Here is a 114,574-nt window from a genome sequence, read left to right as displayed (position 1 = left end):
CGGTGGCGCCTTCGGTGTGTGTTTTATTTCCCTGGCGCTGATGTTGCTGCCCAAGCTGGGCGCGTCGGGGTTTATTGCCTTGGCCATGGCCGGGCAGATCCTTGCGTCGCTGCTGCTCGACCACTTTGGGCTGTTCGGTTTAGTCGAGCGTCAACTGACAACGCCCCGGGTGCTTGGGGCGTTGTTGTTAATTGGTGGTGTGGTTTTGATCCAGTTCAGCGCCACACCGGCCCGTGCGTTGGCAACCGCAGGGTGATCAGCCCTTGTCCAACGTGCGCAGTTTTTGCGGCAGGCCCCATAGCAGCAAAGCCGCCGCCAACAACGCACAGACGCCGATCACATACAGCGCCGGGGTGGTGCTGCCGGTAAGGTCCTTGATCCGCCCGACCATCACCGGGCTAACGATGCCACCGAACTGGCCGAGGGTGTTGATCACCGCAATCCCGCCCGCCGCGCCTGCACCGGCGCCGGCCAACAGCTTCGGTGGCAGGGTCCAGAAGGTCGGGATCGACGCGATGATGCCCGCGCCCAACATGCCCAGGGCAATGATCAGGAAGGTGGTGTGGTCGGCAAAAATCCCGGCGCTGAAGAAGCCCACCGCCCCCAGCACCACCAGGCCGCAGACAAACTTGCGACGCTCGCCGGTAGCGTCCGACAGACGCCCGATCACCACCATGCTGATCGCGCCGCACACATAGGGGATCGCCGTGAGCAGGCCGATCATCACCGGGCTTTGGGTGCCGGCGCTGCGGATCAATTGCGGCGCCCAGAAGTTGAGGCCATAGGACGCCACCTGGATCAGGAAGTAGATAAACCCGAGCATCAAAAAGCCAGGAATGCGGATCGCCGACAACAGCGAACCACCGTGCTGGTTCGGCTCATGCTTGGCGATGCGGCTGGACAACAAGGCCTTTTCCGCCGACGTCAGCCAATACGCGTCTTCAATGCGGTCCTTGAGCAAGGTCAGCACCAGGAAACCCAGGCCGATACACGGCAAGCCGCCCAGCAGGAACAGCCAGTGCCAGCCGCGCATCTGCAGCACGCCGTCGAGGTGTTCCAGCACCAGGCCGGAGAACGGCGCACCGACCAAACCGGCGAAGGCCGACGCCAAGAACAGCATCGACGTGATGCGCCCACGGAAGTGTTGCGGGAACCACAAGGTCAGGTAATACAGCACGCCCGGCGCAAAACCCGCCTCCATCGCACCGATGATGAAACGCAGGCCATAAAACTGCCATTCGGCGGTAACAAACACCATGGCCGCCGTGGCCAGGCCCCACGACATCATGATCCGCGCGATCCAACGGCGGGCACCGACCTTGTACAACATCATGTTGCTCGGCACTTCGAAGATCACATAGCCCACCACAAACAACCCGGCGCCCAGGCCGTAGGCGGTATCGCTCAGGCTCAGGTCGGCTTGCAGCTGGAACTTGGCAAAGCTGATGTTGATGCGGTCAAAAAACGCAAACAGGTAGCACACCATAATCAGCGGCATCAGGCGCCAGGCGACCTTGCTGACCAGGGCTTTTTCGGCATCGATCTCAGCGGCCGGGCGCGCGCCGGCCTCTAACGTATTAGTGCTCATGGTTTCTCTCCAGCGGGCTGCTCACAGGCGCCCGATTGTTTTTGTTGTCTGGTGCGGCGTTACAGGGTGGCGATGTAAGCCGGTGGCGGATGCAAATCGCAGTTGCGCCCGGCCTTGGCCACTTGGCCGGGCAGCTCATGCCCGAGCAAATCGGGCAAGCGCCGGGACATTTTCAGCAGGTGCGGCAGGTCGATACCGGTGTGAATCCCCACCTCTTCACACAAGTTGACCAAGTCTTCCGTACAGATATTGCCCGACGCCCCCGGCGCAAACGGGCAGCCGCCCAAGCCGCCGAGTGCCGCGTCAAAGCGACGGGCACCGGCCTCATAGGCGGCCAGCACATTGCACAAACCCAAGCCGCGGGTGTTGTGGAAATGCAGGGTCAGATCGCCAGCAGGCACGCGCTGCAGCACGCGCTTGACCAGACGTTCCACCTGACGCGGGTTGGCCATGCCGGTGGTGTCGGCGAGGCTGATGCCCGGGATGCCCAACTCTAGATACGCATCGACAATTTGCAGCACACGGTCTTCATCGATCTTGCCTTCAAACGGGCAGCCGAAGGTGGTGGCGATGCTGGCATTGAGGCGCACTGGATGCTCGCTGGCAAAGCTCACGATGTCACTGAAGGCCGCCAACGACGCTTCGCAGCGCATGCGCATATTCGCCAGGTTATGGGTCTGGCTGGCCGACATCACCAGGTTCAGCTCATCGGCCCGAGACTCGATGGCACGCTGGGCGCCCTTGAGGTTGGGGATCAGCGCCACATAGATCACCCCGGGTTTGCGCTGGATGCCCTGGAACACCTGCTCGCCGTCACGCAAGGCGGGGATGGCTTTGGGCGACACAAATGAACCAGCCTCGATGCGCGAAAAACCCGCCAGGCACAGCTGGTCAATCAGCGCGATCTTGTCGGCCGTCTCGACCCAGGTCGGTTCGATTTGCAGGCCATCGCGCGGGGACACTTCCTGCACGATCAGCGGGTCTGAATAGTCAGTGATCATTGCACCACTCCCGAGGTTTTCAGGCGTTGGATAGCGGCATGCGTCAGGCCGAGGCTGCCAAGGATGTCATCGGTGTGCTGGCCCAGCGTAGGACCTTGCCAGTTCACACCGCCGGGGGTTTCCGAGAGTTTGGGCACGATGCCGGGCATCTTCACCGACACGCCGCCGGGCAGCTCAGCGTTCAGTAGCATGTCACGCGCCTGGTAGTGCGGGTCGCTGACGATATCGGCCACAGAGTAGATGCGCCCGGCTGGCACTTCGGCCGCTTCGAGGGCGCTGAGCACCTGGTCGATGGGCAGGCTGCTGGTCCAGTGGTTGATCGCCGCATCCAGCAAACCACTCTTCGCTGCGCGGCCATCGTTGTGGGCAAACTCGGCGGCTTCGGCCAGGTCGGCGCGGCCGATGGTGGTCATCAGGCGCTTGTAGATCGGGTCGCTGTTGCCGGCAATTACCACGTAGGCGCCATCGGCGGTCAGGTAGGTGTTCGAGGGCGCAATACCCGGCAAGGCGCCGCCGCTGCGTTCACGCACATGGCCGAGCATGTCGTATTCGGGCACCAGGCTTTCCATCAGGTTGAACACACTTTCGGCCAGGGACACGTCGACAATCTGCCCGTCGCCCTGCCCGGTCTTGACCCGCAGCAACGACATCAGCGCGCCGATCACACCATGCAACGACGCGAGGGAATCGCCGAGGCTCACGCCCACCCGCGCCGGCGGCGAATCGGGGTTACCGGTGGTATAGCGGATGCCGCCCATGGCCTCGCCGATGGCACCGAAGCCGGGGCGGTCGCGGTAAGGGCCGGTCTGGCCGTAACCGGAGATGCGCACCAGGGTCAGCTTGGGGTTGAGGGCGTGCAGCACGTCCCAGCCCAGGCCGAGTTTTTCCAGGCCGCCGGGGCGCAGGTTTTCGATCAGCACATCGGCGTCGCCGAGCAGTTGTTTGATCAGGCCCAGGCCTTCGGCGGACTTGAGGTCCAGGGCCAGGGATTTCTTGTTGCGCGACTGCAGGTACCACCACAGCGACGTGCCTTCGTGCAGCTTTCGCCATTTGCGAAGTGGGTCGCCCTGGCCCATGGCTTCGATCTTGATCACCTCGGCGCCGAACTCGCCCATCAGCCGCGCAGCGAACGGCGCGGCGATCAGCGTGCCGATCTCGATCACCTTGATACCGCTCAGGGGAGCCGTCATGGGGTGTACCTCTTATTCTTGGAATGTGCACCAAGGCTAGAGGACAGCCATAGGAGAAATCCAACCGTCAGTTGGCAAGCAGCGTTCGCGAAACGCGAACAACAGTACGCGGCGAGCGGGCTTGCCCGCGTTGGGCTGCGCAGCGGCCCTGAAATCGGCACCTCGGTTAATCCTGACTCAATCAGGTTGAGTTTATTGGGGCTGCTTCGCAACCCAACGCGGGCAAGCCCGCTCGCCACATAAGCCCGCTCGCCACATACCCCCGTTTACCACATAAGCCTGCTCGCCAGATAGATGGGTGTCAGCCTTCCAACGTCCTACTCAGATACTCGAACAACAATCGGCTCACCGGCGACAATTGCGCCTCATCGCGCACCACCAGGATCAAGCTGCGATCCGACCACGCATCCGTCAACGGCACGGCGTGTAAACCCAAGGCACGGCCAAACAGTTCATAGGCCTTGTGCGGCAGGATGCCAATGCCCATATTTGCCTGGACCATCCGGCACATCGCATCAAACCCCGGCACATGGATGCGCAGGCGCAGCATCTTACCGGCCTCGCGCGCAGCGGCGTGGGTGCGCATATTGATCGAGCTGGCCGCGTGCAAGCCCACGTAATCGCTGCCCAGGGTTTCGCTGAAGGCCAGGGATTCGCGCGCCGCCAACGGGTGATCCGCCGGCATCAGCACCACCAGTTTGTCGTGGCGATAGGTCAGGCTGGGCAGGCTTTTGGTGTCGGTATCACTGGAGCAGATGCCCAGGTCGGCCACCCCGTCCAACACGCCTTGCACCACACCATTGCTGGGGCGCTCTTCCAGATCGGTTTTCACTTGCGGGTGCAGCTCGGAAAAATCCCGCAAATCTTCTGGAAGAAACTGAATAATCGCCGAGAGGTTGGCCAGCATCCGCACATACCCGCGTACGCCGTGGCTGTGTTCGCCCAGCTCCAGGCCCATTTTCTCGACGTTAAACAGCATCTGCCGAGCATGGTGCAACAGGGTTTCACCGGCCGCCGTCAGCTCCATGCCCTTGGCGCGGCGCACAAACAGACTCACGCCCAATACCTGCTCCAACTCCATCAAGCGCTTGCTGGCCGCCGACACGGCGATCGCCTCGCGGGCGGCGGCGCGGGTCAGGGTGCCTTCCTCAAACACCGCAACAAACAGCTGCAGAGTGATCAGGTCCAGGCGACGCACCAGGCTCTTGTGCAACATCAGGCGCGCTCGGATGCCAGACGATTGATCTCAGCCTGCTCCACCACCGGTTGCGGCGCACCCTGGCGTACGACCGCCAACATCGCCCGGCCGACGGTTTCGGTGCTCACCACCCAACCCGGTTTCACTCGCCGCAGAAACGACAGCAACGGCCCCAGTACGGAATAAAAAGCCTGGTACAACGGCGTCTTCGAACGCACGCCGTGCAACGGCTGGATCACCCCCGGGCGAAACAGATACACCGCCTTGAACGGCAGGCGCAGCAAGGCATTCTCGGTCTTGCCCTTGACCCGCGCCCACATCGACTTACCCGCCTCGGAGCTGTCGGTGCCAGCGCCGGACACATAGATAAACGTCATCTGCGGATTGAGCCGCGCCAACGTGCTGGCGGCCACAAGAGTGAGGTCATAGGTGAGGTGGGTGTACTGGGTTTCCTTCATGCCTGCCGACGAAACGCCGAGGCAGAAAAAACACGCATCAAAGCCTTGCAGCAGGTTTTCCAACGGCTGGAAATCCAACATGTCGCTGTGCAACACCTGGTGCAGCTTGCCGTGTTCCTGGGTCAAGGGCGTGCGGCCGACGGCTACCACTTCCTGCACGTCAGCAGCCAGCAGGCACTCGCGTAGAACACCCTGGCCGACCATGCCGGTGGCACCGAATAACAGAACTCTCATGGGGTGGGTTCCTAGGTTACAAACAATAAGCGGCACGTTAGAGACAAACACATTATCAGCTTGTAGCTTACCGCTGAAAAAGGATAAGCCTGCCCTTGAAAAATACCACCACCCTCACCCTCGCCTGCAGCGCCGCCTTCCTAAGCCAGGTCGGTATCAGCAGCTACTTGCCGGCCGTCCCGGCCATCGCCCAGGCATTGCCCGCCGCCGAAGACCACGTGGCGCTAGCGCTGGCGGTGTACCTGATGGGCATGGCGCTGCCCATGTTGCTATGGGGCAGCCTGGGTGAGCGGTTGGGTCGAAAGCCGGTGTTGCTGGCGGCGCTGGCGGTGTATGCGTTGGCGAGTGCGGCGATTCCGTCGGCGTTCAATGTCGAATCGTTTCTCGCGTTGCGGCTGATGCAGGGCTTGGGTGCGGGCGGTGTTTCGGTGATGGCGCGGGTGTTGGTGCGTGACAGTTTCAGCGGTGCGTTGTTGGCCAAAGGCCTGTCGTGGCTGGGCATGACCTTTGTGATCGCGCTGGGTATCGGCCAGTTTGCGGGTTCGGTGTTGCAGGTAGTGTTTGGCTGGGAAGCAATTTTTTATGCGCTGGCAATCGGTGCGGCCGCGTTGATGGCGTTCTTGCAAAGAGTAAAATTTCCGACGCTAGTGAATCGCGACTCTGCGCTCTCGGCCCGGCGCATCTACGTCACGATTTTGCGCCATCCGCCCTTCCTGTACGCCGCCTTGGCCGGCGGGCTGGGCTATGGGGTAATCATTGCGTTCAACACCTGCGCGCCGCTGATACTGCAGGGGCGTTTCGAGTGGAGTGCGGCTCAGTATGGCTGGCTGGGGTGGCCGATCAGCGCGGCGTATCTGGCGGGGGCGTTGATGGTCAACCGGTTCGTCGCTCGCACGGGCCGTTTGACGATGATGAGTTGGGGCGTAGCCCTGGTGTTGCTGGGCAGTGCGGTGATGCTGTTGGGCAGTGTATTTGCCAGCGGGCTTGCGATGTTGCTGTGGCTACCGTATTGCCTGGCAGTGCTGGGGCAGTCGATGAGTTATCCGATCAGTTTGTCCCTGGCCAACGATGCGTCCCCGATCAGCGGCGCCTATGCCATGGCCTTGAGCGGCTTTATGCATCAACTGATGGCTGCCCTAATCGGCGGCGGAGCGAGCCTGCTGGTAAGCCAGCAGGCATGGCCATTGGCACTGTTATGTGTGGCGTTGGCGAGCGGCGCAAGCATATGCGTCGCCCGGTGCAGGACGGATCAGAACGCGTTGCGAAAGATCTCCTCAATCTGACGCTGATCCGCACGCCGGGGGTTGGTCAGCCCACACGCGTCCTTCAACGCGTTGGTCGCCAGCAGCGGAATATCCTGCAACTTGGCGCCCAGTTCGCGTAGGCCGGCGGGGATTTCCACGTCGTGGGCCAGCGTGCGGATCGCGGCGATGGCGGCCTGGGCGCCCTCTTCTGCGGTGATGCCCTTGATGTCGGCGCCCAATGCGCGGCCCACATCGCTCAGGCGTTTGGCGCTGACGCTGGCGTTGAAGCTTTGCACGTGGGGCAGCAACACCGCGTTGCACACGCCGTGGGGCAGGTCGTACAGGCCGCCCAATTGGTGGGCCATGGCGTGTACGAAGCCCAGGGATGCGTTGTTGAAGGCCATGCCGGCGAGGAATTGTGCATACGCCATGTTTTCCCGCGCGGCCTTGTCGCTGCCGTCGCGCACGGCCAGGCGCAGGTTGGCGCTGATCAGTTCGATGGCCTTGATCGCGCAGGCGTCGGTGATCGGCGTGGCGGCGGTGGACACGTAGGCTTCGATGGCATGAGTCAGGGCGTCCATGCCGGTGGCGGCGGTGAGCCCCTTGGGCATGCCCACCATCAGCGCCGGGTCATTGACCGACAGCAACGGCGTGACATTGCGGTCGACGATGGCCATTTTCACGTGGCGGGTTTCGTCGGTGATGATGCAAAACCGGGTCATTTCGCTGGCCGTGCCGGCGGTGGTGTTGATGGCAACCAGGGGCAACTGCGGCTTGGCCGATTGGTCGACGCCTTCGTAATCGCCGATATGCCCGCCGTTGGTGGCACACAGGGCGATGCCCTTGGCGCAGTCATGGGGAGAACCACCGCCGAGCGACACGACAAAATCGCAGGCACTCTTTTGCAACAGCGCCAGGCCCTTCTCGACGTTTTCCACATTGGGGTTGGGTTTTGCGCCGTCGTAGATCACCGAGTCGATGTCCTGCATCGCCAGCCTCTCGGCGATCATGCTGGCCACGCCCGCCTTGGCCAGGCCTGCGTCGGTGACGATCAGCGCCTTGCGAAAACCGTAGTTGCGGATGGCGGTCATGGCTTCGTCGAGGCAGTCGGTGCCCATGATGTTGACGGCGGGAATGAAGAAGGTGCTGCTCATGGCGAATCCTCGGATGACGTGTATGCCTACAGCATCGGCGTCACTTGCCTACGGCATCTTGACCAGGATCAACGCTCGCTCGTGATAAAGTCACCGTCCAGCCGATTTTGAGTAGCCCGCCGCAATGAAGGATTTCCACGATATTGACGCCCACCTTGAAGACTGGAGCGCGCTGCGCAGCACCGTCGCCTTCAATGGGATTCTGATCGGTAACGGCGCGAGCCGTGCGATTTGGGAAGACTTTGCCTACGACTCGCTGTTCGAAAACGCGCGCACCGTCGAAGAAAAACCCCTGAGCCAATCCGAACTCAGCGTGTTCGACGCCCTGCAAACCCGCAGTTTCGAGCAGGCCCTGGGCGCGTTGAAAACCACCAGTCGGGTCAACAAGGCCCTGGCCGTCAGCTCAGCCGCACCGCGTAACCGCTACTACGCGATCAAGGAAGCGCTGATCAATACCATCCACGCCGTGCACATTCCGTGGCGTCTGGTACAGCCGTCGACGCTGGCGACGATCAACACTGAGCTGAAAAACTACTCGACGGTCTTCACCAGCAACTACGACCTGCTCAACTACTGGGCGATCCTGCACGCGCCGGGCATCGACGACCTGTTCAACAGCGCCGACGCCAGTTTTGACCTGCGCCACACGCGCACCGACGCCACGCGCATCCTCTACCTGCACGGCGGCCTGCACCTGGTGCGCAACCTCGACGGTACCGCGCGCAAATTGCCGACCACCGAAAGCACCTTGCTCAGCAGCTTTGCGATCAACAACACGATCAAGACCCTGGACGATGTGCCGCTGTTTGTCAGCGAAGGCAAAGTGGAAGAGAAACTCAAGACCATCCGCAGTTCGGATTACTTGTCGTTCTGCTATGAGCAACTGCTGAGCCACGAGGGCGCGCTGTGCCTGTTCGGCCACGACTTGGGGCCGCAGGATAAACACCTGGTGGATGCGCTTCGCCAGGCCCGGCTCACGACCCTGGCGATCTCGGTATCAGGGCGCAGTGAAGGGTTTATCCGCCAGCAGAAGCGCCGGTATTCGGAGTTGTTTGATGGGTCTGGCGTAGAGCTCAAGTTCTTCGCGGCGCGCACCCATCCTTTGGGTAATCCGGCGCTGTCAGTGCCGGTAGAACGTTGATCGCCTGACCAACAGAGATCTATGTGGGAGGGGCGGCATTTCAATTCAGCATCGCAGTCACTCTTCGCTGCTGTGCACCACTACCAGCAACTGCGCCTGCACCGCCCCCACCGAGCGAATCCGGTGGGGTTTCTGCGCATTGAAATGCAGTGCATCGCCGCGCTCCAGAATCACCCGCTCGTTCATGAAATCCACTTCTACCTGCCCTTCATGCACGAATAGAAACTCCTCCCCCACATGCTCCTTGAAGGTCTTGTCGGTGAACTCCGCCGGCGGGTAGATGATGAACGGCAGCAGGCTGCGTTCACTCACCTGATGGGCGAGCACCGCGTAACCCGGCGCCGTGTCCGGCCGTTCGTGGCTGCGCACCAGGCTGTAGCTGTCGAGGCTCACGCTGTCTTCGCTGAACAGTTCTTCGACCTTCACGTTCAACGCCTTGGCCAGTTTCAGCGCGGCAGCAATCGACGGCGTGTTGAGCCCGCGCTCGACCTTGGACAGGTAACTTTTGGTCATCCCGGACTTTTCAGCCAGGGCCTCCAGGGTTACGCCAAGTTTTTTTCTTAATAATTTCAAACGGATAGACATGCGCTGCGATTAATCCATGCAGAAAGCGATAGGCCGTGCTTGCCAATGACACTTTGTGTCATATAGCATCTTTAGTGTCATTTGAACTCATCCAGAGAACACAAATATGGCCAAGACATTAGCACTCCCGAAAGACCAACTGGTCAAGCAAGCACTGATCCAAATGCAAAATAGCCTGGCGGATAATACGTGGACCGTGCGGCAAAAGCTGGCGCTGACGTGCCGCATCCTGTTCGAGAACGGCCACGACTCCGGCCTGGCCGGGCAGATCACCGCGCGCGGGCCGCAGCCCGGCACCTACTACACCCAACAACTGGGCCTGGGTTTTGACGAAATCACCGCCAGCAACCTGCTATTGGTGAACGAGGACCTTGAGGTGCTGGAAGGCCACGGCATCCCCAACCCGGCCAACCGTTTCCACAGCTGGGTGTACCGTGGGCGGCCGGATGTGAACTGCATCATCCATACGCACCCCACGCATATCGCTGCGCTGTCGATGCTCGAAGTGCCGTTGCAGGTGTCGCACATGGACCTCTGCCCGCTGTACGAAGATTGCGCGTTCCTCGAGGCCTGGCCGGGGGTGCCGGTGGGCAATGAGGAAGGCGAAATCATCACCACGGCACTCGGCGATAAACGCGCAATCCTGCTCTCGCACCATGGCCAACTGTCGACCGGGGCCAGCGTGGAGGAAGCCTGCGTGATTGCACAGTTGATCGAACGCGCAGCCAAACTGCAGTTGCTGGCGATGGCGGCCGGGACGATCAAGCCGATCCTGCCGGAGTTGGGGCGCGAGGCACATGCCTGGATTTCCCGCCCCAAGCGCCATGGTGCCGCCTTCAACTACTACGCCCGGCAGAACCTGCGCCAGCACGCCGATTGCCTGAACTGACCCGCCCTTTTTCGACAGGAGACCTGCCATGTCCAGCCCCAACATTCACGGCATCATCGGCTACACCATCACCCCGTTCAGCGCCGACGGCCAGCGCGTCGACCTCGACGCCCTGGGCCGCTCCATCGACCGCCTGATCGACAGCGGCGTACATGCCATCGCCCCGCTGGGCAGCACCGGCGAAGGCGCCTACCTGAGCGATGCCGAGTGGGATGAAGTGAGCGCCTACAGTCTCGAAAAAGTCGCCAAGCGCGTGCCGACCATCGTCAGCGTCTCCGACCTCACCACCGCCAAAGCCGTGCGCCGCGCGCGTTACGCCGAACGCCACGGCGCCGATGTGGTGATGGTGTTGCCAGCCTCGTACTGGAAACTCAGCGAGGCGGAAATCCTCGCCCACTACGCCGCGATCGGCGACAGCATCGGCGTGCCGATCATGCTCTACAACAACCCGGCCACCAGCGGCACCGACCTGTCGGTGGACTTGATCCTGCGCATCCTCAAGCAGGTCGAGAACGTGACGATGGTCAAGGAGAGCACCGGCGATATCCAGCGCATGCACCAACTCAAGCGCCACAGCGACGTGCCGTTCTACAACGGCTGCAACCCGCTGGCCCTGGAAGCTTTCGCGGCCGGCGCCAAGGGCTGGTGCACGGCGGCGCCGAACCTGATCCCGCAGTTGAACCTGGATTTGTATGCGGCGGTGCTGGCCAATGACCTGAGGCTGGCGCGGGATCTGTTCTATCGCCAGTTGCCGCTGCTGGAGTTCATCCTCAAGGGCGGTTTGCCGGCAACGATCAAGGCTGGGTTGCGGTTGACCGGGTTGGAGGTGGGGGATCCCCGGTTGCCGGTGTTTCCGTTGGGTGAGGCTGGGATCGAACAGCTCAAGACACTGTTGCGATAGAAATACATAACAAATGTGGGAGGGGGCTTGCCCCCGATGGCAGTGGGTCAGTCAATAAAGTTGTGGCTGACACACCGCCATCGGGGGCAAGCCCCCCTCCCACATTTGTTATGTGTTGAAGCTTAAATAGAGACAAATAGCAATAATTCTCGATATCATTCGCGACTTTCTACGTCGTGCTTCGTCAAGAAGGATATCCATGTCGCGTCCCAAGCCCGACCCGTTGTCGGCCGATGCCTTTCGCGGGTTTTATGCAGATATTCTGTATTTCCTGCGCAAACGCACGGACAACGCCAGCGATGCGGCTGACATGACCCAGGATGTCTTTACCCAGTGGCTGGACTACCGCGACCGTGCCAAGGTCGAGCAGCCACGGGCGTTTCTGTTCCAGATGGCGCGCAACCTGCTGCGTGATCACTGGCGCAAACAGAAGGTACGGCACACCGCCCACTCTGATCAGGCCGACATGGACGCGGAACCTGTCACCGACGAGCAAAACGACCCCATGGCCGCCGCGCAGCGCTTGCAACGCCTGGAACAGTTGAAAGAAGTCCTCGCCGAACTCTCGCCCCGCAGGCGAGAAGCCCTTATGCTGCACCGCTTCGAAGGCCTGAGCCAGGCGCAGATCGCCGAGCGCATGGGCATTTCGACCAGCATGGTGGAAAAGCACATCGCCTTGGCCCTGCTGCATTGCAAGCGACGCCTTCAAAACGACCCCGGCACGGAGCAGCCAGAATGAACCGCCTGAGCGACATCGACGCCCTGGATATCGAGGCGAGCGACTCCATCGATGCCCAAGCCGCCAGCTGGTTTGCACGCAACCGTAACGACGCGGGCCGTGCCGACCGCAAGGCCTTTGCCGCCTGGCAGGCGACGCCAGCGCATGCCCGCGCCTATGCCGAATTCGAACAACTGTGGGCCGACCTCGCCCAGTTGCAGCAACTGAACAAACCCGTGGCGCTGCCCACACGCAAACCGTCGGTGTGGCGCCCTGCCCTGGCCGTGGCCGCCGCCGTGCTGTGCGCCGTGCTGACCACGCAAATCGGCGCGCCCCGCGCGCTGTATCACACCCAAGTGGCGGCCCACGCCAAGGGCATGCGCACCCTCGACCTGCCCGACGGCAGCACCTTGTTTGTGAATGCCAACACCCGCGTGCGCGTGGACTTCAGCGCCCACCAGCGCATCGTGCATTTGGACAAGGGCCAGGTGTATATCGAAGTGGCCGCCGACAAGGAACGGCCGCTGTTCGTGCAAGCCGGCGAGGCCAATGTGCGGGTGGTCGGTACCGGCTTCGATGTACGCCGCAGCCAGCAGCAATTGGTAGTCAGCGTCGCCCATGGCCAGGTCGCTTTCGAGCCCGACGCAAAAAGCCCGGTGGCCCTGCTGGGCGCCCAGCAACGCGCCAGCTACAACTACGCCAAGGGCACTGTGCAACAGCAAACCCTTACCGCCGAAGAAGTGGCCGACTGGCGCAGCGGGCACTTGTCGTTTCGCAACCGTGAACTGGCCAGCCTGATCGATGAATTGAGCCTGTATCGCCCTCAGGCTCCCCTGCTGGTGAGCAACGCCGTGGCGCACTTGAAGGTGTCGGGTAACTTGGATGTGAATGACCCCGACGCGTTGCTCAACGCCCTGCCGGCCCTGCTGCCGGTTAAAACCGTGGCCTCGGCCGATGGCATCGTGCGGATAGAACCGAGCAAATAACCCTTCGCAAAGCATAGTTGAGAATATTTTTCATTCGCAGGTGTGGATTTTTTTGCCTGCGCCGTCTTCCTCCGGTCTGCGTTTGACACGCACACCTTTTTGGCCATTTGGCCGCACCGGGGGATTTCATGTTTCGCGCGCCTTGCCACGCTTCGCACCTGTTGCTTCGACCGACCGTTATCGCCGCCTGCATGGCTTTCAGCCTCACAGCCCAGGCCGAGTCGATCAAGCTGCAACTGCCCGCCCAGCCGCTGGCCACGTCCCTGAGCCAAGTGGCGCAGCAGGCGAAAATCCAGCTGCTGTTCGATGAAACCTTGCTCAAGAACGTGCAGGCGCCGGCGCTCAATGGCGAGTTCACCCCTGAGGCAGCGATTCGTACCCTGCTGAAAAACGCCGAGTTCAGCCTGATCAAGGTTGGCAGCACCTACGTGGTAAGGCCCGAAGAGGCCAAGACCACCAACAGTGGCGCGATCCAGCTGGATGCCTTGAGCGTGATCGGCACCGGCAATCAAGTGGACTCCAGCACCGTCGGCCGCTCCACCCTGAGCCAGGCCGATATCGACCGCTACCAACCCAACAATATCCCGGCGCTGTTGCAGACCTTGCCCGGTGTATTCATGGGCGGTTCGCCCAAGCCGGGTGGCCAGACCATCAACATTCGCGGCATGGCCGAGGCCGAAGACGTGCCGATGACTGTGGATGGCGCGACCAAAAGTGGCTTTGAGCGGTATCAGCAAGGCACCATTTTCATCGAGCCCGAGCTGATCAAAAGCATCGAAGTGGAGAAAGGCCCCTATTCGCCGTTTACCGGCAACGGCGGCTTCGGCGGCACGGTGCACATGGAAACCAAGGACGCCCCCGACCTGCTGGAAGACGGCCGCAACGCCGGCGCCATGCTCAAGTACGGCTACGCCAGCAATAACCATGAGCAGGTCTACAGCTCGGCACTTTACGGTCGCACCGACGATGGCCGCTTCGACGGTCTGGCCTACATCACCCAGCGCGACGGCGGTGACATGAAGCTGGCCGCCACCCCGCCAGACAAGTATAACGAGTACCCGATCAACCCCAAGCGCCTGCCCAACAGCGCGCAAAATGTGGACGGCGCGCTGTTCAAGTTCAATGCGCACTTCAACGATGAACACAGCATGGGGCTGTCCTATTCCCGTTCGCGCAGCCAGCTCTGGACACCGTTCTCGGCCAAGAGCTACCCGTCGCCGCCGACGCAATATTCCATCGACCGTTACGGCTACGAAGGCGCGTTGAAACGCTTGCTGGCCAACCGCGAGACCATCGACACCACCTATTCGGCCAAGTACGAATACCAGCCGGTGGACAACCCGCTGATTGATTTGAAACTCAGTTATTCCATGTCCAACACCGACCAGACCGACGAACGCAACGCCGACGCGGCGTTTCTGCTGTCCTCGGGCGGGCGCAAGATGGACACGGCCTACAACGACAAGATTCTCGAACTGCGCAACATCAGCCTGTTTACCACCGGCCCCATGGAACATGCCGTCACCACCGGTGTGCAAATTCGCAAGCACAAGCGTGAAATCGAAAGCTGGATGCCGGGCGCGACCTACAACACGGCCAGGTACAACTACGGGCATTTCCAGCCGGCCTTCATGCCCCACGGCAAGGTCGACACCAACGCCTTTTACCTGCAGGACGCCATTACCCTCGGCGACGTGACCATCACCCCATCCCTGCGCTACGACCACGTGCGCAACCGCGGCGAAGCCAACGATGCGCCGTTCTACAGCAACCCCAACCCCGCGTTCGGGCATGACTACAGCGATCGCACCTACACCGGCTGGTCACCGCGCCTGGCGGCGTACTGGAACATCACCCCGGACGTGGCGATGTTTGCCAGCTGGAACAAAACCTGGCGCGCACCGGTGATCGATGAACAATACGAAGTGCAGGGCACCGGCAGCCGCACCTCGACCAGCCTCAATTTGAACCCCGAACGCATCACAGCGATCACGGCCGGTAACGTCACCAACTTCTCCAACCTCATCAGCCACGGCGACAACCTGCAACTGCGGACTACGCTGTTTCACAACCGCATCGAAGATGAAATCTTCAAGGCCACCGGCATCGGCTGTGAGCGCCAGCTCACGGTGTCGGGAAGCGTGGCGGACGTGTGCACCGACATGGCGTCCAAGACCAACTACCGCAACGTAGGCGGTATGACCATCAAGGGCGTCGAGCTTGAAGGCTACTACGACTCGACCTACCTGTTCGGCTCGGTAACCTACTCCTGGGCCACCGGCAAACGCGACAACCCCTACACCAACCCGTGGGCAAGCGACCTGCATGTGTGGGCGCGGGACATTCCACCGGCCAAATGGGTGGTGGTGCTCGGCACCAAGATTCCCGCCTGGGACGCGCAAGTGGGCTGGCAAGGCCAGTTCGTGCGCAAGACCGACCGCGTGCCCAGCGACATCTACTCAAGCGGCCTGAATTCCACGGCGGGCGATGCGTTCTACGACAGCACCGAAAACCCCAGCTACGACACCCAGGGGCTGTTCGCCAGCTGGAAACCGCAACAGGCCGGCCTCAAAGGGCTGCAGGTCAACTTTACCGTCGACAACCTGTTCAACCGCAGCTACCTGCCCGCCCTCGCCGGCGACCGTGCCTACAGTGAAGGGCGCAATGCCAAGATCAGCGTTACACGTTTCTTCTAAAGACGCGCACGGCCCGTGTGGGAGCCGGGCTTGCCCGCGATGCAGGCACCGCGGTGTGCCAGCTCCCACCCCCGATCAACTGTACGGATAAATCCGCACTCAGCTGTAGGCCCGCAATCGGCGGGGGTTGTGGCTAGATGGGTTTCCCTTGAAACCCTGTGGATTTCGGATCCTTCCCATGAACTCGCGCGAAAACACCGGCATGGCCCTCGGCCTGCTGGGCGTCATCATCTTCAGCCTGACCCTGCCCTTCACCCGCATCGTGGTGCAGGAGATCCACCCGTTGCTCAACGGCCTGGGCCGTGCCTTGTTTGCGGCGGTGCCGGCGGCGGCGCTGTTGCTGTGGCGCCGCGAGCGCTGGCCAACCTGGCGCCAGGTGCGCGGTTTGTGCCTGGTGATTGCGGGCGTGATTCTGGGGTTCCCGGTGCTGTCGGCCTGGGCCATGCAAACCTTGCCAGCGTCCCATGGCGCACTGGTCAACGGCCTGCAACCTTTGTGTGTGGCGCTGTATGCGGCCTGGCTGTCCCATGAGCGGCCGTCCAAAGCCTTCTGGGCCTGCGCGGCGCTGGGCAGTGCGCTGGTGTTGGGTTACGCGTTGATCACTGGCGCCGGCAGTATTCAAGCTGGGGATCTGTTGATGTTTGCGGCAATCGCCTTAGGAGGCCTGGGGTATGCCGAAGGCGGCCGGTTGGCCAAGGAAATGGGCGGCTGGCAGGTGATCTGCTGGGCGCTGGTGCTGTCGACACCGGTGCTGATCGGCCCAGTCTGGTACCTGGCGGCGCAGCATCAAGGGGCGATATCCATGCGCACCTGGTGGGCGTTTGGGTATGTGTCGTTGTTCTCGCAGTTTTTGGGGTTCTTCGCCTGGTACGCCGGGCTGGCCATGGGTGGTATTGCACGGGTCAGCCAGATCCAGTTGCTGCAGATTTTCTTCACCATCGCGTTTTCGGCGCTGTTCTTTGGGGAACACATTGAGCCGATTACGTGGTTGTTTGCCTGTGGCGTGATCGTGACGGTGATGCTGGGGCGCAAGACGGCGGTACAGCCTGCGCCGGCGCCAAAGGTTAGTGTGGTCTAAATGTGGGAGGGGGCTTGCCCCCTCCCACATTTGATTTGCGGCGTTCTCAGGCCAAGTAACCATCCGCACGCAACAGGGTTTCCAGGCAGTGGTCGGTGATCTGGTAGAACGCCTTCAACGCCTGGATTTTCTCCAGCAACTGCGCGTTATCCAGTGGCTCGGCGCGCTTGACCGCGAGGATCATCTTGTTCTTGTTGGTGTGGTCCAACGAGATGAACTCGAACACCTTGGTCTCGTAGCCGCAGGCTTCGAGGTACAACGCACGCAGGCTGTCGGTGACCATTTCTGCCTGCTGGCCCAGGTGCAGGCCGTATTGCAGCATCGGCTTGAGCAGCGCCGGGCTCTGGATCTGCAGGCGAATCTGTTTATGGCAGCACGGCGAGCACATGATGATCGACGCGCCGGAACGGATACCGGTGTGGATCGCATAGTCGGTGGCAATGTCGCAGGCATGCAGGGCGATCATCACGTCCAGGTCGCTGGGCGCCACGCTGCGCACATCACCGCACTTGAACACCAGCCCCGGGTGCTCCAGGCGTGCGGCGGCAGTGTTGCACAGGGTCACCATGTCTTCGCGCAGCTCAACACCGGTCACTTCGCCCTCGGCCTTGAGGGTGTTGCGCAGGTAGTCGTGGATGGCAAACGTGAGGTAGCCCTTGCCCGAACCAAAGTCCGCGACACGCACCGGCTGGTCCAGCTTCAAGGGTGACGAGGTAAGTGCATGGCTGAACACTTCGATGAACTTGTTGATCTGCTTCCACTTGCGCGACATCGACGGGATCAGCGCCTGCTTGGCGTCGGTCACACCCAGGTCGGCGAGGAACGGCCGGCTCAGGTCGAGGAAGCGATTCTTCTCACGGTTATGCTCGGCCGACGGCGCTTCACGCAGTTGCTGTGGCTTGCTTTTGAACAGCGAGCTTTTGTTTTTCTTGCTGTATTCCAGTTGGGCTTCATCGGTCAGCGACAGCAAGTGCGCGTTCTTGAACGAGGCCGGCAGCAGCTCGGCAATCGCCGCCACGCCGTCGGCCAGGGGCAAGTTCTTGGTGATGTCGCGGGTCTTGTAGCGGTAGACGAAGGACAGGCACGCCTGCTCCTTGACCGTCACAGGCTTGATGATCAGCCGCTGCAACTCGGCTTCCTCGCCCACGTACTTGGCCAATACCAGCTTGATAAACGCATCCTGCGCGAGGCTTGCGCTCAGCAGTTCGATGAACTGGGCGTGATGATCCGGTTGAGCGGTAACAGACATGAACAAAAACGCCTCGGGCTGGGAATGCCGGGCATTTTAGGGGGGATGGGGGTTTAGGGCACGGGGTTATTTGATCAACGGTAATTGCAATGGATAACACAGAGCCCAATGTGGGAGCGGGCTTGCTCGCGAAAGCGGTGGGCCAGTCGCCGAATGTGTTGGCTGACACTCCGTATTCGCGAGCAAGCCCGCTCCCACATTTTTGCTCTGTGGTGGCTGGGTTATTCGAGTACCACCAGGCGATTGGGCAGTTCATTACGGGTCTGCGTCACCGGCACATGCACCTTGAGCAACTCGCCACAGGCCTCAATGCAGGCAATGAACCCGGCCAGCGTCTGGCCCTGTTTTACCTGCTGGGTGAATGCCGTGACGATCCCATCCCAACTGCTGTCATCCAGGTGTTTGGAAATACCTTCGTCCACCAGGATTTCCACATAGCGCTCCGCCTCGCTGACAAAAATCAGCACACCGGTACTGCCCAGCGTGTGGTGCAGGTTCTGCTCCAGGAACTGCCGCCGCGCCAGGTTCGACGCGCGCCAATGGCGCACCGAGCGCGGAATCAAACGGGTGGTGACCTTGGGCAAGCGGAACACCAGGCACAACACGATAAAGGTCGCCCATTGCGCCAACAGCAAGGTGTACATGGTCAGGTAGCCCGACAAGTAATGCACCACGCCGGGCACTACCAACGCAATCAGGCTGGCCCACAGCAGCGGGATGTAGGCGTAATCGTCGGCGCGGGCGGCCAGCACCGTCACCAGTTCGGCGTCGGTCTGCTGCTCCACGCGGGCAATCGCCTCGGCGACCTGGCGTTGTTCGTGTTCACTCAGTAGTGCCATGGTTGTAGATGCTCTTTTTTCATTATTGTCATTACCAGCCACCTGAGGCCCCGCCGCCGCCAAAGCCGCCACCGCCGCCTCGGAAACCACCGCCGCCGCCGCCTCCCCCGCCGCCACGCCCACTGCTGCTGAGGATCGCCAGCAAGATGGCGCCCACCGGCAGCCCCAGGCGATTGCACAACCACAGTACACCGATAAACAGAATAAACAGGCCGATGGAAAGCCCGGGATTATCCTTGGCGAAATTCGCGTCCGCCACATGCGCCGGCACGGCCAGTGGCTCACCGCCCACCACCTGAATCATCGCCGAGACACCCTCGCTGATGCCCTGGCTGAAATTACCGGCCTTGAATTTGGGTGCGATCACCTGGTTGATGATCACCCAGGACTGCGCATCGGTCAGCACGCCTTCCAGGCCATAGCCGACTTCGATGCGCAATTTGCGCTCATCACGGGCGACGATCAACAGCGCGCCGTTATCCTTGCCCTTCTGGCCAATGCCCCATTGGCGGCCCAATTGGTAACCAAAGTCTTCAATCGGTACGCCCTGCAGGTCGGGCACGGTGACCACCACGATCTGGTCGCCACGGGCCTGCTCCAGCGCCTGCAACTGCTGGGTGATCTGCTCGCGCGTAGCCGGGTCGATCATTTGGGCGTTATCCACCACCCGCCCGGTCAGCGCCGGGAAGCTCAGCGCAGCCTGGGCCACTCCCACGCAGGCCAGCAACCACAGCGCCAAGCCTATCCGTAATAAACGCATCGACACCTCAGGAAAGTCTTATTTGAACTTCACTTGCGGCGCTTTATCGGCATCGGCACTGGTGGCTTCAAACGTCTGGCGGATCGGCAAGTCGCTGTACATCACGCTGTGCCACAGGCGGCCGGGGAAGGTGCGGATCTCGGTGTTGTAGGCCTGTACCGCCTGGATGAAATCACGGCGGGCCACGGCGATACGGTTTTCCGTGCCTTCAAGTTGCGATTGCAGGGCCAGGAAGTTCTGGTTGGCCTTGAGGTCCGGGTAACGTTCGGACACCACCATCAAACGGCTGAGGGCACCGCTCAAACCATCCTGGGCCTGCTGGAATTGCTTGAGTTTCTCGGGGTTGTCGAGGGTGCTGGCATCCACCTGGATCGAGGTGGCCTTGGCCCGCGCTTCGATCACCGCGGTCAGGGTGTCCTGCTCGTGGGCGGCGTAGCCCTTGACCACTTCCACCAGGTTGGGAATCAGGTCGGCACGGCGTTGGTACTGGTTCTGCACCTGGCCCCAGGCCGCTTTGGCCTGCTCGTCCAGGGTCGGAATGGTGTTGATACCGCAACCGCTCAGCACTGTGCTGATCAAGAGCAGAACCGCGGCCTTGAAGCCCCAGCGGTAATGTTGTGCTGCTTGCATGATGTTTCTCCTGCCCAATCTTGATGGAATGTTACGACTGACCCTATAAACCCTGCGCTTGGGGCATAATCCGCCACCACCACTGGAATGCATCGGGCCAATCAGCTAAAAGATGCCCAGCGCCACAAAGAGTTCATAAATAAGAGTTCAGCGGAGTGTGCTGCATTTAGCTGAACAACACCCGAACAACAATAGTCGCTCCCCACATTTTGGCCGACAGCAGTCCCTTGATGCTGTGCAGTGAGCCGAAAAAGGATATTCATGAAAAAGCTGTGTTTGCTCGGCCTTGTTGCCACTCTGGCCACCCACCCCGTCTGGGCAGAAACAAAGCCTGCTGCGCTTAAAGACAAGGACGCCTTCGTCAGCGACCTGCTCAAGCAGATGACCCTGGATGAAAAGATCGGCCAGTTGCGCCTGATCAGCATCGGCCCCGAGATGCCGCGCGAGCTGATCCGCAAGGAAATCGCCGCCGGCCGCATCGGCGGCACGTTCAACTCCATCACCCGCCCGGAAAACCGTCCGATGCAGGACGCGGCGATGCGCAGCCGCTTGAAGATCCCGATGTTCTTCGCCTACGACGTGATCCACGGCCACCGCACGATCTTCCCGATCAGCCTGGCCCTGGCCTCCAGCTGGGACATGGACGCCATCGGCCGCTCCGGGCGCATCGCCGCCCAGGAAGCCGCCGCCGACAGCCTCGACATCACCTTTGCGCCGATGGTCGACATCTCCCGCGACCCACGCTGGGGCCGCACTTCCGAGGGGTTCGGCGAAGACACCTACCTGGTCTCGCGAATTGCCGAGGTGATGGTCAAGGCCTTCCAGGGCACCAGCCCCGCCAACGCCGACAGCATCATGGCCAGCGTCAAGCACTTCGCCCTGTATGGCGCAGTGGAAGGCGGGCGCGACTACAACGTGGTCGACATGAGCCCGGTCAAGATGTACCAGGACTACCTGCCGCCCTACCACGCAGCAATCAAGGCCGGCTCGGGCGGCGTGATGGTGGCGCTGAACTCGATCAACGGCGTACCCGCCACCGCCAACACCTGGCTGATGAACGACCTGCTGCGCAAGGACTGGGGCTTCAAGGGCCTGGCCGTGAGCGACCACGGCGCAATCGTCGAGCTGATCAAGCACGGCGTCGCCAAGGACGGGCGTGAGGCCGCCAAGCTGGCGATCAAGGCTGGCATCGACATGAGCATGAACGACTCGCTGTACGGCAAGGAATTGCCGGGGCTGCTCAAGTCCGGCGAGATCGAGCAAAGCGACATCGACAACGCCGTGCGTGAAGTGCTGGCCGCCAAATACGACATGGGCCTGTTCAAAGACCCGTACCTGCGCATCGGCAAGGCCGAGGATGACCCGGCCGACACTAACGCCGAGAGCCGCCTGCACCGTGCCGACGCCCGCGACATCGCACGCCGCAGCCTGGTGCTGCTGAAAAACCATAATGAAACACTGCCGCTGAAAAAATCCGCGACCATCGCCCTGGTCGGCCCATTGGCCAAGGCCCCCATCGACATGATGGGCAGTTGGGCCGCTGCCGGCCAACCGGCGCAATCGGTGACCCTGCTCGACGGCATGAACGCCGTGATCGGCGAAAAAGGCAAAATCATCTACGCCCGTGGCGCCAACATCACCAACGACAAGGCGGTGGTCGACTACCTCAACTTCCTCAACTTCGATGCCCCGGAAGTGGTGGATGACACCCGCTCGCCACAGGTGCTGATCGACGAGGCGGTCAAGGCCGCCAAGGATGCCGATATCGTGGTGGCCGCCGTGGGTGAATCCCGTGGAATGTCCCACGAATCCTCCAGCCGCACCGACCTGAACATTCCGCAAAGCCAGCGCGACCTGATCAAGGCCCTCAAAGCCACCGGCAAGCCGCTGGTGCTGGTGCTGATGAACGGCCGCCCACTGTCGATCCTGGATGAGAAACAACAGGCTGACGCGATCCTGGAAACCTGGTTCGCCGGCACCGAAGGCGGCAACGCCATCGCCGACGTGCTGTTCGGTGACTACAACCCTTCGGGCAAGCTACCGATCACCTTCCCACGTTCGGTTGGGCAGATTCCTACCTACTACAACCACCTGACCATCGGCCGGCCGTTCACGCCGGGCAAGCCGGGCAACTACACCTCGCAGTATTTCGATGACACCACCGGGCCACTGTTCCCGTTCGGTTATGGCCTGAGCTACACCTCGTTCAGCCTGTCGGACATGGCGCTGTCGTCCACCACCCTGAACAAGACCGGCAAACTCGATGCCAGCGTCACGGTAACGAACACCGGCAAGGTCGATGGCGAAACCGTGGTGCAGTTGTATATCCAGGACGTGGCCGGCTCGATGATCCGCCCGATCAAGGAGCTGAAGAACTTCCAGAAGGTCATGCTCAAGGCTGGCGAAGAACGCACGCTGCACTTCACCATCACCGAAGAGGACTTGAAGTTCTACAACACCCAGCTCAAATTCGCGGCGGAACCGGGTGAGTTCAATGTGCAGATTGGGTTGGATTCCCAGGATGTGCAGCAGCAGACTTTTGAATTGCTCTAACACCTGATGGGTTCAAAATGTGGGAGGAGCGGTGCCCCTCCCACATTTGACTGGTGGTGACCTCGCTAGCCGCGTCGATCCAGCAAATTCACCACCAACCGATCAATCCACCCCCACACCCGCTGCTTCACCCGCCGCCACAACGGCCGCGCCTTCCACGCCTCCAGGCTGACCGCCTGGCTCTGGGCAAAATCCCGCTCGAAACTGCCCGCCACTGCCTGCGTCAGCTCGGGGTCCAGCGCTTCCAGATTGGCTTCCAGGTTGAAGCGCAGGTTCCAGTGATCAAAGTTGCACGAACCTATGCTCACCCAATCGTCAACCAACACCATCTTGAGGTGCAGAAAGCACGGCTGGTATTCGAAGATCTGCACACCGGCCCGCAGCAAGCGCGGGTAATAGCGATGCCCGGCGTAACGTACGGACGGGTGATCGGTACGTGGCCCGGTGAGCAGCAAGCGCACATCCACCCCGCGCCCTGCTGCCCGGCGCAACGCACGGCGCACGCTCCAGGTGGGCAGGAAGTACGGCGTGGCCAGCCAGATGCGCGTCTTGCTGCTGTTGAGTGCGCGAATCAGCGACTGCAAGATATCGCGGTGCTGGCGGGCATCGGCATAGGCCACGCGGCCAAGGCCAGGCCCGGTGGCCGGCACCTTGGGCAGGCGCGGCAAACCGAAATGAGTGGCCGGCTTCCACTCCCGGCGCGCCGCGTTGGCGTGCCACTGGCGGTCGAACAAGGCCTGCCAGTCCTGCACCAGCGGGCCGCTGATCTGCACCATCACCTCATGCCATTCGGCAGTGTCTTGCCCAGGGGTCCAGAACTCATCGGTAACGCCGGTGCCGCCGACCACGGCGATACCTTGGTCGATCAGCAACAGCTTGCGATGGTCGCGGTACAGGTTGCGCATCCAACGGCGCCAGCTCAGGCGATTGTAGAAACGCAGCTCCACCCCCGCGTCGGTCAGGCGCTTGCGCAACCCCAGGGTAAAGGCCAGGCTGCCGTAGTCATCGAACAGGCAGCGCACCCGCACGCCGCGCTCGGCGGCCAGCACCAGCGCCTGCACCATGGCTTCGGCGCAGGCGCCGGCTTCCACCAGGTACAGCTCCAGATCGACTTGCCGCTCGGCGCGGGCAATGCCCACCAGCATCTGCGGGAAAAACTGCGGGCCGTCGATCAACAACTCGAAACGGTTGCCGCTACGCCACGGGAACACTGCGCCGCCCATGTCAGCGCGCCGTGAAGATCAGCACCGCACCCACCGGCACCGACAAACTGATCGACTTGAGCCCAGCCGCCTTGCGCAACGCCGCCACACCTGGTGCCAGGTCGAAGTCTTCGGCATGCAACACCACCGGCTCCAGGGTCACCACCTGGAAACGGCGGTCATCCAGGCGCGTGGCCAGGAGTTCGGCGCTGTAGGTGTGGGTCTTGCCATGCAAGGTCACGCTCATCGGCAGGCGCAATTCCAGTTGCGCACCGGGGGCCAGGTCGTTGATGGGTTGCAGATTGATCTGCGCGCTGATCAGCGCTTCGGGGAAGGTCTTGATCTCGAACAGGTCATTGCGCATGCGTTCATCACGCAGCGGGATGCCACTGTTGACCGACTCCAGCTCCACTTCCACGGTTGCCGCGCCCTTGCTGTCAACCTTGCCGTGCAGCACCAAAAAGCGCTGGACCTCGGCGATCTCGGTGTTCTTGGTGGTGACAAATGACAGGCGCGAGGACTCGTTGTCCAGGTACCAATCGGCGTGGGCGGGTACGGCGGCACAAGTCAGCAACGTGAAGGCGAGAGGTTTGACATTGAACATAGAGACTCATGGGGCAAAAAACCTGCACGAACCTTAACATGCAATTCCACTGTGGGAGGGGCGGTGCGACGGTTCGACTTGCCCCCGATAGCGGTGGATCAGTCAGCATATTTGTTACTGACCCAGCGCCATCGGGGGCAAGCCCCCTCCCACATTGGGGCGGTGGTGGGTCAGGGGTTCAGGCGGCAGCCTTGGCGATCGCCCAGCCACCTTGCACTGTGCGTGCGCCCCAACCCGCTCGCCGTCACCTCACTGCGCTCCGGGTTATCGCTGAACGCGCTGGTGGGCACGTACTGCTGCACATACCCCCGGCAATACTCCGCCGGGTTGTTCGCCACGTAGCGGCATGAGCAGTATTCCTTGGCGGTGTACGCCGCGATGATGTCGGGGAAGGCTTGCAGGTTGACGCGTTCGTGCCAGATCCATCCCAGCAGAGAGATCAACAGCAGCAGAAACAGGCTGGTAAACGGCCGACGACGGATCATGGTTGCACCGCCGCGAGCACGTGCTTGAGCAGTTCGTTATGGCGATAGCTGCCGTCGCGGTCGTCGCCGTAGCGCACGATCACCAGGTGTTCGGCGGGCATCACGTACAGCGCCTGGCCCCAGTGGCCGAGGGCGGCGAAGGTGTCGGCGGGGGCGTCGAGCCAGGGCCGGGGCACGCCCTGGTTGAGCCACCAATGGCCGCCCGGTACGGCTTCGTCCTGGCCCGCCTTGTACTTGTCGAACGGCTGGAGATTGAAATCGACCCAGGCTTTAGGCAGCAACTGTTGCTCCCCCCAGCGTCCGTCCCGTGCCATCAACAGACCGACGCGTGCCAGGTCGCGGGCGGTCAGGTAGGCGTAGGACGAGGCGACAAAAGTTTCGTCGGCGTCGGTTTCCCAGGTGGCGTTGCGAATGCCCAGCGGCTTGAACAGCGCGTCCCACGGGTAGCTCATATACGCCTTGTGGCCAAGCATGCCCTTGAGCGCGGCGGACAGGATATTGCTGTCTCCGCTGGAATAACGGAAGGCCTGGCCCGGGGCGCTGGACGCCTCGGTGTTGGCGGCAAACTCGGCCATGTCGGCGCGGCCACGGGTGTAGAGCATCGCTACCACCGAGGATTTCAGCGGGGCGTATTCGTAGTCTTCCTGCCAGTCCAGGCCCGAGGCCCAGTGCAGCAGGTCGGCCATGGTCACCGTGGGGTGTTGCTTCATCGGCGGGTAGAAGCGCGCTACGGGGTCGTTCAATTTGAAGCGGTTGTCGCCATAGGCCACGCCAAGCACGGTGGCCATCAGGCTTTTGCTGATGGACCAGGTCAGGTGCGGCGTACTGGCGGTGGTGGGCGCGGCGTAGCGTTCATAGATGATTTCACCGTCGCGGATCACCAGCAGCGCATCGGTGCGGATGCCTTGGCGGGTGGTGTCGTCACGCGGAGGGAACGCGTACCTGTCGAGGGCTTCGACGGCCGGGCCGGCGAGTGGCGTGGCCTTGGCCCAATCCTTGTCTGGCCAGCTTTCGGCGCGGGCAGTAACGGTGGCTAACAACAGGGCAACACACAACAGGCCTCTGACCATGGACGCAAACTCAAGGGGGCATTCAAGCCCGCGAGCCTAGCCGAGGCCGGTGACAGATTTGCTACAGAGGGGCTGTCATCCAACCGTCACCGTAACTTCATGGAGATGACACCGGGGCTACATAGCCTGAGTTTGGACAAACAAGTCGACCGGCCGGTAAGTGGCCGGCACTCGGAGATTCGCCATGACTCAGATCGCCCGCATCAGCGACACCGGCAATGAACGCCGTCTGCAAGCCGAACGCCTGGTTGGCGCCAAGGCTTTGCAGGAAGCCCAGGCCCTGCGTTTCAACGTGTTCAGCGGCGAGTTCAACGCCAAGCTGAAAGGTGCGGAACTGGGTCTGGACATGGATGACTATGATGTTCACTGCAGCCACATCGGTGTGCGCGACATGAACAGCGGTCGATTGGTAGCCACCACCCGTTTGCTCGACCACCAGGCCGCCAGCACCTTGGGCCGGTTCTACAGCGAAGAAGAATTCAGCCTGCACGGCCTGCTGCACCTGCAAGGCCCGATCCTGGAAATCGGCCGTACCTGCGTCGACCCGGCCTACCGCAACGGCGGCACCATCGCCGTGCTCTGGGGCGAGTTGGCCGAAGTGCTCAACCAGGGCGGCTACAGCTACCTGATGGGCTGCGCGAGCATCCCGATGCACGACGGCGGCATCCAGGCACACGCGATCATGCAGCGCCTGCGCGAACGCTACTTGTGCAACGAACACCTGCGCGCCGAACCGAAAAAACCGCTGCCGGCGCTGGACCTGCCGTCTAACGTGATCGCGGAAATGCCGCCGTTGCTCAAGGCCTATATGCGCCTGGGCGCGAAGATCTGCGGCGAGCCGTGCTGGGATGAAGACTTCCAGGTGGCCGACGTATTCATCCTGCTCAAGCGCGATGAGTTATGCCCGCGTTACGCCCGCCACTTCAAGGCTGCAATGTGATGAGCCGCCTGCGCGTGTACGGGCGCATTGCCCGCGTGTTGCTGGTGGTGGCGCTGGGGTTGAGCATGGCCAGTGTGTTTGGTTTGTTTGAGCGCCTGGGGGTTGCCAACTCGATGGTGCGCCGCCAGCGCTGGTCACGATTCTTTATGGCGCGGCTGACCAACGCCCTGCCCTTTCGCGTAACGGTGCACGGCGAGTTGCCGACGCAGCCGATGCTGTGGGTGAGCAATCACGTGTCTTGGACCGATATTCCATTGCTCGGCGCGGTGGCGCCGATGTCGTTCCTGTCCAAGGCCGAAGTGCGTACCTGGCCGGTGGCTGGCTGGTTAGCGGCCAAGGCCGGCAGTTTGTTTATCCGCCGCGGCTCGGGCGACAGCCAGTTGATCCGCAAACAGATGACCCGTCACCTGGAGCAACAGCACCCGCTGCTGATGTTCCCGGAAGGCACCACCACTGACGGGCGCAGCCTGCGCACGTTCCACGGGCGCTTGCTGGCCAGTGCGATCGACGCGGATGTGGCGCTGCAGCCCGTGGCGATCCGTTACCTGCGCGATGGCCAGGTGGACCCGCTGGCGCCGTTTATTGGCGATGATGATTTGCTCTCGCACTTGATGCGGCTGTTCGGCAATGACCAGGGCGATGTGGAAATCCATGTGCTCAAGCCGATTGCCTGCGCCGGGCAGGAACGTGCGGCGCTGGCGTATCAGGCGCAGCAGGCGGTGCAGAAGGCGTTGTTTGGGCCGGTTCCAGAGGCTGAACAAGTGGATGCTCGACCTGCGTATGCTGCTTGAATGAAGTAAACACAATTCCAATGTGGGAGGGGCGGTGCGACGATTCGACTTGCCCCCTCCCACATTTAGATATCAGTAGTCAGCTGGGTTTGTGCAAACGCCTGTAACTTTGGATAGAACACCCGGAAGTCATCACTCAACGGCTCATAAAGCTCCCGCAACTCCTGCATCGCAAACCCCAACTCCTCCGGCTGCGTCAGCCGCCGCGAGATCCCCCGCAACACCTGCTCCATCACCGCGAACTCGCGGTACGAGCCCAGCCAGTCATCCGCTGCCATCCAGGGCGCAATCTGCGCCAGCCGCCCCGGCAACTGCGGCTCGGCTGCCAGCACGCGGTACACCTGCGAGGTGAAGTGCTCCAGCGGTTGGTCGGCATACAACGCCCAATCCCGTGCCAGGCAGTGATCGAAAAACACATCGAGGACGATCCCGGCATACCGCCTGCGGGTGAGGCTGAAACGCGACAATGCTTCGCCGACCAATGGGTGGCTATCGGTAAAGCGGTCAATCGAGCGATGCAACTGAATCGCCGATTCGATTTGCGGGCTGAACTGGCCCTGCAGGCGGCCTTTGACGAAGTCGCCATAGAGGCTGCCCAGCATTTGCGCAGGAAGTTGGCCGCCCAGGTGTAGATGTGCGAGATAATTCATGGCGCGCAGTCTAGCACTGACGCCAACGTATCGTTATAACCCGATATACCGATTTAGCCTGACCTCAGAGCAAAATCATATTGGTATATCGGGATATAACGATTTAAGGTTCGCCTCATCGCGATATAACGCTTTACGACACCGAGCACCTGCCATGTCCATCGACCTCGACGAAATAATAAAAGCCCTGGCGCACCCAGTACGACGAGACATCCTCACCTGGCTGAAAGACCCGAAAGTGCAATTCCCCGAGCAACTGCACAACCACGAATACGGCATTTGCGCCGGGCAGATCGACCAGCGCTGCGGCCTGTCCCAGTCGACCGTGTCGGCCCACCTGGCCACCTTGCAGCGGGCGGGTTTGATCAGCAGCCAGAAGGCCGGGCAGTGGCACTTTTTCAAACGCAATGAGGAAGTGATCCAAGCCTTCCTCGCTGCGCTCACCACCGAACTCAGCGCGGACGACAACGCAGCGCTGTAACAAGGAAACGATAATGCCCCTCTCGCTACTCATACTGGCCCTGAGCGCCTTCGCCATCGGCACCACCGAGTTCGTCATCATGGGCTTGTTGCCCGATGTGGCGGCGGACCTCGGCGTGTCGATCCCCGGCGCCGGTTGGCTGGTCACCGGCTACGCCCTGGGCGTGGCCATCGGCGCACCCTTCATGGCACTGGCCACCGCCAAGCTGCCACGCAAGGCCGCGCTGGTCGCGTTGATGGGCATTTTTATTGTCGGCAACCTGCTCTGCGCCCTGGCCAGTGACTACAACGTGCTGATGTTTGCCCGCGTGGTCACGGCACTCTGCCATGGCGCGTTCTTTGGGATTGGTTCGGTGGTGGCCGCCAACCTGGTGCCGGCCAACAAACGCGCTTCGGCCGTGGCCTTGATGTTCACCGGCCTGACCCTGGCCAACGTGCTGGGCGTGCCGCTGGGCACTGCACTTGGCCAGGAAGCCGGCTGGCGCTCGACCTTCTGGGCCGTGACGGTGATTGGGGTAGTGGCGTTGATCGGCCTGATCCGCTTCCTGCCGGCCAAGCGCGATGAAGAAAAACTCGACATGCGCGCCGAACTGGCGGCCCTCAAGGGCGCCGGCATCTGGCTGTCGTTGAGCATGACCGCACTGTTCGCCGCCTCGATGTTCACCCTCTTCACTTATGTTGCGCCACTGCTCGGCGATGTCACCGGCGTATCGCCCAAAGGCGTGACCTGGACCCTGCTGCTGATCGGCCTGGGCCTCACCGTGGGCAACATCATCGGCGGCAAGCTGGCGGACAAGCGCCTGGCAGCCACGTTGATCGGCGTGTTCATCAGCATGGCGGTGGTGTCCACCGCGCTGAGCTGGACCAGCGTCGCGCTAATCCCGACTGAAATCACCCTGTTCCTGTGGGCCACCGCCTCGTTTGCTGCCGTGCCGGCGTTGCAGATCAACGTGGTGACCTTCGGCAAGGCCGCACCGAACCTGGTGTCCACCTTGAACATCGGCGCCTTCAACATCGGCAACGCCCTCGGTGCCTGGGTCGGCGGCAGTGTGATTGCCCACGGCTTCGGCCTGACCAGCGTGCCACTGGCCGCTGCGGCCCTGGCGATCCTGGCGCTGCTGGTGACCTTGATTACTTTCCGTCAGAGCGGCGATGCCGACCTGGCCCCTGCGACCAACTGATCAACTTCCAAGAGCAAGGTGTTTACCCATGACGACTATTTTCGATCCGATCAAACTGGGCGACCTGGAACTGTCGAACCGCATCATCATGGCGCCGCTGACCCGCTGCCGTGCCGACGCCGGTCGCGTGCCCAACGCCCTGATGGCTGAATACTACGTACAACGCGCGTCCGCCGGGCTGATCCTCAGCGAAGCCACCTCCGTCACGCCGCTGGGCGTGGGCTACCCGGATACCCCGGGCATCTGGTCCAACGACCAGGTGCGCGGCTGGGCCAACGTGACCAAGGCGATCCACGGCGCGGGCGGCAAGATCTTCCTGCAACTGTGGCATGTGGGCCGCATCTCCCATGAGTCCTACCTGAACGGCGAAACCCCGGTGGCACCGAGCGCCATCCAGCCAAAAGGCCATGTCAGCCTGGTTCGCCCACTGGCCGACTACCCAACCCCACGTGCCCTGGAAACCGCTGAAATCGCCGACATCGTCGACGCCTACCGCACCGGTGCCGAGAACGCCAAGGCCGCCGGCTTCGACGGCGTGGAAATCCACGGCGCCAACGGCTACCTGCTCGACCAGTTCCTGCAAAGCAGCACCAACCAGCGCACCGACCAGTACGGCGGCTCCCTGGAAAACCGTGCGCGCCTGCTGCTGGAAGTGACCGACGCGGCCATCGAAGTCTGGGGCGCCGGGCGTGTGGGTGTGCACCTGGCACCGCGTGCCGACTCCCACGACATGGGCGACGACAACCTGGCAGAAACCTTCACCTACGTCGCCAGTGAACTGGGCAAGCGTGGTATCGCGTTTATCTGCTCGCGTGAGAAGGAAGGCGCAGACAGCCTCGGCCCACAACTGAAAAAAGCCTTCGGCGGCGCGTACATCGCCAACGAGCGCTTTACCAAGGACAGCGCCAATGCCTGGCTGGCTGAAGGCAAGGCTGATGCAGTGGCCTGGGGCGTCCCCTTTATTGCCAACCCCGACCTGCCGGCACGCCTGAAGGCCGACGCGCCGCTGAACGACCCGCGCCCGGACACCTTCTATAGCAAGGGCCCGGTTGGCTATATCGACTACCCGACGCTGGCGATCTAATCACCTGCAACACAAAATCAATGTGGGAGGGGCGGTGCGACGATTCGACTTGCCCCCGATGGCGGTGGTTCAGTGTCAGTTGTTTCAACTGACAGACCGCTATCGGGGGCAAGTCGAATCGTCGCACCGCCCCTCCCACATTTTTGACTTATGCAGCCCTGAGAAACATTGCTTCACAGAACCGCAACAAAATCGCTACAAAATACTTAGGCGGCTACCTATCAACCGCCCGCCAGCCCGTATATAAAGTCACCCCACCAATCAGGCAGAAGGACGATTGACTGTCCTTAGGCTTTACTGTTGACACAACCTGATGCAATTACGCATTTTGTCTCAATTGCGCAGGCTAGGGCTCAGGCGCAGCATGTCCAGCCCGGCGTCCACCCAACGTTCGGCTTCCTGGTGCAATTGAAAGCTGTCGGGCACCAGTAACCACTGGCCGATCAAGCCGTGGATGAAGGCGTGGATGCACACCGCTCCACGCGTAGTGTCGAGGTTTTCCGGAAGCTGCCCACGATGGACCGCGTTACGCAATGTCAGGCCGATACGCAGGTTGCACTCCAGGCTATGGGTCTGGCGTTGACGGCGCATGTCACACATTTCATCGGTGAACTCGCACTTATGAAACAAAATCTCGTTGATGCGCCGGGTCTTCGGGTCCAGGGCCACCTGATGGTAAAGACGAATGAGCAACTTGCGCATGCAGCCCAGCGGATCGAGCTCATCCTCGCTTTCGCTGGCGCGCGCCAACTCGTCCAGGGGCTCATGCAGCGTGTCGAGCAGCGCCTGCAGCAAGTCGGACTTGTTGCTGAAATGCCAATAGATGGCACCGCGCGTCACCCCGGCCAGCGCGGCGATGTCCGCCAACGTGGTCCGCGCGACACCGCGCTCATAAAAGGCTTGCTCGGCGGCATCGAGAATCTGGCTGCGCGTCTCCTGAGCTTCCTCTTTGGTACGACGAACCATGGCAGTAAAACCTCAATCAGGACACTTGAGACTATCGTTAACGCAACGTTAATAGACGTTGACGATCATCTGAATATTTGTGGGACGACACCGTCATGGGTGCCGAACGTAATGGAATCGAGGCTTTGGGCGTTGCTTTGTCAACATTCCGCGAAGCCTGTCAAGAGTTTACAAACAACCATGAACGTAAGTATATTGCGTAGCAAGCTACTTATCCACTCACGGCTTGTTTTTTACCCTTCCACCCTTCTTGTGCGCACCCTGCGCGCCTGACCCGAGGATCTTCATGCAACTTAAGCCAGCTGTTACCGCTCTGGTCACTGCCGTCGCCCTGGCATCGCTGCTCAGCGGATGTAAAAAGGAAGAAGCGGCTCCGCCCGCTCAAACCCCTCAGGTCGGCGTGGTCACCATTCAACCGCAAGCCTATACCCTGACCTCCGAGCTGCCAGGCCGCACCACCGCCTACCGCATCGCGGAAGTTCGCCCACAGGTCAACGGCATCATTCTCAAGCGCCTGTTCAAGGAAGGCGCGGACGTGAAGGAAGGCCAGCAGCTTTATCAGATCGACCCGTCGGTCTATGAAGCCACGCTCAAAAGCGCGCAAGCCAGCCTGACCCAGACCAAGTCGATCACCGACCGCTACAAGCAGTTGGTCGATGAGCAAGCCGTGAGCCGTCAGGAATACGACACTGCCGTCGCCAACCGCATGACTTCGGAAGCAAACGTTCAAACCGCCCAGATCAACGTGCGTTACACCAAAGTGTTCGCGCCGATCTCCGGGCGTATCGGCCGTTCTTCGGTGACCGAAGGCGCGCTGGTGAGCAGCGGCCAGACCGACGCCATGGCGGTGATCCAGCAACTGGACCCGATCTACGTCGACGTCACGCAGTCTTCGGCTGAAATGCTGAAACTGCGCCGCGACCTGGAAAGCGGTCAGCTGGAAAAAGCCGGCGCCAATGCGGCCAAGGTCAAGCTGACCCTGGAAGACGGCAGCGACTACGGCCAGGACGGTAAGCTGGAGTTCTCCGAAGTGTCGGTTGACCAGACCACCGGCTCCGTGACCCTGCGCGCCGTGTTCCCGAACCCTGACCACACCCTGCTGCCGGGCATGTTCGTGCACGCCCAGCTGCAAGCCGGTGTGAACAGCAAGGCCATCCTGGCACCACAGCAAGGCGTGACCCGCGACCTCAAGGGCATCCCGACGGCGCTGGTGGTGAACAAGGACAACAAGGTCGAGCAACGCGTACTGGTCGCCAACCGTACTGCCGGCGCTTATTGGCTGGTGGAAAAAGGCCTCGACGCCGGTGACCGTGTGATTACTGAAGGCTTGCAGTACGTCAAGCCGGGCATCGAAGTCCAGGTCAAGGACGCCGGCAACGCCAAACCTGCCGGTTCTGCTCCAGCTCCTGCTGCCGCTGCTGGCCAGGGGGAGTAACCCATGTCGAAATTTTTTATCGACCGTCCCATTTTCGCCTGGGTAATTGCCCTGGTGATCATGCTGGTCGGGGCACTGTCGATCCTGAAGTTGCCCATCAACCAATACCCGGCCATCGCGCCAACCGCCATCGACATCCAGGTGACCTACCCAGGTGCGTCTGCACAAACCGTGCAGGACACCGTGGTGCAGGTGATCGAGCAACAGCTCAACGGTATCGACAACCTGCGTTATGTGGCCTCGGACAGTAACTCCGACGGCAGCATGACCATCACCGCGACGTTCAACCAGGGTACCAACCCGGACATCGCCCAGGTTCAGGTGCAGAACAAGCTGAACCTGGCGACCCCACTGCTGCCGCAAGAAGTGCAGCAGCAGGGTATCCGCGTGACCAAGTCGGTGAAGAACTTCCTGATGGTAATCGGTCTGGTGTCGGAAGACGGCAGCATGACCAAGGACGACCTCTCCAACTACATCGTGTCCAACATCCAGGACCCGATCTCGCGTACTGCGGGTGTCGGTGACTTCCAGGTGTTCGGTTCGCAGTACGCCATGCGTATCTGGCTCGACCCGGCCAAGCTGAATAACTTCCAGTTGACCCCGGTCGACGTCAGCACCGCCATCTCGGCGCAGAACGTCCAGGTGGCCACCGGTCAATTGGGCGGCCTGCCTGCCCTGCCCGGCAACCAGCTGAACGCCACCATCATCGGCAAGACGCGCCTGCAAACTGCAGAGCAGTTCGGCAACATCCTGATGAAGGTGAATGCCGACGGTTCCCAGGTGCGCCTGCGTGACGTCTCCCGTATCGAACTGGGTGGCCAGAACTACAGCATCAGTGCGCAGTTCAACGGCAAGCCCGCTTCCGGTATGGCGATCAAGCTGGCCTCGGGCGCCAACGCCCTGGACACCGGCAAGGCCATCCGTGAAACGGTCAAGTCTCTGGAGCCGTTCTTCCCGCCTGGCATGAAGGCGGTGGTGCCGTATGACACCACCCCGGTGGTGACTGAATCGATCTCCGGTGTAGTCGACACCCTGGTCGAAGCGATCGTGCTGGTGTTCCTGGTGATGTTCCTGTTCCTGCAGAACTTCCGCGCCACCATCATCACCACCATGACTGTACCAGTGGTGTTGCTGGGTACCTTCGGGATCCTGGCGGCGTTCGGCTTCACCATCAACACCCTGACCATGTTCGGCATGATCCTGGCCATCGGCTTGCTGGTGGACGACGCCATCGTCGTGGTGGAAAACGTCGAGCGGGTGATGGCCGAGGAGCACCTGTCGCCCAAGGAGGCGACGGTCAAGTCCATGGGCCAGATTCAGGGCGCCCTGGTGGGTATTGCCCTGGTGCTGTCGGCGGTACTGTTGCCAATGGCATTCTTCGGCGGCTCTACCGGTGTGATCTACAAACAGTTCTCCATCACCATCGTTTCGGCCATGGCGTTGTCGGTACTGGTTGCCCTGATCTTCACCCCGGCCTTGTGCGCCACCATGCTCAAGCCGATCGACCCGGAAAAACACGGCCAACCCAAGCGCGGTTTCTTCGGCTGGTTCAACCGCACCTTCGACCGTGGCGTACTGAGCTACGAGCGCGGCGTGGGCAACATGATCAAGCACAAGATCCCGGCGTTTCTGGTGTACGCGCTGATCATCGTCGGCATGGTCTGGCTGTTCATGCGCATTCCTGCTGCGTTCCTGCCTGACGAAGACCAGGGCGTGATTTTTGCCCAGGTGCAGACGCCGGTAGGTTCTTCGGCTGAACGTACGCAGAAAGTCATCGACGATATGCGCGCGTTCCTGCTCAACGACAAGGAAGGCGAGCCTGGCGAAGGCAAAGGCGTGAAATCGGTGTTTACCGTAAACGGCTTCAACTTCGCCGGTCGTGGCCAGAGCTCGGGCCTGGCATTCGTGATGCTCAAGCCGTGGGATGAGCGTGACGCGTCCAACTCGGTGTTCGAGATCGCCAAGCGCGCCCAAGGCTATTTCATGCAGACATTCAAGGACGCCATGGTATTTGCCATCGTGCCGCCGTCTGTACTGGAACTGGGTAACGCCACCGGCTTCGACGTGTTCCTGCAAGACCAGGGCGGTGTTGGCCATGAAAAATTGATGGCCGCACGCAACCAGTTCCTCGGTATGGCCGCACAGAGCAAGATCCTGGCAGGTGTGCGCCCCAACGGCGTGAACGATGAGCCGCAGTACGAGCTCACCGTCGACGACGAGAAGGCCAGCGCCCAAGGCATCACCCTGTCGAACATCAACCAGACCCTGGCGATTGCCCTGGGTGGCAGCTACGTCAACGACTTCATCGACCGTGGTCGAGTGAAGAAGGTGTACGTGCAAGGTGACGCCGCCAGCCGCATGTCCCCTGAAGACCTGAACAAATGGTTCGTACGCAGTGACTCCGGGAAGATGGTGCCGTTGTCTGCCATCGCTTCGGGCAAGTGGATCTTCGGTTCGCCGAAACTCTCGCGCTACAACGGTGTAGCGGCGATGGAAATCCTCGGCACCCCGGCGCCGGGCTACAGTACCGGTGACGCCATGGCCGAAGTCGAGCGTATCGCCAAGCAACTGCCGGCGGGTATTGGCTATGCGTGGACCGGCCTGTCGTATGAAGAACGTCTGTCCGGCTCCCAGGCGCCTGCGCTGTACGCCTTGTCGCTGCTGGTAGTGTTCCTGTGCCTCGCGGCACTGTACGAAAGCTGGTCGATTCCGATCGCAGTCATCCTGGTAGTCCCACTGGGGGTTGTGGGTGCGTTGATGGCGACCAGCATGCGCGGGCTGTCCAACGACGTGTTCTTCCAGGTGGGCTTGCTGGTGACGGTGGGCCTGGCAGCGAAGAACGCCATCCTGATCGTGGAGTTCGCCAAAGAGCTCCACGAACAAGGCAAAGGCATCGTCGAGGCCGCCATCGAAGCTTCCCGCATGCGTCTGCGCCCGATCATCATGACCTCCATGGCCTTCGTCCTCGGCGTGTTGCCGCTGGCGATCTCCACGGGCGCAGGCTCCGGCAGCCAGCACGCGATCGGTACCGGTGTAATTGGCGGTATGATCACGGCCACTGTCCTGGCGATCTTCTGGGTGCCACTGTTCTTTGCAACCGTGTCCGCCGCGGGCGAGCGTAAACAGACTGAACCCAAGCAAACTCCTAAAGAGGCTGGCCAATGAGCAAGTCGCTACTTTCCTTAGCCGTCACCGCATTCGTGCTCAGTGGCTGCTCGCTGATTCCTGACTACCAGCGCCCTGAAGCGCCGGTGGCAGCTCAGTTCCCGCAGGGGCCGGCGTATTCGTCGGCCCAGGCGCCGGGCCAGGCCGCTGCCGAGCAGGGCTGGAAGCAGTTTTTCCATGACCCTGCCCTGCAACAGCTGATCCAGACCGCCTTGGTGAACAACCGTGACCTGCGCGTCGCGGCGCTGAACATCGACGCCTACGCCGCGCAGTACCAGATCCAGCGTGCCGACCTGTTCCCGGCCATCTCGGCCACAGGCAGCGGCAGCCGTTCGCGTACCCCGGCCAAGCTGTCGCAGACCGGCGAATCGACCATCACCAGCCAGTACTCGGCTGGCTTGGGGATCAGCTCGTATGAGCTGGACCTGTTCGGCCGCGTGCGCAGCCTGAGTGAAGAAGCGCTACAAAAGTACTTCGCCACTGAAGAAGCACGACGCAGCACCCAGATCAGCCTGGTGGCCAGTGTGGCCAACGCCTACCTGACCTGGCAGGCCGACAAGGAACTGCTCAAGCTCACCCAGGACACCCTCGGTGCTTATGAGCAGAGCTTCAAGCTGACCTCGCGCAGCAACGAAGTCGGCGTGGCCTCGGCCCTCGACCTGAGCCAGGCACGCACCTCGGTGGAAAACGCCCGGGTCGCCTTGGCGCGCTACACCCGCCAGGTCGCCCAGGACGAGAACAACCTGACCCTGCTGCTGGGCACCGGCCTGCCGGCCAACATCGTCAGCAAGCCGCTGTCGGATGACTTGCTCAGCGAAGTGCCGGCCGGGTTGCCATCCGACCTGCTGCAGCGTCGCCCCGACATCGTGCAGGCCGAATACAACCTCAAGGCAGCCAACGCCAATATCGGCGCGGCCCGTGCAGCGTTCTTCCCGAGCATCAGCCTGACGGCCAGTGCCGGTACCGCCAGCCCGACCTTGGGCGGCCTGTTCAAAGGCGGCTCGGGCACCTGGTCGTTCGCGCCACAGATCAACATCCCGATCTTCAACGCCGGTAGCCTGCGCGCGAGCCTGGACTACTCGAAGATCCAGAAAGAGATCAACGTGGCCACCTACGAGAAGGCGATCCAGACCGGCTTCCAGGAAGTTTCCGACGGCCTCGCCGCGCGTGAGACCTACAAGCAGCAGCTGGATGCCCAACGCGGCTTCGTCGCCGCCAACCAGGATTACTACCGCCTGGCCGAGCGTCGCTACCGCATTGGTGTCGACAGCAACCTGACCTTCCTCGACGCCCAGCGCCAGCTGTTCAGTGCCCAGCAATCGCTGATCACCGACCGCCTGGCGCAGCTCAACAGTGAGGTCAACCTGTACAAGGCCCTCGGCGGCGGCTGGAACGAGCAGACCGCGAAGAACGAGCCGTTGAAAGAAGAAGCACCGGCGTTGAAGTTGTTCTGATGCTTTTGTAAAAAGCAGCGCCGCTGTAGACCAAACCGCCTCCCTCACAGGAGGCGGTTTTTTTATGCCTGAAGCTGACCGGTTAAGCGCCGCACAATTACGTTCGATCATCGCCCACAACCCGCCCTCCCCCACTTTCACCGCCCCCGCACCGCCCGGCACCATGGCCGCCACCTGCATAACCCCAATAACAACAGGTCCAACACCATGAGCACGTTCCGCCCGCGCCAGCTATTGCTGGCAACCGCTGTCGCCAGCCTTGCCCTGCCCGTCGTCGCCGAAGAACACGGCTTTCTCGAAGACGCCAGTGCGAACCTCAACCTGCGCAATTTCTTCTTCAACCGTAACTACACCAACCCCACCAAAACCCAGGGTGGCGCGCAGGAGTGGACGCAAAGTTTCATCCTCGACGCCAAGTCCGGCTTTACCCAAGGCACGGTGGGTTTTGGTGTGGATGTGCTGGGGCTGTACTCCTTGAAGCTCGATGGCGGGCGCGGCACCGGTGGCACCCAGTTGCTGCCGTTGGACCACGATGGCCGCCCGGCGGATGAGTTCGGGCGCCTCGGCGTGGCGTTCAAGGCGCGGATTTCGAAGACCGAAGTGAAAGTGGGCGAATGGATGCCGGTGTTGCCGATCCTGCGTGCGGACGATGGCCGTTCGCTGCCGCAAACCCTGCGCGGCGGGCAGATCACCTCCAAGGAGATCGACGGCCTGACGTTGTATGGCGGCCAGTTCCGCGCCAACAGCCCACGGGATGACAGCAGCATGACCGACATGTCGATGGTCGGTAAAACCGCGTTCACCTCGGACCGTTTCAACTTCCAGGGCGGCGAGTACGCGTTCAACGACAAGCGCACCCAGATCGGCCTGTGGAATGCCCAGCTCAAGGACATCTACCGCCAGCAATTCGTCAACGTCACCCACAGCCAACCCATCGGCGACTGGACTCTGGGCGCCAACCTCGGCTTCTTTTATGGCAAGGACGACGGCAGCGCGCGTGCCGGCGAGCTGGACAACAAGACCTGGTCCGGCCTGTTCTCCGCCCGTTATGGCGGCAACACCTTCTACGTCGGCCTGCAAAAACTCACCGGCAACAACGCCTGGATGCGCGTCAACGGCACCAGTGGCGGCACCCTGGCCAACGACAGCTACAACTCCAGCTACGACAACGCCCAGGAAAAATCCTGGCAGGTGCGCCACGACTACAACTTCGTCGCCCTCGGCGTGCCCGGCTTGACCTTGATGAACCGCTATATCAGCGGCAGCAATGTGCACACCGGCACTATCACCGACGGCAAGGAATGGGGCCGCGAAAGCGAATTGGGCTACACCGTGCAAAGCGGCAGCCTGAAAAACCTTACCGTGCGCTGGCGCAATTCCAGCATGCGCCGCGACTACAGCAACAATGAATTTGATGAAAACCGGTTGATCGTCAGCTACCCGATAAGTCTGCTGTAAACCGGCGTCAAACTTGCTGTATGGTGCGCGCCTGCCGCTGCTGATCCCCCCAGCAGCGGCCTTTATTCGAGCCCGCATCCCCCATGAAATCCTTCGCTGCCGCACTCGCTGTACTTGCCCTGGCCGTGAGCCTGAGCGGCTGCATTGGCGCGCCCATTGCCCTGACGCCGCAGACCGAACAACGCCTGCAAACCCAGGCGCCGATCCGTTTTCTGCTGACTTTCGATGACGGCCCCAGCGCGTCGGGCTACAACAACCCGAGCCGTTCGGTGGTCGCTGACCTGGCGCACAACCCGATACTCCCGGGGATCAAGGCGGTGTTCTTCCTGCAGACCGAAGCGAGTCGCTCCGGCGGCAGCTCCCGCGGGCGCAAGACCATGGAGCGCGAGTATGCGGGCGGGCATATCCTGGCCTTCCACACCGCCACGGGGTTTCACACCAACCATCGCTGGCTGAGCAACGCCGAACTGGAGCGCACCCTCGCCCAGGGCGCAGCCGATATTGCCTCGATCACCGGCAGCCCGCCGGTGCTGGTACGTCCTCCCTTTTGGAACTACGACCGGCGCACCTTCGCCGCCTATCAGCGTCATGGCATGCAGGTGCTACTCACCGACTTGAGCGCCAATGACGGCAAGATCTGGGGCTTCAACGGCAGTCCACGCCGGCGGGCCAACCTGTATCGGCAATTGTCGGTGGTGCGCGAACGCATCGCGCTAGGTGAGTTGCCGACGGTGGACGGCGTGATTCCGGTGGTGGTGACCTTCCACGACATCAATCGCTACACCGCGCGGCATATGCAGGAGTACTTGCAGATTCTGCTCGACAGCGCGCGGGTCAACGGTATGAAGACTGCAGCCGAGCCCTTCTACACCGACCACGCCATGTTGGAGCGCGCGGCGTTGGCACGTACGGTCAAGGAGGTGAGCGAGCCGGTGCACCTGCCGGGGGTGTGGAATTGGGTGTGGGACGCCGATTCCCACTGAAAGGGATCGTCTGGATAACAGCCGTCGTGTACTTATATTTTGAAATGAAGCCGTGGTTGCGGTGTAGGAACGTGCAGTGTTTTTTTCACCACGTATTGCAGGAATAGTATCCCCAACCACGCAAAAAGAGTTCCCACAATGCAGACGCCGTCCGCCTCCAGCGCGCCCTCAACTTCCCATGCACACGCAGCCCCAATTACTCCGAATAGCCCGTCTGACACCCAAACCACTAAAATTGCCAGTGACAAGAATGTGGATATATCCCTGAACACTAAGACAACGGTACTGAATCAAAGGGGTCAACACAAAATATTCAACCTGACTGAGCTAACAATTGAGACGAGCAAGGGCGCGGATACTGTTCACATCAGTAAAGGGCCGGAGGGCAAACTCAGCGCGCAAATAAATGGCCAATCTTATTTTTTGCCTGCGGGAAATACTCCCCTTACGACCTTGACCATAAACACCCATGAAGGTGACGACCGCGTCCACATTGATCCTGAAGTCGTTGCCCGCATAAAAGTCTACGGCGGTGCCGGTAACGACACAGTTCGATTGGGCGGTGGCCTCGGTTATGTCGAAGGTAACGACGGCGACGATACCTTGATGGGAGGCCGGGGCTCTCACGTCATGTACGGAGGGAACGGTCGAGACCGACTGTATGGTGGCGACGGCCCCAACACAAAAACCAACTATATGGACGGCGGCAGTGATGACGACCTAATGTATGGGGGAAGCGGCCACAACGTGATGAACGGCGGCAACGGCAATGATCGAATCAGCACGGCTGGCCGCAGCGCCGTCTATACCGGGCTGGGACATGACAGGGTCTATCCCAGCGCCAACAACACCGATGACGGGGTTGTTTACGGCAAACGCAGCGACCAGCTGCAGCTACCGTCCGGCGTCAAGTTTATCGAAACTGTGCCCAACGAAGCCGGCGCCAAGACATTCCGCGGTATCGGATCGCAAGAGTTCAGCCAACGGTTCAGGGATGACATTCAGTTATACAGAAGCTCCCCGACAGGGCAAAAAATGCTGGAAGGCATGGATGCATATTCAGAACGAACAGGCTCGCACATCCTGATCATTGAAGGCGAAGAAAATAGGTACTCCGGATACAGCACAGACCCCAATTACGTTCCGAACAACGATGGGGATTCAAAAGGGGATATCAGGAACGGTGTTCGTGCCCCTGGCCATAAAAACAACTTAGTGGTTTATAACCGCTCGGATTCAGACCAGACGTCCGATACCCCGTCTGCCTTCCTTGTGCCGTCTACCTACCTCCATCACGAAATATCCCATGCCTACAACGCAATAACGGGCAGCCAGTTGACGGGCGATACCGTGGTTAAAAATCCAGACGGTACAACCTTTACCGAACTCAACGCTGAACGCCAGGCCGTAGGCCTGGAAACCGATGCCGAACCCTTCGACTTCGACAACGATCCCTCAACCCCACCCACCACAACCAACCCTTACCCTTTCAACGAAAACGCGTTGCGAGAAGAAATGGGCCTGCACCCTCGAAAAGTTTACAGCGCATAAAGCGCTGGGGGCGGAGCGTGTAATCACTCACGTGATTCCACGCCCAGTTCATCCCATACCGATTCGGCCAAGTGGAAAGTGGCATTCGCTGCCGGTATCCCGCAATAAATCGCGCTCTGCATCAGCACTTCCTTGATCTCGGCGCGGGTCACGCCATTGCTGGCGGCGGCGCGCAGGTGCAGCTTGAGTTCTTCACTACGGTTCATGCCGATCAACATGGCAATGGTGATCAGGCTGCGGGTGTGACGCGGCAGGCCGGGGCGGGTCCAGATATCACCCCAGGCGTGGCGGGTGATCATTTCCTGGAACTCGCTGTTGAACTCGGTCAGGGCATTCAGGCTGCGGTCGACATGGGCGTCGCCCAGTACTTCGCGGCGCACTTGCAGGCCATCGGCGTAACGTTGTTTCTCGTCCACAAAAAACTCCTTACTCAATTCGATTCAGGCTCGATTACCTGTGGCGAGCGGGCTTGCCCGCGTTGGGCTGCGCAGCAGGCCCAGAAAGGTCCACGCAGGCTTGCTGTGAAATTGGGTTTGCAGGTTTGAGGGCCGCTTCGCAGCCCAACGCGGGCAAGCCCGCTCGCCACAATAAAAGCGCGTTAGCGCGCCAACAAAAAGTCCAACACGCGGTCACTGAACGCAGCGCCGGCCTGCACGTTGGACAGGTGCGCGGCATAGAACTCGGCGTACTCAGCCCCCTGCACATGGTTCTGGATAAAGTGGCTACCGGCCGGTGGCGTCACCGCGTCTTCGGTGCCGGCGATGACCAGGGTCGGCACTTTGATCGATGCCAGTTGCTGGCGGAAATCCGCATCCCGTACGGCCGCGCAATTGGCCGCATAACCTTCGGGCGAGGTGGCCGCGAGCATATCGGTGATCTGCTGGGCCTGGTGCGGGTTGGCCGCCGCGAAATCGGCGGTGAACCAGCGTGCAATCGAGGCATCGCGCAGCGCCACCATCGCGGCCGCGCCGTCACGCAGGACCATTTCGATGCGGGGGTTCCACACCTCCGGTGTGCCGATCTTGGCGGCGGTGTTGCATACCACCAGGCGTTGCAGGCGCTCACCGGCGTTGATTCCCAGCCATTGGCCGATCAAGCCGCCCATGGACAGCCCGCAGAAATGCGCGCGCGGGATATCCAGCGCATCCAGCAGCGCGATCACGTCGCGTCCGAGTTGCTCGATGCTGTAAGGGCCAGCGCTGACCAGGGATTTGCCATGGCCACGGGTGTCGAAACGCAACACGCGAAAATGCTCGGTGAAGGCCGGGATCTGGATGTCCCACATATGCAGGTCGGTGCCCAACGAGTTGGACAGCACCAGTACCGGCGCGTCTACCGGGCCATCCAGTTGGTAATGCAGTTCGCCGTCGGCGAGTTGTACAAATGCCACAAAGGCCTCCTTAGGCAGTCAATGCAAAGTGTTCGGTTACGGCGCGGGTGACCCACGTGTGCGCCTGGCCCAGGTAATGGGCCGGATCCAGCAGGCGGTCCAGTTCAGCGCTCGATAACTCAGCGGTAACCTGCGGCTCATCCGCCAGCACCGCGCGTAAATGGCGCCCCTCGGCGACCGCGCGTTTGCAGCATTGCTCCAGCAAATGGTGCGCAGTTTCGCGGCCCAGGCGTTGGGCCAGCACGATGCTCACGGCCTCGGCCAGCACCAGGCCCTGAGTCAGCTCGAGATTGTGCGCCATGCGCTCGGGGTCGACTTCCAACCCTTGGCCGACCAGCAACGCCTGTTTCAGCGCGCCGGAGACCAATCGGCAAATCTCTGGCAAGGTTTCCCACTCGGCGTGCCACAAGCCCAGGCTGCGTTCGTGCTCCTGGGGCATGGCGCTGAACATCGTCGCCACCAGGCCCGGCACACGAGTGGCCGCGCTGATCAACACGGCGGCGCCCACCGGATTGCGCTTGTGCGGCATGGTGGAAGAGCCGCCCTTGCCCGGCGCCGACGGCTCGAACACTTCCGCCGCTTCGGTCTGCATCAGCAAGCTGATATCCCGCCCCAGCTTGCCGAGGCTGCCGGCGATCAGGCCAAGCACACTGGCAAACTCCACCAGGCGATCACGCTGCGTGTGCCAGGGTTGTTCGGGCAAGCCCAGTTGCAACTCAGCCGCCAACGCTTCGGCTACCGGCATGGCCTGCTCGCCAAGCGCGGCCAGGGTGCCGGAGGCGCCGCCGAATTGCACCACCAACAGGCGTGGTTTCAGTTCGGTGAGACGTTGCCGGCTGCGCGTCACTGCGCCCAGCCAACCGGCGATTTTCATCCCCAGGGTCACCGGTGTCGCATGCTGCAACCAGGTCCGCCCGGCCAAAGGCACGCTGGCATAGCGTTGAGCCTGGGCGGCAAGAATCTCACCCAATTGCGCCAGGTCCGTTTCGATCAATTCCAGCGCGCGCCTCGCTTGCAGCACCAGGCCGGTGTCCATCACGTCCTGGCTGGTAGCGCCCAGGTGCACAAAACGCTCGGCCTCGGCGTCTTCACTGGCAATCAACTTGCCCAGCGCCTTCACCAGCGGAATCGCCGAGTTCCCTGCCGTGGCAATCGCCACGCCGAGGGCATCGACGTCATACAGCGACGCCAGGCACGCCTGGGCAATCGGTGCCACGGCAGCGCGCGGAATCAGCCCGACCCGGGCCTGCGCCCGCGCCAGCCCGGCTTCGAAATCCAGCATGCCTTGCAGGCGCCCCTGGTCGCAGAACACCTCGGCCATGCTGTCAGCGGTGAAGTAAGCGTCGAACAGTTGATTGCTCGTGCGCAGCGTCATAACCCATCCCTTACAAATCGTGATGCAAGTACGCCGCCTGTTTCGGCAGGCGCAAGCTGAACAGGAAGGCCACCGCCATCATCGCGGTAACGTACCAATAGAAGGTGTTTTCCATGCCGATGGATTTCAGGCTCAGCGCGACCACTTCCGCCGACCCGCCAAACACCGCATTCGCCACCGCATACGCCAGGCCTACGCCCAAGGCACGCACCTGGGGCGGGAACATCTCCGCTTTGACCAGGCCGCTGATGGAGGTGTAGAAGCTGACGATCGCCAGGGCCAGGGTAATCAGCACAAAGGCCAGGAACGGGCTGCTGACGGTTTTCAACGTCAGCAGGATCGGCACCGTGAACAACGTGCCCAGGCCGGCGAACCACAGCATCGAATTACGTCGGCCGATCTTGTCCGCCAACATGCCGAAAAACGGCTGCATGCACATGTACAGGAACAGCGCGCCGGTCATGATGTAGCTCGACGTCTTGGCGTGCATGCCCACTGTGTTTACCAGGTATTTCTGCATGTAGGTGGTGAACGTGTAGAAAATCAGCGAACCACCGGCGGTGTAGCCCAGCACGGTGATAAAGGCGGCCTTGTGGTCGCGAAACAGCGCGGCGATGCTGCCGGCGTCTTTGTCTTCGCGCATTTCCTTGCTGGAGGTTTCCTTGAGGGTGCGACGCAGCAACAGCGAGATGACCGCCGCGATCGCGCCGATCACGAACGGAATCCGCCAGCCCCAGGCGCGCAGCTCTTCTTCGCTGAGGATCTGTTGCAGGATCACTACCACCAACACCGCCAGCAGTTGGCCGCCGATCAGGGTCACGTACTGGAACGAGGCAAAAAAGCCGCGCTGGCCCTTGAGTGCCACCTCACTCATGTAGGTGGCAGTGGTGCCGTATTCGCCGCCCACCGACAGACCCTGGAACAGGCGCGCCACCAGCAGCAGGATAGGCGCCCAGACGCCAATGTCGTTATAGGTCGGCAGAAACGCGATGACCAGGGACCCGGCGCACATCATCAGCACCGAGATCATCATCGAGTTCTTGCGCCCGTGCTTGTCGGCCACGCGCCCGAACAACCAGCCGCCAATGGGGCGCATCAGGAAGCCCGCAGCGAATACGCCGGCGGTGTTGACCAACTGCACGGTGGGGTTGTCCGACGGGAAAAACGCCGGGGCAAAGTAAATGGCGCAGAACGCGTAGACGTAGAAGTCGAACCATTCGACGAGGTTGCCGGAGGATGCCCCGACAATCGCAAAAATCCGTTTGCTGCGTTCTTCTCCGGTGTAGTGACTGGTTGTTGTTGTCATGGTTTTTTCACTCAGTGGGAACGGTTATAGCCTAGACATACTTTGCAACAAGCTCGTTCCGCAAGCAGACTTTTGGATCGTTGTTGGCTGAGCCGGCCCCATCGGGGGCAAGCCCCCTCCCACCTTTGAATGTGTTCACAGATCAAAATGTGGGAGGGGCGGTCGACGATTCGACTTGCCCCCGATAGGGCCCTAGAAGATCACTCAATAATCAAAGAACACCGTTTCCCTATCTGTCCCCTGCAAAATCACATTCCACTGATACACCCCTGCCCCATCCTGCTCGGCAATCAAGGTGCCGCGACGCTCTGCCGGCACACACGCCAGCAACGGGTCATCCCCATTCAACGCCTCGCCGTCAAAATAAATCCGCGTGAGCAGGTGTTTCACCAAACCACGGGCAAACACCAGCACCACCAGGTGCGGCGCCTGGATCGTGCCTTTAAGCCCCGGCACGCTGCCCGGCTTGATGGTGGTAAAGCGAAAACGCCCCTCGGCATCCACCGGCACGCGGCCGAAGCCTTCGAAGCTTGGGTCGACGGCCTTGTCCTGCTCATCCTCAGGGTGGTCGTACTTGCCGGCGGCATTGGCCTGCCAGACTTCCAGCATGGCGTCGTTGACCACATCGCCGTTGCCATCCACCACTTGCCCGCTGATCGCCACGCGTTCGCCGAGGGTGGCGGGCACGGTAAGGTCTTCGCGGTTCAGCCAGGTCAGGCCAATGTGGTAATACGGCCCGACGGTGTGGGACGTAGTTGCAGTGAGTGTCATCTCATTTCTCCATCGGCGTGGCGTCGCGGCCGCGCAGGACGATGTCCCAGCGGTAGCCGAGGGCATAGGAAGGAATGGTTTTTTCCAGGTCGAAGCTGGCGATCAGGCGCTGCTTGGCCGAAGTGTCCGGCACGCAGTTGTAGATCGGGTCGTATTCCAGCAGCGGGTCACCGGGGAAGTACATCTGCGTGACCAGGCGCGTGAGCACGCTGGGGCCAAACAGCGAAAAGTGGATATGCGCCGGGCGCCACGCGTTGTGGTGGTTGCCCCACGGGTAGGCACCGGGCTTGATGGTCTGGAACTGGTACCAGCCGTCGGCATCGGTGACGGTGCGCCCGGTGCCGGTGAAGTTCGGGTCCAGGGGCGCGTCATGCAGGTCGCGCTTGTGGTTATAGCGCCCGGCGGCGTTGGCCTGCCAGATCTCCACCAGAATGCCCGGCACCGGCAGGCCGTTTTCATCCAGCACACGCCCGTGAATGATGATGCGCTCGCCCTGCGGCTCGCCATCGTGCTGGGCGGTGAGGTCGTTGTCCTTCTCGTTGACCCGCTCGGCGCCGATGGTCGGGCCGGTGATTTCCGACAAGGAATGGGGCAGAAACACCAACGGCTTGGACGGCGAACGCAGGTTCGTCGACTGGTAGGCCGGGTGCAGGTAATCAGGTTGAGTGCCCGCTTGCGGGCGCCGGTAACCGGGCTTGTCACTCATGGAGCAATCCTCTCTTATTAGATGCGTTCAATCGCCAGGGCCAACCCTTGGCCGACGCCCACACACATGGTCGCCAGGCCTTTGCGGCCGCCGGTTTTTTCCAACTGATGCAAGGCTGTGAGTACCAGCCGTGCGCCGCTCATGCCCAGCGGGTGGCCGAGGGCGATGGCGCCGCCGTTCGGGTTGACCTGGGGCGCATCATCGGCAATGCCCAACTCACGCAACACCGCCAGGCCTTGGCTGGCGAAGGCTTCGTTGAGTTCGATGACATCAAAATCAGTGACGGCCAAGCCTAGGCGCTCTACCAGTTTGCGCACCGCCGGCACCGGGCCAATGCCCATCACACGCGGCGCCACACCGGCGCTGGCCATGCCCAGGACCCGAGCGCGGGCGGTCAGGCCATGTTTTTTCAAGGCCTCGGCAGAGGCGAGAATCAACGCCGCCGCACCGTCGTTGACGCCCGAGGCGTTGCCGGCGGTGACGGTCTTGTCCGGGCCGTTGACCGGCTTGAGTTTGGCCAGGGCGTCCAGGGTGGTATCCCGTGGGTGCTCATCATGCTCGACCAAGGTTTCGCCTTTTTTATGCGCGACCCGTACCGGCACGATTTCTTCGGCGAAGAAGCCGGCGGCTTGCGCGGCGGCGGTGCGTTGCTGGCTGCGCAGGGCGAAGGCGTCCTGGTCGGCGCGCGATACGTGGTAGTCGTCGGCGACGTTATCGGCGGTCTGCGGCATGGCATCCACACCGTACTGGGCTTTCATCAACGGGTTGATAAACCGCCAGCCGATGGTGGTGTCTTCCAGCTTCATATTGCGCGAAAACGCCGCGTCGGCCTTGCCCATCACAAACGGCGCGCGGGACATCGACTCGACGCCGCCGGCAATCGTCAGCTCCATTTCGCCGCTGGCGATGGCGCGGAACGCGGTGCCAATCGCATCCATGCCCGAGGCGCACAGGCGGTTGAGGGTCACGCCAGGAATACTCTCCGGCAGGCCCGCCAGCAGCAGGGCCATGCGTGCAACGTTGCGATTGTCTTCCCCGGCCTGGTTGGCACAGCCGAGGAACACCTCGTCCACCGCGCTCCAGTCCACCGAAGGGTTGCGCTGCATCAGCGCCTTGATCGGCAGCGCGGCGAGGTCATCGGCCCGCACCGTGGCCAGCCCACCGCCGAAACGGCCGATGGGGGTGCGGATGGCATCACAGATAAATACGTCGCGCATCAGGCTTCTCCAGGCGCTTGGCCATGGGCGGCGGCGGTGCGGGCTTCGAGGTCACGCAAGGCCGTCAGCTCGACTTCCGTCGGTTCGGCGGTGGTGGCGACCTGGTCGGCGAAACGAATCGCCCAGCCGGTGGCCGCCACCACTTGCTCGCGGGTCACACCAGGGTGCAGCGCGGTGACCACAAACTCATGGGTGCCCTCTTCCGGTTCCATGGTGCACAGGTCGGTAATGATTCCTACAGGCCCCGCACCCGGCAGGCCCAGGCGTTTGCGCGAATCGCCGCCTTCGCCATGGCCGACCGAGGTGATGAAGTCCAGCTTGTCGACAAACGAGCGCGACGACTGCTTGAGGATGATCAACACACTCTTGGCGGACCCGGCGATTTCCGGGGCGCCACCGGCACCCGGCAGGCGCACCTTGGGCTGGTGGTAATCGCCCACCACGGTGGTGTTGATATTGCCGAAGCGGTCGACCTGGGCGGCGCCGAGGAAACCCACGTCAATGCGCCCGCCTTGCAACCAATAGCGAAAAATTTCACCGGTCGGCACCACGGTGTCGGCGGTTTCCGCCAGCTCGCCATCACCGATGGACAACGGCAGTACCGAGGGCTTGGCGCCAATCGGGCCGGATTCGTAGATCAGCACCACATCCGGCGACGAAGTCAGGCGCGCCAGGTTGGCGGCCTTGGAGGGCAAACCGATGCCCACAAAGCACACCGAGCCGTTCTTGAGGCGGCGGGCGGCGGCGACGGTCATCATTTCATTGGTCGAGTAAGCCATTACTGGGCCTCCTGCGCGGTGGCCAGCTTGGCCTGGAATTCATTGAAGTCGGCAGTGCCGTGGATATATTCGTCGATCCACGCGGTAAAGGTCCCACGGTCACGGGCGATTGGGTCCCACGCTTGGTAGAAACGGTTATCACGCTCGTTGTAGCCGTGGGCGTAGGACGGGTGCGCGCCACCGGGCACATGGCACACCGCTGTCAGGGCCCAGGTCGGCAGCACGCAGCTGTTCATCGGCGCGTTGAGGTCATCGACGATTTCTTCGACGGTGACAATGCAGCGCTTGGCCGCCAGCGCCGCTTCCTTCTGCACGCCGAGGATGCCCCAGAGCAGCACGTTGCCTTTGCGGTCGGCCTTTTGCGCGTGGATCACGGTGATGTCCGGGCGCACCGACGGCACCGCCGCCAGCACTTCGCCAGTGAACGGGCAGGTCACGGTCTTGATCAGCGGGTTGACCTTGGGCAGGTCGGAACCGGCGTAGGCACGCAGCACAGCAAAGGGCAGGCCCGAGGCGCCGGCAACGTAGGCGTTGGCCAGGTCAGCGTGGCTGTGCTCTTCGATCTCCAACGGTTGCGGCCATTGTTTCTCCACCGCGTCACGCAGGCGATGCAGGGAGCCCACACCCGGGTTGCCGCCCCAGGAGAAAATCAACTTGCGGGCGCAGCCGGCACCGATCAACTGGTCGTAGATCAGGTCAGGCGTCATACGCACCAGCGTCAGGTCTTTCTTGCCCTGACGAATGATTTCATGACCCGCTGCCGTAGGGATCAGGTGGGTGAAGCCTTCCAGTGCAACGGTATCGCCGTCGTTCACGAATTGCTTCACCGCGTCACGCAGCGCAAGAATTTCAGCCATGGGGTTGGGCTCCCGGTGTGGATCGAAAAAGGCGCTGAGGTGGCGCCGAAGTGCTTGAAGATTAAGCCGGGGAAATGGGTCAAACAATCCGATAATCGACTCAGTGTTCGATTATCGAACGGATTGTTGTCTAGCTAATCTTCAGGTGAACTCGGTCAAATGTGGGAGGGGGCTTGCCCCCGATCAGGGTGTGTCAGTTGATTAATCTCTACCTGACCCACTGCAATCGGGAGCAAGCCCCCTCCCACATTTTTAACCGCCTGCGATCTCAGGTCGCGTCAGCGTGGCTGACCATGCCCTTGATCACCACCGCGGCAGTCGCCAAGGCAGCCGGAATCACCAACGCTGTCAGCACCTGCTCGAAGTTCCAGCCCAGGCCCAGCAAAGTGGCGCCCATCCAGGCGCCGAGGATCGCGCCGAAGCGGCCGATGCCGAGCATCCAGGACACGCCGGTGGCGCGGCCTTGGGTAGGGTAGAAACGTGCCGCCAGCGAAGGCATCGCCGATTGCGCACCGTTGACACACATCCCGGCGATCAGCACCAGGGTCGCCAATAAGGTGATATTGCCCAGGCTCTGCCCCACCGCGTAGGCAAACACCCCGGCCAGCAGGTAGAACGTGCCGATGACCTTGTGGGGGTTGAACCGGTCCATCGCCCACCCGACGCCGACGGCGCTCAACACCCCACCAAACTGGAACAGCGCACCGATAAACGCCGCCTGCTCCATGCTGGCGCCGCTGTCGCGCATCAGGGTCGGCAGCCAGCTAGTCAGCAGGTACACGATCACCAGGCCCATGAAGTAGGTGAGCCACAGCAGCAAGGTGCCGGCGCTATAGGTGCCGGAAAAGATCACTGCGAACACGTTGCGCGCCTTGACGGTTTTTTGCTCGGGCACGCTGAAGGCGGTGGCCTGGGCGACAATCGTCGGCTCGATGGGTGACAGGGTTTTGCGCACCTTGTCAGTTCCACGGTTACGCACCACCAGATAACGCGCCGACTCCGGCAGCCACACCAGCAACACCACCGCCAGGAGCAACGGCAGGATGCCGCCGATCAGCAACAAGGCGTGCCAGCCAAAGGCCGGGATCAGCTTGGCCGAGATAAACCCACCGCCCGCCATGCCCAGGTTGAAACCACAGAACATGCTGGTCACCAGCAGCGACTTGTGGCGCTCGGGAGTGTATTCAGAAAGCAACGTGGTGGCATTCGGCATGCCGGCGCCCAGGCCTAGCCCGGTGAGGAAGCGCAGCACCAGCAGTTGGTCGACATTACTGCTGTAGGCCGAGGCCAGGCTGAACGCGCCAAACACCAACACCGCGCCGACCAGTACCACCTTGCGCCCGAAACGATCGGCCAGCGGCCCGGAACCCAGGGCACCGAACACCATGCCGATCAATGCGGCGCTCATCACCGGGCCCAGGCTGGCGCGGTCGATGCCCCAATCCTGGGACAGCGCGGGCGCGATAAAGCCCATGGCTGCGGTGTCGAGGCCATCGAGGAAGACAATCAGGAAACACAGGATTACCACGCGCCACTGGTAACGGGACAGTGGCTGGGTGTTGATAAAGGACTGGACGTCCAGGGTGGTACCGACAGAAGGCTGATTCATTATTTTTATTCCACACCGAGGGCGGGCTGACGGCCTGAGGTCGTCGTTATTATTGGGCGGCGGCCCCTGAAGGAGCGCTGCCGCACATTAATAAGCCAGGGGGAACAGCGTCAATTGATCAACCCGGGATCTGTGCGGTCACCGAACGCTTACGCAAACAACTGCGCACTTAGCTCGCGACTGGCGCTGAGCATGCTCGGCAGGAAGCGCTGCTCCAGCTCGCTACGGCTGACCCTGGCGGCGTGGGTGCTGACATTCAGCGCGGCCAGCACCTGGCCGGATGCGTCGTACACCGGCACGGCGATGGAACGCAGGCCTTGTTCCAGCTCCTGATCAACGATGCACCAGCCCTGCTGCCGCACTTGTTGCAGGCATTCGAACAAGGCTTCGGGGGTGGTCAGCGTACGGCTGGTCTTGGTTTGCAGGTCGGCATGGTCGAGGTAATCCTGCAGCGAGGCGTCGTCCAGCGCCGCGAGCAAGATGCGGCCCATGGAGGTGCAATACGCCGGCAAGCGCCCGCCCACCGACAAGTCCACCGAAATCAGGCGCTGGGTGGTGGCCGAACGGGCGATATAGAGAATGTCGTCGCCTTCGAGAGTGGCCATGTTGCAAGCCTCGTGGAGCTGCTCGCTCATGCGGTCCAGGTACGGTTGGGCCGATACGGCCAGGGGTGTGGACGACAAATAGGCATGGCCCAGGGTCAGCACTTTGGGCAACAGCGAATACGTGCGTCCGTCGGTGGTGGCGTAACCCAGCTTGATCAGCGTGTGCAGGCAACGGCGCACGGCGGCGCGAGGGATTTCGGTACGGTGACTGATCTGGGCGATGGTCAGGTGGCGCTTGCGCTCCTGGAACGCCTGCACCACGGCCAAGCCACGGGCCAGGGAAGTCATGAAGTCCGGATCACCGGTAAACGCCTGGATGCGCTTGGCCGGCGAAGCCACGATCGGCGGCGCCACTGACGCGAAGGAGTTGCGCAATTGATCGTTCATTTCCAGATCCTTTGTCTTATTTTCAACCGTTGGGAGGGTTGGCCGCTATTACAAGCCGCGCCGGCCGGGATACACAAGGTTGGGCCGGCAACATTGGGCGATTATCGGACGATCATGCGATTATCGCAATTTGGCGTGCGCCGGGAGGCGGCCCGTCCAATTGCGTGCCCGACAAAGTTAAAGCAATGTTTTATTACGCCCAGACCTGTGAAATTTATGACGCCAACATTCCCGTAACTACTGACGCGTCTGTGTAACAAAACGCTCACACATCGTTGACGCTTTTTAACTTTATGCCGATAGTGTTATTCAAATGCGCCGCTATAATGCACCCTATGCGCAGGTCAGCCCGGTTTGATTGTCGGGACCGGAGCACCCCAGCTGTGCACAGGCCGTGCAGGGTCGATCGCAACTAACTGCCTCGAATGGCGGCCATAACAACTGGCCTCTCCTCTGTTACTTCAAACTTGACCCCTCACGGGTTCAAACTTGAACACCCCGAGGGCGACATTCAGGCATAACGCGGCAACGTAATTACACTCAACTCAATTAGGTAACACTGTGACGAAAGATGAACTGCGCGCGGAACTTGAGCGCCAGGAGCAACGTTACAAGGACGTATACGGCGGGGAAGTCACCACCTACGCCGCCCAGCCTGAACCTGAGCGCAAACCATGGCGCAAACGAGCCAGCCTGCTCGACCAGGCATTTGCTCAGGAAATTCAAAAGATTGAGCAGGAACTCAAAGCCGAAGAGCCATAAGCGCTTCAGTTTGAGCATCCCGTGCCTGCGCGCCTGCGCCGGAGCATCATCGGCAAGGACACCTCGCACCAGCACCCACTGGTCAACATCCTACGGGCGCCAACGATTTTTCATACAAATGTTTCAGACGTGACGTTTTGATGACAAAACCCGGTCTTTTCGACCCCGAGCGTTATAAATCAAAGACTTGCCAAACCCCCGAAAACCCTGGGATGAGCGCCATTCCCCCAGGTTTTTTCAATGAAGATTGTTACCGATGAGCAGCTAGTGCATCGATTACCGAGGTTTTCTGGCATAATCGCGCCCCCTTACGACCGGGTCAGAAAACCTTCATGATCGATTTATTCAGCGGACTGGATGCTTGGGTTCTAGTGAGCCTGTTGCTCGCCCTCGCCTTTGTCCTCGCCTTCGAGTTCATCAATGGCTTTCATGACACCGCTAACGCGGTGGCCACAGTCATCTATACCAAAGCCATGCCGCCGCACCTGGCCGTGTTCTTCTCCGGGGTGTTCAACTTCCTCGGCGTGTTGCTCGGTGGTGTCGGTGTCGCGTATGCCATCGTGCACTTGCTGCCGGTGGAATTGCTGATCAATGTGAACACCGGCCATGGTTTGGCAATGGTCTTCTCGTTGCTGGCCGCGGCGATCACCTGGAACCTGGGCACCTGGTACTTCGGTATCCCGGCCTCCAGTTCCCACACCCTGATCGGCTCGATCCTCGGTGTCGGCCTGGCCAACGCCCTGATCAACGATATCCCCCTGGCTGACGGTGTGAACTGGCAGAAAGCAGTCGATATCGGCGCCTCCCTGGTGTTCTCGCCGATGGCCGGTTTCCTGGTCGCAGCCCTGGTGCTGCTCGGCCTGAAATGGTGGCGCCCGCTGTCGAAGATGCACAAGACCCCGGACCAGCGCCGCAAGCTGGACGATAAAAAGCACCCGCCGTTCTGGAACCGCCTGGTCCTGGTGATTTCCGCCATGGCCGTGAGTTTCGTGCACGGCTCCAACGATGGCCAGAAAGGCATCGGCCTGATCATGCTGGTGCTGATCGGTATCGTGCCGGCGCAATTCGTACTCGATTTGGGCAGCACCACCTACCAGATCGAACGCACCCGCGATGCGACGGTGCACCTGAGCCAGTTCTACCAGCGTAATAACGCCACGCTCGGCGAGTTCCTGGCCCTGGGCAAAAGCGTCAAGAACGACCTGCCAGGCAAGTTCCAGTGCAACCCGCAGCAGACCGAGCCGACCATTAACGCGCTGGTCGAGACCTTGAAAGGTGTGTCCGACTACCACTCGCTGACGGCCGATCACCGCATCGAAGTGCGTCGCTACCTGCTCTGCCTGGACGATACCGCGAAGAAAGTCGGCAAGCTGCCAGGCCTGGATGCCCGTGAGAAGTCCGACCTCGACAAGCTGCGTAAAGACCTGACCGCCACCACCGAGTACGCGCCGTTCTGGGTGATCCTCGCGGTCGCACTGGCGTTGGGCCTGGGCACCATGGTCGGCTGGAAGCGTGTGGTACTGACCATCGGCGAGAAGATCGGCAAGCAGGGCATGACCTATGCCCAAGGCATGTCGGCGCAGATCACCACCGCCACCATGATTGGTTTTGCCAATATCTTTGCCCTGCCGGTATCCACCACCCACGTGCTGTCGTCGGGTGTGGCCGGTACCATGGTTGCCAACAAGAGCGGCCTGCAAGGGGGCACGGTCAAGACCATCCTGATGGCTTGGGTGTTGACCTTGCCGGCGACCGTGGCGTTGTCGGCTGGGTTGTTCTGGCTGGCGTCCAAGGCGTTGGGGAGCTGATAGGCTGAGGCCTGAGGCTGAATAAAAAGGCGCGACCCGGATTGGGATCGCGCCTTTTTTTTGGCTGTTGGAATGAGTACATATCTGTTTCTGCGGTAACGGCTGATATTGGTTCCGCTCTTACAGCGGCTCACTTTTGAACAGCGCAAAAGTAAGCAAAACGCTCTTGCCCCACCACTCGGTACCTCGCCTAGGCTCGGTATGCCCGAAAACAGGTACTACTCCGCGGGCCGCCGCGACGGGGCGTCCCTGCCCCGTCGCGGCTAAACCGGCGTCCTGCCGGTTTACCCGCTCCGTACTACCCGTTTTCGGCCAGCGTGGTTAACGGGGCGCCTAAGATCAAACTCAAAAACAAAGCAGATCAAAAGCAGAGCACGGCGGCCTGAAAGCCGACCTGAGTGGTTAGATCAAAAGCGCTGTTGCTCTGCTTTGTTTTTGCTCCGGCCCTTACATCCTTTTCGCTGACGAAGTCAGCGGTCTCTTGATCTGCGCTCTTGATCGTGACCTTGATCTTAGGCGCCCCGTTAAACACGCTGGCCGAACGCAGGCTTGAATCCGTGGGTAACCCGGCAGGACGCCGGGTTAGCCGCGATGGGCCAGGGATGGCCCATGGCGGCGGCCCACGGATTCAAGCCGGAGTGAGGGCACACCGAGCCTAAGCGAGGTGCCGAGTGTTGGGGCAAGAGCCCTTTGCTTACTTTGGGGCTTTTCCAAAGTGAGTCGCCGTAAGGGCGAAACCACTATCAGCCGTTGCCCAAACAACGGATATACCCACAAAACCCAGCCCAAAAAAAAGGGCGACCGAAGTCGCCCAAAATGCCTTGCGTGCTCATGTAACCCGGAAAGACTTAGGGTTCTTTACGCTTATTAGCGTCCTTCCAGATAAAAATCCCAAACCCTACAAAAAACAGCACCATGAGGCTGACAGTCAGCACCCCGGCAAATACCACATTATCGATAAACATGACCGGCCTCCTGCGCTTGCCCTGTTGCGATAGGGCTAAGTTAATGGAGAAGGCGGATTGAAAAATTGACGGGGATCAATGTCGCCCGCGACGGGGCGTAAAGAAGGGCAATAACTGACCTGCATCAACGGATGCAGGTGGTATCAACGCTTTTTCGGCTTGTTCTTCGGTTTTTTCTTGGCTTTGCCCAACGGCATCGCCTGTTCAAACGCCTGGCGCACTTCATTCAGGCGCTTGTCATTGAGGTCATGCACACGCTTGGCACGTTCGGCATTCAGGTCGATCAGCTTGTCGTCATCACTCATGGCTTGGCTTACGTTGTGGCGGGAGTCCCTCAATAATGCGGCCTCCCCCGCCCAACGGCAAATCAGCGCGCGACAAAAGGCAGGCCCTCGCTCAAAATCGGCACTTCCCGCCCTGCCCAGGAGACGTGTTCACGTGGCACTGCACAAGGACCTCCCCCCGCTGCTGGCCCTGCGCGCCTTTGAAGCCGTGGCGCGGCATTTGAGTTTTATCAAGGCGGCGAATGAGTTGTCGGTCACCCAGAGCGCCCTGAGCCACCAGGTGCAGAAACTTGAGCAACACCTGGGTAAACCGCTGTTTGTCCGACGCACCCGGGCGATCGATCTGACCGCCGACGGCCAGCACTACTACAACGAAATCCGCCCAGCGCTCGACGCCATCGCCACCGCCACGCGTAGCCAACGGATAGCCCCCAGCGCCACGGTGTTGCGCATCGGCCTGCTCGCGTCCTTCGCCACGCTGTGGTTGGCTCCGCGCCTGGCCGGTTTCCTGAACCGCTATCCGCATATTCAAGTAGAGCTGTTGCCGTCGATCCAACTGGCCAACGTCGCCGCCGCCGAGGTCGACCTGGCAATTCGCTATGGCAAGGGTGACTGGCCCGATGTCCAGGCCACGCGGCTGATGGCGGAAGTCATCTCCCCGGTGTGCAGCCCGGCGTTCAAGGCGTTGCAGGACGGCCCGCTGCTGATGGCCACGTCGCACCGCCCGTTCGAATGGACCGATTGGTCCGAGCACTATCAGGTCGACCTCGCTCGCCACCCCCGCGTGATGCTGCATGACTACAACATCGTGGTCGAAGCTGCGGTGGCCGGCCAGGGTATCGCCATGGGCCGCCACCGTTTGATCGAGCGCAGGCTCGAGGACGGCAGCCTGGTGCACGCCTTCGATTGGCCGCCGTACCACAGCGATATCGGCTATTGGCTGATCACACCGCAAGGCGCCGCGAGTGACGCCGCCACCTGCTTCAGCGAATGGCTGAAGGAAGCCTGCGCCGACGCGTGAGTTTTTTCGATACGTCGCGTGAGATCTATGCGTTTGTCGCCCACCGCCGCAGCCAACATGCTGGCCCCTCTTAACCCAGGAGGATTCACCATGAGCGACTCCCTGCGCCAACGCGTGCAAGCCCTCGGCCTGACGCTGCCCACCCCGGCCCAGCCGGCGGCCAACTACATCAACTACGTGATCAGCCAGAATCAACTGTTTGTCTCCGGGCAAATACCGATGGTTGAGGGCAAACCCGCCTACCTCGGCCGACTGGGCGAAAGCCTCAGCGATACAGAAGGCGCTCAGGCGGCAGAACTGGCGGCACTCGGCCTGCTGGGGCAATTGAGCGATGCCCTCGGTGATGACCTGTCGCGCCTGGTGCGCACGCTGCGCCTGGGGGTCTTTATCGCCAGCAGCGGCGATTTCCAACGCCAGAGCGTGGTCGCCAACGGCGCCTCGAACCTGCTGGTCAACGCCCTCGGCGACAAGGGCCGGCATGTGCGAACCGCCGTAGGAGTTTCCAGCCTGCCGGCAGGCGTGGCGGTGGAGGTTGACGCGATTTTCGAGTTGCAGCCGTGACCCGCCTCGACATCCAGCACCTGCGCGAGCGTACACCTGGCTGCCAATCCGGCATTGTGCACTTCAACCACGCCGGCGCCTCCCTACCGAGCCAGGCCACCCTCGACGCGATCATCGAGCAGCTGCAACGCGAAGCCCGCGACGGCCCGATGGAAGCCGGCGAGCACGGTGCCGTGCTGGTGGAAAAAGCCCGCCGCGCGGCCGCGCAATTGCTTAACGCGCCCGCCGCCTCGATTGCCTTTGCCAGCAGTGGTTCGGCGGCCTGGAACATCGCGTTCCAGGCCCTCGGCGCGTGGCAACCCGGCGATCGCATCCTGGTCGGCCGCCACGAATGGGGTGGCAACCTGGCGAGCATGGAATTGGCCGTGCAGGCAGGCGCGCGAGTGGAAGTCATCCCCTGCGATGCAACCGGCGCCACGTGCCCGCAGGCGCTTGCGTCGATGATTGACGCACAGGTAAAACTCATCGACCTGACCTGGCTGCCAGCCAACGGCGGTCTTATCAACCCCGCCGAGGCCATCGGCGCTATTGCCCGGCGCCACGCCATCCCCTACTTCATCGACGCCGGGCAAGCCGTCGGCCAACTGCCGGTGGATGTGCAGGCGCTGCAGTGTGATGTGCTCAAGTCGGCCGGCCGCAAACACCTGCGCGGGCCACGCGGCACGGCGCTGTTGTACGTACGCGCGGAGTTCCTGCAGCACCTGAACCCGGCCCAGCGCGATGTGCTTTCCGCGCCCTGGAGTGCCAGCGGTTACGACCTGCGCAACGACGCCCGCCGCTTTGAAACCAGCGAAGCGTCCTACGCCTTATTGGCGGGTTTGGGCAATGCGTTGCAGGAGATGAATCATTTGGGAGTTGAGCGCGTGTGGGGCCAGGTCCTACGCACCAGTGCGCGAGTACGTGAAGCGCTGCGTCAGATTCCAGGAGTTTCATTGCATGACCTGGGTGCCAGTCACTCTGGACTGATCGCCTTCAACCTCGCCGGTTGGGACGCCTTCGAACTCAAACGCCGGTTGGGATTGAAGCGCATCAACATCGGCGCCAACGGCGTCGCCTACACCCCGCTGGATATGCACGCGCGTGGGCTGGACAGCGTTGCGCGAATTTCCGTCAGCCCGTTGAACAATGATGACGATATCGAGCGGCTGATGGCCGCCCTGCAGGAACTGCGCGATTAAACTTCGACGTCCACCCACAAGCCCTGGCGCGGCGCGTCTTCGATCAGCGGCACCACGGGAACGGTATTGTCGGCGTTAAGCAGATCGCCCGGGATCGCCAGGTGCTGGTCCGGGTCTTCAGCGGCTTCGCGCCGGCGTTTCTGCTGTTCCTGCTGGCGGCGCTGTTCTTCGCGCAGCAGAAAAGTCGACTGCTCGGCATCGCCCTTTTTCAGGTCGATCGTGCTTTCGTTCGAACCCGCTTGCACAGGGACCACGGGCGGAATATCCGGCTTCTGGCGTACCGGGTCGAGTTGCGACGTAACCGGTACAACGCTGACGGGCAGCATGGGTGGCAACATAATGTTTATTCTCCTGTCAGCAGGCTGTCGGCGGGCTGCACGGCGACTTGAGCGCGGGCTCGCCAACCTGTGACCCAGTCGACACTCGCAAGTGCCCGCCACCCGTCGATTCAGCGCTCTGCCCGCCAGCCAAACGGAGTAGTTTTTGTCAGAGTCCTTGGGCGCAGGGGCTTGTTCCGTTAAGATAGTCGGCTTTTTCACGGCGGGAGTCAGGCAGCATGGCGCAGCAGTATCAACCGGGGCAACGCTGGATTAGTGACAGCGAAGCAGAGCTGGGGTTAGGCACCGTTCTGGCACAGGACGGGCGCTTGTTGACCGTGCTCTATCCGGCCACTGGCGACACTCGTCAGTATGCGCTACGGAATGCGCCCCTCACTCGCGTGAGGTTCTCGCCGGGTGACTCCATCACCCATTTCGAAGGCTGGAAAATGACCGTACAGGAAGTCGACGACGTCGACGGCCTGCTGGTTTACCACGGCCTCAATGGGCAGAACGAGCAGGTCACCCTGCCGGAAACCCAGCTGTCGAACTTTATCCAGTTCCGCCTGGCCAGCGACCGTCTGTTCGCCGGGCAGATCGACCCGCTGGCCTGGTTCTCGCTGCGCTACCACACCCTGGAACACACCAGCCGCCAGTTGCAGTCCTCGCTGTGGGGCCTGGGTGGCGTACGTGCGCAACCTATTGCTCACCAACTGCACATCGCCCGTGAAGTCGCTGACCGCATCGCGCCACGGGTGTTGCTGGCCGACGAAGTGGGCCTGGGCAAGACCATCGAAGCCGGCCTGGTGATCCATCGCCAACTGCTGTCGGGGCGCGCCAACCGCGTGTTGATCCTGGTCCCGGAAAACCTGCAGCACCAGTGGCTGGTGGAAATGCGCCGCCGCTTCAACCTGCAGGTTGCGCTGTTCGACGAAGAACGCTTTATCGAAAGCGATGCCACCAACCCATTCGAAGACACCCAGCTCGCGTTGGTGGCTCTGGAATGGCTGGTGGATGATGAAAAGGCCCAGGACGCGCTGTTCGCCGCCGGCTGGGACCTGCTGGTGGTCGACGAAGCTCACCACCTGGTGTGGCACGAAGAGAAAGCCAGCGCGGAATACTCGCTGGTCGAACAGTTGGCCGAAGTGATCCCCGGCGTGCTGTTGCTCACCGCCACCCCGGAACAACTGGGCCAGGACAGCCACTTCGCGCGCCTGCGCCTGCTGGACCCGAACCGCTTTCACGACCTGCAAGCCTTCCGCGCCGAGAGCGAAAACTATCGCCCGGTGGCCGAAGCGGTGCAGGAGCTGCTGGACAAGGGCCGCCTGTCGCCGACCGCGCACAAGACCATCCAGGGTTTCCTCGGTGACGAAGGCGAAGCCCTGCTGACCGCCGTCGACGATGGCGACACCGAAGCCAGCGCACGCCTGGTGCGTGAGTTGCTCGACCGCCACGGCACCGGCCGCGTGCTGTTCCGTAACACCCGCGCCGCCGTGCAGGGTTTCCCGGAGCGCAAGCTGCACGCCTACCCGCTGCCGAACCCGGACGAATACCTGGAGTTGCCGCTGGGCGAACATGCCGAGTTGTACCCGGAAGTCAGCTTCCAGTCGCAGCCGGATATAGAAGAAGAAAACCGCTGGTGGCGCTTCGACCCGCGCGTCGAGTGGCTGATCGACCAGCTGAAAATGCTCAAACGCACCAAGGTCTTGGTGATCTGCGCCCACGCCGAAACCGCCATGGACCTGGAAGACGCCCTGCGCGTGCGCTCCGGCATCCCGGCCACGGTGTTCCACGAGGGCATGAACATCCTCGAACGTGACCGCGCAGCCGCCTACTTCGCCGATGAAGAGTTCGGCGCCCAGGTGCTGATCTGCTCGGAAATCGGCTCTGAAGGTCGCAACTTCCAGTTCTCCCACCACCTGGTTCTGTTCGACCTGCCGTCCCACCCCGACCTGCTGGAACAGCGGATCGGCCGTCTGGACCGGATCGGCCAGAAGCACGTGATCGAACTGCACGTGCCGTACCTGGAAACCAGCCCGCAAGAGCGCCTGTTCCAGTGGTACCACGAGGCGCTGAACGCGTTCCTCAACACCTGCCCGACCGGCAACGCCTTGCAGCACCAGTTCGGCCCGCGCCTGCTGCCGCTGCTGGAAAACGCCGACGACGGCGAGTGGCAAGCCTTGATCGACGAAGCCCGTGCCGAGCGCGAGCGCCTGGAGCAGGAACTGCACACTGGCCGCGACCGCCTGCTGGAGCTCAACTCCGGCGGCGCCGGCGAAGGCGATGCACTGGTTGAGGACATCCTTGAGCAAGACGACCAGTTCGCCCTGCCGATCTACATGGAAACCCTGTTCGACGCGTTCGGCATCGACAGCGAAGACCATTCGGAAAACGCGCTGATCCTCAAGCCCAGCGAAAAAATGCTCGACGCCAGCTTCCCCCTGGGCGACGACGAAGGTGTGACCATCACCTACGACCGTAACCAGGCGCTGTCGCGCGAAGACATGCAGTTCATCACCTGGGAACACCCGATGGTGCAGGGCGGCATGGACCTGGTGCTGTCCGGCTCCATGGGCAACACCGCCGTGGCGCTGATCAAGAACAAGGCGCTCAAGCCAGGCACGGTGTTGCTGGAACTGCTCTACGTCAGCGAAGTGGTTGCCCCGCGTTCGCTGCAGCTGGGCCGCTACCTGCCGCCGGCCGCCCTGCGCTGCCTGCTGGATGCGAATGGCAATGACCTGTCGGGCCGCGTGTCGTTCGAAACCTTGAATGACCAGCTGGAAAGCGTGCCACGGGCCAGCGCCAACAAGTTTATCCAGGCTCAGCGCGACCAGCTGACGCCACGGATCAACGCCGGCGAAGAGAAAATCACCCCACGTCACGCCGAGCGTGTGGCCGAGGCTAAACGCCGCTTGGCTGCGGACACCGACGAAGAGCTGGCGCGATTGACCGCGCTGCAAGCGGTCAACCCGACCGTGCGCGACAGCGAGTTGGTAGCCCTGCGTAACCAACGCGAGCAAGGCCTGGCCATGCTCGACAAGGCGGCGCTGCGGTTGGAAGCGATTCGGGTGTTGGTGGCGGGTTGATAGCTGCCCTGTCCGACTGAAAAACACTGTGGCGAGCGGGCTTGCCCGCGTTGGGCCGCGTAGCGGCCCCACATCCGCACCACGTTTTCTCTGAAGAAACGCGGTGATCTTATTGGGGCTGCTTCGCAGCCCAACGCGGGCAAGCCCGCTCGCCACAAGTAGCCTTAGGCTATTGCTGCAGCAGCCGGCACCTCCACCACCCCCAACCCATCCTTCATCCGCTTGGCATCCCGCACAAAGCTGCGCGACGCCTGGAACAGAAACAGCATGGTCAAGAACAGCGCCACCGGGATCAGGTACATGGCGTCATGCAACCCCACGGCTTTATAGGCCTCGGTCATCTGCTCCGCCCCCGCCGCATACATCGCCGAATGCGCAAAGTGATCCGACAGCCCACCCACCACGATCGGCCCCATACCACCGCCCAACAGGTACAACCCGGCAAAGAACAGCGCCATCGCCGTCGCTCGCAGGCGCGGTTCCACCACGTCCTGGATCGCCGTGTACACGCAGGTGTAGAAGTTATAGGCAAACAGCCAGCCCACACTGAACAGCGCCACGAACACGCCAATCTCGATGCGCCCGGCATGCAAGGCCCAAGCGGTGGTGACGGTGGAGATAATCAAGCTGCAGGCCGCAAACAGCAGTCGGCCATTGGCGACCCGCTGGTGGATCTTGTCGGCAATCCAGCCGCCCAGGGTCAAGCCCACCAGGCCGGTGAGACCAACGATCACGCCGGTGGCGACGGCCGCGTCCTGCAATGGCATCAGGAAGTAACGCTGCAGCATTGGCACCAGGAACGAGTTACACGCGTAGGTCGCAAAGTTGAAGCACAGCCCGGCCAGCACCAGCCAGAGGAAGGTCGGCACCGCCAGTACGCGGCGGATCGGGCGGTCGACGCGTTCCTGGGAAACCTGCACCGCCTCTGCCGCACCGCGCTTGGGCTCCTTTATATAGAACATGAACACCGCCAGGATCAGCCCCGGCACCGCGGCGATGAAGAACGGCGCGCGCCAGCTGTCGAACGCCTTGACCATCCAGCCGATGGTAAAGAACGCCAGCAACAGCCCCAGCGGCAGGCCGAGCATGAAAATGCCCATGGCGCGGGCGCGGCGATGCGCGGGGAACAGGTCGCCAATCAAGGAATTGGCCGCCGGCGCATAACTGGCTTCGCCAATGCCGATGCCCATGCGTACCAACAGGAAGGTCCAGAAACTGCCAACCAGGCCGTTGACCGCCGTCAGCCCGCTCCAGGCGAACAGGCCCCAGCCCATCAGTTTGCTGCGCGAACCGGTGTCGGCCAAGCGCCCAAGTGGCAGGCCGGCAATGGCGTAGACGATGGTGAAGGCGGTACCGATGATGCCGAGCTGGAAGTCGCTCAGGTGCCATTCCATGCGGATTGGCTCGATGATGATCGCCGGAATGGTGCGATCGAAGAAGTTGAACAGGTTGGCCAGGAACAGCAGGAACAGAATGCGCCAGGCATTCGCCGCTTGGGTCGAGTTCTGCATGGGTCCGTCTCTTTTATTGTTATGAGAGCTGCGATGCCCGATGCATCCTGCCCGGTACCTGCAACATAGTCAGGCCGGGCGCGGTTGTCTGTAATGATTCGTAAAGCTGATAGGGCATGATTTCACCCTGTATTACCGGACTTTCCCTACGAAAATATAAGTGCCCACCCCCCTTCCCAACGGCCATGGCCCGGATAGAATGGCGAGCCTTCCGTAACACCCTCCCCACCTTACTTTTATCGATGACGCCCATGTCCGAAGCCAGTCCGTGTCTGAGTTGCGGTGCCTGCTGTGCATACTTTCGTGTGTCTTTCTTCTGGGGAGAGTGCGCCTCATCGGGCGGCACGGTGCCGGATGACCTGGTGGTGCAGATCAACCCTACCCGCGTGGCGATGATCGGAACCGACCAGAAGCCCGCGCGCTGCTGCAGCCTCGAGGGCGAAGTGGGCAAAGGCACCCGGTGCACCATCTATGAGCAACGGTCGAGCCCTTGCCGCGAGTTCGAGGCGTCCTGGGACCAGGGCGTGCACAACACCGATTGCGATGCCGCACGCGCCGCATTCGGCCTGCCCCCGCTGGAAGCGCCTTTCGAACTGGAACTGCCCATCAGCGCTTAGCATCAAACGCTATGGGTGGCATGCCAAAATGGTTGAGAGCAAAGTGCCATTATCCATGCCAAATCCCGCGAGGCTTCTATACTCGACCTCATAGGTTATTGCCGTAGGCAGTGACAATGACTCTATGACGGGAAATGCTATGGAATGGCTCGGTCTGCATTTTTTTACCGACCTCCCGGCGAACGGGCACTTATTACTCAATTGCAGTCATAACCCGTTCCTGGTGTTGCTTGCGTACTTGGTCGCGTGCGCGGCGGGTTTCGGCACGCTGGACATGGCCGAACGCGTCGGCCATGTCGAGGACCCCACCGCAAGGCGCCACTGGCGCTGGCTCGGCGCCGGGTGCCTGGCGGGCGGTATCTGGTCGACCCACTTCATCAGCATGCTGGCCTTCCAGGCCCCCATTGCCATTCATTACGAACTGCTCATGACGTTCGCGTCGTTGCTGATCGCCCTGATCGCATCGCTCTTCGCCATGCAGACCCTCAGCCATGCCCAACTGCGCTTTCATCAATACCTGCTGGCGTCCGTATGGATGGGGCTGGGCATCGCGTTGATGCATTACGTGGGCATGTCGGCCATGCGCTCCCAGGCCCACGCGTACTTCGAGACAGAGCTGTTCATGGCATCGGTCGTCATCGCCATCGGCGCCAGCCTGGCGGCGTTGCTGCTGTCGAGCTACCTGCGCGATGGCGCCGGGGTGTTCCATCAGTTGCTCAAATACGCGGCCAGCCTGGTGCTCGGCGCCGGCATCCTGAGCATGCATTTCACCGGCATGGCCGCCATGCGGCTGATCGTGCCCCACGGCGCAGACCTGTCCTTGCCGCAGGACAACAACCCGATCCAACTCGGCCTGTCCGTAGCGGTCATTACCCTGCTGGTGATCGGCAGCAGCATCAGCGCCGCCCTGGCCGACAAGAAGCTGCAACACAAGGAACGCGACCTGCGCCGGGTCAACGCGCTGCTCAGCGAACTCGACCAGGCCCGCGCCTCGCTCCAGCAGGTGGCGCACTACGATGCGTTGACCAGCCTGCTCAATCGGCGCGGTTTCAACCAGATTTTCGCGGAAAAAATCGCCGAAAAAACCGCCAACCACGGCATGATGGCGGTTATTTTCCTCGATATCGACCACTTCAAGCGCATCAACGACAGCCTCGGGCATGACGCCGGCGACCAATTGCTCAGCGTGCTCGCCGGGCATATCAAGGGTTCGGTGCGCAGCCACGCCGACGTGGTCGCGCGCTTTGGCGGCGACGAGTTTTGCATCCTCATCAGCATTCATCACCGCGACGAAGCCCGGCACCTGGCCCAGCGCATCATGCAACAGATGAAGGAACCCATCGAACTGGCCGGCCGGCGCATGGTGATGACCACCAGTATCGGCATCAGCCTGTTCCCCGAAGACGGCCTGACCTGCGAAGAACTGCTGAAAACCGCTGACCTGGCGCTGTACCAGTCCAAGGACGCCGGGCGTAACAGCCTGAATTTCTTCAGTTCCAACCTGAAAACCCGTGCCTTTCTCGAGTTGCAGCTGGAAGAGGAACTGCGCGGCGCCCTGCGCACCCGTAATCAACTGGTGCTGTTCTACCAACCAATCTTTGACATGAAGCTGGGCAAGGTCACCCGCCTGGAAGCCCTGGTGCGCTGGCAACACCCGCAACACGGCTTGCTGGCCCCGGACCGCTTTATCGGCATCGCCGAAAGCAACGGCTTGATTGCCGAATTGGACCACTGGGTACTGCGCCAGGCCTGTCATGACCTGAGCATGCTGTCTGACCGGGGCTATACCGAACTGACCATGGCGGTGAACTGCTCAGCCTTGAACCTGGCCCGTGACGAGCTGGCCGACGAGATCGAAGATGCACTGCGCTTCAGCGGGGTCGCCGCTACCCGGCTGGAACTGGAAGTTACCGAAAATGCGCTGATGGGCAATATCAGCAGCACCCTCGCCTTGCTGCGCCAGATCCGCGCCTTGGGCGTGTCGCTGGCGATCGACGACTTCGGCACCGGCTACTCGTCCCTCGCCTACCTCAAGCGCCTGCCGCTCAACACCTTGAAGATCGACCGCTCGTTTATCCAGGACATCCCCAAGTCCACCGCCGATATCGAGATCGTCCAGGCAATTATCGGCATGGCCCATACCCTGCACCTGGAAGTGGTGACCGAAGGCGTGGAAACCCAGGCCCAGTTCGAGCTGCTGCTCAAACATGGTTGTGATTTCGTTCAGGGCTACCTATTGAGCCCGGCGGTGCCGGCGGCTGAGATCATCGGCGTGATACAGGGCATCGCACTGCGCAACCCGCTCTACCCGTTCAGTGTGGCTGGCACCAAGGACAGCGGCCCGCCGAAAGAACCCGCGCCAATCCCTTCCGGGCCCACTTCAGTGGTGAGGCCAATTCGCTGACGTCGAATCTTTGGCATTTCGCCATCATTTGCCTAAAGAACGCCGACGAACGGCCGATTCATCAGAGTCCGGCCAGGTTTTCCCTGCGCACAACGGGGTCATGCCCGATCATCCCGGACACGGACGCACTGTAAAGTCGCGAACTCCCATTCCGTGATGGCCCTTTGATGATTTTCAGCCATCCGCCCAGGCACATGGCGCACAATGACTTCTAAAAATAACTCTGCCACCGTGGTATCCGACGTGTTGCTCCCAGCTCCTGCGGACACACCCTCAGGTTCAAAGTCATTGAGCTCCGCGCGCCCGCTGGCCACTCAGCAATACCTGTACTTCACCGAAACCAATACCGACCGCATCCTCGACAACCTCGATGGCCTGCGCGACATGGTGTTCCCGCGCCCACCCCACCTGGAAGGCGACGGCGAACAGCGCAGCGAGCAGGAATTCCCGTCGGTGTGCTTGATCGGCCTGGGCCGTTGCGGTTCGAACATTGCGCTGGATGTGGCGGAACTGGTCTACAACGCGCGCAAGTTCTACCTGAACGAATTCAGTAACGAAGACAAAACCTTGGACAAGGGCTACAGCCCCGCCCAATGGCTGCGCAACAACCTGCGCCTGGGCGGCGGCAAGGCCAGCAAACCGGTGTTCCTGGTGGAGCCGCTGGTGATGCTGGGCGACCTGGACAAGGACATCGCCGGGCGTATCCGTTTCTCGCGCAAGGGCGAGAAAAGCGGCTTCCTGCGCGACTACAGCAAGATGAAAATCATGGACCTCTCGGAAGTCCATGCCGGCGGCGCCGGTAACGCGCCGATCCTCGGCCAGTACCTGGCCAAGATCATCCTCAATAAAGACACCCAGCGTTTTTCCAGCCCGGACTGGAAGATGATCCACTCGTACCTGATCGACTCCTGCGGGATCAAGGCCAACCAGTCGCGCCTGTACTTCTCAATTTTCAGCGCCGGCGGCGGCACGGGTTCGGGCATGGCCTCGGAATTCGGCCTGGCCCAGCAGCACTCGTACATGAACAAGACGTTCGACACCAAGCCCGCCGACGAGCACGACAGCAAGAGCGGCCATGCGTTTGTGTTCGAGCCGATCTTCACCAGCGGCATCTGCGTACTGCCGAATATTTCCGACCACCGCAGCGAAATGTCCGAAGCGCTGCACATCAATGCTGGACGGCTGCTGTGCAAATACCTGTCGGAAGAATGGGATTTCTCGTACAACTTCGCCAATGAAGACAGCAGCGAAGCCAGCGTGAAAGGCCGCATCCGCCCATGGAACGCGATGATGCTGATCTCCAACGACATCATGCGTTACGCCGAAGAGAGCGACGACGGCAACATCCAGAACATTGACGTCAATGCCATGGAGAAACACGCCAACCAGTACATCTCCCAGCAGATTTTCAACATCCTTACCGCCCAAGCGGTGACCACCGACTACGACCAGAACTACTTCCGCCGCGCGGGTATCGACATCGGCGAAACCATTCGCCTGGATGCTAACGACCTGTTCATGAGCCTGGCCGGCCCGGTGGCGATTGCCTACGCGGAATCCGTGGTCCCGGAAACCCCGGCGCCGACCAACGATAAATTCAAGGTGTTCGAAAAAGAGCCGCAGCGCCTGAATATCGACGACCTGTTCTTCCGCTCCATCGACCTGCCACACTTCAACAAGGTCACCCAGGCCATCGAAGGCATCAGCCTGCTGCCGATCGAATCCAAGCGCTACAAGGCGTCCCTGGAGCAGTACAAGAACTCCGGCTACGACGCGGCGGCGCTGCATGACCTGCACTTCTTCAAGAACTGCTCGTCGGTGGTCTCGATCGTGTCGCTGCCCAAGGACTACAAGCTGTCCTACATGGACCTTAACCGGCTCAAGACCCACCTCAACAGCCTGTTCCCCAACACTACGCTCAAGCGATATGCCCTGGTGATCGGCGCGTCGGCGAACCTGTCGCTGACCACCCTGATCGCGAAAAGCCCGTGCCTGTCGGATGACTTCCTCACCCTGATCGTGGCCTTTATCAAACGCTGCTTTGCGCGCAACCCGTACCGTTTCGACGATACGCTGGACAACTCGATCCTGGACTTCATCATCCACGAGGACTTCGACGAAGACCGTATCGACGAGTTGCTCAACGAGTTCGAGAACCCGGCCAAGATCCTCGACACCAACTGGTACGCGATCAAGCCGATGTATGAGAAGAAGTACCGCGAGCTGATCAACGACAAAGAGAAGTTCGTGTCAATCAATGACATTCGCCTGTCGCGCGATTGCGTGAAGAAAGCGATCAAGTACCTGCGCGAGATCTACCGTCACCGCATCGGCAAGACCAAGGTTATTTCGTTGAATAACCATACCGGCAAGACTGCGTAGACCGAGGTGGCCCCTTCGCGAGCGAGCCCGCTCCCACATTTGTACCGCGTATTTTCTGTAAGAACGCGGTCCACCTGTGGGAGCGGGCTTGCTCGCGAAAGCGATCTATCAGTCAACGCACATCTACAAGCTCGCCACACGCTGAAACAATTCCCCAGGTCTTTAGCCCCACACAAAACTGTTCCCGTGACGTTTACGTCACCCTCGGCTGTGACCTTTCTCTACGGCAACATGCCATCACTGCGTCAGCGGTTACTCCGCTACACACTTCCGAACGCCCCAGGCTTGCACCTTTTTCGTGCAGGCCTTTCCTAGACTGCCCTTTCCTGGATCAGTATCCACGGCGAAACCACCACCGCCCACAGGCTCGGATCACGTTCCACCAGGTCCAATGCCCGCGTTGCAGACACTTCGCCGAGGCTCCCCGCAGCCAGCCAGGCGGCGACTTTGTCACGGTTGTCGGTGGCCATTCCCTCGGCGGCTTCGATCAAATCCAGGCCGGCGTCGACCCACAATAGGGCACCCTTGGCAAAGAACGGTTCAAGCTCCTTCCAGGAAATTTCGGCGGTTTCACCGAGCAGCTTGGCATAGAGGGTGCTAGGTTCTTGCGTCATGGGAGTTCACCTTGGGAAAAAATCGGCGCAATCATAACGTCGCGACCGAGGTAGAAAAACCCAGTTGCAATTGAGTCATCGACTGAAAGTGTCAGGAAAGCCAAGGATTGCCCGCAACTCTGGCATCACCCCGCCGCAATTCTGTCTTTTTCTTTCATTTAAGCGACACACCTGGGTTTTGCCCCTGGCAGCCAGCTTTTCAAGCGATCAACCGGCGCTCTACACTGTACCGGTACAGTTGCCAGGGCACTGCCGGGGGGATATCCGCGATATCTGATCCGGTTCTACAGCTCACAAGGCCGCTAGAACTATAAAAAATACAACAGCAAGAGTGGAGCACTATGAATAAGGCTACTAAGCAGATTTCCAAACTGTTTGCCGCTATGGTCCTGGCTGGGGTTGCCGGCCATTCGTTCGCAGCCGACACCATCTTGATCGGCATCGCCGGTCCTAAGACCGGTCCTGTAACGCAGTACGGCGACATGCAGTTCATGGGTGCCAAGCAGGCAATCGCCGACATCAACGCCAAGGGCGGCGTCGATGGCAAAAAGCTCGAAGCCAAAGAATACGACGACGCGTGCGACCCTAAACAGGCCGTGGCCGTCGCCAACAAAGTGGTCAACGATGGCGTCAAGTTCGTCATTGGCCACCTGTGCTCCAGCTCCACTCAGCCAGCGTCCGACATCTATGAAGACGAAGGCGTGATCATGATTACCCCGGCTGCCACCAGCCCGGAAATCACCGCCCGTGGCTACAAGCTGATCTTCCGTACCATCGGCCTGGACAGCGCCCAGGGCCCAGCGGCCGGCAACTACATCGCCGACCACGTGAAGCCTAAAGTCGTAGCCGTACTGCACGACAAACAGCAATACGGTGAAGGCATCGCCACCGCCGTTAAACAGACTCTCGAGAAGAAAGGCACCAAGGTTGCCGTCTTCGAAGGCCTGAACGCTGGCGACAAAGACTTCTCCTCGATCATCCAGAAGCTCAAGCAAGCCAACGTCGACTTCGTCTACTACGGCGGCTATCACCCAGAGCTGGGCCTGATCCTGCGCCAAGCCAAGGAAAAAGGCCTGAACGCCAAGTTCATGGGCCCAGAAGGTGTCGGCAACGACTCCATCTCGCAAATCGCCCAGGGCGCTTCCGAAGGCCTGCTGGTAACCCTGCCGAAATCCTTCGACACCGACCCGGCCAACAAGGCCATCGTTGAAGAGTTCGCCAAGAACAAGCAGGACCCAACCGGTCCGTTCGTGTTCCCGGCCTACTCGGCCGTTGAAGTGATCGCTGCAGGCATCACCGCCGCGAAAAGCGAAGACACCGCCAAAGTGGCCGAAGCCATCCACGCGGGAACCTTCAAGACCCCTACCGGCGACCTGAGCTTCGACGCCAAGGGCGACCTGAAGGACTTCAAATTCGTGGTCTACGAATGGCACTTCGGCAAACCAAAAACCGAAGTTTCCCCTCAGTAAGCCAGGCGTTACTGGTCCAACAAGCCCACTGTGAGAGCAGTGGGCTTTGTTTTACGAGGTTTATGGGCCTGTCACCCGCGATCCGGGCGCTGGCTCACCTGAAAATCTTAAAACCGTCACCAGCGGTTCGCTGGCAAACGCTTTGTGCAAATGTGCTCATAGAACACAGCACGGGGCCGGAACATGACTCCACCAGTGAAATGCGTATCGGGTTTTTAGGAGCGCTGTAATGCCTGAGATCTATCATTTTTTCCAACAGCTGGTTAATGGCCTGACCATTGGCAGCACCTATGCCTTGATAGCCATTGGCTACACAATGGTTTACGGCATCATTGGAATGATCAACTTCGCCCATGGCGAGGTGTACATGATTGGTTCCTATGTGGCCTTCATCGCCCTTGCCGGGCTGGCCATGATGGGTATCCACTCACTGCCGCTGTTGATGACCGCCGCGTTTATCGCGTCGATCGTTGTAACCAGTGCCTATGGCTACAGTATCGAGCGTGTTGCCTACCGTCCCTTGCGTGGCAGCAACCGTTTGATCCCGCTGATTTCCGCCATCGGCATGTCGATTTTCCTGCAGAACACCGTATTGCTGTCCCAGGACTCCAAGGATAAGTCCATTCCCAACCTGATTCCGGGGAGCATCTCCTTCGGCCCGGGCGGCGCGGAAGAAGTGCTGATTTCCTACATGCAGATCCTGGTGTTCGTCGTCACCCTGGTGGCCATGCTGGGCCTGACCCTGTTCATCTCCCGCTCCCGTCTGGGGCGCGCCTGCCGGGCCTGCGCCGAAGACATCAAGATGGCCAACCTGCTGGGCATCAACACCAACAACATCATTGCCCTGACCTTCGTGATCGGCGCCGCACTCGCAGCGGTCGCTGCCGTGTTGCTGAGCATGCAGTACGGCGTGATCAACCCCAACGCTGGCTTCCTGGTAGGCCTCAAGGCCTTTACCGCAGCGGTATTGGGCGGCATCGGCAGCATCCCGGGCGCCATGCTCGGCGGGCTGGTGCTGGGTGTGGCCGAGGCGTTTGGTGCCGATATCTTCGGCGACCAGTACAAGGACGTCGTGGCGTTCGGCCTGCTGGTTCTGGTGCTGTTGTTCCGTCCGACCGGCATCCTGGGCCGTCCGGAGGTTGAGAAAGTATGAGCAGATATCTTAAATCGGCGTTTTTCAGCGCCTTGCTGGTATGGGCTGTGGCCTTCCCGGTACTCGGCCTCAAGCTGAGCATTGTCGGCATCAACCTGGAAGTGCATGGCACCGGTCCCGTAACCCTGACCATCATCGCCCTGTGTTCGGTGCTGATGTTCCTGCGCGTGCTGTTCACCCAGCAGGTCGGTGCCTTGTTCAAGGGCAACCGTGGCCCATTGGTTTCGCCCAAGGTCAGCCAATTTCTGACCCTGCCGCGCACCCAGCGCTACATCATCATCGGGCTGATCGTGGCCGCGTTGATCTGGCCGTTCTTCGGCTCGCGCGGCGCAGTCGACATCGCTACCCTGATCCTGATCTACGTGTTGCTGGGCCTGGGCCTGAACATCGTGGTGGGCCTGGCTGGCCTGCTCGACCTGGGTTATGTGGGTTTCTACGCCGTGGGTGCCTACACCTATGCGCTGCTCTCCCACTACCTGGGCTGGAGCTTCTGGATCTGCCTGCCTCTGGCCGGCATGGCAGCGGCCACGTTCGGGTTCCTGTTGGGCTTCCCGGTACTGCGCCTGCGCGGCGACTATTTGGCGATCGTGACCCTGGGCTTCGGCGAAATCATCCGACTGTTCCTGCGTAACCTCACCGATATCACCGGTGGCCCCAACGGCATCAGCAGCATCCCCAAGCCAACGTTCTTCGGGCTGTCGTTCGACCGCACCGCCGCCGAGGGCATGCAGACTTTCCACGAGTACTTCGGGATTGCCTACAACCCGGTCAGCAAAGTGGTGTTCCTCTACCTGGTGGCGCTGTTGCTGGCACTGGCGGCACTGTTCGTGATCAACCGCCTGCTGCGCATGCCGATTGGCCGTGCGTGGGAAGCGCTGCGCGAAGATGAGATCGCCTGCCGTGCCCTGGGCCTGAACCCGACCATCATCAAGCTCTCCGCATTCACCCTGGGCGCCGCGTTCGCCGGTTTCGCCGGCAGCTTCTTCGCCGCGCGCCAAGGCCTGGTGACCCCGGAGTCGTTCACCTTCATCGAGTCGGCGATCATCCTCGCCATCGTCGTATTGGGTGGCATGGGCTCGCAACTGGGCGTGATCCTGGCCGCGATCGTGATGATCCTGCTGCCGGAAATGATGCGTGAGTTCAGCGAATACCGCATGTTGATGTTCGGCGCCATGATGGTGCTGATGATGATCTGGCGCCCTCAAGGCCTGCTGCCCATGCAACGTCCACACATGGAGCTGCGCAAATGAGCCGCGAGATCCTGAAAGTCGAAAATCTGAGCATGCGCTTCGGTGGCTTGCTGGCGGTCAACGGCGTGGCCCTGACCGTGAAAGAGAAACAAGTTGTCGCATTGATCGGCCCGAACGGCGCCGGCAAGACCACCGTGTTCAACTGCCTCACCGGCTTCTACAAGCCGGCGGGCGGCAGCATCCTGCTGGACGGCCAGCCGATCCAGGGGTTGGCCGGCCACGAGATCGCCCGCAAGGGCGTGGTGCGGACCTTCCAGAACGTGCGGCTGTTCAAGGATATGACGGCGGTCGAAAACCTGCTGATCGCCCAGCACCGGCACCTGAACACCAACTTCTTCGCGGGCCTGTTCAAGACCCCGGCGTTCCGCAAGAGCGAACGCGAGGCCATGGAATATGCGGAGTACTGGCTCGACAAGGTCAACCTGACCGAGTTCGCCAACCGCCCCGCCGGCACCCTCGCCTATGGGCAGCAACGTCGCCTGGAAATCGCTCGTTGCATGATGACCCGCCCGCGGATCCTCATGCTCGACGAACCGGCCGCCGGCCTGAACCCCAAGGAAACCGAAGACCTCAAGGCACTGATCAGCGTGCTGCGTGAGGAAAACAACGCCACGGTGCTGTTGATCGAACACGACATGAAACTGGTCATGAGCATTTCCGACCATATCGTGGTGATTAACCAGGGCACGCCTTTGGCCGACGGGACGCCGGAGCAGATCCGCGACAATCCTGAAGTGATCAAAGCCTATTTGGGGGAAGCGTAAAATGCTGCAATTCGAAAACGTTTCCACTTTCTACGGCAAGATCCAGGCCTTGCATGGCGTTAACGTCGAAGTACGCCAAGGTGAGATCGTGACCCTGATCGGTGCCAACGGCGCCGGCAAGTCGACCTTGCTGATGACCTTGTGCGGTTCGCCCCAGGCCCACAGCGGCAGCATCCGCTACATGGGTGAAGAACTGGTGGGCCAGCAGTCATCGCAGATCATGCGTAAAAGCATCGCGGTGGTGCCGGAAGGGCGTCGCGTGTTTGCACGCCTGACCGTGGAGGAGAACCTGGCCATGGGCGGGTTCTTCACCGACAAGGGTGACTACCAGGAGCAGATGGACAAGGTGCTGCACCTGTTCCCGCGGCTCAAGGAACGCTTCAGCCAGCGCGGTGGCACCATGTCCGGCGGCGAGCAGCAAATGCTCGCCATCGGCCGGGCACTGATGAGCAAACCCAAGCTGTTGCTGCTGGACGAGCCGTCCCTGGGCCTGGCACCGATCATCATCCAGCAGATCTTCGACATCATCGAACAACTGCGCAAGGACGGTGTGACGGTGTTCCTGGTAGAGCAGAACGCCAACCAGGCGCTGAAGATTGCCGACCGTGCCTACGTGCTGGAAAACGGCCGGGTGGTGATGCAGGGCACGGGTGAGCAGTTGCTGACCGATCCGAAGGTGCGTGAGGCGTACCTCGGCGGTTAAGGAAAGGTTCCAGCAGGAACCAGATAAAAAATGTGGGAGCGGGCTTGCTCGCGAATACGGTGTATCAGTTAAGTACCTATCGACTGACACACTGCTTTCGCGAGCAAGCCCGCTCCCACATTTGCTTTGTGTGAACCTTGAATTTTGCATTGATTGAAATTTTTTTCGTCGAGTTTGTAACGAAATTCTCCCTGCTGCCTCTAGTGGAGTAAGCAGGCATTCAAGCTCGCTACCTCAACCCACCGCTGGAGATACACCATGACTACCAAACTGTCCGCCGCTACCTTGATCCTGGCCCTTGGCTCTGCTCTGAGCCTGTCCGCAATGTCCAACATGGCCCACGCCGACGACGCCAAAATGGACAAATGCTTCGGCGTCGCAGAAGCCGGCAAGAACGATTGCGCCGCAGGCGCCGGTACTTCCTGCGCCGGCACCTCGAAAGTCAAAGACCAGGCCAACGCCTGGAAACTGGTACCGGCCGGCACCTGCGCGAAAACCCCAAGCTCCACCTCGCCGACCGGTTTCGGCCAGGAAGCTGCGTTTACCGCCAAGTCCTGAAACCCGGCAAAACCTGAGTACTGATGATGACGCTTGCACCCAAACACACGGTCTCACCGGCTCAGGTGCCCGGCCTTCCCTTGCGGGCCGGGCTGGGGCTGAAGAACGAGCACTTCATCGAAGTGCTCGAGACCGCGCCCGATATCGGTTTTTTTGAAGTGCACGCCGAAAACTACATGGTCGCTGGCGGGCCCTTCCATCACTACCTGGGGTTGATCCGCGAGCAGTACCCGTTGTCGCTGCACGGCGTGGGCCTGTCCATCGGCAGCGAAGGCCCATTGAACCGTGACCATCTGGCACGGCTGGTTGTGCTGATCGAACGCTATCAACCCCAGTCCTTTTCCGAACACCTGGCCTGGTCCAGCCATGGCCCGGTGTTTCTCAATGACTTACTGCCCCTGGCCTACGATGCCGCCACCCTGCAGCGGGTATGCGAACACGTCGACCAGGTGCAAAGCGCACTCAAGCGGCCGATGCTGCTGGAGAACCCGTCGACATACCTGCAGTTCCAGCGCTCCACCCTGGACGAGACCGACTTCATCAGCACGGTCATCCGCCGCACCGGCTGTGGTTTGCTGCTGGATGTAAACAACGTCTACGTGTCGTGCATCAACCACCAACGCGACCCGCTGGCCTACATCGACGCGCTACCGTTGCGCGCGGTGGGTGAGATTCATCTGGCCGGTTTTGCCGAAGACACCGACAGCCTCGGCGACCGCCTGCTGATCGATGATCACGGCGCGCCCATCGATAACGCCGTGTGGCAGCTGTATGAACAGGTGTTGAAGCGCGTAGGCCCGGTGCCGACGTTGATCGAACGGGATAACCAGGTGCCGGCCTTCAGCGTGCTGCAAGCCGAAGCCGAGCAGGCTGAATGGCACCTGTCGCAGGTGCGCTCATGAACGATCAGGCCGCCTTCGCCCATGCCCTGCTGGCACCAGATTCGGCCTGCCCCGAAGGGCTGTTCAGCCGTAACGGCGCCGACCCGGCCAGCCGTTTTGCGGTGTATCGCAACAATGTGCACAGCGCGTTGATCAATGCGTTGGCGGCCGCCTACCCGGTGACGCTGCAACTGGTCGGCGACGAATTCTTTCGCGCCATGGCCGGCCTTTATGTCCAGGAGCACCCGCCCACCAGCCCGTTGATCAGTGAATATGGCAGTACATTTTCCGACTTTATCCAAGGCTTCGAACCGGCGGCGAGTGTGCCCTACCTGGCGGACATCGCCCGATTGGAACGCCTGCGGGTGCGTGCGTATCACGCGGCGGACGTCCAACCGCTGGCTCCGCAAGCCTTGCTCCAACACCTGCAAGGCCCCACCGACGTGGGACAGTTACGCCTTCAATTGCATCCGTCCCTAGCCACGTTGAGCTCCACCTACGCCATCGTGGCGGTGTGGGCGGCGCATCAGACCGACAGCGCTGTAGCCACCTTGAACCCCTGGCACGCCCAGCCCGCGCTGGTCCTGCGCCACGGGCTGGCCGTCAAAGTGTTTGCCATAGACAGCGCTTCGCTGGCGTTTATCAACTGCCTGAGCCAGGGCGCGGGGCTGGAAATGGCGGTAGAGCACGCCCTCGAAGCCTCGGCTGAATTCGACCTGAACCCCTGTTTGAGCCTGCTGATCAGCCACGACGCCATCACTCATCTGCACACAGAACCATAGGTATCGCCATGAGCACATCCCCTGCGCACCTGATCAACCGCGTTATCGCGCTGTTCGAGAAAATCCCCTACAGCCTGATCGCCTTTCTCGCACGCTTCTCCGTCGCGGCGGTGTTCTGGAAATCCGGGCAGACCAAGGTCGAAGGCTTTGCCATCGATTTAGTCAGCGGCACCTTCCAGCTCGGCGAACCCAAACTGGCGGCCTCGACCTTGCCGCTGTTTCGCAGCGAGTACCACGTGCCGTTGTTGTCACCGGAAGTGGCCGCGCACATGGCGGCGTTTGCCGAACACTTTTTTCCGGTGCTGATTCTGGTGGGGTTGGCCACGCGCTTCTCGGCCCTGGCCCTGATCGGCATGACCCTGACCATTCAGCTGTTCGTCTACCCCGACGCCTATCCGACCCATGGCACCTGGATCGCATTATTGCTGTTGTTGGTCGCCAAGGGGCCGGGCTGCCTGTCCATCGACCACCTGATCGCCCGGCGCTACCGTTAAAGCCGGTCGAGCGCCTCGCCACTGCGCTTGAACCAGTCCACCAGGTAATCGGCGAGTACTTGCGTGCGACGTGGCAGCCCACCCTGGTAAGGATGAACCAGGTACATCGGCATGCTCCGCGTGTGAAAATCGCGCAGGAGCCAGCGTAAGCGGCCGTCAGCCAGTTCTGCGTGCAATACGTAGGACGGCAGGCGTGCAATACCGGCCCCGACCAGGGCGGCCTTTTTCAACAAGTTGTAATGGTTGGAGGCGAAGGTGCCGCTGACCCGCACGCGCAACAGTTCGTGTTGCTGGTGGTAGAGCCATTCTTCGCGGCCGCTGTAGTGGCTGTTGAGCAGGCAGCGGTGTGCGGCCAGGTCTGCCGGGGTCTGGGGCTCGCCGTATTGCTCGAGGTAGGCCGGGCTGGCGCAAGTCATCTCGTGCCAGGCCAGCAACGGCTTGGCCACCAAGCGCTCATTGTCAGTCGCGCCCGAGCGCAGCGCCAGATCAAAGCCATCCCGTGCCAGGTCACGGTAGCTGTTGTTCAGCTCCAGCTCGATCTGCACCTGCGGGTACTGCTTGGAAAACTCCAGCAACAGGCCGTCGAAGAAGGTTTCGCCCAGGGAAACCGGAACGGTCATACGCACCGGCCCGGCCAAATCGTCCTTGAGCCGAGCCAATGCCTGACGCGCACGCTCCACCTGCACCACCAATGCCTGGGCCTGGGGCAATAACGCCGCACCGGCGGCGGTGAGGCTGAGTTTGCGCGTGGTGCGGTGCAGCAGCACCACCGCGTACTGCGCTTCCAACTGGCTGATGCGTTTGGACAACTGCCCCTTGCTGCAGCCCAGTTGCTCGGCAGCCACGGTAAAGCTGCCGGCTTCGATCAGTACGGCAAAGGCCGCCAGGTCATCCATCTCGCTCATGGATTGTTTCCAATAGAAAACCAAAGGTTGCCTATTAGCACGTTTATCCACTTAAAAAGCCACTCTAGACTGAACCTTCACTTACCCCCTGGAGGAACAGCACCATGAAAATCCTATTGATTGGCGCCAACGGCACCGTCGGCTCGGCGGTCAAGGCGGAACTGGCCCAACGTCACGACGTGATCAGCATCGGCCGCAGCAGCGGCGACTTCCAGGTGGATATCAGCGACAGCGCTTCGATCCGCGCACTGTTCGAACAGACCGGCAAGTTCGACGCGCTGGTCTGCGCGGCAGGCAGCGTGAATTTCGTAGCACTGGGTGACATGAGCGACAGCGACTTTGAACTGGGCCTGCGTGACAAGCTCATGGGCCAGGTCAACCTGCTGCTGATCGGCCGCGAGTACGCCAACGATGGCGCCTCGTTCACCTTCACCAGCGGCATTCTCAACCGTGACCCGATCCGTACCGGCGCCTCGGCCGCACTGGTCAATGGGGCACTGGATGCCTTCGTCAAAGCCGCTGCGATCGAATTGCCACGCGGCCTGCGCATCAACTCGGTGAGCCCCACCGTGCTGCTGGAAGCCATGGGCAGTTACGCGCCCTACTTCCGCGGCTACAAGCCAGCCACAGGCGCCGACGTGGCGCTGGCCTACGCCAAAAGTGTGGAAGGCCTGCAGACCGGTCAGACCTTTATCGTAGGTTGAGTGTTTTGCCTGTAAGAATTGCCTGAAGCAGGCGAGCAGGGTTGTGATGCAGCGTAAGCCTGCGTAACGTGGCGGCACTTGTCTGGAGACCCGATAATGCGCGCTGCCCGTACCCTTGCCCTGTTTGCCTTGCTTCCCCTGTTCGCCGCCTGCCAGATGTTCGAAAGCGAGCCGGCCAAGCCGTCGCTGGCCGGGCTGACCCGCATGCAGGGTGAGCTCACGGCGGTCGGTGGCAAGCTGCTGTTCCAGCCGTGCGGCGATAAACGCAATTACGTGGTCAATGACACCGGTGGCACCAGCATCCTGCAGGAAGCGGCCTCCCTCGCCGGCCAGCAGGGCGCACTGTTCGTCGACTTGCGTGGCAAGTTCTCCGGCGTCGCCAGCGGCACCCAGGGCAGCGTCGACCTGCAACAGCTGTACCGCGTCGAACGTACCACTGCGGCCTGCGACGACCCGGATTTCAAGCGCATGATCCTGCGCGCCAATGGCCACAAGCCGACTTGGGTGATGAATGTCACGGCCAAGGGCATGGTCCTGGAGCGTGAAGGCCAGCCGCCATTGGCGGTGCCCTATGTGGAAGAGCAAATGGGCGACGGCCGTTTCAACCTGATGACCGAGGCGAATGGCCAGCACGTCGAACTGTGGGTAGCCCCGCAACGCTGCATCGACAGCGCCAGCGGCAGTCTGCAGCACATGACCGCCGAGCTGCGCGTTAACGGGCAGGTACAGCGGGGTTGCGCGTCTTTCGGCGGCTCACGCGACGATTGATTCAGCCCTGCGCTGTTTTAACATGTCGGAAAACCGCCATTGGGGCTTATAATCGCCGGTTTGCAAAACAGCCGGCCTTTTTGTCCGCCGCCTACCGGATCCCGTCATGTTACGAATCACCGAACTCAAGCTGCCCATCGACCATCCCGAAGAAGACCTGCGCCCTGCCATCGTGCAGCGCCTGGGCATCGCCAGTGATGACCTGCTCGATTTCACCCTGTTCAAACGCAGCTACGACGCCCGCAAGAAATCGTCGGAGCTGTGCTTCATCTACACCATCGACCTGAACGTGAAGGGTGAGGCGGCCCTGCTGCTCAAGTTCGCCGACGATCGCAACATCAACCCGGCGCCGGACGTGAGCTACAAGGTGGTCGGCCAGGCGCCGGAAGGCTTGACCGAACGCCCCATCGTCGTCGGTTTCGGCCCGTGCGGCATCTTCGCCGGGCTGCTGCTGGCGCAGATGGGCTTCAAGCCGATCATCCTCGAACGCGGCAAGGAAGTGCGCCAGCGTACGAAGGACACCTGGGGCCTGTGGCGTAAAAGCGTGCTCAACCCCGAGTCCAACGTGCAATTCGGTGAAGGCGGCGCGGGGACGTTCTCCGACGGCAAGCTCTACAGCCAGATCAAGGACCCGAAATTCCACGGCCGCAAAGTGCTGCACGAGTTCGTCAAGGCCGGCGCGCCGGAAGAGATCCTCTACGTCAGCAAACCGCACATCGGTACCTTCCGCCTCACCGGCGTAGTGGAAAATATGCGCGAGCAGATCATCGCCCTCGGCGGTGAAGTGCGCTTCGAGCAGCGCGTCACCGACGTGCTGATCGACGACGGCCAGTTGAACGGCGTGGTGGTCGACGGCGGCGAGCAGATCCTCTCCAAGCACGTGATCCTGGCCCTGGGCCACAGCGCCCGCGACACGTTCCGCATGCTCCACGGGCGTGGCGTGTACATGGAAGCCAAGCCGTTCTCGGTGGGCTTCCGGATCGAGCACCCACAATCGCTGATCGACGCCGCGCGCCTGGGCAAATACGCCGGGCACCCGAAGCTCGGCGCCGCCGACTACAAATTGGTGCACCACGCCAAGAACGGCCGCTCGGTCTACAGCTTCTGCATGTGCCCGGGCGGCACCGTGGTGGCGGCGACGTCGGAGCCGAACCGTGTGGTCACCAACGGCATGAGCCAGTACTCGCGAAACGAGCGTAATGCCAACTCCGGCATCGTTGTCGGCATTACCCCCGAAGTGGATTACCCGGGTGGCCCGCTGGCCGGCATCGAGCTGCAGGAACGCCTTGAGTCCCACGCCTACATCCTCGGCGGCAGCAACTACGAGGCTCCGGCGCAGTTGGTGGGTGATTTCATCGCCGGCAAACCGTCCACGGCCATCGGCAGTGTGGAACCGTCCTACAAGCCGGGGGTGTCCCTGGGTGACCTGGCCCTGGCCTTACCGGACTTCGCCATCGAGGCCATTCGTGAAGCACTGCCGGCGTTCGAGAAGCAGATCAAGGGTTACTCACTGCACGATGCAGTATTGACCGGCATCGAGACGCGCACGTCGTCGCCGCTGCGGATTACCCGTAACGAATCGATGCAGAGCTTGAACGTGAAAGGCCTGTTCCCGGCCGGTGAAGGCGCAGGTTACGCCGGCGGGATTCTGTCGGCGGGTGTTGACGGGATTCGGATTGCCGAGGCGTTGGCGCGGGATATGCTCGGCATCGAAGCCTGACAACACCGCTGTTTAAATGTAGGAGGGGGCTTGCCCCCGATAGCGATGGGTCAGTCACCCTATGCAGTGACTGACATTCTGCTATCGGGGGCAAGCCCCCCCTTCCACATCTGGAATACACAACTTCAGATATTGGCGCGCAGGATGCTCTGCGGCAACGGCTCGCCCCGCTCCACACTGGCCGCAACGGCCGCGATCAGCCCCTCCAACGCATACCCCTGCCCCGCCAGCCACGCCTGATCGTAATAGGTGGTGGCATACCGCTCGCCCCCATCACACAAGATCGCCACGATCGAGCCCGACTCCCCCGCTGACTTCATCTGCTGCGCCGCCACCAGCGCGCCGATCAGGTTGGTCCCGCTGGAACCGCCGACCCGCCGCCCCAACCGCTCAGCCAGGTAATGCATGGCCGCCAACGACAATGCATCCGGCACCTTGACCATCGCATCAATCACCTTGGGCAGAAACGACGCCTCAACCCGTGGCCGGCCAATGCCTTCGATCCGTGAACCGCAGTCCAGGCGCAAGCTGGCATCGCCACTCTGGTAGAAATCGAAAAACACTGAGCGCTCGGCATCGGCACACAACACCCGCGTAGCGTGCTGGCGATAACGCACATATCGCCCCAGAGTCGCGGTGGTACCACCGGTGCCGGGGCTGGAAATCAACCAGCTCGGTTCGGGATGTTGCTCGAAGCGCATCTGCTGGAAGATCGACTCGGCAATATTATTGTTGGCCCGCCAGTCGGTGGCGCGTTCGGCGTAGGTGAACTGGTCCATGAAGTGCCCACCGCTTTCCTGGGCCAGGCGCTCGGATTCGGCGTAGATCTGCGTCGGATCCTGCACCAGGTGGCTTTTGCCGCCATAGAAGGCAATCTGCGCGATCTTCTCCTGGGAGGTGGTCGCCGGCATCACCGCAATAAACGGCAAGCCGAGCAGGCGGGCAAAGTAGGCTTCGGAAATCGCCGTGGAGCCGCTGGATGCTTCAATCACCGGTGCGCCCGGCTTGAGCCAGCCATTACACAGCGCATACAGAAACAACGAGCGCGCCAACCGGTGCTTGAGGCTGCCGGTAGGGTGGCTGGACTCGTCCTTGAAATATAAAGCGATACCCGGCAACCCCGGCAGCGGCAAGGGAATCAGGTGGGTGTCGGCGCTGCGCTGGAAGTCGGCTTCGATGATGCGAATGGCTTCGCGGGCCCAGGGACGGTGGTCGCTCATGGAGGGTTTCTCTAAGGGTTTCAGCCCCAATTTTAGGGGGTTTCCTAGATACCACACAGATACAGTAACGACTCAATTGGTCACACAATTGCTAGTCTTGGAGACATCACCGCCCAAGCCCGTCGCTTATAACAAATAAGAATATAACTTTTGTTTTAACAACTAACGGTACGGGTTAGGGTAGCCACCTATTGAACCTGGATTGGAGAGCAGCCCTTGCCTCTGCGTAGCACTTTCACCCGTTTCTTCCAGCTGGAAGCCGCCAGCGGTCTGTTATTGATCGCCGCTGCCGCCCTGGCCCTGATCATCAATAATTCACCCTTGTCACACCTGTATGGCGCGTTTCTCGATGTGCCGGTAGTGGCGCAGATTGGCGCGCTGAAAATCGCCAAGCCGGCGCTGTTGTGGATCAATGATGGCTTGATGGCGTTGTTTTTCCTGCTGATCGGCCTGGAGGTCAAGCGTGAGTTGCTCGACGGCCACCTGTCCAAGCCGTCGCAAGTGGTGCTGCCGGGTGCAGCGGCCATCGGCGGCATGGTCGTACCGGCGCTGATCTATTGGGCGATCAACAAGGATTACCCCGCCGCGCTGTCCGGCTGGGCGATCCCCATGGCCACCGACATTGCCTTTGCGCTCGGCGTGCTGGCACTGCTGGGCAAGCGGGTGCCAGTCTCATTGAAGTTGTTCCTGATGACCCTGGCGATCATTGACGACCTGGGCGCGATCATCGTCATCGCCGTGTTCTATTCCGCCGACCTGTCCGGTGCCGCGCTGGCGGGTGCAGGCGCGTGCCTGGTGGCCTTGATCGCGATGAACCGGCTGGGGGTGATCAAGCTCGGGCCGTACCTGATCATTGGCTTGATCCTGTGGGTGTGCGTACTCAAGAGTGGTGTTCACGCCACCCTGGCCGGCGTAACCCTGGCGTTCTGCATCCCGATGCGCACCAAGAACGCCGAGCCGTCGCCACTGCTGACCCTGGAGCACGCGCTGCACCCGTGGGTCGCCTACGGCATCCTGCCGCTGTTCGCCTTTGCCAACGCCGGCGTTTCACTGACCGGCGTCAGCCTGGAAAGCTTCACCCACCACGTGCCCATGGGCATCGCCGCGGGCCTGCTGATCGGCAAGACCGTCGGCGTATTCGGCCTCACCTGGCTGGCCATCAAGACCGGCCTCGCCGCCCTGCCCGCCGGCGCCAACTGGGGCCAGGTGTTCGGCGTGGCGATTCTGTGCGGCATCGGCTTTACCATGAGCCTGTTCGTCGGTTCCCTGGCGTTTGTACCGGGCGCCAGCGAATTTGCCGGTGAGGACCGCATGGGGATTCTGACCGGGTCGATATTGGCGGCGTGCATCGGGTATGCGGTGACGGCGATGGCGAGTCGTAAGAAGGCCGTACTGTAAGCTTTGAAGTGACAGTCAAAAACTAAAAAGCCGCCTCGGTTTAAACCGAGGCGGCTTCACTTCTCAGACCTTAAAGGTCATCGAAGCTGTCCCGTAGGAATACCCATACATGATAAACATGCAGGGCATTCACTACGAGGTTCCACATACGTCGTGCAAACTTAGACATACTCGGCCCTCCGTGAGTTGGGCCTTACCTCCAGCACACTTACCGGAACATGTGAGCCTTTGGATGCAGGTCAATGCATCTTTGAGGCGGCCGGGTTGATGGGCTTCCGCATGAATCCGGCACGGATTACTAGCCCGTGGCGGTCGCTCCAAAAATTCGCGCGCGTACCCGACTTACCTCAAAGCGACTTATGTATAACAGAGAGAAGCCTAACTAAAATCCGGGGTCAAGGTGTGACAGAAGGTGGTCAAATATCCAGTATTGGATAAGTGATCTATTGCAAATTTTTGCAGCAGAAAGCGAATATGGAACAGCGTCAAAGGTGACCGGTGCCGACCGTCGTTGAACCTTGCATGACGATGTGACCAGAGGTAATATTTGAAGGCAGGTCAATGCATCTTTGAAGTCGCAACCCCAGCCAACAGGTGGGTTTGCAAAAAAAAACCGCCCTACTAAGGCGGTTTTTTATTGCCCACAAAAAACCCCCAACCGGTCATCCGGCTGGGGGTTTTTCGTTATCTGCGGCTTGCTGCTTAACGCGTGACGCGGCTGGTGCCATCAACGGTCATGATGCGCACGCGGTCGCCGATGCGGAAGATTTCATTTTCCTGCACGGCCTGCACGTAGGCGCGCATGCTGCCGTCGTCTTCGCGAACGGTGATTTCCACGCCCTGGGTGCGGGTCAGCCCTTCTTCGGTGGCCGAGCCCAGCAGGCCGCCGGCGACGGCGCCGATCACGGCCGTCACGATGCTGCCGCGGCCACCGCCGATGGCGCTGCCGCCAACACCGCCGATGACTGCGCCGGCAGCGCCGCCGATTGGGGTCTTGGTACCTTCGATTTTCACCGGACGCAGGGATTCGATGGTCCCCATGCGAACGGTCTGTACGCGACGCGCCTCGTCACGGGAGTACGAGTCGCCGGTCAGACTCGAGGCGCAGCCACCCAACAGCAACGACAGGGTGGTAAAGCAGGCAACCAGTAAAACGGACTTACGCATAGCATCAACTCCAAAGGACAGGTGTTCATTAAACGCTGCAGCTTGGCGCCTGTCACGGCAAGCCCGGCAGAAAGTTGCTTTCATTCAGCCTGAGTACAGACTGCCTGATCCCGAAAACTCGACAAATGGTAGCTCAGCATGTGTGCCAAGAGATGTCGCAATGGTTTGGTCATTATAGCGGTATCGCCGCGTGCGACCGAAGCCTCTCCGATAGAGACGTCGGCGCAGCGAACAACATTCAGGTGAGGTGACGAAAGGTGGCGCTCAGGGCGCCAGGCGCTCGCGGGTCCATTCGCCCGCCTGCAAACGATAGTTGAGGCGATCATGCAGGCGGCTGGCGCGGCCTTGCCAAAACTCGATACGCTCGGGCAGCAAGCGATAACCGCCCCAATGCTCGGGGCAGTCGGGCTGGGTGTCGCTGAACCGCTGTTCGGTAGCCTTGAGCAGCGCCTGCAGTTCGTCACGGTCACGAATGACCTGACTCTGCGGAGATGCCCAGGCACCGAGGCGGCTGCCCAGCGGGCGCACCTGGTAGTAAGCGTCCGACTCCTGCGGCGTGACCTTGACCACCCGCCCTTCGATGCGCACTTGGCGCTCCAGGGTTGGCCAGAAGAAAGTCATGGCCGCAAACGGCCGCGCCGCGAGCTGTTCGCCCTTGGCGCTCTGATAGTTGGTAAAGAAGGTAAAACCCTGCGCATCCAGGCCCTTGAGCAACAGGATGCGGCAGTGCGGGCGACCTTCCTGGTCGACTGTGGCCAGGGTCATGGCATTGGCCTCCACCGGTGGCTGCTCGGTCTTCACCGCATCGCCAAACCACTGATGGAACAACGCAAACGGTTCGCCCGGGGCCTGGGCCTCGCTCAAACCATCCCGTGTGTAGTCACGGCGCATATCGGCCAGTGCCTGGGTCATGCAGCGTTATCCTTCTGGTTCAACGGATCAGTTTTTCGCCTGGTCGGGCGCAGCCGGTGCAGCGGCCTTGGCTTTGGCCGGGGCCGGCTTCTTCGCAGCGGGCTTGGCCGGAGCCTTTTTGGCCGCGGGTTTGGCAGCGGCTTTCTTGGCGGCCGGGGCTTTTTTCGCCGGTGCTTTTGCAGCCGGTGCTGGAGCAGGAACGTCCTGTACGGCAACCATCTCAGCTGCAGGCGGGGTCTTGCCCGACTGGTATTTGCTCAGCAACGCCAACATAGTTGTACGCTGAGTGAACATAATTTCCATGCGACGGTTCAGCGCACGGCCCTGCGAGCTGTCGTTGGCGGCACGCGGCATAAGGTCGCCCATGCCGCGCAGCATCAGGCGGTCCTGCTTCAGGCCGCTGAGGCTGAAGATCGAAGCGATGGACTGCGCGCGCTCCTTGCTCAATGCCTGGCTGGCCGGGGCGGTGCCGGTGGCATCAACGTGGCCCAACACCAGTACGGCGGTCTTCGGATCGGCTTCAACCGCCTTGGCGACGCGGGTGAACGGGCCGAGGGTAACCGGCAGCAGCATCGCTGGGCGCTTCGGGTTGTAGGAACCATCTACCGGTGCAATCACCACCAGAACGTTGTCGCGACGCTCCAGTTGCAGGTTGCTGTCCTTGATGGCGGCGCGCAGGCGCGGCTCATAGTCGTCCAGCCAGGCCTGGGTGATTTTCGGGTCAGGCATCGGCACGTTGGTCACGTCGACCTTGGCCAATGGCTTGGGTTTGCTTTCGAACGGCCACCACCAGTGGGTTTCGGTGTCGGTCTTGGCGACCGCAGGGGCCGGTTCAGCCGCCTTGAGGTCGGCTTTCAGGTCGGCCTTGGCATCAGCGGCCTTGGCTTCGGCGCTCTTGGAACCGAATGGCCACCAGCTGGAGCCGGTGTCGGCCTTGGCAGCGGGTGCTGGTGCAGCGGCAGCAGGTGCGGCAGGTGCGGCAGCGGCGGCTACCGGTGCGACAGGCTTGGCGCCAGCAGCAGGTTTGGCATCCGGCTTGGCGTCAGTTTGGGCGACGGCGTCCTTGGTAGCGGCTTTATCCGAACCAAATGACCACCAATGTCCACCCTCGGCATCATTTTGCGGAGTTTGTGCGCAACCGGTAATAGTGAGGCACAGCGCCAGTGCCAAGGACTTGTTCGATAACATGAGATATCCACAAAATGAGAAAAGAAACGGGGGCCTGGATGACCCATTAAACAGACGCTTACAGAACATCAGAGTTACATCATTTTCGTTCAGCGCCTTCTTATACTTGCCTTTGTAACAAAAAAACGTGAAACAGCAAGGGATTTACAGACAACCGGCCAATATTCCGACCAACTTCTGTGCCCGTGGGTCCATAAGTACATAGGGCCCCAGTGTATTAGTCACGAAACCGAACGCTACATCATGTTCCGGGTCGGCAAACCCCACCGAACCGCCTGCGCCGGGATGCCCAAATGCACGCGGGCCAAGGCCGAACGTGGCATTGGGCAACTGCGGTTGATCCAACATGCAGCCCAGGCCGAAGCGAGTTTGTGTCAATAATGTTTTATCCGGCCCGATACTGTGTTCGCGGGTCAATTGTTCGAGCATGTCGGCTTCGAGCAAACTACCGTCCAACAAACCACTATAAAAACCCGCCAGGCTGCGCGCATTACCGTGACCATTTGCCGCCGGCTGCTGCATGCGCCGCCATTCGGGTTTATTAGTACTGGTCAGAATAGACGGGGGGTTGGCAAATGCCCGTGTAGTCATGGCCGCCGGTTCACGCATCATTACTTGCAGTAAACGTTGTGCGGCTTCATCGCCCATATTGCCTTTGCTGCGCGCTATATGTGCAACGCGATAAAACTCTGCGTCGGCCAGGCCCACATGGAAGTCCAGCCCCAACGGCCGAGCCACCCGCGCCACGATGGACTCCCCCGGCCCGCGCCCATCGGCGCGGCGCAACAGCTCACCGACCAGCCACCCGTAGGTGATCGCCTCGTAACCATGGCCTTGGCCCGGCGTCCACCACGGCGCTTCGGCCGCCAGGGTGTCGACCATCAATTGCCAGTCGTACAGGGCTTCGGTGGGCAGCATCTCGCGGATCGCCGGCAACCCGGCCTGATGGCAGAGCAACTGGCGCAGGGTGATGGTTTCCTTGCCGGCGGCGGCGAATTCAGGCCAGTAGTTGGCCACCGGCGCATCCAGTTGCAATTTGCCTTCGGCCACCAGTTGCAAGGCGGTGACGGCGGTGAAGGTCTTGGTGCAGGAGAACAGGTTGACGATGGTATCGCTGTGCCAGGCCTCGGCGCCGTCCTTGTCGGCGGTGCCGGCCCACAGGTCGACCACGGTTTCACCGCCGATCTGGATACACAGCCCGGCGCCGCGCTCCTGTGGGTCATCGAATAAAGCGGCGAACGCTTCACGTACCGCTTCGAACTGAAGTTCGTAATGACCCTGAATCTGCACCTGCGCGCCCTCGGAAAACACTGTAGGAAGTGGCCGGCATTGTTCCAGCCCTTGTAGGTTTTGTGAACCCGTCAGCACTCAATCAGTGGCCATTCCCGGAGTGCCCGCCCGCATGCCCGGCGCCCTGCCCCGGGCCTTTGCCCGCTTGCCCGGCACGGCCGCCTTCGCTTTCATGCACGGCATTGGCAGCCTTGGCCTTTTGCGCCTCCTTGCCCAACTGGTCGATCGCTGCCAGGTTGCTTTTACGCACGCTCTCGACAAAGCCCTGGAAAGGTACATCGGTGATGCCGACCAGGCCGAAGTGGCCGTTTTCACCGTCCAGCAACCGACCGGTGACCGGCTGGTCCAGGTACTGGAACCAATGCACGCCGACAATCGACGGTTCGGCCATGGCCTGCTTGAGGAAGTTTCCGTAGGCCGCACCGCGATCTTCCTCGCGGGCCAACTGCGTCACACCGCCCCAGAACGGGCCACGGTCGGCCGAGCCGAAGTTGAATTCGGTGATCAGCACCGGTTTGTCCAGTGCACGCAGGGCAGCGAAGTCGTAACCGTCCTGGGGTTTGAGGGTGTACATGTTGAAGCTCAGCACATCGCAATACTGCGCGCAGGACGCCACGGCTTCCGGCGTGCTCACGGCATAGCGACCGCCCAGCAGCAACTGGTTGGGCGCGTGCCACTTCAACGAATCGGAAATGGTCTTGAAGTAGGCATCGGCGAAGGTCTTCTGGAAGTATTTGAAGTCGGCTTCGATTTCCGGGTGCTCGGGGCTCGGCATCGGCGGTTCGAAGCCCGGGTCTTCCATCAGTTCCCAGCCTGCCAGGTGGATGCCCCAGGCCTTCGACAGGCCTTCTTCGTTACGGTACTTGTCGCGCAATTGCTTGAGAAACGCGCGCTTGGCCGGTACGTCGGTGGTCATGCGCAATGTGCCGTAGGCCAGCGCGTAACGGGATTTCGGGTCATCGCCGGGGCCCGCCCAGGCCAGCTCGTTATCGGCAAAGAAGCCGATCAGCCACGGGTCATCGCGGTGATCGCGCGCGGCAATGGCCACGGCGCGCTCGGTGGCCATGGCGAAGCGCGGGTCGAACGGGTCGGGCATGCCGCCCCACCAGTCGGTGCCGGTGCTGATGCTGGCGTAGTCACCCACGATCGACAGCGGCAGGGTGTACGGCACGCGGTCGGCGCGGGCCAAGTCCGGCTCGCTCCAGTTGCCCACGGTGTTGAAACCCCAGGCTTGCAGGCGGTCGAGGGTGTGACTGGCCCAGCGCTGCGGGTCAAACCCGTCGCCGCCGTAGGTGCGCTGCAAGTTGGCACCATAGAAGTCATACCAACGCCCGGCACCAAAGCCGCGCCCCTCACCCGCGCCGTTGCCGGTACGGTTGTCGCTGCTGCCGTAGTACTTGTCGAAGGGCTCGCCGGCCTTGGGCAACGCGGCAAACATCCATTCACGGCCGGCCACGTAGGTCTGGTTGTTGTCCGGGGCCACGGTATTGACGCCCAGGGAATAGAACGGGTGGCCTTCCGGCGTCACCAGGTACCAGCGACCGTCGCGCTTCTCGGTGTGGAAAAAGCCGCTGGCCTTGAATGCCGGGCCTTTGTTCCAGCCGCCGTATTGGTCCAGGGCCGATTTATCGCGTTCGGCCAGCCAGCCCTTGAGCTGTTGCTGCTCTTTGGCGGCAGCGGCCTTGAGCTGCTCGTCGCTGCTGACCTTCTCCGGCCAGCGTGCGCGAGTGGACTGACCGTAGGCATCCACCAGCTCGCTGTAGGCCGCCTTCATTACCGGCTCACTGTCCTGCACGCCAAAGCGCTCCAGCAGGATGCTCTGGGCAGCATTGGGCTTGATCATCGACAGGGTTACGGACGCCACCTGGCTGCGGTCGATCTCGCCGGCGCTGGCGGCGAGCAATACGCGCTGGCCGTCCACGGTGATCGGCATCGGCGGGCCGGCCTTCATGCCCTGGCTCAACGGCGAATTGGCTTGCAGCGGGATCAGCAACGTCTGGGCCGGGCCGGCGGGCAGATCGATGCGGCTGACCAGGGTTTTGCCGTCCGTGCTCTGCACTTTCACGTAGAGGGTCAGGGCCCAGTCCATGGCACTTTGGATACGCAGGCTCATGGCGCTGGACTGCGACCAGTCCCACGTGCCGGTCTGCGGGCTGAGCACCAGGCTCGGCTCGGCGGCCGGGTTGAACGTGATACGGCGCAGCACCTCGCCTTCAGGGGTTTGCTCGGCGTTGTATTGCGGCAGGCTGGCGTCCTGGGTCGCCACCTTGACCACGTCGGCCGGCCGGACGAAGTTGAACAGTGTCTGTTGCCCGGCGGGCGCGGCCATCAAGGGCGCGGTAAACAGCAGGGCAAAAAGGGCGGGCAGCGTGCGAATCATACGAACAAGGTTCTCCCAAACGGCCGGTGAATGGCCTGATGACATAACGTAGTGAGATAGACCACGAAGTGGGCGAATTCGCCCACGGTGGCTTAAGAAATTTCGCGCCGGAAAGGCGGCAGCGCATTCAGGATGGCTTTGCCATAGCGCTGGGTAACCAGGCGGCGATCGAGCAGCGTGATGGTGCCCCGATCTTCCTCGGTACGCAGCAAACGCCCGCAGGCCTGCACCAGTTTCAGGGACGCATCCGGCACCGAGATCTCCATGAACGGGTTACCGCCGCGCGCCTCGATCCACTCGGCCAGCGCGGCCTCGACCGGATCATCCGGCACCGAGAACGGGATCTTGGCGATCACCACGTGCTCGCAATAGGCACCGGGCAAGTCCACGCCTTCGGCAAAACTCGCCAGGCCGAACAGCACGCTGGAGTCCCCACCATCTACCCGCGCCTTGTGCTTGTTGAGGGTTTCCTGCTTGGACAGGTTGCCCTGGATAAACACTTGCTTGCGCCAGTCACGGTCGAGGCCGTCGAACACATCCTGCATCTGCTTGCGCGACGAGAACAACACCAGGGTGCCGCGCGAACCTTCCACCAGCCCCGGCAGGTCGCGGATGATAGCGGCGGTGTGCGCCGGCGCGTCCCGTGGGTCGGCCTTGAGGTCCGGCACCCGCAGCACACCCGCATCGGCGTGATGGAACGGGCTCGGCACCACCGCCGTCACGGCTTTTTTCGGCAGGCCTGCACGCATGCGGAAACGGTCGAAGGTGCCCAGGGCCGTCAGCGTGGCCGACGTGACCAGGCAGCCATAGGCCACGTTCCACAGGTTGCGCCGCAGCATTTCGGCGGCAAGGATAGGGCTGGCGTTCACCTCGATATCAAACAGCGCACCGCTTTCCGACAGGGTCAGCCAGCGAGCCATGGGCGGGTTGTCTTCCGGGTCTTCGACGGTAAAGGCGGTCCACAGCTCCCAGTTGCCCTGGGAACGCGACAACAGGCTGCCGAACAGCGGGTACCACTCCTCGGCCTGGTTGCTGGCGATGCCGATATTGACCTCGCCATCCATGCCTTCCTTGAGCAAATCCGTGAGGCGGGTGAACAGGTCGGTCAGGCGCGAAAAGCCCTTCTTCAGTTCGATGCCCATTTCGCGCATGTGCTCGGGGATCAGCCCGCCGACAAAGCGGTGGCGTGGGCGCTCACGGCCTTCCACGTCTTCGCCGGGCTTGAAGTCGGCCACCTGCTCGCAGGCACTGAACATGAATTGCTGCTGGGTCTTGATCTCGCGCGCCAGCTCCGGCACCTGCTCGATCAACTTGCCCAGATCGCCGGGAAGCGGGTGCTGGGCGAGCAATTTGGTGAGGTTCTTGGCGGTGGTTTCCAGCCAGTCGGCGGTGGAACGCAGGCGCGTGTAATGGGCGAAGTGGCCGATAGCCTTGTCCGGCAGGTGGTGGCCTTCGTCGAACACGTAGAGGGTGTCACGCGGGTCGGGCAGCACGGCGCCGCCGCCCAGGGCCAGGTCGGCCAGGACCATGTCATGGTTGGTGACGATCACATCGACCTTGCCCATGCCTTCGCGGGCCTTGTAGAAGGCGCACTGGCCAAAGTTGGGGCAATGGCGGTTGGTGCATTGGCTGTGATCAGTGGTCAGGCGCGCCCAGTCGGCATCTTCCAGCGCGGTGGGCCAGCTGTCGCGGTCGCCGTCCCACTTATTGCCGGCGAGCTTCTCGATCATGCTGGTAAACAGCTTCTGGCTGACTTCATCGACCTCGATCTTGAAGCCTTCTTCTTCGAACAGCGACGCGGTGGCGGTTTGCGCGTGGCCTTCCTGCAAGAGCACGTCGAGCTTGGACAGGCACATATAGCGCCCACGCCCCTTGGCCAGGGCGAAGGTGAAGTTCAGGCCGCTGTTGCGCATCAGGTCGGGCAGGTCTTTGTAGACGATCTGCTCTTGCAGGGCGACGGTGGCGGTGGCGATCACCAGGCGCTTGCCGGCGGCCTTGGCGGTGGGGATCGCGGCCAGGCTGTAGGCCACGGTCTTGCCGGTACCGGTGCCGGCCTCGACGGCCACGACCGCAGGCTCACCCTCGCGGCGGCCTTCGTCGTCAGTGTCGATATCCCCGAGGACCTTGGCGACTTCGGCGATCATCAGGCGTTGGCCGTAGCGCGGTTTCAAGCTCTTGGCTTCGAGAAAACGCGAATAGGCGCCCTGGATCGTGGTTTTGAGTTCAGTGCTGATCATGGATAGTCGGGCGCAAAAAACGCTGGATAAATTTTCAGTGGTTCGGATCGGCCGCTATCATACCCCGCTAATTAATCCCGCGCAGAACGGAGTACCACAATGACCGCGTTTAGCCTCGCTTACACCCTGCATGTATTGGCCGCCCTGGTATGGGTCGGCGGTATGTTTTTCGCCTGGATGATCCTGCGGCCCGCCGCTATGGCGGCACTTGAGGGCCCTGCCCGGCTGAAGCTGTGGGCGAATGTGTTTCAACGTTTTTTCGTGTGGGTGTGGGTCGCGGTGCTGATTTTGCCGATCAGCGGCGTCGGCCTGTTGCAACTGCGCTTCAACGGCTTTGAAACCGCGCCGCGTTATGTGCAGGTGATGATGGGCTTGTATCTGGTGATGACGGCGCTGTTTATCCGCATCCAGGCGCTGAAGTTCCCGCAACTGCGGGCGGCGGTAGCGGCAGAGGATTGGCCGGCGGGTGCGGCTGCGCTGGGGCAGATTCGCAAGTTGGTGGGGATCAACTTGATCGTGGGGCTGGTGGTGGTGGCGATTGCTTCAGCTCGGCCGATGTTCTGAGGCGGGCTTTAGTCCGCTATCGGGGGGCAAGCCCCTTCCCACACTTGGAATGCATTCCAAATGTGGAAGGGGGCTTGCCCCCGATAGCTTCACCTCAAAGGCGCTGAATGGTCACGGTTCCCGCAGGCCCAACCGGCCCCGGCTGACCTTCCAGCCCTGGTCGGCCCTTCTCGCCGCCATCGGCGCGGTACACCAGGCAGCCCTTGGATTGCCCACCCTTGCCAGGCTTGCCCGCCGTGCCGGCCAAACCGCCAGCACCGCCCTCCACCCAGACCTTGATATGGTCAGCGGGGAAATCCTGCGGCAGCTCTACCCGCACGGCCGCACCCGCAGCGCCCGGCAGGCCGTCGCCGCCGTTATCGCCATTGAAGCCACGCCCCGCCGAGCCCCAGGTGCAACCCGGGTCCACGCCGTTGGCGCCATCCAGCCCGGCATACCCTTGGGCACCGGCGCCGCCACGCGCATCCACCGACAACTCTTCAGCCGCCAGCGAGTTAATCCGCAGGGTCAGGTCACGCCCGGCCTTCGCCGGTTTTTCGTGGGTGCCGGGGGCTCCGCGGGAGGTGAACTGGCTGCCATGCTCCAGCTGCGCATGCCGTACCTGCAATTGCAGCGCGGTATTGCCGGGAGCAATGGCGATGCGAGCTTCGCGCCCCAGATGCAGCTCCTCCACGGTAACTTGGCTGATGGTCGCCGGAATCAGCAACGTGCCGTAGTCCGCCACCTCCAGACGCTCCAGTTGCAACACGCTGGTGCTGCTGGGCAGGCGCATCAACGAATTGGTTTCAACACTGACGCTCTGGGCCAGGGCAACGGGGCTGACCAACAGGGCCAACAGAAAAACCTTACGCATCATGGGGCTCCTGAGTGTTTTCAAATTTTTCTTTGAGCGCACAGTAACGACTTCTACAGGCGCTTTGCCAGTGAAGGATCAAAAAACTTCAGGAGAGGCGACGATCGTCGGCAATGCCCCTGTGGATCCCACAGGGGCAAGGGCTGTCAGCGGTTGATCTGGATTTCCGTACGGCGGTTGAGGGCGCGGCCTTCAGCCGTTTTGTTGTCGGCGACCGGATGGCTTTCGCCCGCACCGGTGACAGACACAAAATTGCTGCGCGGCACGCCGGCGCCGATCAGGTAATCGGTGACCGAGTGGGCACGTTTTTCCGAGAGCTTCTGGTTGTAGGCATCGGCACCGACGCTGTCGGTGTGCCCGCTGACCCGCAGTTGGGCGCTCGGGGCCTCTTGTTTCAGACGCGTAGCAACAGTGTCGAGCTTGGTTTTATCCGCTGCCGTCAACTTGGCCGAGTCGAACTGGAAGTGCACATCGCGAATCACGATGGTTTCTTCCTTGACCACCACCACCTCTTCAACCACTGCCGCTGGAGGCGCAGGTGGGCAGCCGTTGGCGTCGACCTGCACGCCTTTCGGAGTGCCCGGGCACTTGTCGCGGCTGTCCGGCACGCCATCGCCATCTTCGTCGCCATCGCCATGCACCCAGCAATAGGCACCGGCCATACCGCCGATCAACAGCGCGCCATAGCCTGCATAGGCCGAGCTTTCAGTGGCACCGATCGCCGCACCGGTCACACCGCCAACAGCGGCGCAGGTGGGCCAATCGGTTTTTTGCAAGCCTGCGCAACCTGTCAATACTCCGGTTAGCAGAACCAAGGGTAGAGCTGTCCGCATGATGCTCATGTGCTTTCTCCTGAGGGGATCGGCGGGGGCCGACAGGTGGAGTAAAGACCGCTCTTTTCATCTGCGCCACTGCGCCACACCCCCGTATTCATTGAGGCTGGCCGCTTATGTCGGACTTTTCGCTAGCGCCCGCTCTAGGCCCGCACGCTCAGCCGCGCTAGTCTCTACGGTCCTGATGTGAGGATCTCTGATGACCGCTGGTATTTCTTCCCGTACGCCCCAACAAGCCTTGGCTGCGTTGCTCGACCTGCATCAGCCAAAACGCCTGCTGCTGTTGGGTGCCAGCCAGTTCCCGGCGCTGGATGCCTTTAAGGACGCGCACCCCGAGACCCAAGTGTCCGTGGCAGCGCCTGGGCCGTTGCCTGCAGACCTCGCCGCCCAACGTTTTGACCTGGCGCTGGTGGTGGACTGCCTGGAGCACCTGTCAAAACCGCAAGGCCTGACCCTGCTCGGTGGCATTCGCAACCTCAACGCCAGCCGCATCGCGGTGCTGGTGGACCTGGGCGCCTGCGACTGGAAGGAGACCGACTTCTTTTCCCTGGCCCTGCAGGCGGGCGAGCGCTTCCAGCGCGAAGAGCAGGTCATGACGCTGTTTACCTACGATCTGCTTGACTATAAACAGGTACCGGACTGGCTCAACGCCCGCTTCTGGGCCAACCCGGAAAACTTCGGAAAGTATTGGTGGTAACCCGATGAGTACATCCATTTGCCCCTGCGGCAGTGGCAACCTGCTGGATGCCTGCTGCGGCCATTATCACGCCGGGCATCCGGCACCCTGCGCCAGCGCCCTGATGCGCTCGCGCTACAGCGCCTATGTGCTGGGCCTGGTGGACTACCTGGTAGCCACTACCCTGCCCGCGCAACAGGCCGGCCTGGACCGCGACGCCATTGGCACGTGGAGCGCGCAGAGCACCTGGCTGGGCCTGGAGGTGGAAAGCTCCGAGGTCTTCGGCGGCCAGCCGGAACACGCCTTTGTGACCTTTACCGCGCGCTGGCATGACAGCACTGGCGAACATAGCCACCGCGAGCAGTCTTCTTTCGTACAGAATGAAGGGCGCTGGTACTTCATCGACCCGACCGTAGAAGTGAAGGCCGGGCGCAATGATGCGTGCCTGTGCGGCAGTGGGCAAAAATTCAAGAAGTGCTGTTCCAGCTACCTCTAACCCCTCAGGACTAACGCCATGCTTCGGATATACAGCTTGATGCTGGCGTTAACCTTCGGCCTGACCGGTTGTGCATCCTGGTTCGAGGACGACGCGCCGCCGCCCCACGTCTCCCTGGTAAAAGTCGAAGTGGTGCGGGCCAAGTTGCTGGAGCAGAAATTCAAGCTGTACTTTCGCGTGGACAACCGCGACGACGCCGACCTGACGGTGCGTGGCCTGATCTACAAGGTGACCCTGGGCAACTTTGTGCTCACCGAAGGCGAATCCAACGAATGGCTGACCGTGCCGCCACGCAGCCATAAGTTTTTCCGGGTTTCCGTACGCACCAACCTCTGGCCACAGATACGCGATGTGGTGCAGATGCTGAAAAAACCCGACCAGCCCGTGCCTTATCGCCTGGAGGGGGAGCTGAAAACCGGATTATTCATCGGTTATGACGTGCAGGTGAACCACAATGGCGAGATAATCCCCGGCGATTTTATTCCGGAGCGACATCGATGACTCAGCAACCCCATGTCCATGGTCCTGACTGCAACCACGATCACGATCACCATGATCACGACCACGGCCATGTCCACGGCCCGAACTGCGGCCATGCCCACCAGGAGCCGGTGCGCAATGCCCTGAAGGACGTTGGTCGCAACGATCCTTGCCCATGTGGCAGCGAGAAAAAATTCAAGAAGTGCCATGGCGCGTAAGCCGCACTGAAGATTTAGCTGTTAAATGTGGGAGGGGGCTTGCCCCCTCCCACATTTGTTTTGTATTGCCAGCTCAGGCTTTGCGCTTGAAATGCAAAACTGCTTCCAGCCCCCCGCCCTCGCGATTGCTCAAACTCAACCGCCCCCCATGCGCCCGCGCAATAGTGTGCGCAATGCTCAAGCCCAAGCCATACCCGCCCGTCTCGGCATTGCGTGAGCCTTCCACGCGGTAGAACGGCTCCATCACCTGCTCCAGCTGTTCCTGGGGAATCCCCGGGCCACGGTCGCTGATGACGATGTTCAAACTGTCCGCCTGGTCCTCGACCCGCACCACCACTTCACTGCCATAGCGCACCGCATTTTCCAGCAGGTTCTGCACGCACCGCTTGAGGCTGCGGGCGTACCCCGGCAAGGGTTGCTTGGCGCGCCCCTCGATCAGCACGTTTTCGCCCACGTCCTGCAGATCCGCCTGCAAGCTTTGCAGCAAGGCGTTGATGTCGATGTTCTGCCGCGCCTCATTGATTTCGCCGCTGCTGACAAAATCCAGGGTGCTGGCCACCATGTGTTCCATTTCTTCAAGGTCGCTGCGAAAACGCTCCTTGGTGCGGGTGTCGTCGAGCATTTCGGTGCGCAGACGCAGGCGTGTGATCGGTGAACGCAGGTCGTGGGAAATCGCCGCAAGAAAACGCGTGCGCTCGGCGATGTTGGCGATCAACCGTTGCTGCATGGCATTGAAGGCTTGGGCGGCGCGGCGTACTTCGGTGGGGCCATCCACCGATAACGGCGGGCGCTGGATATCCTGGCCCAGGGCTTCGGCCGCCTTGGCCAGGGCGTTGAGAGGGCGGATGGCCAGGCGCACCGCCACCAGGGCAATCACCACCAGCACCAACACCCGCAGCAGGTAGATACGCATCACATAATCGAACAGCAGGTCCAGCGGCGAGGTACTGGTCCAGCCCTGCTCTTCACTGGCGTCGACCTGCAACCAGCGCCCATCGGGTAGGCGCAGATCAATCAGGAATTGTCCTACTACCGGCTTGGAACCGAGCAGGGTCGAAAGCCCGGCAGTCTGTCCTTCGCCATCCACCAGGGACAGGCGCAGCAGGATCAAGGTCTGGGCATAGCCGGTTTTTTCCGACAGCACCTGTTTGATCAGGCGTTCGGTGGGCCGGTCGCTGTCGGTGAGGCTGCTGGGCGTGTGGCTGGCCTGATCGCTCACGGTCAGGCGAAAGTGCGGCGCGTTGAGCAGCTTGATCAACTGGTCGGCCTGCTGCGGGTCGCTGTGCACCAGGCGCACCACGTCCGCCAGGCGCGTGGCGATCAACCGCGCGGGGATTTCCAGCACCTGGCCATGGCGTCGGTCATACCAGATGCTGCTGGTCAGCGCCTGGGCCGCCAGCATGCCGCTGACCAGGATCAGCACCAGCCGCCCGAACAGCGAACGCGGCAGCAGTCTCACGATTCCAGCACCACGTCATCGGCGGTGAGCATGTAACCCTCGTTGCGCACGGTCTTGATCAGCCCCGCCGGCAGTTGCGAACGCAAGCGGCTGACGCACACGTCGATGGAGCGGTCGAACGGCGTGCTGTCCTTGTCGAACACGTGGTTGAGCAGAAAGTCGCGACTCAAGGGGCGGTTGGGGTGTTGCAACAGCAGGCGCAGCACGCGGTAATCCGAGTTGCCCAGGCTGACCACCACGCCTTCCGGCGAGAGCAATTGCCGCGCGCGGGTATCCAGTTGCCAACCGGCAAAGCGAATACTCGGCGCTTCATCCAGGCGCGCGCGGTCGGGGAAACTCTGCACCCGGCGCAGCACCACTTTGATCCGCACCAGCAATTCACGGGGGTCGAAGGGCTTGGGCAGGTAGTCGTCAGCGCCGATTTCCAGGCCGACGATGCGGTCGATCAACGAGCCCTTGGCCGTCAACATCACCACCGGGATGTTGGAGCTGACCCGCAGCTCGCGGCACAGGCTCAGGCCGTCTTCGCCGGGCAGCATCAGGTCGAGCACGATCAGGTCGATCACATTCAGCGCCAGGCGGCGGCGCATTTCCTTGCCGTCGGCGGCGGTGGACACCTGGAAACCGGCATCGCTCAGGTAGTCACAAAGCAATTGGCGGATTTGCGGGTCGTCATCGACGATAAGGAGGTGGTCTTGCTTGGCCATGGGCAGTCAATCCGAAAACTCAAAACGCAGGAGATAGCCGAAAGTTCAGCCAGCTGTGCACGCAAATGTAATGGAATGTTGTGGGAAACCATAATCACGCATCAGCGATACAAAGCCGGGGAATGGCAGGCGGAATCGCTCTTTAGACTACCGAACCTAAATGAGAGTAATTGTAATTTAGACTCGGAACCAGCCCATGACACTGCCCACACCCCGCAGCCATTCGCTGCACACCACCCTGGCGCCGATGTTCGGTTTGCTCGCCGCCGGCAGCGTTGCGCCCACCGCCTGGGCCGATGCAACCGCCGCCTCGGCAGACGGCTCCGTACTGAGCCTGCCGGAAATCAAGGTCGACGGTGAAGCCACCTCCACCTTCAAGGTGGACCGGGTGACCTCGGCGAAGATCAGCCAGCCACTGCTGGACGCCCCGCAAAGCGTCACCATCGTGCCGCAGCAGGTGCTTAAAGAGCAGAACGCGCAGACCTTGCAGGAAGTGTTGCGCAACGTGCCAGGCATCACCTTTATGTCCGGCGAGGGCAACCTGGGCTGGGGTGACCTGTTCTCGATTCGCGGGTTTTCTTCCGAGCAGAGCCTGACCGTCGACGGCGTGCGCGATGCCGGCATGTCCACGCGCACCGACACCTTCAACCTGCAACAGGCTGAAGTGTTCAAGGGCACCGGCTCCATCGAATCCGGGGTTTCCGCGGTGGGCGGCAGCGTCAACCTGGTCAGCAAGGAAGCGCACCTGGGCGATGCCAACAAGGTCTCGGCCGGGATCGGCACCGACAGCTACCGCCGCCTTACCGCCGACCTGAATAAACAAATCAACGACACCACCGCCGTACGCGTCAACCTGATGAAGCACTACAACCAGGTGGCCGAACGCGACGACGTGGACTACGACCGCTGGGGCATCGCCACCTCGTTCGGCTTCGGTTTGGGCACCGACACCCGCGTGTTTATCGACACCTTCTACCAGAAAGACACCAACACCCCGGACGGCGGCGTGCCGATTCAGCGTGGGACGAACGGCGACCGCATGCCTGGCGTGAAGCGCTCGAACTGGTACGGCGACTCCGACCTCTACACCCAGGAAAACCAAACCACTTCGCTGACAGCCCGCATCGAACACGACTTCGACTGGAACGACGCCCACCTGCGCAACCAGACCCGCTGGGAACGCAGCGACAACTTTGCGGTGCTCTCCCCGGCGCGCTTTTTCGCTGCCGACGCCAGCGGCAATAAAACCTGCACCGGCAATCGCTGTGCGACCTTAGGCTACACCGGCGTAGGCCCGATCAGCCAAGTGCCGGGCAGCACGGTCAATGCCTACACCGACTACGTGAATAACAGCAACACGGCCTACGGCATCCTGCGCGGCAGCGACTTCGGTTTGTCCAAGCGCTACACGATCCTGGATAACCAGACCGACTTCAGCTTCACCTTCAACACCGCCAGCCTGCAGCACGCGGTGGTCTCGGGCCTGGAGTTCTACCACGAGACCTACGGCGGTTTGAAACGCAACGCCGAGGTACCGGCCGCCAACATGCTGTTCGACATGAACGAGCCCAGCCATAGCTTCGCCAGCACCTACGTGACCAAGGGCGAAGGCGACCCGCGTTCGGTGATCGACAACGCCGGCCTGTACCTGGGCGACACCGTGACCCTCAACGAGCAATGGCAAGTGCTCGGCTCGCTGCGTTACGACAACTGGCGCGCACAAACCAGCCAGCGCGGCCAGGCCACTATCAGCAGCAGCGACGGCGCCGTCAGCGGCCGTGTCGGTGCGGTGTACAAGCCGTTGCCCACCGGCAGCATCTATGTGTCCTACAGCGAGGCGGCGCAACCGTCGGCGCTGGGCGCGTCCACCAATAACCAGATCTACGGCGCGGCCAGCACCAGCAACTACAGCCCGGCCAAGTCGAAAACCTACGAGCTGGGCACCAAGTGGGACATCGCCCACGACATGCTCAACGTCACGGCGGCGGTGTTCCGCACCGAACTGGATAACGCCTGGGAATACCAGGACGGCGAGTCCGCCCCGGTGCGCGCCCTGCCCGCCAAGCGCGTGGACGGCGTAGAGCTCGGCCTGCAAGGCAATATCACGCCGCGCTGGACCGCCTACACCGGCTTCTCGGCACTCAAGAGCACCCAGACCAAAGGCATCAACAAGGGCGCCGAAGCCAAGAACGTCCCCGACCTGACCGCCAACCTCTGGACCACCTACGCCGTCACCGACGCCCTGAGCCTCAGCTACGGCGAGCAATACGTCGGCCGGCGCCGCTACACCGATAACAAATACGTCGGCGGCTTGAACAACAACAGCAGCTACGCCAACGGCCCGTCCGGCGTGGCGGCGATCTACACCCGCGACCACGAAAAAGCCCCCGGCTACTGGCTGAGCAACGTGGCGGCGCAATACAAGGTGAACAAGGACACCACGGTCAACCTCAACCTCAACAACGTGTTCAATAAGTTTTATTACAGCCAGGTCGGCGCCTCCCTCGACGGCTTCCAGCTCTACGGCATCCCGGGTGCCGGGCGCACCCTCACCGCCAGCGTCGATTATGAATTCTGATTTTTCCTCACCAGGAGTCCTTTCCATGCTCAAACCGCGTAATGCCCTCAAACTCGGTGTGCTGTTTGCCGCACTGATCCTCGGCCACGTCGAAACCGCCGCTGCCCACGAAGTCACCGACGTGTTGGGCCGCAAAGTCGAAGTGAAAGATGAGGTAAAACGCGTGGTCCTCGGCGAAGGCCGGCTGATTTCGGCGTTTGCCCTGCTCGACAAGGACGCGCCGTTCCAGCGCATCGTCGGCTGGCAGAACGACCTGAAGTTGCTCGACCAGCACACCTATAACGCCTACGTGGCGAAATTCCCTACGGTGAAAGACATCCCGCTGATCGGCCAAGCGTCGGAACAAAGCGTAAGCGCCGAGGAAATCCTCTCGCTGAAACCGGACCTGGCAGTGTTCAGCATCTCCGGCCACGGTCCCACCGAACACAGCCCGGTCGCCGATGTATTGGCCAAGGCCGGCATCCCGGTACTGTTTGTCGACTTTCGCATCAACCCGGTGCAGGGCACCCACACCAGCATGAATGCCTTGGGCCAGGCGTTGGGCCGGGAAGCCCAGGCCAAGGCGTTCCTGGAGTTCTATGACCAGCACATCAAGGTCATCACCGATGCGGTCGCCACCCTGCCCGCCGGCCCGCGCCCGAGCGTGTTCCTGGAATTGCTCGCCGGTGCCTGGCAAGCGCCGGGGCACACCACGGGTAAAAGCGGCATGGGTGAAGTGATCAAGCTGGTCGGCGGGCGCAATATCGCCGCCGATGTAGTGCCCGGGGCACTGGGCGATATCAGCGTCGAGTACGCGTTGAAGGCCGACCCGGATGTGTACGTGGCCACCGGTAACCACAAGCCGGGGTTGATCCTCGGTGCAGGCGTGAGCACCGATGAAGCGCGTGAAGCGTTTGACCGGGTGCTGGCGCGCCCTGAGTTCGCCAATCTTCGTGCGATCCGCGAGGGCAATTCCCACGGCCTGTGGCATGACTTCTACAACTCGCCCTACAACCTGCTGGCGATTGAAGCGCTGGCCAAGTGGGTGCATCCGCAGTTGTTCGCCAAGCTCGACCCGCAGGCGAGCATGGAGCAGATCAACCAGCAGTTCCTGGGCATGCCGTTGCAGGGCGCTTATTGGATCAGCAGCAAGCCCGCTGTAGAAACGCGGTAAACCCTGTGGGAGCGGGCTTGCTCGCGAATGCGCAGTGTCAGTCACTGAATCTGTCGACTGATACACCGCATTCGCGAGCAAGCCCGCTCCCACATTCAGATCTTCATTGTTTTCGAAACGGTGTGAGCCACATGACCACTCAAACCCTCGACCTCGCCAGCGCCACCCACGGCTATCGCCGCCTGCTGGCGCGGCGGGCCTGGCTGCTGGGCCTGCTCGGTACGGCGCTGGTCTGCGCGATGCTGGTGGACCTGGCCTGCGGCCCGTCGGGCATGGGCCTGCTGGCCTTGCTCGATGGTATCCTGCACCCGTCCCACCTGAGCGCCACCGACCAGGTGATCATCTGGAACGTGCGCCTGCCTTACGCATTGATGGCGGTGCTGGTGGGCTGCGCGCTGTCGCTGGCGGGGGCCGAGATGCAGGCGATCCTCAATAACCCGCTGGCCAGTCCGTTCACCCTGGGCGTGTCGTCGGCGGCGGCGCTGGGCGCGTCCCTGGTGATCGTGTTTCCGGTGACCACGTTGTGGGTGTCGGCCAACACGGCGATTTCCATCTCGGCGTTCATCTTCGCCGCCGCTTCGGTATTTTTGCTGCAAGCCATGTCGCGGCTGCGTGGTGCCGGGGTTGAAAGCCTGGTGCTGTTTGGTATCGCGCTGGTGTTCAGTTGCAACGCGGTGGTGGCCCTGCTGCAACTGGTGGCCACTGAAGACGTACTGCAACAACTGGTGTTCTGGACCCTGGGCAGCGTAACCCGCGCCAACTGGGACAAGCTCGGCATCCTGGCCTTGGTGGTCGCGGTGGTACTGCCATTTTCCTTCGCCGCTGCACCGCGCCTGACCCTGCTGCGCATGGGCGAGGACCGTGCGCAAAGCTTCGGCGTGGACGTGAAACGCCTGCGGTTTTTCTCACTGCTGCGCATCAGCCTGTTGTCGGCTACCGCCGTGGCCTTTGTAGGCACCATCGGTTTTATCGGCCTGGTAGGTCCGCATATCGCGCGGATTCTGGTCGGCGAAGACCAACGCTTCCTGCTGCCCGCCAGCGCCTTGACCGGCGCGCTGCTGCTGGCGCTGTCGTCGATCGCCAGCAAGCTGATCATGCCTGGCGTGATCGTGCCGGTGGGCATCGTCACCGCCCTGGTGGGCGTGCCGATTTTTGTGCTGTTGGTATTCAAGCGTGGGAGGCAGTTATGAATGCGGGTTTGTCGGTACACAACGCCAATGTGAGCTACGGGCGGCGGCAGATCGTGCATGGCCTGAGCCTGCCCACCCTGCCCCATGGCAGCCTTACCGCCTTGATCGGCCCGAATGGCGCGGGCAAGTCCACCTTGCTGCGTGCCGTGGCCGGGCTGGAAAAGATGCAAGGCGTTGTGCGCTTGGGCGACCTCGACCTGTCAGCCATGTCCGTAGCCGAACGCGCGCGGCGCGTCACTTACATGCCACAAAACCTGCCTCCGGGGCTGAGCCTCAGCGTGATGGAAAGCGTGATCGCCGCCTTGCGCGTGGCCCATGTGGACGGCATTGCGCTGTCCAGCGAAGCCTGCCTGCGTGAAGCCTTCGAGGCGTTGCAGCGCATCGGCATCGAGCACTTGGCCGATCAACTGCTGAGCACCCTTTCCGGTGGTCAGCGCCAGTTGGTCAGCCTTGCCCAACTGATCGCGCGCCGCCCCCAGGTCATGCTGCTGGACGAACCCACCAGCGCCCTTGACCTCAATTACCAGTTGAAAGTCATGGCGTGCGTGCGCGGTTTGGTGCGAGAGCACAACCTGATCGCGGTGGTGGTGCTGCATGACATCAATCTCGCCGCGCGTTTTGCCGACCATATTGCCGTGCTGCGTCAGGGCCGCTTGTATGCCAGCGGCGCGGCGGATGACGTGCTCAACCCGCTGTTGTTTGCCGAGGTGTATCGCGTTCGGGCGCGCATCGAGCGGTGTTCGCGGCAGTCATTGCAGGTGTTGGTGGATGGGCCGGTGTGAAACACTTCTAAGGGTATGCACAAATGTTTCATTGAATTTTCGTACGCTGAACATCACCTATACCTACAGGCATTCGCTCAATTGGAGAGCTTCATGATCGACCTGTATTACTGGACTACCCCTAACGGTCACAAAGTATCGCTGTTCCTGGAAGAAGCCGGCCTGCCCTACGAGGTGCACCCGATCAACATCGGCCAGGGCGACCAGTTCAAGCCAGACTTCCTGAAGATCGCTCCCAACAACCGTATTCCGGCCATCGTCGATCACCAACCGACCGACGGCGGCGCGCCGATTTCGCTGTTCGAATCCGGCGCTATCCTGCTGTATCTCGCAGAAAAGACTGGCCAGTTCATTCCAAAAGACCTGCGCGGTCGCCAGGAAGCGCTGCAATGGCTGTTCTGGCAAATGGGCGGGCTGGGGCCGATGGCCGGGCAAAACCACCATTTCAGCCAGTTCGCACCAGAGAAGATCCCCTACGCGATCAAGCGCTATGTGGACGAAACCGCCCGCCTCTACGGCGTGCTGGACCGACGCCTGGCGGATCGCGCGTTCGTGGCAGGCGAGGACTACAGCATTGCCGACATGGCGATCTACCCTTGGATTGTTTCCCACAAGTGGCAGAGCCAGCGTCTGGAGGATTTTCCCCACTTGCATCGCTGGTTCAATAGCATCAAGGAGCGTCCTGCGACGGTTCGGGCTTATGAACTGGTGCAGAAAGTGAATCCGCCGAAGGCCTGATCTGAAGTCATACGCGCTCAAAATGTGGGAGCTGGCTTGCCTGCGATGGCGGTGGTTCAGACAAAGCATCAGTGCCTGACACACCGCTATCGGGGGCAAGCCCCCTCCCACATTGTTTTGCGCCAGTCTCAAGTTCTCACGCAATTGCCAAAACTCCCGCTTGCGTCGTTTCGCCGCGCTCACTAACGTAGCGCCTTTACTGACGCTACCCCCCGCAGGAGCTTTGCCATGGCCTCGCCAGCCCTCTCACATTTTCTTCCCCGGTTCGGCGTTGCCGCGGCAGTGGCCAGTGCATTAAGCCTGGCCGGTTGCCAGCTCCAGAGCACCCAGGACACCCTCCCGCCGGTTGCCGGCGTGCAGCCGATCAAAGGCCTGGCACAGAATGTGTCGGTACGCCGCAATGCCCAGGGCATGCCGTTGATCGAAAGCAACACCTTCCACGACGCGCTGTTCAGCCTCGGCTATGTACACGCCAGCGACCGCATCACGCAGATGGTCACCTTGCGCCTGTTGGCCCAGGGCCGTCTGGCGGAAATGTCCGGGCCCGAGGTGCTGGATGTCGACCGTTTCATGCGGGCGGTCAACCTGAAAAAAAGCGCCGGCGAGCTGTACAACGCCTCGTCGCCGCGCCTCAAGCGCTTCTTTGAAGTGTATGCCCGTGGCGTCAACGCCTACCTGTTCCGCTACCGCGACAAGCTGCCGCCGGACCTGGCCCAGACCGGCTACAAGCCCGAGTACTGGAAGCCGGAAGATTCAGCACTGCTGTTCTGCCTGCTGAATTTCAGCGAGTCGGCCAACCTGCAGGAAGAAATATCCTCCCTGGTGCTGGCGCAAAAGGTCGGGGTCGACAAACTCGCCTGGCTCACGCCGAGCGCGCCGGATGAACCGGTCCCGCTGGCCGAAGCCGAAAAACTCAAGGGCGTGAACCTGGGCCAGATTACCGGCCTTGCCGGGCTCGACGCCGTCAGCCAGCAACTCAGCAGCCTCAATGCGCTGGCCGTGACCACCTCAAGCAACTGGGCCATCGGCCCGCAACGCAGCCGCAGTGGCAAGAGCCTGCTGGCAGGCGACCTCGCCGCCCAGCCGCAGGCCCCGTCGCCGTGGAGCTACGTGCAGATTCGCGCCCCCAAATACCAGGCGGTTGGCGCGTCGATCGCGGGCCTGCCGACCCTGCTGTCCGGCTTCAACGGCAACGTGGCCTGGAGCATGAGCACGGTCAAAGGCGATACCCAGGACCTGTTCCTGGAGAAGGTAAAACGCCAAGGCAGCGCGTTGTACTACGAGAACAACGGCAAATGGCTACCGGCTGGGGTGCGTAACGAAACCTTCTTCGTCAAAGGCCAACGCTCGATTCGCGAAGTGGTGTACGAAACCCGGCATGGCGCCCTGCTCAACAGCAGCCAGGCGCTCACCACCGGCTTGGGCCTGGCCCTGCAAACCGCCGACTTCAAAGACGACAAGAGCCTGGACGCGTTCTTCGACCTGTCCCGTGCGCAAAACGCCGGCAAGGCTTCGGACGCGACCCGCAATATCCGCGCGATTGCCCTGAACATGCTGTTCGCCGACGCCAGCAGCATCGGCTGGCAGGTCACCGGCCGCTTCCCCAACCGCCGCGAGGGCGAAGGCCTGTTGCCGTCGCCGGGCTGGGATGCGCGCTTTGACTGGGACGGTTACGCCGACGCGATGCTGCACCCGTACGACCAGGACCCGGCCCAAGGCTGGATCGGCACCGCCAACCAACGCACCGCGCCACGCGGCTACGGCATGCAATTGTCCAACTCGTGGGATGCACCGGAGCGCAGCGAGCGCCTGGCGCAATTGGCCAATGCCGGCAAGCATGACAGCCGCAGCCTGATCGCCATGCAGTACGACCAGACCACCACCTTCGCCGCCAAGCTCAAGACCATGTTCCAGGCGCCGGGCACGGCCCAGCCGCTGAAACAGGCGATTGACGCGTTGCCGGCGGCCGACCAGGCCAAGGCCCGCGAAGCCCTCAGCCGCCTGATGGCCTTCGACGGTCGCCTGTCGGCCACCTCCGCCGACGCCGCTATCTACGAGCTGTTCCTGCTGGAAAGCACCAAGCAGATCTTCCTCGACGAACTGGGCCCGGAAACCAGCGCCACCTGGAAGGCCTTTGTCAGCAACGCCAGCTTGTCCTACGCGGCCCAGGCCGACCACTTGCTGGGCCGCGAAGACAGCCCGTTCTGGGATGACGTGCGCACCGCGCAAAAAGAAGATAAACCGGCGATCCTCGCCCGCAGCCTGGCCGCTGCAATCAGCGCCGGCGACAGCCAGCTCGGCGCGGATCACAAGGCCTGGCAGTGGGGCAAGCTGCACAGCACCACCTGGAAAAACACCAGTGGCCAAGTGATTCGTGGCCCACTGGCGTCCGGTGGCGATCACAACACCTTGAACCCGGCGCCCTACCTTTGGGGTCAGGATTTCAACACCAGCCAGGTTCCGGCGCTGCGCATGATCGTCGACTTCGGCCAAGTGGAACCGATGATGGGCCAGGGCGGCACCGGCCAGTCCGGCAACCCGGCCAGCCCGAACTATGCCAATGGCATCGACCCGTCGCTCAAGGCGCAATACCTGAGCTTCCCGATGCAGCCGCAGAACTTTGAGAAGGTGTATGGGAAGGCTCGGTTGACCCTGACTCCGGGTAAATAATCTGGTTCCACCTGAAGGAACCGGGTCAAAAATGTGGGAGGGGGCTTGCCCCCGATGGCAGTGGATCAGCTACAGATATGCTGACTGACAAACTGCCATCGGGGGCAAGCCCCCTCCCACATTTAGACGGCATGTATTCCGATAGAACTTCTATCGACACCCCGCCCTCCTACCTGATAAGCCCACTGCCCTTGGCACGCCCATGGACCTTGTCATCGCCCGGCCCGAAGGCCTCTATTGCCCCGCCGGTGATTTCTACATTGATCCCTGGCGCCCGGTGGAACGTTCAGTCATCACCCATGCTCACGGCGACCACGCCCGCACCGGCAACGGGCACTACCTGGCTGCCGCGCCCGGCGAAGGCATCCTGCGCTCGCGCCTGGGCCAGGACATCAACCTGCAAACCCTGGGCTATGGCGAAAAACTCGTCCACCACGGTGTAACCCTGAGCTTTCATCCCGCCGGACATGTACTGGGTTCGGCCCAGGTGCGCCTGGAATATCAAGGCGAAGTCTGGGTCGCTTCCGGCGACTACAAGGTAGAGCCGGACGGCACCTGCGCGCCCTTTGAACCGGTGCGTTGTCACACATTCATCACCGAATCCACCTTCGGCCTGCCGATCTACCGCTGGCAGCCCCAGGCGCAGATCTTTGCCGGGATCAACGACTGGTGGCAGGCGAATATCGCCGCCGGCAAAGCCAGCGTGTTGTTCTGTTACTCCTTTGGCAAAGCCCAGCGCATCCTGCATGGCATCGACGCGAGCATCGGCCCGATCCTCAGCCACGGTGCGGTCGAGCCGCTGAACCGGGTGTACCGCGAGGCCGGCATCTACATCCCCGACACGCTGTATGCCGGAGACTTCAAGAAAACCGACCCGTTGTTGCGCCAAGCCCTGATCATCGCGCCACCCTCGGCGGGCGGCAGCAGTTGGATCAAGCGCTTCGGCGACTACAGCGATGCCTTCGCCAGCGGCTGGATGCGCCTGCGGGGTACACGCCGGCGGCGTGGCGTGGACCGCGGTTTTGTGCTGTCGGACCACGCCGACTGGCCCGGGCTGCTGTGGGCCATCGAGCAAACCGGCGCCGAACGGGTGATGGTCACCCACGGTTCTGTCGGCGTGCTGGTACGCCACCTGCGGGAAAAAGGCCTGGATGCGCAGGGTTTCACCACCGAATATGGCGATGACGAAGAGGAGGCCACGGCATGAAAGCCTTCGCCGAGCTGTACGCCAACCTCGACGCCACCACGTCCAGCAATGCCAAGCTGGCGGCCCTGCAAACTTATTTCCAGCAAGCCCCGGCGCAGGATGCGGCCTGGGCTGTGTATTTCCTCTCCGGCGGGCGGCCGCGCCAATTGGTGCTAACGCGCCTGCTGCGAGACATGGCCACTGAGGCCGCGGGCATTGAGCCGTGGCTGTTTGAAGAAAGCTACCAGTCGGTGGGCGACCTGGCCGAAACCATTTCCCTGCTCTTACCCGAAGCGTCCTACACCTCCGAAGACGGCCTGGCGCTGTGGCTAGAGGAAAAGCTCCTGCCGCTGCGCGGCCTGCCCCCCCTGGAGCTGGCCGAGCGACTGCCCGCGCTGTGGGCGCAACTGGATCAACCGAGCCTGATGGTGTGCATCAAGTTGATCACTGGCAGCTTTCGCGTCGGCGTGTCCAAATTGCTGGTCACCCGTGCGCTGGCCGCGATGGCTGGCCTGGACAGCAAGCGGGTGGCGCAGCGGCTGGTGGGCTACACCGACCTATCGAATCGGCCGACAGCCGAAGGCTACCTCAAGCTGATCGCCGCCGAATCATCCGACGAGCATGCGCAACGTGGCGGTCAGCCCTATCCGTTTTTTCTCGCTCACGGCTTGTCGCAACCGCTGGAGCAATTCGACGCGCTGCTTGGCTCGCCCGCCGACTGGCAGGTGGAATGGAAGTGGGATGGCATTCGCGCGCAACTGGTCAAGCGTGAGGGCCGGTTGTGGGTCTGGTCGCGCGGCGAAGAGCTGGTGACCGAGCGTTTCCCCGAACTCCATAGCCTGGTCAACGGCCTGCCGGACGGTACGGTGATCGACGGCGAAATCGTGGTGTGGAAAGACGCGGTGCAACCTTTCGCCCTGCTGCAACAGCGGATTGGCCGCAAGACCCTGGGCAAGAAAATCCTTGAGGATGCCCCTGTCGCCGTCCTCGCCTACGACCTGCTGGAGTACCAGGGCGACGACTGGCGCAACCACCCCCAAGCCGAGCGCCGTGCCCAGCTCGAACGGGTCATCGCCCAGTGCAACCACCCCTCGCTACTGCCCTCGCCGCTGCTCACGGGTGTCACGTGGCAGGACCTGGCGCAGCAACGCGAAGCCTCCCGCAGCCTCGGCGTGGAAGGCATGATGTTGAAAAATCGGCAGGGCCTGTACGGCGTGGGTCGCACCAAGGATATGGGCCTGTGGTGGAAGTGGAAAGTCGACCCGTTCAGCGTCGACGCGGTGTTGATCTACGCCCAACGCGGCCACGGTCGCCGTGCCAGCCTGTATAGCGACTACACCTTCGCGGTGTGGGATGGCCCGGCCGGTGCTGAACGCACACTGGTGCCGTTCGCCAAGGCCTATTCAGGGCTGACCGACGCAGAGATGCGCAAGGTCGACGCCATTGTGCGCAAAACCACCGTGGAAAAATTCGGCCCGGTCAGCAGTGTGACACCAAGCATGGTGTTCGAGCTGGGGTTCGAGGGGATCGCCCTGTCCAAGCGGCACAAGAGCGGGATTGCGGTGCGGTTTCCAAGGATGTTGCGCTGGCGGCAGGATAAGGCGGTGGAGGAAGCGGACAATTTGGCCACCCTGCAAGACCTCCTGACCTGACACAGATCCCCCTCCCACATTTGAATCTCGACATGACTCGAAATGGTGCACTGTTTTTTCAGCGCCCAATTTCGGGCATCTCCTACACTCAAATTTCCCTCGTCTCACCTTTTAAAACGCTCATTCGGAACTATGGTGCAGAAATTGCTACTTGTGATCCGTCTGACACCGTTCAGTAACAGTCCTAAATGCGCCACAAGCGCTTATCTTGGTTTCCAGGGATTAAATAATGAAAAAAGCATTGCTGACCCTTTCTGCACTGGCTCTGTGCATGGCCGCTGGTTCCGCCTTGGCCAAGGAATACAAGGAATTGCGTTTTGGTGTCGATCCGTCCTACGCACCGTTTGAATCCAAAGCGGCCGACGGCAGCCTGGTGGGCTTCGATATCGACCTGGGCAATGCGATCTGCGCCGAGCTGAAGGTCAAGTGCAAGTGGGTCGAAAGTGACTTTGACGGCATGATTCCGGGCCTGAAGGCCAACAAGTTCGACGGCGTGATTTCGTCCATGACCGTTACCGACGCGCGTATGAAGGCCATCGACTTCTCCAGCGAGCTGTTCTCCGGCCCGACATCGCTGGTGTTCAAGAAAGGCGCCGGTTTCTCTACCCCTGAGTCCCTCAAGGGCAAAACCGTGGGCTACGAGCAAGGCACTATCCAGGAGGCCTACGCCAAGGCTGTGCTGGACAAAGCCGGAGTAACCACCAAGGCCTACGCCAACCAGGACCAGGTTTACGCTGACCTGACCTCCGGCCGCCTCGACGCGTCCGTGCAGGACATGCTGCAAGCCGAACTGGGCTTCCTGAAGTCGCCGGCCGGTGCCGGTTACGAAGTCAGCGCCGCCATCGATGACCCATTGCTGCCGTCGAAAACCGCCGTCGGTATCAAAAAAGGTAACACTGAACTGAAGGCCCTTTTGGATAAAGGTATCAAAGCGTTACACGATGATGGCACCTACGCCACCATCCAGAAGAAACACTTTGGCGATCTGAACCTGTACAGCGGCAAGTAATGCCCGAAGCGCCCTTCTCTTGAAGGGCGCTTTTCCATCGCCATAGGTCCTGATTTATGTTCGAAGAACTGTTGCAAACCCTCGGGTTGAGCGCGCTCAGCTTGAAGGGTTTCGGCCCGCTGTTGCTGCAAGGCACCTGGATGACCATCAAGTTGTCGGTACTGTCCCTGGCCGTCAGCGTGTTGCTGGGCCTGCTCGGCGCCAGCGCCAAACTTTCCAGCCTGCCCTTCCTGCGTATCCCCGCCCAGCTCTACACCACGTTGATTCGCGGTGTGCCCGACCTG

At 61.5% G+C, this 114,574-nt stretch carries 103 protein-coding genes (2 of these 103 running past the window's edge); 58 read left to right on the top strand and 45 right to left on the bottom strand.

Annotation, left to right across the window (positions count from 1 at the left end; all coding sequences use genetic code 11):
• A protein-coding gene (locus CXQ82_RS07290) for a DMT family transporter (protein ID WP_101267503.1) crosses the window boundary here: on the top strand, positions 1-256 show its 3' portion. 233 nt of this gene lie to the left of the window's left edge; 256 of the gene's 489 nt are visible here — the last part of the coding sequence; its start codon lies off the left edge, out of view; the stop codon is at positions 254-256.
• Here the strand turns inward: CXQ82_RS07290 and CXQ82_RS07285 are convergent, their stop codons facing one another.
• The 5 genes from CXQ82_RS07285 to CXQ82_RS07265 all read right to left on the bottom strand — a co-directional run bounded on the left by CXQ82_RS07285 (position 257) and on the right by CXQ82_RS07265 (position 5,669).
• Positions 257-1,588 carry an MFS transporter gene (locus CXQ82_RS07285; RefSeq protein WP_101267501.1) on the bottom strand — a complete coding sequence of 444 codons (1,332 nt, stop codon included), beginning with the start codon at positions 1,586-1,588 and terminating at the stop codon, positions 257-259.
• A 59-nt stretch (positions 1,589-1,647) separates the two neighbouring features.
• Positions 1,648-2,589, bottom strand: a complete 942-nt coding sequence (locus CXQ82_RS07280) for a hydroxymethylglutaryl-CoA lyase (RefSeq protein ID WP_101267499.1) — start codon at positions 2,587-2,589, stop codon at positions 1,648-1,650.
• Positions 2,586-3,779, bottom strand: a complete 1,194-nt coding sequence (locus CXQ82_RS07275) for a CaiB/BaiF CoA-transferase family protein (RefSeq protein ID WP_101267496.1) — start codon at positions 3,777-3,779, stop codon at positions 2,586-2,588. The genes CXQ82_RS07280 and CXQ82_RS07275 overlap by 4 nt, the downstream gene beginning before the upstream one ends.
• A 301-nt stretch (positions 3,780-4,080) precedes the next feature.
• Complete coding sequence (locus tag CXQ82_RS07270; RefSeq protein WP_101267494.1) at positions 4,081-4,995, bottom strand: LysR family transcriptional regulator; 915 nt, start codon at positions 4,993-4,995, stop codon at positions 4,081-4,083.
• A complete protein-coding gene (locus CXQ82_RS07265; RefSeq protein WP_101267491.1) occupies positions 4,995-5,669 on the bottom strand; it encodes an NAD(P)H-binding protein in 675 nt (224 codons plus the stop codon). The genes CXQ82_RS07270 and CXQ82_RS07265 overlap by 1 nt, the downstream gene beginning before the upstream one ends.
• Positions 5,670-5,764: 95 nt before the next feature.
• Here CXQ82_RS07265 and CXQ82_RS07260 point away from each other — a divergent pair, with 95 nt between their 5' ends.
• Complete coding sequence (locus tag CXQ82_RS07260) at positions 5,765-6,952, top strand: MFS transporter (RefSeq protein ID WP_101267489.1); 1,188 nt, start codon at positions 5,765-5,767, stop codon at positions 6,950-6,952.
• Here CXQ82_RS07260 and yiaY read toward each other — a convergent pair.
• A complete protein-coding gene (gene yiaY / locus CXQ82_RS07255; RefSeq protein WP_101267487.1) occupies positions 6,919-8,067 on the bottom strand; it encodes an L-threonine dehydrogenase in 1,149 nt (382 codons plus the stop codon). The genes CXQ82_RS07260 and yiaY overlap by 34 nt on opposite strands.
• A 124-nt stretch (positions 8,068-8,191) precedes the next feature.
• Here yiaY and CXQ82_RS07250 point away from each other — a divergent pair, with 124 nt between their 5' ends.
• Positions 8,192-9,208, top strand: coding sequence for a DUF4917 family protein (locus CXQ82_RS07250; RefSeq protein ID WP_101267485.1), 1,017 nt, complete (start codon positions 8,192-8,194; stop codon positions 9,206-9,208).
• 57 nt (positions 9,209-9,265) lie between these two features.
• Here the strand turns inward: CXQ82_RS07250 and CXQ82_RS07245 are convergent, their stop codons facing one another.
• Positions 9,266-9,793: a helix-turn-helix domain-containing protein gene (locus CXQ82_RS07245; protein ID WP_101267483.1), complete on the bottom strand. Its 528-nt coding sequence runs from the start codon at positions 9,791-9,793 to the stop codon at positions 9,266-9,268.
• 106 nt (positions 9,794-9,899) lie between these two features.
• Between CXQ82_RS07245 and CXQ82_RS07240 the strand changes: the two genes are divergently transcribed.
• From CXQ82_RS07240 to CXQ82_RS07215, 6 genes are all read left to right on the top strand, one after another.
• Complete coding sequence (locus tag CXQ82_RS07240) at positions 9,900-10,682, top strand: aldolase (RefSeq protein WP_101267481.1); 783 nt, start codon at positions 9,900-9,902, stop codon at positions 10,680-10,682.
• A gap of 28 nt (positions 10,683-10,710) precedes the next feature.
• The gene (locus tag CXQ82_RS07235; protein WP_101267479.1) at positions 10,711-11,583 is read left to right on the top strand and encodes a dihydrodipicolinate synthase family protein; all 873 of its coding nucleotides are present in this window, start codon (positions 10,711-10,713) and stop codon (positions 11,581-11,583) included.
• 199 nt (positions 11,584-11,782) lie between these two features.
• Positions 11,783-12,322 (top strand): RNA polymerase sigma factor, encoded by a 540-nt coding sequence (locus CXQ82_RS07230; RefSeq protein ID WP_101267477.1) that lies wholly within the window; start codon positions 11,783-11,785, stop codon positions 12,320-12,322.
• Positions 12,319-13,287 (top strand): FecR domain-containing protein, encoded by a 969-nt coding sequence (locus CXQ82_RS07225; protein WP_101267475.1) that lies wholly within the window; start codon positions 12,319-12,321, stop codon positions 13,285-13,287. The genes CXQ82_RS07230 and CXQ82_RS07225 overlap by 4 nt, the downstream gene beginning before the upstream one ends.
• A gap of 128 nt (positions 13,288-13,415) precedes the next feature.
• A complete protein-coding gene (locus CXQ82_RS07220) occupies positions 13,416-15,983 on the top strand; it encodes a TonB-dependent receptor (RefSeq protein WP_101267474.1) in 2,568 nt (855 codons plus the stop codon).
• A 178-nt stretch (positions 15,984-16,161) separates the two neighbouring features.
• Positions 16,162-17,061 (top strand): DMT family transporter, encoded by a 900-nt coding sequence (locus tag CXQ82_RS07215; protein WP_101267471.1) that lies wholly within the window; start codon positions 16,162-16,164, stop codon positions 17,059-17,061.
• Between the two features lie 46 nt (positions 17,062-17,107).
• On the opposite strand, the gene CXQ82_RS07210 is transcribed toward CXQ82_RS07215, so the two are convergent.
• The 4 genes from CXQ82_RS07210 to CXQ82_RS07195 all read right to left on the bottom strand — a co-directional run bounded on the left by CXQ82_RS07210 (position 17,108) and on the right by CXQ82_RS07195 (position 20,539).
• Positions 17,108-18,310, bottom strand: coding sequence for an SAM-dependent methyltransferase (locus tag CXQ82_RS07210; protein WP_101267469.1), 1,203 nt, complete (start codon positions 18,308-18,310; stop codon positions 17,108-17,110).
• 221 nt (positions 18,311-18,531) lie between these two features.
• Positions 18,532-19,149: a TPM domain-containing protein gene (locus CXQ82_RS07205; protein ID WP_101267467.1), complete on the bottom strand. Its 618-nt coding sequence runs from the start codon at positions 19,147-19,149 to the stop codon at positions 18,532-18,534.
• A 31-nt stretch (positions 19,150-19,180) separates the two neighbouring features.
• Positions 19,181-19,909, bottom strand: coding sequence for a YgcG family protein (locus CXQ82_RS07200; protein ID WP_101267465.1), 729 nt, complete (start codon positions 19,907-19,909; stop codon positions 19,181-19,183).
• A gap of 18 nt (positions 19,910-19,927) precedes the next feature.
• Complete coding sequence (locus CXQ82_RS07195) at positions 19,928-20,539, bottom strand: LemA family protein (RefSeq protein ID WP_101267463.1); 612 nt, start codon at positions 20,537-20,539, stop codon at positions 19,928-19,930.
• A 261-nt stretch (positions 20,540-20,800) separates the two neighbouring features.
• On the opposite strand from CXQ82_RS07195, the gene bglX reads away from it, so the two are divergent.
• Positions 20,801-23,092: a beta-glucosidase BglX gene (bglX, locus tag CXQ82_RS07190; protein WP_101267461.1), complete on the top strand. Its 2,292-nt coding sequence runs from the start codon at positions 20,801-20,803 to the stop codon at positions 23,090-23,092.
• 65 nt (positions 23,093-23,157) lie between these two features.
• Here the strand turns inward: bglX and CXQ82_RS07185 are convergent, their stop codons facing one another.
• The 4 genes from CXQ82_RS07185 to CXQ82_RS07170 all read right to left on the bottom strand — a co-directional run bounded on the left by CXQ82_RS07185 (position 23,158) and on the right by CXQ82_RS07170 (position 26,453).
• Positions 23,158-24,315 carry a phosphatidylserine/phosphatidylglycerophosphate/cardiolipin synthase family protein gene (locus tag CXQ82_RS07185; RefSeq protein ID WP_101267459.1) on the bottom strand — a complete coding sequence of 386 codons (1,158 nt, stop codon included), beginning with the start codon at positions 24,313-24,315 and terminating at the stop codon, positions 23,158-23,160.
• 1 nt (position 24,316) lies between these two features.
• Positions 24,317-24,898, bottom strand: coding sequence for a YceI family protein (locus CXQ82_RS07180; protein ID WP_101267456.1), 582 nt, complete (start codon positions 24,896-24,898; stop codon positions 24,317-24,319).
• A 170-nt stretch (positions 24,899-25,068) separates the two neighbouring features.
• On the bottom strand, positions 25,069-25,383 hold the full coding sequence (locus CXQ82_RS07175) for an amidase (RefSeq protein WP_101267453.1): 315 nt from the start codon (positions 25,381-25,383) through the stop codon (positions 25,069-25,071).
• Positions 25,380-26,453 carry a serine hydrolase gene (locus tag CXQ82_RS07170; RefSeq protein ID WP_101267452.1) on the bottom strand — a complete coding sequence of 358 codons (1,074 nt, stop codon included), beginning with the start codon at positions 26,451-26,453 and terminating at the stop codon, positions 25,380-25,382. Before CXQ82_RS07170 ends, CXQ82_RS07175 begins: the two co-directional genes overlap by 4 nt.
• A gap of 184 nt (positions 26,454-26,637) precedes the next feature.
• Between CXQ82_RS07170 and olsB the strand changes: the two genes are divergently transcribed.
• The gene (gene olsB / locus CXQ82_RS07165; protein WP_101267450.1) at positions 26,638-27,393 is read left to right on the top strand and encodes an L-ornithine N(alpha)-acyltransferase; all 756 of its coding nucleotides are present in this window, start codon (positions 26,638-26,640) and stop codon (positions 27,391-27,393) included.
• Positions 27,393-28,184: a lysophospholipid acyltransferase family protein gene (locus tag CXQ82_RS07160; RefSeq protein WP_101267448.1), complete on the top strand. Its 792-nt coding sequence runs from the start codon at positions 27,393-27,395 to the stop codon at positions 28,182-28,184. The genes olsB and CXQ82_RS07160 overlap by 1 nt, the downstream gene beginning before the upstream one ends.
• A 65-nt stretch (positions 28,185-28,249) precedes the next feature.
• On the opposite strand, the gene CXQ82_RS07155 is transcribed toward CXQ82_RS07160, so the two are convergent.
• Complete coding sequence (locus tag CXQ82_RS07155) at positions 28,250-28,834, bottom strand: ACP phosphodiesterase (RefSeq protein WP_101267446.1); 585 nt, start codon at positions 28,832-28,834, stop codon at positions 28,250-28,252.
• 154 nt (positions 28,835-28,988) lie between these two features.
• On the opposite strand from CXQ82_RS07155, the gene CXQ82_RS07150 reads away from it, so the two are divergent.
• From CXQ82_RS07150 to CXQ82_RS07140, 3 genes are read left to right on the top strand one after another with little or no spacing between them, the layout of a single operon-like run.
• Positions 28,989-29,315, top strand: coding sequence for a helix-turn-helix transcriptional regulator (locus CXQ82_RS07150; RefSeq protein WP_101267444.1), 327 nt, complete (start codon positions 28,989-28,991; stop codon positions 29,313-29,315).
• 13 nt (positions 29,316-29,328) lie between these two features.
• A complete protein-coding gene (locus tag CXQ82_RS07145) occupies positions 29,329-30,495 on the top strand; it encodes an MFS transporter (RefSeq protein WP_101267442.1) in 1,167 nt (388 codons plus the stop codon).
• A gap of 28 nt (positions 30,496-30,523) precedes the next feature.
• Positions 30,524-31,579, top strand: a complete 1,056-nt coding sequence (locus CXQ82_RS07140) for an alkene reductase (RefSeq protein ID WP_101267440.1) — start codon at positions 30,524-30,526, stop codon at positions 31,577-31,579.
• 333 nt (positions 31,580-31,912) lie between these two features.
• On the opposite strand, the gene CXQ82_RS07135 is transcribed toward CXQ82_RS07140, so the two are convergent.
• Positions 31,913-32,545 (bottom strand): TetR family transcriptional regulator, encoded by a 633-nt coding sequence (locus tag CXQ82_RS07135; protein ID WP_101267438.1) that lies wholly within the window; start codon positions 32,543-32,545, stop codon positions 31,913-31,915.
• Positions 32,546-32,831: 286 nt separating this feature from the next.
• Here CXQ82_RS07135 and CXQ82_RS07130 point away from each other — a divergent pair, with 286 nt between their 5' ends.
• The 6 genes from CXQ82_RS07130 to CXQ82_RS07105 all read left to right on the top strand — a co-directional run bounded on the left by CXQ82_RS07130 (position 32,832) and on the right by CXQ82_RS07105 (position 42,591).
• Positions 32,832-33,980: an efflux RND transporter periplasmic adaptor subunit gene (locus CXQ82_RS07130; protein WP_101267436.1), complete on the top strand. Its 1,149-nt coding sequence runs from the start codon at positions 32,832-32,834 to the stop codon at positions 33,978-33,980.
• A 3-nt stretch (positions 33,981-33,983) separates the two neighbouring features.
• Positions 33,984-37,145, top strand: a complete 3,162-nt coding sequence (locus CXQ82_RS07125; protein ID WP_101267435.1) for an efflux RND transporter permease subunit — start codon at positions 33,984-33,986, stop codon at positions 37,143-37,145.
• Complete coding sequence (gene adeC, locus CXQ82_RS07120; protein ID WP_101267433.1) at positions 37,142-38,599, top strand: AdeC/AdeK/OprM family multidrug efflux complex outer membrane factor; 1,458 nt, start codon at positions 37,142-37,144, stop codon at positions 38,597-38,599. Before CXQ82_RS07125 ends, adeC begins: the two co-directional genes overlap by 4 nt.
• Before the next feature lie 207 nt (positions 38,600-38,806).
• Complete coding sequence (locus CXQ82_RS07115) at positions 38,807-40,057, top strand: OprD family porin (RefSeq protein ID WP_101267431.1); 1,251 nt, start codon at positions 38,807-38,809, stop codon at positions 40,055-40,057.
• Between the two features lie 83 nt (positions 40,058-40,140).
• A complete protein-coding gene (locus CXQ82_RS07110; protein WP_101267429.1) occupies positions 40,141-41,040 on the top strand; it encodes a polysaccharide deacetylase family protein in 900 nt (299 codons plus the stop codon).
• Positions 41,041-41,178: 138 nt separating this feature from the next.
• Positions 41,179-42,591: a M91 family zinc metallopeptidase gene (locus tag CXQ82_RS07105; protein ID WP_101267427.1), complete on the top strand. Its 1,413-nt coding sequence runs from the start codon at positions 41,179-41,181 to the stop codon at positions 42,589-42,591.
• A gap of 23 nt (positions 42,592-42,614) precedes the next feature.
• Here CXQ82_RS07105 and pcaC read toward each other — a convergent pair whose 3' ends face one another.
• The 11 genes from pcaC to pcaR all read right to left on the bottom strand — a co-directional run bounded on the left by pcaC (position 42,615) and on the right by pcaR (position 53,593).
• Positions 42,615-43,007, bottom strand: a complete 393-nt coding sequence (pcaC, locus tag CXQ82_RS07100; RefSeq protein ID WP_024073913.1) for a 4-carboxymuconolactone decarboxylase — start codon at positions 43,005-43,007, stop codon at positions 42,615-42,617.
• Between the two features lie 182 nt (positions 43,008-43,189).
• A complete protein-coding gene (gene pcaD / locus CXQ82_RS07095) occupies positions 43,190-43,981 on the bottom strand; it encodes a 3-oxoadipate enol-lactonase (RefSeq protein WP_101267424.1) in 792 nt (263 codons plus the stop codon).
• 10 nt (positions 43,982-43,991) lie between these two features.
• Positions 43,992-45,356: a 3-carboxy-cis,cis-muconate cycloisomerase gene (locus CXQ82_RS07090; RefSeq protein WP_101267422.1), complete on the bottom strand. Its 1,365-nt coding sequence runs from the start codon at positions 45,354-45,356 to the stop codon at positions 43,992-43,994.
• A 10-nt stretch (positions 45,357-45,366) separates the two neighbouring features.
• Complete coding sequence (locus tag CXQ82_RS07085) at positions 45,367-46,662, bottom strand: MFS family transporter (protein ID WP_101267420.1); 1,296 nt, start codon at positions 46,660-46,662, stop codon at positions 45,367-45,369.
• 204 nt (positions 46,663-46,866) lie between these two features.
• On the bottom strand, positions 46,867-47,433 hold the full coding sequence (gene pcaG / locus CXQ82_RS07080; protein WP_101267418.1) for a protocatechuate 3,4-dioxygenase subunit alpha: 567 nt from the start codon (positions 47,431-47,433) through the stop codon (positions 46,867-46,869).
• A gap of 1 nt (position 47,434) precedes the next feature.
• Positions 47,435-48,139: a protocatechuate 3,4-dioxygenase subunit beta gene (gene pcaH, locus CXQ82_RS07075; RefSeq protein WP_101267416.1), complete on the bottom strand. Its 705-nt coding sequence runs from the start codon at positions 48,137-48,139 to the stop codon at positions 47,435-47,437.
• A gap of 17 nt (positions 48,140-48,156) precedes the next feature.
• Positions 48,157-49,359, bottom strand: coding sequence for a 3-oxoadipyl-CoA thiolase (pcaF, locus tag CXQ82_RS07070; RefSeq protein ID WP_177409945.1), 1,203 nt, complete (start codon positions 49,357-49,359; stop codon positions 48,157-48,159).
• On the bottom strand, positions 49,356-50,135 hold the full coding sequence (locus tag CXQ82_RS07065) for a CoA-transferase subunit beta (RefSeq protein ID WP_101267412.1): 780 nt from the start codon (positions 50,133-50,135) through the stop codon (positions 49,356-49,358). The genes pcaF and CXQ82_RS07065 overlap by 4 nt, the downstream gene beginning before the upstream one ends.
• Entirely contained in the window at positions 50,135-50,992 is an 858-nt protein-coding gene (locus CXQ82_RS07060; RefSeq protein WP_101267410.1) for a CoA transferase subunit A, read from the bottom strand. The genes CXQ82_RS07065 and CXQ82_RS07060 overlap by 1 nt, the downstream gene beginning before the upstream one ends.
• 268 nt (positions 50,993-51,260) lie before the next feature.
• Positions 51,261-52,601: an MFS transporter gene (locus tag CXQ82_RS07055; protein ID WP_101267408.1), complete on the bottom strand. Its 1,341-nt coding sequence runs from the start codon at positions 52,599-52,601 to the stop codon at positions 51,261-51,263.
• A 149-nt stretch (positions 52,602-52,750) separates the two neighbouring features.
• Entirely contained in the window at positions 52,751-53,593 is an 843-nt protein-coding gene (gene pcaR, locus CXQ82_RS07050) for a pca regulon transcriptional regulator PcaR (RefSeq protein WP_101267406.1), read from the bottom strand.
• Between the two features lie 561 nt (positions 53,594-54,154).
• On the opposite strand from pcaR, the gene CXQ82_RS07045 reads away from it, so the two are divergent.
• Complete coding sequence (locus CXQ82_RS07045) at positions 54,155-54,355, top strand: hypothetical protein (protein WP_003172389.1); 201 nt, start codon at positions 54,155-54,157, stop codon at positions 54,353-54,355.
• Positions 54,356-54,687: 332 nt separating this feature from the next.
• A complete protein-coding gene (locus CXQ82_RS07040) occupies positions 54,688-56,163 on the top strand; it encodes an inorganic phosphate transporter (RefSeq protein WP_101267405.1) in 1,476 nt (491 codons plus the stop codon).
• A gap of 848 nt (positions 56,164-57,011) precedes the next feature.
• Here the strand turns inward: CXQ82_RS07040 and ccoM are convergent.
• Together ccoM and CXQ82_RS31380 are read right to left on the bottom strand one after the other, a co-directional pair.
• On the bottom strand, positions 57,012-57,128 hold the full coding sequence (gene ccoM / locus CXQ82_RS31755; protein WP_276145525.1) for a cytochrome c oxidase subunit CcoM: 117 nt from the start codon (positions 57,126-57,128) through the stop codon (positions 57,012-57,014).
• Positions 57,129-57,271: 143 nt separating this feature from the next.
• Positions 57,272-57,433: a hypothetical protein gene (locus CXQ82_RS31380; RefSeq protein WP_003172386.1), complete on the bottom strand. Its 162-nt coding sequence runs from the start codon at positions 57,431-57,433 to the stop codon at positions 57,272-57,274.
• Between the two features lie 133 nt (positions 57,434-57,566).
• On the opposite strand from CXQ82_RS31380, the gene CXQ82_RS07030 reads away from it, so the two are divergent.
• The 3 genes from CXQ82_RS07030 (at position 57,567) to CXQ82_RS07020 (ending at position 60,172) form a co-directional block, all read left to right on the top strand.
• Positions 57,567-58,433 carry a LysR substrate-binding domain-containing protein gene (locus CXQ82_RS07030; protein WP_101267403.1) on the top strand — a complete coding sequence of 289 codons (867 nt, stop codon included), beginning with the start codon at positions 57,567-57,569 and terminating at the stop codon, positions 58,431-58,433.
• A 90-nt stretch (positions 58,434-58,523) separates the two neighbouring features.
• Complete coding sequence (locus CXQ82_RS07025; protein ID WP_101267402.1) at positions 58,524-58,994, top strand: RidA family protein; 471 nt, start codon at positions 58,524-58,526, stop codon at positions 58,992-58,994.
• On the top strand, positions 58,991-60,172 hold the full coding sequence (locus tag CXQ82_RS07020; protein WP_101267400.1) for an aminotransferase class V-fold PLP-dependent enzyme: 1,182 nt from the start codon (positions 58,991-58,993) through the stop codon (positions 60,170-60,172). The genes CXQ82_RS07025 and CXQ82_RS07020 overlap by 4 nt, the downstream gene beginning before the upstream one ends.
• Here the strand turns inward: CXQ82_RS07020 and CXQ82_RS07015 are convergent.
• Positions 60,169-60,510, bottom strand: a complete 342-nt coding sequence (locus tag CXQ82_RS07015; RefSeq protein ID WP_101267398.1) for an aspartate-semialdehyde dehydrogenase — start codon at positions 60,508-60,510, stop codon at positions 60,169-60,171. The two genes, CXQ82_RS07020 and CXQ82_RS07015, sit on opposite strands and share 4 nt — an antisense overlap.
• A 218-nt stretch (positions 60,511-60,728) precedes the next feature.
• On the opposite strand from CXQ82_RS07015, the gene rapA reads away from it, so the two are divergent.
• Complete coding sequence (rapA, locus tag CXQ82_RS07010) at positions 60,729-63,575, top strand: RNA polymerase-associated protein RapA (protein ID WP_101267396.1); 2,847 nt, start codon at positions 60,729-60,731, stop codon at positions 63,573-63,575.
• A 164-nt stretch (positions 63,576-63,739) separates the two neighbouring features.
• Here the strand turns inward: rapA and CXQ82_RS07005 are convergent, their stop codons facing one another.
• Complete coding sequence (locus tag CXQ82_RS07005; RefSeq protein ID WP_101267394.1) at positions 63,740-65,086, bottom strand: MFS transporter; 1,347 nt, start codon at positions 65,084-65,086, stop codon at positions 63,740-63,742.
• A 251-nt stretch (positions 65,087-65,337) separates the two neighbouring features.
• Here CXQ82_RS07005 and CXQ82_RS06995 point away from each other — a divergent pair, with 251 nt between their 5' ends.
• From CXQ82_RS06995 to CXQ82_RS06985, 3 genes are all read left to right on the top strand, one after another.
• On the top strand, positions 65,338-65,703 hold the full coding sequence (locus tag CXQ82_RS06995) for a YkgJ family cysteine cluster protein (RefSeq protein WP_101267389.1): 366 nt from the start codon (positions 65,338-65,340) through the stop codon (positions 65,701-65,703).
• Positions 65,704-65,842: 139 nt separating this feature from the next.
• Positions 65,843-68,107 carry a bifunctional diguanylate cyclase/phosphodiesterase gene (locus CXQ82_RS06990; protein WP_101267387.1) on the top strand — a complete coding sequence of 755 codons (2,265 nt, stop codon included), beginning with the start codon at positions 65,843-65,845 and terminating at the stop codon, positions 68,105-68,107.
• A gap of 204 nt (positions 68,108-68,311) precedes the next feature.
• The gene (locus CXQ82_RS06985) at positions 68,312-70,489 is read left to right on the top strand and encodes a hypothetical protein (RefSeq protein WP_101267385.1); all 2,178 of its coding nucleotides are present in this window, start codon (positions 68,312-68,314) and stop codon (positions 70,487-70,489) included.
• Between the two features lie 311 nt (positions 70,490-70,800).
• Here CXQ82_RS06985 and CXQ82_RS06980 read toward each other — a convergent pair whose 3' ends face one another.
• Entirely contained in the window at positions 70,801-71,103 is a 303-nt protein-coding gene (locus CXQ82_RS06980; RefSeq protein ID WP_101267383.1) for a DUF2288 domain-containing protein, read from the bottom strand.
• Between the two features lie 341 nt (positions 71,104-71,444).
• On the opposite strand from CXQ82_RS06980, the gene CXQ82_RS06975 reads away from it, so the two are divergent.
• The 9 genes from CXQ82_RS06975 (at position 71,445) to CXQ82_RS06935 (ending at position 79,157) form a co-directional block, all read left to right on the top strand.
• Positions 71,445-72,572: a branched-chain amino acid ABC transporter substrate-binding protein gene (locus CXQ82_RS06975; protein WP_101267381.1), complete on the top strand. Its 1,128-nt coding sequence runs from the start codon at positions 71,445-71,447 to the stop codon at positions 72,570-72,572.
• Positions 72,573-72,801: 229 nt separating this feature from the next.
• Positions 72,802-73,725: a high-affinity branched-chain amino acid ABC transporter permease LivH gene (gene livH / locus CXQ82_RS06970; RefSeq protein ID WP_017735932.1), complete on the top strand. Its 924-nt coding sequence runs from the start codon at positions 72,802-72,804 to the stop codon at positions 73,723-73,725.
• On the top strand, positions 73,722-74,975 hold the full coding sequence (locus tag CXQ82_RS06965; protein WP_003231103.1) for a high-affinity branched-chain amino acid ABC transporter permease LivM: 1,254 nt from the start codon (positions 73,722-73,724) through the stop codon (positions 74,973-74,975). The genes livH and CXQ82_RS06965 overlap by 4 nt, the downstream gene beginning before the upstream one ends.
• Positions 74,972-75,739, top strand: coding sequence for a high-affinity branched-chain amino acid ABC transporter ATP-binding protein LivG (gene livG, locus CXQ82_RS06960; protein WP_101267379.1), 768 nt, complete (start codon positions 74,972-74,974; stop codon positions 75,737-75,739). The genes CXQ82_RS06965 and livG overlap by 4 nt, the downstream gene beginning before the upstream one ends.
• Before the next feature lies 1 nt (position 75,740).
• Positions 75,741-76,442 (top strand): ABC transporter ATP-binding protein, encoded by a 702-nt coding sequence (locus tag CXQ82_RS06955; RefSeq protein ID WP_101267377.1) that lies wholly within the window; start codon positions 75,741-75,743, stop codon positions 76,440-76,442.
• A gap of 258 nt (positions 76,443-76,700) precedes the next feature.
• Positions 76,701-77,000, top strand: a complete 300-nt coding sequence (locus tag CXQ82_RS06950; protein WP_101267375.1) for a DUF2282 domain-containing protein — start codon at positions 76,701-76,703, stop codon at positions 76,998-77,000.
• A 23-nt stretch (positions 77,001-77,023) separates the two neighbouring features.
• Positions 77,024-77,902, top strand: coding sequence for a DUF692 domain-containing protein (locus tag CXQ82_RS06945; RefSeq protein WP_101267373.1), 879 nt, complete (start codon positions 77,024-77,026; stop codon positions 77,900-77,902).
• A complete protein-coding gene (locus tag CXQ82_RS06940) occupies positions 77,899-78,663 on the top strand; it encodes a DUF2063 domain-containing protein (protein WP_101267370.1) in 765 nt (254 codons plus the stop codon). The genes CXQ82_RS06945 and CXQ82_RS06940 overlap by 4 nt, the downstream gene beginning before the upstream one ends.
• Before the next feature lie 8 nt (positions 78,664-78,671).
• Complete coding sequence (locus tag CXQ82_RS06935; protein ID WP_101267367.1) at positions 78,672-79,157, top strand: DoxX family protein; 486 nt, start codon at positions 78,672-78,674, stop codon at positions 79,155-79,157.
• On the opposite strand, the gene CXQ82_RS06930 is transcribed toward CXQ82_RS06935, so the two are convergent.
• The gene (locus CXQ82_RS06930; protein WP_101267365.1) at positions 79,154-80,062 is read right to left on the bottom strand and encodes a LysR family transcriptional regulator; all 909 of its coding nucleotides are present in this window, start codon (positions 80,060-80,062) and stop codon (positions 79,154-79,156) included. The genes CXQ82_RS06935 and CXQ82_RS06930 overlap by 4 nt on opposite strands.
• A 104-nt stretch (positions 80,063-80,166) precedes the next feature.
• Here CXQ82_RS06930 and CXQ82_RS06925 point away from each other — a divergent pair, with 104 nt between their 5' ends.
• The 3 genes from CXQ82_RS06925 to CXQ82_RS06915 all read left to right on the top strand — a co-directional run bounded on the left by CXQ82_RS06925 (position 80,167) and on the right by CXQ82_RS06915 (position 83,254).
• Positions 80,167-80,766: a short chain dehydrogenase gene (locus CXQ82_RS06925; protein ID WP_101267363.1), complete on the top strand. Its 600-nt coding sequence runs from the start codon at positions 80,167-80,169 to the stop codon at positions 80,764-80,766.
• 96 nt (positions 80,767-80,862) lie between these two features.
• Positions 80,863-81,534, top strand: a complete 672-nt coding sequence (locus CXQ82_RS06920; RefSeq protein ID WP_101267361.1) for a COG3650 family protein — start codon at positions 80,863-80,865, stop codon at positions 81,532-81,534.
• Positions 81,535-81,640: 106 nt separating this feature from the next.
• Positions 81,641-83,254: an NAD(P)/FAD-dependent oxidoreductase gene (locus CXQ82_RS06915; RefSeq protein WP_101267359.1), complete on the top strand. Its 1,614-nt coding sequence runs from the start codon at positions 81,641-81,643 to the stop codon at positions 83,252-83,254.
• A 125-nt stretch (positions 83,255-83,379) separates the two neighbouring features.
• Here the strand turns inward: CXQ82_RS06915 and CXQ82_RS06910 are convergent, their stop codons facing one another.
• Positions 83,380-84,474: a PLP-dependent cysteine synthase family protein gene (locus tag CXQ82_RS06910; RefSeq protein WP_101267357.1), complete on the bottom strand. Its 1,095-nt coding sequence runs from the start codon at positions 84,472-84,474 to the stop codon at positions 83,380-83,382.
• A 216-nt stretch (positions 84,475-84,690) separates the two neighbouring features.
• Here CXQ82_RS06910 and nhaA point away from each other — a divergent pair, with 216 nt between their 5' ends.
• Positions 84,691-85,872: a Na+/H+ antiporter NhaA gene (gene nhaA, locus CXQ82_RS06905; protein WP_101267355.1), complete on the top strand. Its 1,182-nt coding sequence runs from the start codon at positions 84,691-84,693 to the stop codon at positions 85,870-85,872.
• 702 nt (positions 85,873-86,574) lie between these two features.
• Here nhaA and CXQ82_RS06900 read toward each other — a convergent pair.
• The 6 genes from CXQ82_RS06900 to dinG all read right to left on the bottom strand — a co-directional run bounded on the left by CXQ82_RS06900 (position 86,575) and on the right by dinG (position 95,046).
• Positions 86,575-87,039, bottom strand: a complete 465-nt coding sequence (locus CXQ82_RS06900) for a glycine zipper 2TM domain-containing protein (RefSeq protein ID WP_003189251.1) — start codon at positions 87,037-87,039, stop codon at positions 86,575-86,577.
• A gap of 264 nt (positions 87,040-87,303) precedes the next feature.
• Positions 87,304-87,951 carry a pyridoxamine 5'-phosphate oxidase gene (gene pdxH, locus CXQ82_RS06895; RefSeq protein WP_101267353.1) on the bottom strand — a complete coding sequence of 216 codons (648 nt, stop codon included), beginning with the start codon at positions 87,949-87,951 and terminating at the stop codon, positions 87,304-87,306.
• Positions 87,952-87,978: 27 nt separating this feature from the next.
• Positions 87,979-89,139: an OmpA family protein gene (locus CXQ82_RS06890; protein WP_101267350.1), complete on the bottom strand. Its 1,161-nt coding sequence runs from the start codon at positions 89,137-89,139 to the stop codon at positions 87,979-87,981.
• 144 nt (positions 89,140-89,283) lie between these two features.
• The gene (locus CXQ82_RS06885) at positions 89,284-90,429 is read right to left on the bottom strand and encodes a serine hydrolase domain-containing protein (RefSeq protein WP_101273731.1); all 1,146 of its coding nucleotides are present in this window, start codon (positions 90,427-90,429) and stop codon (positions 89,284-89,286) included.
• A gap of 82 nt (positions 90,430-90,511) precedes the next feature.
• The gene (locus CXQ82_RS06880; RefSeq protein WP_101267348.1) at positions 90,512-92,809 is read right to left on the bottom strand and encodes a beta-galactosidase; all 2,298 of its coding nucleotides are present in this window, start codon (positions 92,807-92,809) and stop codon (positions 90,512-90,514) included.
• A gap of 92 nt (positions 92,810-92,901) precedes the next feature.
• Entirely contained in the window at positions 92,902-95,046 is a 2,145-nt protein-coding gene (gene dinG / locus CXQ82_RS06875) for an ATP-dependent DNA helicase DinG (protein WP_012722636.1), read from the bottom strand.
• Positions 95,047-95,145: 99 nt separating this feature from the next.
• Here dinG and CXQ82_RS06870 point away from each other — a divergent pair, with 99 nt between their 5' ends.
• Positions 95,146-95,610: a CopD family protein gene (locus CXQ82_RS06870; protein WP_101267344.1), complete on the top strand. Its 465-nt coding sequence runs from the start codon at positions 95,146-95,148 to the stop codon at positions 95,608-95,610.
• A gap of 94 nt (positions 95,611-95,704) precedes the next feature.
• On the opposite strand, the gene CXQ82_RS06865 is transcribed toward CXQ82_RS06870, so the two are convergent.
• Complete coding sequence (locus tag CXQ82_RS06865) at positions 95,705-96,463, bottom strand: hypothetical protein (protein WP_101267342.1); 759 nt, start codon at positions 96,461-96,463, stop codon at positions 95,705-95,707.
• 146 nt (positions 96,464-96,609) lie between these two features.
• A complete protein-coding gene (locus CXQ82_RS06860) occupies positions 96,610-97,305 on the bottom strand; it encodes an OmpA family protein (protein WP_101267340.1) in 696 nt (231 codons plus the stop codon).
• Positions 97,306-97,495: 190 nt separating this feature from the next.
• On the opposite strand from CXQ82_RS06860, the gene CXQ82_RS06855 reads away from it, so the two are divergent.
• The 4 genes from CXQ82_RS06855 to CXQ82_RS06840 are packed head-to-tail and all read left to right on the top strand — an operon-like array spanning position 97,496 to position 99,166.
• Positions 97,496-97,993 carry a DUF6231 family protein gene (locus tag CXQ82_RS06855; protein WP_101267338.1) on the top strand — a complete coding sequence of 166 codons (498 nt, stop codon included), beginning with the start codon at positions 97,496-97,498 and terminating at the stop codon, positions 97,991-97,993.
• Between the two features lie 4 nt (positions 97,994-97,997).
• The gene (locus CXQ82_RS06850) at positions 97,998-98,468 is read left to right on the top strand and encodes a YchJ family protein (RefSeq protein ID WP_101267336.1); all 471 of its coding nucleotides are present in this window, start codon (positions 97,998-98,000) and stop codon (positions 98,466-98,468) included.
• Positions 98,469-98,486: 18 nt separating this feature from the next.
• Positions 98,487-98,969: an LEA type 2 family protein gene (locus tag CXQ82_RS06845; RefSeq protein ID WP_101267334.1), complete on the top strand. Its 483-nt coding sequence runs from the start codon at positions 98,487-98,489 to the stop codon at positions 98,967-98,969.
• Positions 98,966-99,166, top strand: coding sequence for an SEC-C metal-binding domain-containing protein (locus tag CXQ82_RS06840; RefSeq protein ID WP_003189235.1), 201 nt, complete (start codon positions 98,966-98,968; stop codon positions 99,164-99,166). The genes CXQ82_RS06845 and CXQ82_RS06840 overlap by 4 nt, the downstream gene beginning before the upstream one ends.
• Before the next feature lie 73 nt (positions 99,167-99,239).
• Here CXQ82_RS06840 and CXQ82_RS06835 read toward each other — a convergent pair whose 3' ends face one another.
• Positions 99,240-100,625, bottom strand: coding sequence for an ATP-binding protein (locus CXQ82_RS06835; RefSeq protein ID WP_101267332.1), 1,386 nt, complete (start codon positions 100,623-100,625; stop codon positions 99,240-99,242).
• Positions 100,622-101,332 carry a response regulator gene (locus tag CXQ82_RS06830; protein ID WP_101267330.1) on the bottom strand — a complete coding sequence of 237 codons (711 nt, stop codon included), beginning with the start codon at positions 101,330-101,332 and terminating at the stop codon, positions 100,622-100,624. The genes CXQ82_RS06835 and CXQ82_RS06830 overlap by 4 nt, the downstream gene beginning before the upstream one ends.
• A gap of 196 nt (positions 101,333-101,528) precedes the next feature.
• Between CXQ82_RS06830 and CXQ82_RS06825 the strand changes: the two genes are divergently transcribed.
• The 10 genes from CXQ82_RS06825 to CXQ82_RS06780 form a co-directional block, all read left to right on the top strand.
• Entirely contained in the window at positions 101,529-103,910 is a 2,382-nt protein-coding gene (locus CXQ82_RS06825) for a TonB-dependent siderophore receptor (RefSeq protein WP_101267327.1), read from the top strand.
• A 25-nt stretch (positions 103,911-103,935) separates the two neighbouring features.
• The gene (locus CXQ82_RS06820; RefSeq protein ID WP_101267325.1) at positions 103,936-105,063 is read left to right on the top strand and encodes an ABC transporter substrate-binding protein; all 1,128 of its coding nucleotides are present in this window, start codon (positions 103,936-103,938) and stop codon (positions 105,061-105,063) included.
• Positions 105,064-105,194: 131 nt separating this feature from the next.
• On the top strand, positions 105,195-106,253 hold the full coding sequence (locus tag CXQ82_RS06815) for an iron ABC transporter permease (RefSeq protein WP_101267321.1): 1,059 nt from the start codon (positions 105,195-105,197) through the stop codon (positions 106,251-106,253).
• Positions 106,250-107,035 carry an ABC transporter ATP-binding protein gene (locus CXQ82_RS06810; RefSeq protein ID WP_101267318.1) on the top strand — a complete coding sequence of 262 codons (786 nt, stop codon included), beginning with the start codon at positions 106,250-106,252 and terminating at the stop codon, positions 107,033-107,035. Before CXQ82_RS06815 ends, CXQ82_RS06810 begins: the two co-directional genes overlap by 4 nt.
• A 93-nt stretch (positions 107,036-107,128) precedes the next feature.
• Complete coding sequence (locus CXQ82_RS06805) at positions 107,129-107,773, top strand: glutathione S-transferase N-terminal domain-containing protein (protein WP_101267316.1); 645 nt, start codon at positions 107,129-107,131, stop codon at positions 107,771-107,773.
• Positions 107,774-108,001: 228 nt separating this feature from the next.
• Positions 108,002-110,443 (top strand): penicillin acylase family protein, encoded by a 2,442-nt coding sequence (locus CXQ82_RS06800; RefSeq protein WP_101267314.1) that lies wholly within the window; start codon positions 108,002-108,004, stop codon positions 110,441-110,443.
• Between the two features lie 202 nt (positions 110,444-110,645).
• Positions 110,646-111,650 (top strand): ligase-associated DNA damage response exonuclease, encoded by a 1,005-nt coding sequence (locus CXQ82_RS06795; RefSeq protein ID WP_101267312.1) that lies wholly within the window; start codon positions 110,646-110,648, stop codon positions 111,648-111,650.
• Positions 111,647-113,281 (top strand): ATP-dependent DNA ligase, encoded by a 1,635-nt coding sequence (locus CXQ82_RS06790; protein ID WP_101267310.1) that lies wholly within the window; start codon positions 111,647-111,649, stop codon positions 113,279-113,281. Before CXQ82_RS06795 ends, CXQ82_RS06790 begins: the two co-directional genes overlap by 4 nt.
• Before the next feature lie 229 nt (positions 113,282-113,510).
• Positions 113,511-114,290, top strand: a complete 780-nt coding sequence (locus tag CXQ82_RS06785; RefSeq protein WP_101267308.1) for a transporter substrate-binding domain-containing protein — start codon at positions 113,511-113,513, stop codon at positions 114,288-114,290.
• Positions 114,291-114,346: 56 nt separating this feature from the next.
• Positions 114,347-114,574 carry the beginning of an ABC transporter permease gene (locus CXQ82_RS06780; protein WP_053137181.1) on the top strand. 501 nt of this gene lie beyond the right edge of the window, so the window shows 228 of its 729 coding nt (coding positions 1-228); it begins with the start codon at positions 114,347-114,349; the stop codon falls past the right edge of the window.

The sequence above is a fragment of the Pseudomonas sp. S09G 359 genome, assembly GCF_002843605.1.
In the GTDB taxonomy this organism is placed as follows: Bacteria; Pseudomonadota; Gammaproteobacteria; order Pseudomonadales; family Pseudomonadaceae; genus Aquipseudomonas.
Note: the sequence above shows the minus strand (reverse complement) of the source record. Positions and strands in the feature narration are given on the sequence as shown.

Excerpts from the sequence above, each read along its gene's own strand:
- CXQ82_RS07285 (WP_101267501.1), bottom strand. The coding sequence starts at position 1,588 with ATGAGCACTAATACGTTAGAGGCCGGCGCGCGCCCGGCCGCTGAGATC.
- CXQ82_RS07280 (WP_101267499.1), bottom strand. The coding sequence starts at position 2,589 with ATGATCACTGACTATTCAGACCCGCTGATCGTGCAGGAAGTGTCCCCG.
- CXQ82_RS07275 (WP_101267496.1), bottom strand. The coding sequence starts at position 3,779 with ATGACGGCTCCCCTGAGCGGTATCAAGGTGATCGAGATCGGCACGCTG.
- CXQ82_RS07270 (WP_101267494.1), bottom strand. The coding sequence starts at position 4,995 with ATGTTGCACAAGAGCCTGGTGCGTCGCCTGGACCTGATCACTCTGCAG.
- CXQ82_RS07265 (WP_101267491.1), bottom strand. The coding sequence starts at position 5,669 with ATGAGAGTTCTGTTATTCGGTGCCACCGGCATGGTCGGCCAGGGTGTT.
- yiaY (WP_101267487.1), bottom strand. The coding sequence starts at position 8,067 with ATGAGCAGCACCTTCTTCATTCCCGCCGTCAACATCATGGGCACCGAC.
- CXQ82_RS07250 (WP_101267485.1), top strand. The coding sequence starts at position 8,192 with ATGAAGGATTTCCACGATATTGACGCCCACCTTGAAGACTGGAGCGCG.
- CXQ82_RS07245 (WP_101267483.1), bottom strand. The coding sequence starts at position 9,793 with ATGTCTATCCGTTTGAAATTATTAAGAAAAAAACTTGGCGTAACCCTG.
- CXQ82_RS07240 (WP_101267481.1), top strand. The coding sequence starts at position 9,900 with ATGGCCAAGACATTAGCACTCCCGAAAGACCAACTGGTCAAGCAAGCA.
- CXQ82_RS07235 (WP_101267479.1), top strand. The coding sequence starts at position 10,711 with ATGTCCAGCCCCAACATTCACGGCATCATCGGCTACACCATCACCCCG.
- CXQ82_RS07230 (WP_101267477.1), top strand. The coding sequence starts at position 11,783 with ATGTCGCGTCCCAAGCCCGACCCGTTGTCGGCCGATGCCTTTCGCGGG.
- CXQ82_RS07225 (WP_101267475.1), top strand. The coding sequence starts at position 12,319 with ATGAACCGCCTGAGCGACATCGACGCCCTGGATATCGAGGCGAGCGAC.
- CXQ82_RS07220 (WP_101267474.1), top strand. The coding sequence starts at position 13,416 with ATGTTTCGCGCGCCTTGCCACGCTTCGCACCTGTTGCTTCGACCGACC.
- CXQ82_RS07215 (WP_101267471.1), top strand. The coding sequence starts at position 16,162 with ATGAACTCGCGCGAAAACACCGGCATGGCCCTCGGCCTGCTGGGCGTC.
- CXQ82_RS07210 (WP_101267469.1), bottom strand. The coding sequence starts at position 18,310 with ATGTCTGTTACCGCTCAACCGGATCATCACGCCCAGTTCATCGAACTG.
- CXQ82_RS07205 (WP_101267467.1), bottom strand. The coding sequence starts at position 19,149 with ATGGCACTACTGAGTGAACACGAACAACGCCAGGTCGCCGAGGCGATT.
- CXQ82_RS07200 (WP_101267465.1), bottom strand. The coding sequence starts at position 19,909 with ATGCGTTTATTACGGATAGGCTTGGCGCTGTGGTTGCTGGCCTGCGTG.
- CXQ82_RS07195 (WP_101267463.1), bottom strand. The coding sequence starts at position 20,539 with ATGCAAGCAGCACAACATTACCGCTGGGGCTTCAAGGCCGCGGTTCTG.
- bglX (WP_101267461.1), top strand. The coding sequence starts at position 20,801 with ATGAAAAAGCTGTGTTTGCTCGGCCTTGTTGCCACTCTGGCCACCCAC.
- CXQ82_RS07185 (WP_101267459.1), bottom strand. The coding sequence starts at position 24,315 with ATGGGCGGCGCAGTGTTCCCGTGGCGTAGCGGCAACCGTTTCGAGTTG.
- CXQ82_RS07180 (WP_101267456.1), bottom strand. The coding sequence starts at position 24,898 with ATGTTCAATGTCAAACCTCTCGCCTTCACGTTGCTGACTTGTGCCGCC.
- CXQ82_RS07175 (WP_101267453.1), bottom strand. The coding sequence starts at position 25,383 with ATGATCCGTCGTCGGCCGTTTACCAGCCTGTTTCTGCTGCTGTTGATC.
- CXQ82_RS07170 (WP_101267452.1), bottom strand. The coding sequence starts at position 26,453 with ATGGTCAGAGGCCTGTTGTGTGTTGCCCTGTTGTTAGCCACCGTTACT.
- olsB (WP_101267450.1), top strand. The coding sequence starts at position 26,638 with ATGACTCAGATCGCCCGCATCAGCGACACCGGCAATGAACGCCGTCTG.
- CXQ82_RS07160 (WP_101267448.1), top strand. The coding sequence starts at position 27,393 with ATGAGCCGCCTGCGCGTGTACGGGCGCATTGCCCGCGTGTTGCTGGTG.
- CXQ82_RS07155 (WP_101267446.1), bottom strand. The coding sequence starts at position 28,834 with ATGAATTATCTCGCACATCTACACCTGGGCGGCCAACTTCCTGCGCAA.
- CXQ82_RS07150 (WP_101267444.1), top strand. The coding sequence starts at position 28,989 with ATGTCCATCGACCTCGACGAAATAATAAAAGCCCTGGCGCACCCAGTA.
- CXQ82_RS07145 (WP_101267442.1), top strand. The coding sequence starts at position 29,329 with ATGCCCCTCTCGCTACTCATACTGGCCCTGAGCGCCTTCGCCATCGGC.
- CXQ82_RS07140 (WP_101267440.1), top strand. The coding sequence starts at position 30,524 with ATGACGACTATTTTCGATCCGATCAAACTGGGCGACCTGGAACTGTCG.
- CXQ82_RS07135 (WP_101267438.1), bottom strand. The coding sequence starts at position 32,545 with ATGGTTCGTCGTACCAAAGAGGAAGCTCAGGAGACGCGCAGCCAGATT.
- CXQ82_RS07130 (WP_101267436.1), top strand. The coding sequence starts at position 32,832 with ATGCAACTTAAGCCAGCTGTTACCGCTCTGGTCACTGCCGTCGCCCTG.
- CXQ82_RS07125 (WP_101267435.1), top strand. The coding sequence starts at position 33,984 with ATGTCGAAATTTTTTATCGACCGTCCCATTTTCGCCTGGGTAATTGCC.
- adeC (WP_101267433.1), top strand. The coding sequence starts at position 37,142 with ATGAGCAAGTCGCTACTTTCCTTAGCCGTCACCGCATTCGTGCTCAGT.
- CXQ82_RS07115 (WP_101267431.1), top strand. The coding sequence starts at position 38,807 with ATGAGCACGTTCCGCCCGCGCCAGCTATTGCTGGCAACCGCTGTCGCC.
- CXQ82_RS07110 (WP_101267429.1), top strand. The coding sequence starts at position 40,141 with ATGAAATCCTTCGCTGCCGCACTCGCTGTACTTGCCCTGGCCGTGAGC.
- CXQ82_RS07105 (WP_101267427.1), top strand. The coding sequence starts at position 41,179 with ATGCAGACGCCGTCCGCCTCCAGCGCGCCCTCAACTTCCCATGCACAC.
- CXQ82_RS07090 (WP_101267422.1), bottom strand. The coding sequence starts at position 45,356 with ATGACGCTGCGCACGAGCAATCAACTGTTCGACGCTTACTTCACCGCT.
- CXQ82_RS07085 (WP_101267420.1), bottom strand. The coding sequence starts at position 46,662 with ATGACAACAACAACCAGTCACTACACCGGAGAAGAACGCAGCAAACGG.
- pcaG (WP_101267418.1), bottom strand. The coding sequence starts at position 47,433 with ATGACACTCACTGCAACTACGTCCCACACCGTCGGGCCGTATTACCAC.
- pcaH (WP_101267416.1), bottom strand. The coding sequence starts at position 48,139 with ATGAGTGACAAGCCCGGTTACCGGCGCCCGCAAGCGGGCACTCAACCT.
- CXQ82_RS07065 (WP_101267412.1), bottom strand. The coding sequence starts at position 50,135 with ATGGCTTACTCGACCAATGAAATGATGACCGTCGCCGCCGCCCGCCGC.
- CXQ82_RS07060 (WP_101267410.1), bottom strand. The coding sequence starts at position 50,992 with ATGGCTGAAATTCTTGCGCTGCGTGACGCGGTGAAGCAATTCGTGAAC.
- CXQ82_RS07055 (WP_101267408.1), bottom strand. The coding sequence starts at position 52,601 with ATGAATCAGCCTTCTGTCGGTACCACCCTGGACGTCCAGTCCTTTATC.
- pcaR (WP_101267406.1), bottom strand. The coding sequence starts at position 53,593 with ATGAACGATCAATTGCGCAACTCCTTCGCGTCAGTGGCGCCGCCGATC.
- CXQ82_RS07040 (WP_101267405.1), top strand. The coding sequence starts at position 54,688 with ATGATCGATTTATTCAGCGGACTGGATGCTTGGGTTCTAGTGAGCCTG.
- ccoM (WP_276145525.1), bottom strand. The coding sequence starts at position 57,128 with ATGTTTATCGATAATGTGGTATTTGCCGGGGTGCTGACTGTCAGCCTC.
- CXQ82_RS31380 (WP_003172386.1), bottom strand. The coding sequence starts at position 57,433 with ATGAGTGATGACGACAAGCTGATCGACCTGAATGCCGAACGTGCCAAG.
- CXQ82_RS07025 (WP_101267402.1), top strand. The coding sequence starts at position 58,524 with ATGAGCGACTCCCTGCGCCAACGCGTGCAAGCCCTCGGCCTGACGCTG.
- CXQ82_RS07015 (WP_101267398.1), bottom strand. The coding sequence starts at position 60,510 with ATGTTGCCACCCATGCTGCCCGTCAGCGTTGTACCGGTTACGTCGCAA.
- rapA (WP_101267396.1), top strand. The coding sequence starts at position 60,729 with ATGGCGCAGCAGTATCAACCGGGGCAACGCTGGATTAGTGACAGCGAA.
- CXQ82_RS07005 (WP_101267394.1), bottom strand. The coding sequence starts at position 65,086 with ATGCAGAACTCGACCCAAGCGGCGAATGCCTGGCGCATTCTGTTCCTG.
- CXQ82_RS06995 (WP_101267389.1), top strand. The coding sequence starts at position 65,338 with ATGTCCGAAGCCAGTCCGTGTCTGAGTTGCGGTGCCTGCTGTGCATAC.
- CXQ82_RS06990 (WP_101267387.1), top strand. The coding sequence starts at position 65,843 with ATGGAATGGCTCGGTCTGCATTTTTTTACCGACCTCCCGGCGAACGGG.
- CXQ82_RS06985 (WP_101267385.1), top strand. The coding sequence starts at position 68,312 with ATGACTTCTAAAAATAACTCTGCCACCGTGGTATCCGACGTGTTGCTC.
- CXQ82_RS06980 (WP_101267383.1), bottom strand. The coding sequence starts at position 71,103 with ATGACGCAAGAACCTAGCACCCTCTATGCCAAGCTGCTCGGTGAAACC.
- CXQ82_RS06975 (WP_101267381.1), top strand. The coding sequence starts at position 71,445 with ATGAATAAGGCTACTAAGCAGATTTCCAAACTGTTTGCCGCTATGGTC.
- livH (WP_017735932.1), top strand. The coding sequence starts at position 72,802 with ATGCCTGAGATCTATCATTTTTTCCAACAGCTGGTTAATGGCCTGACC.
- CXQ82_RS06965 (WP_003231103.1), top strand. The coding sequence starts at position 73,722 with ATGAGCAGATATCTTAAATCGGCGTTTTTCAGCGCCTTGCTGGTATGG.
- livG (WP_101267379.1), top strand. The coding sequence starts at position 74,972 with ATGAGCCGCGAGATCCTGAAAGTCGAAAATCTGAGCATGCGCTTCGGT.
- CXQ82_RS06955 (WP_101267377.1), top strand. The coding sequence starts at position 75,741 with ATGCTGCAATTCGAAAACGTTTCCACTTTCTACGGCAAGATCCAGGCC.
- CXQ82_RS06950 (WP_101267375.1), top strand. The coding sequence starts at position 76,701 with ATGACTACCAAACTGTCCGCCGCTACCTTGATCCTGGCCCTTGGCTCT.
- CXQ82_RS06945 (WP_101267373.1), top strand. The coding sequence starts at position 77,024 with ATGATGACGCTTGCACCCAAACACACGGTCTCACCGGCTCAGGTGCCC.
- CXQ82_RS06940 (WP_101267370.1), top strand. The coding sequence starts at position 77,899 with ATGAACGATCAGGCCGCCTTCGCCCATGCCCTGCTGGCACCAGATTCG.
- CXQ82_RS06935 (WP_101267367.1), top strand. The coding sequence starts at position 78,672 with ATGAGCACATCCCCTGCGCACCTGATCAACCGCGTTATCGCGCTGTTC.
- CXQ82_RS06930 (WP_101267365.1), bottom strand. The coding sequence starts at position 80,062 with ATGAGCGAGATGGATGACCTGGCGGCCTTTGCCGTACTGATCGAAGCC.
- CXQ82_RS06925 (WP_101267363.1), top strand. The coding sequence starts at position 80,167 with ATGAAAATCCTATTGATTGGCGCCAACGGCACCGTCGGCTCGGCGGTC.
- CXQ82_RS06920 (WP_101267361.1), top strand. The coding sequence starts at position 80,863 with ATGCGCGCTGCCCGTACCCTTGCCCTGTTTGCCTTGCTTCCCCTGTTC.
- CXQ82_RS06915 (WP_101267359.1), top strand. The coding sequence starts at position 81,641 with ATGTTACGAATCACCGAACTCAAGCTGCCCATCGACCATCCCGAAGAA.
- CXQ82_RS06910 (WP_101267357.1), bottom strand. The coding sequence starts at position 84,474 with ATGAGCGACCACCGTCCCTGGGCCCGCGAAGCCATTCGCATCATCGAA.
- CXQ82_RS06900 (WP_003189251.1), bottom strand. The coding sequence starts at position 87,039 with ATGCGTAAGTCCGTTTTACTGGTTGCCTGCTTTACCACCCTGTCGTTG.
- pdxH (WP_101267353.1), bottom strand. The coding sequence starts at position 87,951 with ATGACCCAGGCACTGGCCGATATGCGCCGTGACTACACACGGGATGGT.
- CXQ82_RS06890 (WP_101267350.1), bottom strand. The coding sequence starts at position 89,139 with ATGTTATCGAACAAGTCCTTGGCACTGGCGCTGTGCCTCACTATTACC.
- CXQ82_RS06880 (WP_101267348.1), bottom strand. The coding sequence starts at position 92,809 with ATGATTCGCACGCTGCCCGCCCTTTTTGCCCTGCTGTTTACCGCGCCC.
- dinG (WP_012722636.1), bottom strand. The coding sequence starts at position 95,046 with ATGATCAGCACTGAACTCAAAACCACGATCCAGGGCGCCTATTCGCGT.
- CXQ82_RS06870 (WP_101267344.1), top strand. The coding sequence starts at position 95,146 with ATGACCGCGTTTAGCCTCGCTTACACCCTGCATGTATTGGCCGCCCTG.
- CXQ82_RS06865 (WP_101267342.1), bottom strand. The coding sequence starts at position 96,463 with ATGCGTAAGGTTTTTCTGTTGGCCCTGTTGGTCAGCCCCGTTGCCCTG.
- CXQ82_RS06860 (WP_101267340.1), bottom strand. The coding sequence starts at position 97,305 with ATGAGCATCATGCGGACAGCTCTACCCTTGGTTCTGCTAACCGGAGTA.
- CXQ82_RS06855 (WP_101267338.1), top strand. The coding sequence starts at position 97,496 with ATGACCGCTGGTATTTCTTCCCGTACGCCCCAACAAGCCTTGGCTGCG.
- CXQ82_RS06850 (WP_101267336.1), top strand. The coding sequence starts at position 97,998 with ATGAGTACATCCATTTGCCCCTGCGGCAGTGGCAACCTGCTGGATGCC.
- CXQ82_RS06845 (WP_101267334.1), top strand. The coding sequence starts at position 98,487 with ATGCTTCGGATATACAGCTTGATGCTGGCGTTAACCTTCGGCCTGACC.
- CXQ82_RS06840 (WP_003189235.1), top strand. The coding sequence starts at position 98,966 with ATGACTCAGCAACCCCATGTCCATGGTCCTGACTGCAACCACGATCAC.
- CXQ82_RS06830 (WP_101267330.1), bottom strand. The coding sequence starts at position 101,332 with ATGGCCAAGCAAGACCACCTCCTTATCGTCGATGACGACCCGCAAATC.
- CXQ82_RS06825 (WP_101267327.1), top strand. The coding sequence starts at position 101,529 with ATGACACTGCCCACACCCCGCAGCCATTCGCTGCACACCACCCTGGCG.
- CXQ82_RS06820 (WP_101267325.1), top strand. The coding sequence starts at position 103,936 with ATGCTCAAACCGCGTAATGCCCTCAAACTCGGTGTGCTGTTTGCCGCA.
- CXQ82_RS06815 (WP_101267321.1), top strand. The coding sequence starts at position 105,195 with ATGACCACTCAAACCCTCGACCTCGCCAGCGCCACCCACGGCTATCGC.
- CXQ82_RS06810 (WP_101267318.1), top strand. The coding sequence starts at position 106,250 with ATGAATGCGGGTTTGTCGGTACACAACGCCAATGTGAGCTACGGGCGG.
- CXQ82_RS06805 (WP_101267316.1), top strand. The coding sequence starts at position 107,129 with ATGATCGACCTGTATTACTGGACTACCCCTAACGGTCACAAAGTATCG.
- CXQ82_RS06800 (WP_101267314.1), top strand. The coding sequence starts at position 108,002 with ATGGCCTCGCCAGCCCTCTCACATTTTCTTCCCCGGTTCGGCGTTGCC.
- CXQ82_RS06795 (WP_101267312.1), top strand. The coding sequence starts at position 110,646 with ATGGACCTTGTCATCGCCCGGCCCGAAGGCCTCTATTGCCCCGCCGGT.
- CXQ82_RS06790 (WP_101267310.1), top strand. The coding sequence starts at position 111,647 with ATGAAAGCCTTCGCCGAGCTGTACGCCAACCTCGACGCCACCACGTCC.
- CXQ82_RS06785 (WP_101267308.1), top strand. The coding sequence starts at position 113,511 with ATGAAAAAAGCATTGCTGACCCTTTCTGCACTGGCTCTGTGCATGGCC.